General features: G+C 70.8%; 97 protein-coding genes and 1 riboswitch (2 of these 98 running past the window's edge). Of the genes, 67 read left to right on the forward strand and 30 right to left on the reverse strand.

Translation table 11 applies throughout. The features are described 5' to 3' along the window. Window positions 1–2,290: the 5' portion of a glycogen debranching protein GlgX gene (glgX, locus tag DVK44_RS25135; protein WP_114662114.1), read on the reverse strand. 44 nt of this gene lie to the left of the window's left edge; 2,290 of the gene's 2,334 nt are visible here — the first part of the coding sequence; it begins with the start codon at window positions 2,288–2,290; its stop codon lies beyond the left edge, outside the window. Window positions 2,291–2,439: 149 nt separating this feature from the next. Here glgX and DVK44_RS25140 point away from each other — a divergent pair, with 149 nt between their 5' ends. The 7 genes from DVK44_RS25140 (at window position 2,440) to DVK44_RS25170 (ending at window position 10,094) form a co-directional block, all read left to right on the forward strand. Further along, a complete protein-coding gene (locus DVK44_RS25140; RefSeq protein ID WP_114662116.1) occupies window positions 2,440–3,663 on the forward strand; it encodes a L,D-transpeptidase in 1,224 nt (407 codons plus the stop codon). A gap of 261 nt (window positions 3,664–3,924) precedes the next feature. Next, complete coding sequence (locus tag DVK44_RS25145; RefSeq protein WP_228447674.1) at window positions 3,925–5,208, forward strand: L,D-transpeptidase; 1,284 nt, start codon at window positions 3,925–3,927, stop codon at window positions 5,206–5,208. Window positions 5,209–5,306: 98 nt separating this feature from the next. Further along, entirely contained in the window at window positions 5,307–6,074 is a 768-nt protein-coding gene (locus tag DVK44_RS25150) for an enoyl-CoA hydratase/isomerase family protein (protein ID WP_114662120.1), read from the forward strand. A gap of 273 nt (window positions 6,075–6,347) precedes the next feature. Beyond that, the gene (locus tag DVK44_RS25155) at window positions 6,348–6,872 is read left to right on the forward strand and encodes an ATP-binding protein (RefSeq protein WP_114662122.1); all 525 of its coding nucleotides are present in this window, start codon (window positions 6,348–6,350) and stop codon (window positions 6,870–6,872) included. 96 nt (window positions 6,873–6,968) lie between these two features. Beyond that, window positions 6,969–7,766, forward strand: coding sequence for a polysaccharide deacetylase family protein (locus tag DVK44_RS25160; protein ID WP_114662124.1), 798 nt, complete (start codon window positions 6,969–6,971; stop codon window positions 7,764–7,766). After that, window positions 7,766–8,977, forward strand: coding sequence for a YVTN family beta-propeller repeat protein (locus DVK44_RS25165; protein WP_114662126.1), 1,212 nt, complete (start codon window positions 7,766–7,768; stop codon window positions 8,975–8,977). Before DVK44_RS25160 ends, DVK44_RS25165 begins: the two co-directional genes overlap by 1 nt. A 109-nt stretch (window positions 8,978–9,086) precedes the next feature. Then, on the forward strand, window positions 9,087–10,094 hold the full coding sequence (locus DVK44_RS25170; protein ID WP_114665429.1) for a CopD family protein: 1,008 nt from the start codon (window positions 9,087–9,089) through the stop codon (window positions 10,092–10,094). Here DVK44_RS25170 and DVK44_RS25175 read toward each other — a convergent pair. The 13 genes from DVK44_RS25175 to DVK44_RS25235 form a co-directional block, all read right to left on the reverse strand. Then, a complete protein-coding gene (locus DVK44_RS25175; protein ID WP_114662128.1) occupies window positions 10,081–10,866 on the reverse strand; it encodes an ABC transporter ATP-binding protein in 786 nt (261 codons plus the stop codon). The genes DVK44_RS25170 and DVK44_RS25175 overlap by 14 nt on opposite strands. Continuing rightward, window positions 10,863–11,831 (reverse strand): FecCD family ABC transporter permease, encoded by a 969-nt coding sequence (locus DVK44_RS25180; protein WP_114662129.1) that lies wholly within the window; start codon window positions 11,829–11,831, stop codon window positions 10,863–10,865. The genes DVK44_RS25175 and DVK44_RS25180 overlap by 4 nt, the downstream gene beginning before the upstream one ends. Before the next feature lie 56 nt (window positions 11,832–11,887). Beyond that, window positions 11,888–12,955, reverse strand: a complete 1,068-nt coding sequence (locus DVK44_RS25185; RefSeq protein WP_114662130.1) for an ABC transporter substrate-binding protein — start codon at window positions 12,953–12,955, stop codon at window positions 11,888–11,890. A gap of 92 nt (window positions 12,956–13,047) precedes the next feature. Continuing rightward, the gene (locus DVK44_RS25190) at window positions 13,048–13,641 is read right to left on the reverse strand and encodes a sigma-70 family RNA polymerase sigma factor (RefSeq protein ID WP_114662131.1); all 594 of its coding nucleotides are present in this window, start codon (window positions 13,639–13,641) and stop codon (window positions 13,048–13,050) included. Between the two features lie 152 nt (window positions 13,642–13,793). Continuing rightward, a complete protein-coding gene (locus DVK44_RS25195; RefSeq protein WP_114662132.1) occupies window positions 13,794–14,456 on the reverse strand; it encodes a hypothetical protein in 663 nt (220 codons plus the stop codon). 56 nt (window positions 14,457–14,512) lie between these two features. Continuing rightward, window positions 14,513–15,067 (reverse strand): copper chaperone PCu(A)C, encoded by a 555-nt coding sequence (locus DVK44_RS25200; RefSeq protein ID WP_114662133.1) that lies wholly within the window; start codon window positions 15,065–15,067, stop codon window positions 14,513–14,515. Next, entirely contained in the window at window positions 15,064–17,391 is a 2,328-nt protein-coding gene (locus DVK44_RS25205) for a heavy metal translocating P-type ATPase (protein WP_114662134.1), read from the reverse strand. The genes DVK44_RS25200 and DVK44_RS25205 overlap by 4 nt, the downstream gene beginning before the upstream one ends. Then, entirely contained in the window at window positions 17,388–17,639 is a 252-nt protein-coding gene (locus DVK44_RS25210; protein WP_114662135.1) for a hypothetical protein, read from the reverse strand. The genes DVK44_RS25205 and DVK44_RS25210 overlap by 4 nt, the downstream gene beginning before the upstream one ends. A 302-nt stretch (window positions 17,640–17,941) precedes the next feature. Then, the gene (locus DVK44_RS25215) at window positions 17,942–18,598 is read right to left on the reverse strand and encodes an ABC transporter ATP-binding protein (protein ID WP_114662136.1); all 657 of its coding nucleotides are present in this window, start codon (window positions 18,596–18,598) and stop codon (window positions 17,942–17,944) included. Continuing rightward, window positions 18,591–19,517 carry an ABC transporter ATP-binding protein gene (locus DVK44_RS25220; protein WP_114665430.1) on the reverse strand — a complete coding sequence of 309 codons (927 nt, stop codon included), beginning with the start codon at window positions 19,515–19,517 and terminating at the stop codon, window positions 18,591–18,593. Before DVK44_RS25220 ends, DVK44_RS25215 begins: the two co-directional genes overlap by 8 nt. A gap of 104 nt (window positions 19,518–19,621) precedes the next feature. Then, complete coding sequence (locus DVK44_RS25225) at window positions 19,622–20,542, reverse strand: ABC transporter permease (RefSeq protein ID WP_228447368.1); 921 nt, start codon at window positions 20,540–20,542, stop codon at window positions 19,622–19,624. An 8-nt stretch (window positions 20,543–20,550) separates the two neighbouring features. Beyond that, the gene (locus tag DVK44_RS25230) at window positions 20,551–21,519 is read right to left on the reverse strand and encodes an ABC transporter permease (RefSeq protein ID WP_114662138.1); all 969 of its coding nucleotides are present in this window, start codon (window positions 21,517–21,519) and stop codon (window positions 20,551–20,553) included. A gap of 20 nt (window positions 21,520–21,539) precedes the next feature. Next, entirely contained in the window at window positions 21,540–23,135 is a 1,596-nt protein-coding gene (locus DVK44_RS25235) for an ABC transporter substrate-binding protein (RefSeq protein ID WP_114662139.1), read from the reverse strand. A gap of 335 nt (window positions 23,136–23,470) precedes the next feature. Between DVK44_RS25235 and DVK44_RS25240 the strand changes: the two genes are divergently transcribed. After that, complete coding sequence (locus DVK44_RS25240; RefSeq protein WP_114662140.1) at window positions 23,471–24,322, forward strand: Cof-type HAD-IIB family hydrolase; 852 nt, start codon at window positions 23,471–23,473, stop codon at window positions 24,320–24,322. 53 nt (window positions 24,323–24,375) lie between these two features. Here the strand turns inward: DVK44_RS25240 and DVK44_RS25245 are convergent, their stop codons facing one another. Then, window positions 24,376–25,404 carry a LacI family DNA-binding transcriptional regulator gene (locus DVK44_RS25245; protein ID WP_114662141.1) on the reverse strand — a complete coding sequence of 343 codons (1,029 nt, stop codon included), beginning with the start codon at window positions 25,402–25,404 and terminating at the stop codon, window positions 24,376–24,378. 329 nt (window positions 25,405–25,733) lie between these two features. On the opposite strand from DVK44_RS25245, the gene DVK44_RS25250 reads away from it, so the two are divergent. The 6 genes from DVK44_RS25250 to DVK44_RS25275 are packed head-to-tail and all read left to right on the forward strand — an operon-like array spanning window position 25,734 to window position 32,122. After that, window positions 25,734–27,116, forward strand: a complete 1,383-nt coding sequence (locus DVK44_RS25250) for an ABC transporter substrate-binding protein (protein WP_114662142.1) — start codon at window positions 25,734–25,736, stop codon at window positions 27,114–27,116. Continuing rightward, window positions 27,113–28,141, forward strand: coding sequence for a carbohydrate ABC transporter permease (locus DVK44_RS25255; RefSeq protein WP_114662143.1), 1,029 nt, complete (start codon window positions 27,113–27,115; stop codon window positions 28,139–28,141). Before DVK44_RS25250 ends, DVK44_RS25255 begins: the two co-directional genes overlap by 4 nt. Then, window positions 28,141–28,965, forward strand: a complete 825-nt coding sequence (locus DVK44_RS25260) for a carbohydrate ABC transporter permease (RefSeq protein WP_114662144.1) — start codon at window positions 28,141–28,143, stop codon at window positions 28,963–28,965. Before DVK44_RS25255 ends, DVK44_RS25260 begins: the two co-directional genes overlap by 1 nt. Window positions 28,966–29,025: 60 nt before the next feature. Next, window positions 29,026–30,006, forward strand: coding sequence for a glycoside hydrolase family protein (locus DVK44_RS25265; RefSeq protein WP_114662145.1), 981 nt, complete (start codon window positions 29,026–29,028; stop codon window positions 30,004–30,006). Further along, window positions 30,003–31,190 carry a serine hydrolase domain-containing protein gene (locus DVK44_RS25270; RefSeq protein ID WP_181957523.1) on the forward strand — a complete coding sequence of 396 codons (1,188 nt, stop codon included), beginning with the start codon at window positions 30,003–30,005 and terminating at the stop codon, window positions 31,188–31,190. Before DVK44_RS25265 ends, DVK44_RS25270 begins: the two co-directional genes overlap by 4 nt. After that, window positions 31,187–32,122 carry a carbohydrate kinase family protein gene (locus DVK44_RS25275; RefSeq protein WP_114662146.1) on the forward strand — a complete coding sequence of 312 codons (936 nt, stop codon included), beginning with the start codon at window positions 31,187–31,189 and terminating at the stop codon, window positions 32,120–32,122. The genes DVK44_RS25270 and DVK44_RS25275 overlap by 4 nt, the downstream gene beginning before the upstream one ends. 60 nt (window positions 32,123–32,182) lie before the next feature. Here DVK44_RS25275 and DVK44_RS25280 read toward each other — a convergent pair whose 3' ends face one another. The 4 genes from DVK44_RS25280 to gcvT form a co-directional block, all read right to left on the reverse strand. After that, on the reverse strand, window positions 32,183–33,565 hold the full coding sequence (locus DVK44_RS25280) for an L-serine ammonia-lyase (protein ID WP_114662147.1): 1,383 nt from the start codon (window positions 33,563–33,565) through the stop codon (window positions 32,183–32,185). A 242-nt stretch (window positions 33,566–33,807) separates the two neighbouring features. After that, complete coding sequence (glyA, locus tag DVK44_RS25285) at window positions 33,808–35,076, reverse strand: serine hydroxymethyltransferase (RefSeq protein WP_114662148.1); 1,269 nt, start codon at window positions 35,074–35,076, stop codon at window positions 33,808–33,810. 16 nt (window positions 35,077–35,092) lie between these two features. Beyond that, window positions 35,093–35,470 (reverse strand): glycine cleavage system protein GcvH, encoded by a 378-nt coding sequence (gene gcvH / locus DVK44_RS25290; protein ID WP_114662149.1) that lies wholly within the window; start codon window positions 35,468–35,470, stop codon window positions 35,093–35,095. Window positions 35,471–35,584: 114 nt separating this feature from the next. Beyond that, a complete protein-coding gene (gene gcvT, locus DVK44_RS25295; RefSeq protein ID WP_114662150.1) occupies window positions 35,585–36,709 on the reverse strand; it encodes a glycine cleavage system aminomethyltransferase GcvT in 1,125 nt (374 codons plus the stop codon). 165 nt (window positions 36,710–36,874) lie between these two features. Continuing rightward, window positions 36,875–36,972: riboswitch (glycine riboswitch) on the reverse strand. 182 nt (window positions 36,973–37,154) lie between these two features. Between gcvT and DVK44_RS25300 the strand changes: the two genes are divergently transcribed. The 11 genes from DVK44_RS25300 to DVK44_RS25350 all read left to right on the forward strand — a co-directional run bounded on the left by DVK44_RS25300 (window position 37,155) and on the right by DVK44_RS25350 (window position 49,903). After that, entirely contained in the window at window positions 37,155–37,847 is a 693-nt protein-coding gene (locus DVK44_RS25300; protein WP_114662151.1) for an AAA family ATPase, read from the forward strand. Between the two features lie 55 nt (window positions 37,848–37,902). Further along, on the forward strand, window positions 37,903–38,661 hold the full coding sequence (locus DVK44_RS25305) for an enhanced serine sensitivity protein SseB (protein WP_228447369.1): 759 nt from the start codon (window positions 37,903–37,905) through the stop codon (window positions 38,659–38,661). 287 nt (window positions 38,662–38,948) lie between these two features. After that, window positions 38,949–39,743 (forward strand): enhanced serine sensitivity protein SseB C-terminal domain-containing protein, encoded by a 795-nt coding sequence (locus DVK44_RS25310; RefSeq protein WP_114662153.1) that lies wholly within the window; start codon window positions 38,949–38,951, stop codon window positions 39,741–39,743. Between the two features lie 493 nt (window positions 39,744–40,236). Then, entirely contained in the window at window positions 40,237–41,235 is a 999-nt protein-coding gene (locus DVK44_RS25315) for an ABC transporter permease (protein ID WP_114662154.1), read from the forward strand. Window positions 41,236–41,277: 42 nt separating this feature from the next. Then, complete coding sequence (locus DVK44_RS25320; RefSeq protein WP_114662155.1) at window positions 41,278–43,044, forward strand: ABC transporter substrate-binding protein; 1,767 nt, start codon at window positions 41,278–41,280, stop codon at window positions 43,042–43,044. Window positions 43,045–43,236: 192 nt separating this feature from the next. Continuing rightward, window positions 43,237–44,247, forward strand: a complete 1,011-nt coding sequence (locus DVK44_RS25325) for an ABC transporter permease (RefSeq protein ID WP_114662156.1) — start codon at window positions 43,237–43,239, stop codon at window positions 44,245–44,247. Continuing rightward, on the forward strand, window positions 44,244–45,278 hold the full coding sequence (locus DVK44_RS25330) for an ABC transporter ATP-binding protein (protein ID WP_114662157.1): 1,035 nt from the start codon (window positions 44,244–44,246) through the stop codon (window positions 45,276–45,278). Before DVK44_RS25325 ends, DVK44_RS25330 begins: the two co-directional genes overlap by 4 nt. After that, window positions 45,275–46,414 carry an ABC transporter ATP-binding protein gene (locus tag DVK44_RS25335; protein WP_162794046.1) on the forward strand — a complete coding sequence of 380 codons (1,140 nt, stop codon included), beginning with the start codon at window positions 45,275–45,277 and terminating at the stop codon, window positions 46,412–46,414. Before DVK44_RS25330 ends, DVK44_RS25335 begins: the two co-directional genes overlap by 4 nt. Before the next feature lie 123 nt (window positions 46,415–46,537). Continuing rightward, a complete protein-coding gene (locus DVK44_RS25340) occupies window positions 46,538–47,203 on the forward strand; it encodes a trimeric intracellular cation channel family protein (protein ID WP_114662159.1) in 666 nt (221 codons plus the stop codon). Between the two features lie 81 nt (window positions 47,204–47,284). Beyond that, window positions 47,285–48,118: a thioesterase family protein gene (locus tag DVK44_RS25345; RefSeq protein WP_114662160.1), complete on the forward strand. Its 834-nt coding sequence runs from the start codon at window positions 47,285–47,287 to the stop codon at window positions 48,116–48,118. 621 nt (window positions 48,119–48,739) lie between these two features. Continuing rightward, window positions 48,740–49,903: a cysteine desulfurase family protein gene (locus DVK44_RS25350; RefSeq protein ID WP_114662161.1), complete on the forward strand. Its 1,164-nt coding sequence runs from the start codon at window positions 48,740–48,742 to the stop codon at window positions 49,901–49,903. Between the two features lie 58 nt (window positions 49,904–49,961). On the opposite strand, the gene DVK44_RS25355 is transcribed toward DVK44_RS25350, so the two are convergent. Beyond that, entirely contained in the window at window positions 49,962–50,657 is a 696-nt protein-coding gene (locus tag DVK44_RS25355; RefSeq protein WP_114662162.1) for an N-acetylmuramoyl-L-alanine amidase, read from the reverse strand. A 75-nt stretch (window positions 50,658–50,732) separates the two neighbouring features. Between DVK44_RS25355 and mnmA the strand changes: the two genes are divergently transcribed. Beyond that, the gene (gene mnmA, locus DVK44_RS25360; protein WP_114662163.1) at window positions 50,733–51,866 is read left to right on the forward strand and encodes a tRNA 2-thiouridine(34) synthase MnmA; all 1,134 of its coding nucleotides are present in this window, start codon (window positions 50,733–50,735) and stop codon (window positions 51,864–51,866) included. Window positions 51,867–52,011: 145 nt separating this feature from the next. After that, window positions 52,012–53,151 (forward strand): hypothetical protein, encoded by a 1,140-nt coding sequence (locus tag DVK44_RS25365; protein WP_114662164.1) that lies wholly within the window; start codon window positions 52,012–52,014, stop codon window positions 53,149–53,151. A gap of 77 nt (window positions 53,152–53,228) precedes the next feature. Here DVK44_RS25365 and DVK44_RS25370 read toward each other — a convergent pair whose 3' ends face one another. Together DVK44_RS25370 and DVK44_RS25375 are read right to left on the reverse strand one after the other, a co-directional pair. Then, window positions 53,229–53,897: an NADPH-dependent F420 reductase gene (locus DVK44_RS25370; RefSeq protein WP_181957524.1), complete on the reverse strand. Its 669-nt coding sequence runs from the start codon at window positions 53,895–53,897 to the stop codon at window positions 53,229–53,231. Window positions 53,898–53,976: 79 nt separating this feature from the next. Next, on the reverse strand, window positions 53,977–54,912 hold the full coding sequence (locus tag DVK44_RS25375; RefSeq protein ID WP_114662165.1) for an SDR family oxidoreductase: 936 nt from the start codon (window positions 54,910–54,912) through the stop codon (window positions 53,977–53,979). A gap of 176 nt (window positions 54,913–55,088) precedes the next feature. Between DVK44_RS25375 and DVK44_RS25380 the strand changes: the two genes are divergently transcribed. The 6 genes from DVK44_RS25380 to DVK44_RS25405 all read left to right on the forward strand — a co-directional run bounded on the left by DVK44_RS25380 (window position 55,089) and on the right by DVK44_RS25405 (window position 62,457). Then, a complete protein-coding gene (locus DVK44_RS25380) occupies window positions 55,089–55,991 on the forward strand; it encodes a LysR family transcriptional regulator (protein WP_114662166.1) in 903 nt (300 codons plus the stop codon). Between the two features lie 903 nt (window positions 55,992–56,894). Continuing rightward, window positions 56,895–58,481, forward strand: a complete 1,587-nt coding sequence (locus DVK44_RS25385; RefSeq protein WP_162794048.1) for a recombinase family protein — start codon at window positions 56,895–56,897, stop codon at window positions 58,479–58,481. Window positions 58,482–59,533: 1,052 nt separating this feature from the next. Continuing rightward, window positions 59,534–59,953 (forward strand): hypothetical protein, encoded by a 420-nt coding sequence (locus DVK44_RS36500; protein WP_162794050.1) that lies wholly within the window; start codon window positions 59,534–59,536, stop codon window positions 59,951–59,953. 102 nt (window positions 59,954–60,055) lie between these two features. Next, window positions 60,056–60,508, forward strand: coding sequence for a hypothetical protein (locus DVK44_RS25390; RefSeq protein ID WP_114662168.1), 453 nt, complete (start codon window positions 60,056–60,058; stop codon window positions 60,506–60,508). 47 nt (window positions 60,509–60,555) lie between these two features. Further along, window positions 60,556–61,398 carry a phage major capsid protein gene (locus DVK44_RS25395; RefSeq protein WP_114662169.1) on the forward strand — a complete coding sequence of 281 codons (843 nt, stop codon included), beginning with the start codon at window positions 60,556–60,558 and terminating at the stop codon, window positions 61,396–61,398. Window positions 61,399–61,959: 561 nt separating this feature from the next. Continuing rightward, window positions 61,960–62,457, forward strand: coding sequence for a phage terminase small subunit P27 family (locus DVK44_RS25405; RefSeq protein ID WP_181957525.1), 498 nt, complete (start codon window positions 61,960–61,962; stop codon window positions 62,455–62,457). 68 nt (window positions 62,458–62,525) lie between these two features. On the opposite strand, the gene DVK44_RS25410 is transcribed toward DVK44_RS25405, so the two are convergent. Further along, window positions 62,526–63,866, reverse strand: coding sequence for a tetratricopeptide repeat protein (locus DVK44_RS25410; RefSeq protein WP_114662172.1), 1,341 nt, complete (start codon window positions 63,864–63,866; stop codon window positions 62,526–62,528). An 862-nt stretch (window positions 63,867–64,728) separates the two neighbouring features. On the opposite strand from DVK44_RS25410, the gene DVK44_RS25415 reads away from it, so the two are divergent. Beyond that, window positions 64,729–65,337 (forward strand): hypothetical protein, encoded by a 609-nt coding sequence (locus DVK44_RS25415; RefSeq protein WP_114662174.1) that lies wholly within the window; start codon window positions 64,729–64,731, stop codon window positions 65,335–65,337. Window positions 65,338–66,154: 817 nt separating this feature from the next. Here the strand turns inward: DVK44_RS25415 and DVK44_RS25425 are convergent. After that, window positions 66,155–66,967 carry an alpha/beta fold hydrolase gene (locus DVK44_RS25425; RefSeq protein WP_114665434.1) on the reverse strand — a complete coding sequence of 271 codons (813 nt, stop codon included), beginning with the start codon at window positions 66,965–66,967 and terminating at the stop codon, window positions 66,155–66,157. Window positions 66,968–67,066: 99 nt separating this feature from the next. Then, window positions 67,067–67,402 carry a DUF427 domain-containing protein gene (locus tag DVK44_RS25430; RefSeq protein WP_114662178.1) on the reverse strand — a complete coding sequence of 112 codons (336 nt, stop codon included), beginning with the start codon at window positions 67,400–67,402 and terminating at the stop codon, window positions 67,067–67,069. Between the two features lie 126 nt (window positions 67,403–67,528). Here DVK44_RS25430 and DVK44_RS25435 point away from each other — a divergent pair, with 126 nt between their 5' ends. From DVK44_RS25435 to DVK44_RS25520, 18 genes are all read left to right on the forward strand, one after another. Further along, entirely contained in the window at window positions 67,529–68,068 is a 540-nt protein-coding gene (locus tag DVK44_RS25435; protein ID WP_114662180.1) for an LOG family protein, read from the forward strand. 52 nt (window positions 68,069–68,120) lie between these two features. Next, on the forward strand, window positions 68,121–68,810 hold the full coding sequence (locus tag DVK44_RS25440) for an SDR family oxidoreductase (protein ID WP_114662182.1): 690 nt from the start codon (window positions 68,121–68,123) through the stop codon (window positions 68,808–68,810). Further along, window positions 68,807–69,847 carry a methionine synthase gene (locus tag DVK44_RS25445; RefSeq protein ID WP_114662184.1) on the forward strand — a complete coding sequence of 347 codons (1,041 nt, stop codon included), beginning with the start codon at window positions 68,807–68,809 and terminating at the stop codon, window positions 69,845–69,847. Before DVK44_RS25440 ends, DVK44_RS25445 begins: the two co-directional genes overlap by 4 nt. A 52-nt stretch (window positions 69,848–69,899) precedes the next feature. Next, window positions 69,900–72,191, forward strand: coding sequence for an NAD-dependent DNA ligase LigA (ligA, locus tag DVK44_RS25450; protein WP_228447370.1), 2,292 nt, complete (start codon window positions 69,900–69,902; stop codon window positions 72,189–72,191). A 263-nt stretch (window positions 72,192–72,454) separates the two neighbouring features. After that, window positions 72,455–74,656 carry a putative bifunctional diguanylate cyclase/phosphodiesterase gene (locus tag DVK44_RS25455; protein WP_114662188.1) on the forward strand — a complete coding sequence of 734 codons (2,202 nt, stop codon included), beginning with the start codon at window positions 72,455–72,457 and terminating at the stop codon, window positions 74,654–74,656. A gap of 233 nt (window positions 74,657–74,889) precedes the next feature. Continuing rightward, window positions 74,890–75,186, forward strand: a complete 297-nt coding sequence (gene gatC, locus DVK44_RS25460; protein ID WP_114662190.1) for an Asp-tRNA(Asn)/Glu-tRNA(Gln) amidotransferase subunit GatC — start codon at window positions 74,890–74,892, stop codon at window positions 75,184–75,186. A gap of 6 nt (window positions 75,187–75,192) precedes the next feature. Continuing rightward, window positions 75,193–76,731, forward strand: coding sequence for an Asp-tRNA(Asn)/Glu-tRNA(Gln) amidotransferase subunit GatA (gene gatA, locus DVK44_RS25465; RefSeq protein ID WP_114662192.1), 1,539 nt, complete (start codon window positions 75,193–75,195; stop codon window positions 76,729–76,731). Then, on the forward strand, window positions 76,728–76,970 hold the full coding sequence (locus DVK44_RS25470) for a hypothetical protein (protein ID WP_114662194.1): 243 nt from the start codon (window positions 76,728–76,730) through the stop codon (window positions 76,968–76,970). Before gatA ends, DVK44_RS25470 begins: the two co-directional genes overlap by 4 nt. A gap of 75 nt (window positions 76,971–77,045) precedes the next feature. After that, window positions 77,046–78,311 (forward strand): AAA family ATPase, encoded by a 1,266-nt coding sequence (locus tag DVK44_RS25475; RefSeq protein ID WP_114662196.1) that lies wholly within the window; start codon window positions 77,046–77,048, stop codon window positions 78,309–78,311. Further along, on the forward strand, window positions 78,308–78,949 hold the full coding sequence (locus DVK44_RS25480) for a hypothetical protein (protein WP_114662198.1): 642 nt from the start codon (window positions 78,308–78,310) through the stop codon (window positions 78,947–78,949). The genes DVK44_RS25475 and DVK44_RS25480 overlap by 4 nt, the downstream gene beginning before the upstream one ends. Beyond that, complete coding sequence (gatB, locus tag DVK44_RS25485; RefSeq protein ID WP_114662200.1) at window positions 78,946–80,454, forward strand: Asp-tRNA(Asn)/Glu-tRNA(Gln) amidotransferase subunit GatB; 1,509 nt, start codon at window positions 78,946–78,948, stop codon at window positions 80,452–80,454. The genes DVK44_RS25480 and gatB overlap by 4 nt, the downstream gene beginning before the upstream one ends. Before the next feature lie 138 nt (window positions 80,455–80,592). Beyond that, on the forward strand, window positions 80,593–81,840 hold the full coding sequence (locus tag DVK44_RS25490) for an SLC13 family permease (protein WP_408055414.1): 1,248 nt from the start codon (window positions 80,593–80,595) through the stop codon (window positions 81,838–81,840). Between the two features lie 8 nt (window positions 81,841–81,848). Beyond that, a complete protein-coding gene (locus DVK44_RS25495) occupies window positions 81,849–82,337 on the forward strand; it encodes a universal stress protein (RefSeq protein WP_114662204.1) in 489 nt (162 codons plus the stop codon). 133 nt (window positions 82,338–82,470) lie between these two features. Next, window positions 82,471–84,726, forward strand: a complete 2,256-nt coding sequence (locus DVK44_RS25500; RefSeq protein WP_114662206.1) for a phosphocholine-specific phospholipase C — start codon at window positions 82,471–82,473, stop codon at window positions 84,724–84,726. A gap of 102 nt (window positions 84,727–84,828) precedes the next feature. Beyond that, on the forward strand, window positions 84,829–85,407 hold the full coding sequence (locus DVK44_RS25505) for a GNAT family N-acetyltransferase (RefSeq protein WP_114662208.1): 579 nt from the start codon (window positions 84,829–84,831) through the stop codon (window positions 85,405–85,407). Window positions 85,408–85,417: 10 nt separating this feature from the next. After that, window positions 85,418–86,110: a hypothetical protein gene (locus tag DVK44_RS25510; RefSeq protein WP_114662210.1), complete on the forward strand. Its 693-nt coding sequence runs from the start codon at window positions 85,418–85,420 to the stop codon at window positions 86,108–86,110. Between the two features lie 196 nt (window positions 86,111–86,306). After that, entirely contained in the window at window positions 86,307–86,492 is a 186-nt protein-coding gene (locus DVK44_RS25515) for a hypothetical protein (protein WP_114662212.1), read from the forward strand. 119 nt (window positions 86,493–86,611) lie between these two features. Next, window positions 86,612–89,632 carry a helix-turn-helix transcriptional regulator gene (locus tag DVK44_RS25520; RefSeq protein ID WP_114662214.1) on the forward strand — a complete coding sequence of 1,007 codons (3,021 nt, stop codon included), beginning with the start codon at window positions 86,612–86,614 and terminating at the stop codon, window positions 89,630–89,632. Here the strand turns inward: DVK44_RS25520 and DVK44_RS25525 are convergent. The 3 genes from DVK44_RS25525 to DVK44_RS25535 all read right to left on the reverse strand — a co-directional run bounded on the left by DVK44_RS25525 (window position 89,623) and on the right by DVK44_RS25535 (window position 92,181). Beyond that, complete coding sequence (locus DVK44_RS25525) at window positions 89,623–89,844, reverse strand: DUF6191 domain-containing protein (RefSeq protein WP_114662216.1); 222 nt, start codon at window positions 89,842–89,844, stop codon at window positions 89,623–89,625. The genes DVK44_RS25520 and DVK44_RS25525 overlap by 10 nt on opposite strands. Window positions 89,845–89,865: 21 nt before the next feature. Continuing rightward, entirely contained in the window at window positions 89,866–91,023 is a 1,158-nt protein-coding gene (locus DVK44_RS25530) for a PQQ-dependent sugar dehydrogenase (RefSeq protein WP_228447371.1), read from the reverse strand. A 162-nt stretch (window positions 91,024–91,185) separates the two neighbouring features. Continuing rightward, window positions 91,186–92,181 carry an aldo/keto reductase gene (locus DVK44_RS25535; RefSeq protein ID WP_114662220.1) on the reverse strand — a complete coding sequence of 332 codons (996 nt, stop codon included), beginning with the start codon at window positions 92,179–92,181 and terminating at the stop codon, window positions 91,186–91,188. Window positions 92,182–92,265: 84 nt separating this feature from the next. Between DVK44_RS25535 and DVK44_RS25540 the strand changes: the two genes are divergently transcribed. The 8 genes from DVK44_RS25540 to DVK44_RS25575 all read left to right on the forward strand — a co-directional run bounded on the left by DVK44_RS25540 (window position 92,266) and on the right by DVK44_RS25575 (window position 103,295). Beyond that, complete coding sequence (locus DVK44_RS25540) at window positions 92,266–93,207, forward strand: 2-hydroxyacid dehydrogenase (protein WP_114662222.1); 942 nt, start codon at window positions 92,266–92,268, stop codon at window positions 93,205–93,207. Between the two features lie 409 nt (window positions 93,208–93,616). Beyond that, a complete protein-coding gene (locus DVK44_RS25545; RefSeq protein WP_114665435.1) occupies window positions 93,617–96,481 on the forward strand; it encodes a putative bifunctional diguanylate cyclase/phosphodiesterase in 2,865 nt (954 codons plus the stop codon). Between the two features lie 219 nt (window positions 96,482–96,700). Continuing rightward, window positions 96,701–98,557, forward strand: a complete 1,857-nt coding sequence (locus DVK44_RS25550; RefSeq protein ID WP_114662224.1) for an acetolactate synthase large subunit — start codon at window positions 96,701–96,703, stop codon at window positions 98,555–98,557. Between the two features lie 29 nt (window positions 98,558–98,586). Continuing rightward, window positions 98,587–99,111 carry an acetolactate synthase small subunit gene (ilvN, locus tag DVK44_RS25555; RefSeq protein WP_066945691.1) on the forward strand — a complete coding sequence of 175 codons (525 nt, stop codon included), beginning with the start codon at window positions 98,587–98,589 and terminating at the stop codon, window positions 99,109–99,111. A 139-nt stretch (window positions 99,112–99,250) separates the two neighbouring features. Then, on the forward strand, window positions 99,251–100,252 hold the full coding sequence (gene ilvC / locus DVK44_RS25560; protein WP_114662226.1) for a ketol-acid reductoisomerase: 1,002 nt from the start codon (window positions 99,251–99,253) through the stop codon (window positions 100,250–100,252). 266 nt (window positions 100,253–100,518) lie between these two features. After that, window positions 100,519–102,111: a phosphoglycerate dehydrogenase gene (gene serA / locus DVK44_RS25565; RefSeq protein ID WP_114662235.1), complete on the forward strand. Its 1,593-nt coding sequence runs from the start codon at window positions 100,519–100,521 to the stop codon at window positions 102,109–102,111. A gap of 79 nt (window positions 102,112–102,190) precedes the next feature. Beyond that, on the forward strand, window positions 102,191–102,733 hold the full coding sequence (locus DVK44_RS25570) for a DapH/DapD/GlmU-related protein (RefSeq protein ID WP_114662237.1): 543 nt from the start codon (window positions 102,191–102,193) through the stop codon (window positions 102,731–102,733). A gap of 202 nt (window positions 102,734–102,935) precedes the next feature. Then, window positions 102,936–103,295 carry a hypothetical protein gene (locus DVK44_RS25575; protein WP_228447372.1) on the forward strand — a complete coding sequence of 120 codons (360 nt, stop codon included), beginning with the start codon at window positions 102,936–102,938 and terminating at the stop codon, window positions 103,293–103,295. A gap of 25 nt (window positions 103,296–103,320) precedes the next feature. On the opposite strand, the gene DVK44_RS25580 is transcribed toward DVK44_RS25575, so the two are convergent. Then, complete coding sequence (locus DVK44_RS25580; protein ID WP_228447373.1) at window positions 103,321–104,508, reverse strand: PucR family transcriptional regulator; 1,188 nt, start codon at window positions 104,506–104,508, stop codon at window positions 103,321–103,323. Between the two features lie 184 nt (window positions 104,509–104,692). On the opposite strand from DVK44_RS25580, the gene DVK44_RS25585 reads away from it, so the two are divergent. The 3 genes from DVK44_RS25585 to DVK44_RS36810 all read left to right on the forward strand — a co-directional run bounded on the left by DVK44_RS25585 (window position 104,693) and on the right by DVK44_RS36810 (window position 107,738). Next, window positions 104,693–105,619, forward strand: a complete 927-nt coding sequence (locus tag DVK44_RS25585) for a proline dehydrogenase family protein (protein WP_114662241.1) — start codon at window positions 104,693–104,695, stop codon at window positions 105,617–105,619. Window positions 105,620–105,647: 28 nt separating this feature from the next. Continuing rightward, window positions 105,648–107,279 (forward strand): L-glutamate gamma-semialdehyde dehydrogenase, encoded by a 1,632-nt coding sequence (gene pruA, locus DVK44_RS25590; protein WP_114662243.1) that lies wholly within the window; start codon window positions 105,648–105,650, stop codon window positions 107,277–107,279. 315 nt (window positions 107,280–107,594) lie between these two features. Beyond that, complete coding sequence (locus DVK44_RS36810; protein ID WP_114662244.1) at window positions 107,595–107,738, forward strand: hypothetical protein; 144 nt, start codon at window positions 107,595–107,597, stop codon at window positions 107,736–107,738. Between the two features lie 15 nt (window positions 107,739–107,753). Here the strand turns inward: DVK44_RS36810 and DVK44_RS25600 are convergent, their stop codons facing one another. Continuing rightward, on the reverse strand, window positions 107,754–109,367 hold the full coding sequence (locus DVK44_RS25600; protein ID WP_181957526.1) for a purple acid phosphatase family protein: 1,614 nt from the start codon (window positions 109,365–109,367) through the stop codon (window positions 107,754–107,756). Between the two features lie 129 nt (window positions 109,368–109,496). Here DVK44_RS25600 and DVK44_RS25605 point away from each other — a divergent pair, with 129 nt between their 5' ends. The 4 genes from DVK44_RS25605 to DVK44_RS25620 form a co-directional block, all read left to right on the forward strand. Continuing rightward, window positions 109,497–110,546, forward strand: a complete 1,050-nt coding sequence (locus DVK44_RS25605) for a 3-isopropylmalate dehydrogenase (protein WP_114662248.1) — start codon at window positions 109,497–109,499, stop codon at window positions 110,544–110,546. A 264-nt stretch (window positions 110,547–110,810) separates the two neighbouring features. After that, window positions 110,811–111,902, forward strand: a complete 1,092-nt coding sequence (locus DVK44_RS25610; protein WP_114662250.1) for a branched-chain amino acid aminotransferase — start codon at window positions 110,811–110,813, stop codon at window positions 111,900–111,902. 405 nt (window positions 111,903–112,307) lie between these two features. Then, complete coding sequence (gene cimA / locus DVK44_RS25615) at window positions 112,308–113,915, forward strand: citramalate synthase (protein WP_114662252.1); 1,608 nt, start codon at window positions 112,308–112,310, stop codon at window positions 113,913–113,915. Window positions 113,916–114,009: 94 nt separating this feature from the next. Beyond that, a protein-coding gene (locus DVK44_RS25620) for a hypothetical protein (protein ID WP_114662254.1) crosses the window boundary here: on the forward strand, window positions 114,010–115,343 show its 5' portion. Its footprint extends 49 nt past the window's final position; only the first 1,334 of its 1,383 coding nucleotides appear in the window; the start codon lies at window positions 114,010–114,012; the stop codon falls past the right edge of the window.

Below are 115,343 nucleotides of genomic sequence, written 5' to 3' on the forward strand. Positions count from 1 at the left end.
GCCGTACCGCCGTGCCCGCCTCGTGGACCGTTCCCGGGGGTTTGTCCTGCTCCTCCCTCGCCGTGTCGACCACCAGCTCGTACCGCCGCGCCCACGGTGGGCCCGGGAGCAGGAAGTCGCGCTCCTCGTGGCCCGCGTGGAGGACCGTCAGGAAGCTGGCGTCCGTGATGCGTTCGCCGCGCTCGTCGCGGCCGGGGATGTCGCGGCCCGAGAGGAAGAGGCCGAGGGTCGACGCCGGGGCGTACCAGTCCTCCTCCGTCATCTCCGCGCCCCGCGGCGTGAACCAGGCCAGGTCGCGCAGCCCGTCCGGGTCGCGCGGGCGGCCGGAGAAGAAGGCGCGGCGGCGCAGGACGGGGTGGGCGGCGCGCAGGGCGAGCAGCCGGGTGGTCAGCCGGTGCAGACCGGCCGCCGCTCCCGACGGGTCGTCCAGCAGCGACCAGTCGAGCCAGCTCACCTCGCTGTCCTGGCAGTACGCGTTGTTGTTGCCGCCCTGCGTACGGCCCATCTCGTCGCCCGCGACCAGCATCGGGACGCCCGTCGACACCAGCAGGGTGGTCAGCAGATTGCGCAGCTGGCGGCGGCGCAGCGCGTTGACCTCCGCGTCGTCCGTCTCGCCCTCGGCGCCGCAGTTCCAGGCGCGGTTGTCGTTCGTGCCGTCCCGGTTGCCCTCGCCGTTGGCCTCGTTGTGCTTGTGCTCGTACGAGACGAGGTCGCGCAGGGTGAAGCCGTCGTGCGCGGTGATGAAGTTGACGGAGGCGTACGGCCGCCGGCCGCCCCACGCGTAGAGGTCGCTCGACCCCGACAGCCGGTAGCCGAGGTCCCGTACGTCGGGCAGGGCGCCGCGCCAGAAGTCCCGTACGGCGTCGCGGTAGCGGTCGTTCCACTCGGTCCACAGCGGCGGGAACGCGCCGACCTGATAGCCGCCGTTGCCCACGTCCCACGGCTCGGCGATCAGTTTGACCCGGCGCAGCACGGGGTCCTGGGCGATCACCGCGAGAAACGGGGAGAGCATGTCCACGTCGTGCATGGAGCGGGCGAGGGCCGCCGCGAGGTCGAAGCGGAAGCCGTCGACGCCCATCTCCGTGACCCAGTAGCGCAGCGAGTCGGTGATCAGCCGCAGTACGTTCGGCTGGACCACGTGGAGGGTGTTGCCGCAGCCGGTGTAGTCCGTGTAGCGGCGGGCGTCGGACGGCAGCCGGTAGTAGCCGCGGTTGTCGATCCCGCGCAGCGAGAGCGTCGGGCCCCGCTCGCCCGCCTCGGCCGTGTGGTTGTAGACGACGTCGAGGATGACCTCGATCCCGGCGGCGTGCAGCGCCCGCACCATCGCCTTGAACTCCGCGACCTGCTGACCGCGGGTGCCGGTCGCCGCGTAACCGGCGTGCGGGGCGAAGTAGCCGATGGAGTTGTAGCCCCAGTAGTTGCGCAGCCCGCGCCGGAGCAGATGGTCCTCATGGGCGAACTGGTGTACGGGCAGCAGCTCGACCGCCGTCACCCCGAGCCGCCGCAGATGGCCGATGGCCGCCGGGTGCGCCAGCCCCGCGTAGGTGCCGCGCAGCTCCTCCGGGATGCCCGGGTGGCGCTGGGTGAAGCCCTTCACATGCAGCTCGTAGATGACCGAGTCGGCCCAGGGCGTCTTGGGCCGCCGGTCGTCGGCCCACTCGTCGCCGGGCGCGTCGTCGTGGACGACGACACCCTTCGGGACGTACGGCGCGGAGTCGCGGTCGTCGCGCACGGTGTCCGCGATGTGCTGCTGCGGCCAGTCGCGGACATGCCCGTACACCTCGGGAGGCAGCGCGAAGTCACCGTCGACCGCGCGCGCGTACGGATCGAGCAGCAGCTTCGCGGGATTCCAGCGGGCGCCCGTCCACGGGTCCCAGCGGCCGTGGACGCGGAAGCCGTAGCGGGTGCCGGGCCGCACGCCGGGCACGAAGCCGTGCCAGATCTCGTGCGTCAGCTCGGTCAGCGGCAGCCGCGTCTCGGTCTCTCCCGCACCGGTCTCGCCCCCGTTTCTGCCGGCCTCTGTAAAGAGGCACAGCTCCACCGCCTCCGCGCCCCCCGCCCAGAGCGCGAAATTGGTCCCCGCGACCCCGTCGGGCCCCACCCGGTAGCGCGCCCCGAGCGGCGTCGGCGCCCCCGGCCACACCTCGGGAGGCGCCTCGGCGCGGACGGCACGCGGCCCCGGGTGCCCCTTCGGCGCGAGAGACGCCTCCCGCCTCTCCGGCCCCTCCCGCTTCTCCGGTACCTCCTCCCGCCGCTCCGGCACTGCCTTCTGATCGGCTGCGCTCGCCACTGACCGGCCTCCCGCGGCTCAACGGCCCCGCGGCGCGGAGCGCACGGCGTCCCGGCCGTGGCTCTCCTCGCGGGGTCCTCCTCCCTGTTCTGCCCGCTGAAAGGCCCACCCTCACGTTTCCCCCGGAGGGGGGTGGTCGTTGGGCGGGCGTGAGACACCTAACGAAGCGGGCGGGGAGCGGCAGAGCCGCCGCCCTGACATGCGCAGGACTGGTGGCCGTACTGGCCCTACTGTCGGGATGCACCGGCGCGGCAACGTTCACCGAGGGCAAGTCGCCGCGCGCCCCCGGGGACACCATCAGCGTCACCCCGGAGGACGGCGCCAAGGACATCGGCCGTACGGACCCGGTCGAGGTGAGCGTGCCGGACGGCCGGCTGGAACGGGTCACGGTGACCCGGATCGAGGACGCCCAGCCGGCGGAGCTGCCCGGACAGCTCTCCGACGACGGCCGCACCTGGACCCCGAAGAGCGGCGAGCGCGTCGCGCTCGCCGCCAAATACAGCGTGGACGCGGTCGCGGTGGACGGCGCCGGACGCCGCTCGGCGCGCCACACCACCTTCACGACGGCGGTCCCCACGGACCGGTTCATCGGCTACTTCTCGCCGGAGAACCGCTCCACCGTCGGCACCGGCATGATCATCTCCTTCGACTTCAACCGGAAGATCCGCGACCGCGCCGCCGTCCAGCGCGCCATCAGCGTGACCGCCGATCCGCCGGTGGACATCGCGGGCCACTGGTTCGGCGACCAGCGGCTCGACTTCCGGCCCCGGGAGTACTGGGAGCCCGGCACCTCGGTCACCATCGCGCTGGCCCTGCGGGACGTCCAGGCGGCGCCGGGGGTCTTCGGCATCCAGGACAAGACCATCGGCTTCACGGTCGGCCGCTCCCAGGTCTCCCTGGTCGACGCCGAGAAACACACCATGGAGGTACGGCGGGACGGCGATCTGCTCTCGACCCTGCCGATCACCGCGGGCGCGCCGAAGAGCACCACGTACAACGGGAAGATGGTGGTCACCGAGTTGTACGACGTCACGCGCATGGACGGCAGGACGGTCGGGTTCGGCGGCGAGTACGACATCAAGGACGTCCCGCACGCCATCCGGCTCACCACCTCGGGGACCTTCCTGCACGGCAACTACTGGGCGGAATCGGACACGTTCGGCTCGGAGAACGTCAGCCACGGCTGTGTCGGGCTGCGGGACGTCAAGGGCGGCGGGGCCGACACCCCGGCGGGCTGGTTCTTCGACCGGACCCTGATCGGGGACGTGGTGGAGGTGGTCAACTCCCGTGACCGTACGGTCGCCGCCGACAACGGGCTGGGCGGCTGGAATCTCGACTGGAACCGGTGGAAGGCCGGTTCGGCGCTGCACTGAGCCCAACGCCCGGGCTCTGAGCCAACGGCCGCGGTCCTGCCCCGGACCGGCCCTGCCGGTGTTCTCGTTCCGCCCCTGCCGCACCGTCCGTCACCCTCGCGACGGCCCGCGCGGCCCGATGCCACTGTTGGGACAGAACGGTCACATTCCAGTGATCACCGCCGTACCCACCATGTGATTATCTAACGCCATGCGCGCGCTTTCGACGCGCCGGAGTGCGGGCCGTGGCGGGGCCAGGCCGTGCGAGGGGAGACGACCATGGTGAACGGGTTGCCGATACCGGCGACATCGGGGGCATCGACGGCATCGGACGCACGGCGGCGGGGCCGGGGCAGGGCGGGCCGGGGCACGGCCCCGCTGGCCGTCCTGCTCGGCGCCCTGCTCCTGCTGGTCACCGCGTGCGGCGGCGGGGGCGGCGGGACCGCCGGCAAGGACGGTGGCAAGGATGACGCCAAGGGGTCGTCGAAGGTCGAGAACGCCGCGTCCGTCGCGGTGGTGACGGTCGCTCCGAAGGACAAGGCCGACGGGGTCGCCACCACCGGCGCCCTCAAGGTCACCGCCGGCAAGGGCAAGCTGACCTCCGTCAAGGTCGAGGACGACAAGGGCACCGCCGTCGAGGGCAGGATCTCCGCCGACGGCGCCGCCTGGGAGCCGCTCCAGCATCTGGCCGGTGCCACCAAGTACCGCGTGCACGCGGTCGCCGAGGACGCCGAGGGCCGCGAGTCCGCCCGGGACACCACCTTCACCACCCTCGTACCGAAGAACACCTTCATCGGGCAGTTCACCCCGGAGGACGGTTCCACGGTCGGCGTCGGCATGCCGGTCTCGATCAACTTCACCCGCGGTATCACCGAGCCGGACGCCGTCAAGGAGGCCATCACGGTGACGGCGACGCCGTCCGTACCGATCGAGGGCCACTGGTTCGGCAACGACCGGCTGGACTTCCGTCCCGAGAAGTACTGGGCGGCCGGTACGAAGGTGACCGTCAAGCTCAACCTCGACGGCATCGAGGGCCGCCCGGGCGTCTACGGCAAGCAGGCCAAGTCGTTCTCGTTCACGATCGGCCGCAGCCAGGTCTCGACCGTGGACGCGAGCGCCAAGACCATGAAGGTCGTCCGCGACGGCAAGCAGATCCGCAACATCCCGATCACCGCGGGCGCCCCGGCGACCACCACCTACAACGGCCAGATGGTGATCAGCGAGAAGTACGCGGTGACCCGGATGAACGGCGCGACGGTCGGCTTCGGCGGCGAGTACGACATCAAGGACGTCCCGCACGCCATGCGCCTGTCCACCTCGGGCACCTTCGTCCACGGCAACTACTGGGCCTCGTCCGGCACCTTCGGCTCGGCGAACGTCAGCCACGGCTGCGTGGGCCTGCGGGACATCCGCGGCGGCGGGGACAACGGCACGCCGTCGGCGTGGTTCTACAACTCGTCGATCATCGGTGACGTGGTCGTCGTGAAGAACTCGGACGACAAGCAGATCGCCCCGGACAACGGCCTGAACGGCTGGAACATGTCCTGGGCGGAGTGGACCAAGTAGTCCACGGCCTCTTACGGAGGCGGGCCCGGCGCACGGTGACGACACCGCGCGCCGGGCCCGTTGTCGTAAGCGAACGTTAACCTCGGAGCATGGCTGATGTGAATGTGACTCTCGAAGTGTCCGGCGGTGTCGGTACGATCCGGCTCGACCGCCCTCCGATGAACGCGCTCGACACCGCCCTCCAGGACCGGCTGCGCGAGCTGGCCGAGGAGGCCGGGCGCCGCGACGACGTACGCGCCGTGATCCTTTACGGCGGCGAGAAGGTCTTCGCGGCCGGCGCCGACATCAAGGAGATGCTGGAGCTGGACCACACGGCGATGGTGCTGCGCTCCCGGGCCCTCCAGGAGGCGTTCACCGCCGTCGCCCGTATCCCCAAGCCCGTCGTCGCCGCGGTCACCGGATACGCGCTGGGCGGCGGCTGCGAGCTGGCGCTCTGCGCCGACTTCCGGATCGCCGCGGACAACGCGAAGCTCGGCCAGCCCGAGATCCTGCTCGGGCTGATCCCCGGCGCGGGCGGCACCCAGCGGCTCGCCCGGCTGATCGGCCCGTCCCGCGCCAAGGACCTCATCTTCACGGGCCGTCAGGTCCGGGCGGACGAGGCGCTGACGCTCGGTCTGGTCGACCGGGTGGTCCCGGCGGCGGAGGTGTACGACGAGGCGCTCGCCTGGGCCGCGAAGCTGGCGCGCGGCCCGGCGCTCGCCCTGCGGGCCGCCAAGGAGTCGGTCGATCTGGGGCTGGAGACCGACCTGGAGAGCGGACTCGCGATCGAACGGAACTGGTTCGCGGGGCTGTTCGCCACCGAGGACCGTGAGCGCGGGATGCGGTCCTTCGTGGCGGAGGGTCCCGGAAAGGCCAAATTCCTCTGAGAGCGGAGCAGTTGGACACGGAGCGTGCCTGTATGGGATACGGGGCGTTGCCGCGTCAACTCGGCTACCGTCTTAGCTGCGCCTTAAGGGAACCTTAAGTTATCCGCCGTCATCACACCTGGTGATCATTTCGACGCGTCTCGTCACCGCAGGTCAGGGTGGGTGTACGCGTGTTCGCACTGCCACCGGCATATGCGGTGAAGACCCCCCGGAGTCACTCGTTCCGGGGGGTCGATTCCCCTGGAACGCCCCCGGAGTCGGCCCTCTGCGGCCATGATGGGAGGCATGGCGGGCCTGGAGGATGTGGAGCAGCCGCGGCAGCGCGGCAACGCGGCCGCCGGGCGGTTCATACCGTCCGTCGAGAGCGAACAGGCGCTCGGGGTGCTGGAGTTGTTCGGCGACCCGACGAAGGCGGAGGTACGGCTGCCGTCCCGTCCCGAATCCGCCTCCGCCGCCCGCCGGATCACCCACACGGTGGTGGTGAGCCGCTGGTCGCTCTCGCCCCAGACGGCGGAGCACGCGGTGCTGCTCGTCTCGGAGCTGGTCGGCAACGCGGTACGGCACACCGGCGCGCGGGTGTTCGGGCTGCGGATGGTGCACCGGCGCGGCTGGATCAGATTCGAGGTGCGCGACCCCTCGCGCGGGCTGCCCTGTCTGATCCCGGTGCGCGATATGGACACCAGCGGGCGCGGGCTCTTCCTGGTGGACAAGCTCTCCGACCGCTGGGGCGTGGATCTGCTGCCGCGCGGCAAGACCACCTGGTTCGAGATGCGGATCGCGGACCGCCAGGTGCCCTGAGCCGGCTGGTCCCTTGAGACATGGGACGCCGACCCGCGAACGCCGCCAAACGCGTCAATCGTCACGTTTCACCCTTCTTCCCCCTTAAATGGGGGCGTGATTCCGATCGACCGTCGCAGTGCACTGCGCGCAGCAGCCGGCGCGGCCGTCGCGGGCGCCCTCGCCACCGGCTGTACGGGCGGCACGGAAGGCACGGCCCGCCCGGCCGCCCCCGTACCGTCGTCGTCCGCCACTCCCGCGCGGGCCCCCGCTCCCGCAGCCGCGCCCGCGCCCGCTCCCCGGCGGTTCCCCGGGCAGCCCGCCGAGATCGGCCACGGTCCCCGCGACCGGGCCCGGGTCGCCCTCACCTTCCACGGCCAGGGCGATCCCGCCACCGCGACCGCGCTGCTCAAGGAGGCGGAACGGGCCGGTGCCCGGATCACCGTGCTCGCCGTCGGCACCTGGCTCGACGAACACCCCTCCCTGGCCCGCCGGATCCTCGACGGCGGCCACGACCTCGGCAACCACACACTGCACCACACCGATATCTCCGCCATGGCCGAGGCGGAGGCGTACGCCGAGATCACCGGCTGCGCCGAGCGGCTGCGCCGGCTCACCGGCTCCATCGGCACCTGGTTCCGGCCCTCCCGCACCCAGCACGCCACCCCGCTCGTCCGGCGGCTCGCCGCGCGGGCCGGCTATCCGCATGTCCTCTCCTACGACGTCGACTCGCTCGACTTCACCTCGCCCGGCGCCACCGCCGTCACCGACAACGTCACCGAGCGGGTCCGCGAGGGCTCGGTGGTGAGCCTGCACTTCGGCTACGCGGACACGGTCGCCGCGCTGCCCGCCCTCCTCGACGCACTGGATCGCCGCGGTCTGCGCGCGGTGACGACCACGGAGTTGCTGACCTGATGCACCACCGCACACCCTTCCCCACCACCCGCGCCACGGCCCTGCTGCTGGCCGCCGCCCTCGCCCTCCTCGCGGGCTGCGGCGGCTCCGACTCCGGCTCCGGCGACAGCGCGCGGGCGGAGGCGGCGGCAGCCGCCGCCTCCAAGGCCGCGGCCGCCGTGCCCAAGGTGGTCGTACCGCCCGGACTGCCCGGCATGCCGCCGGTGCAGGATCCCAAGGACATCTACGCGGCCGACCGGCCCGGAATGCTCTCACCGGTCGTCAGGAACTTCCCCTCCCGTGTCTATGTCCCCAACACCCACTCCGACACCGTCACCGTCATCGACCCGGCGACGTACAAGGTCATCGACACCATCGACGTCGGCCGCCAGCCGCAGCACGTCGTCCCCTCCTGGGACCTTAAGACCCTCTGGGTCAACAACAACCGCGGCCACACACTCACCCCGATCGACCCCGCCACCGGCAAGGCCGGCGAGCCCGTCGACGTCCACGACCCGTACAACCTGTACTTCACGCCCAACGGCAAGTACGCGATCGTCATGGCCTCGCTCGACCGGGAACTCGTCTTCCGCGACCCGCACACCATGAAGATCCTCAAGACCGAGCCGGTCACCTGTGCGGGCGTCAACCACGCGGACTTCTCCGCCGACGGCCGGTACTTCATCGTGTCGTGCGAGTTCTCCGGCGAACTCCTCAAGGTCGACACGGAGAAGATGGAGGTCATCGGCCAGCAGGAGCTGGACTTCGACGGCGCGATGCCGCAGGACGTCAAGATCTCGCCCGACGGCCGGACCTTCTACATCGCCGACATGATGGCCCACGGCATGTGGGTGCTCGACGGCGAGAAGTTCACCGCGCCGAAGCTGCTGCCCACAGGCAAGGGCTGCCACGGCCTCTACGTCAGCCGGAACTCCAAGGAGATGTACATCTCCAACCGGGGCGAGGGCACCGTCTCCATCTTCGACTTCACCAAGAACCGGCTCACGAAGAAGTGGTACCTGCCCGACGGCGGCAGCCCCGACATGGGCGGTGTCTCGGCGGACGGCAAGGTGCTCTGGCTCTCCGGACGGTACGACTCGGAGGTGTACGCGCTCGACACCACCACCGGCAAGGAGCTGGCCCGGATCCCGGTGGGCGGCGGTCCGCACGGGCTCGCGGTCTATCCCCAGCCCGGCCGCTACTCGCTCGGCCACACCGGCGTCTTCCGCTGACACACCCCCGGACGGGTGAGGGGCCACGGCCGGGACCGGGCGGCCGACTACCGCATTCGCCGTAGCCACGTTTGCCGAGCGGCCGGTCGGGTTGGAGGATCGTCCGGTGATACTCCCGGGCCCGTCCGCCAAGGACACCAGCACTCCAGCCGCCCGCCCCGCCGCCCCTGACCCCGGTCCCGGCCCCGGTTCCGCCCCGGGCCCCGGGCGCGGATCCGCCCGTACGGCCGGGCTCGTGGCCGGGGGCGCGCTCGTCGCGCTCCTCGTCGCGCTGTTCGGCGCGGGCGTCGCCGCCCGGGGCACCGGCGAGCTGCGCATCCCCGCCGCCGGTGCCACGACCGCGCTGCGCACCGTCGTCTTCGCCGCCCTCGCGCTGCACCTTGGCGAGCTGGCCGGGGTCCGGCTGGCCCGCACCGGTCCGGTGCCCCGGAGTCTCGCCTCCGCCGCCGCGCTGACCGGCGCGGCGGGCGCCGCCGGACAGATCGTGCTGCTGGCCGGCGTCAGCGGCCTCGACATCACCGATGTCTACGGCACGGTCGAGGGCCGGCTCCTCCTCGTCATGGCCAACGGCTTCCTGCTGGCCGCCGGATGCGTGGCGCTGCGCCGCCCCGGCCTCGCCGTGCTCCCGCTGGCGGTGGTGATCGGCGCCGAGGCCCTGCGCGCGCACCCCGAGCCGTACACCCCCATGCTGGGCGCCGCGCTCACCGTCGTCCATCTCAGCGCCGCCGCCCTGTGGTGCGGCGGGCTGCTCCATGTGCTGGGCACGATGTGGCTCCGGCGCGCCGACCCGGCCGGCGCCCGCGCGGTGCTCGCGCGCTACGCCCGGCTCGCCGGCTGGCTCCTCGCCGCGCTGGTCACCACCGGTACGGTCTCCACCCTGCGCAGGCTGCCCGTGGACGTCGTCCTCACGACGGCGTACGGCCGCGTGCTCATCGCCAAGCTCCTGCTGGTCGCGCTGGCCGCCGGTCTCGCCCTCGCGGCGCGCGGCCGGCTCCGGGCGGCCCGTGGTGATGCCACCGCACCCGCCCACGCAGAGCTGGCCGTACTGGCCCTTGTTCTGCTGCTCTCCGCGATCCTGACGGTGGTCCCCGACCCGCACTGGCTCAGCGTCCGGTGAGGTCGAGGGGCCGCGCCGCGTACGTGATGCGGATGACGCCGTCGGGATGGCGGTCCGTGGTGGCGCGTACGCCGAAGACCTCGCGCAGGACGTCGGGGGTGAGGACGTCGAGGACCGGTCCCGCCGCGATCACGGTGCCCTCGCTGAGGACCACGAGGTGGTCGCAGAGCCGCGCGGCCAGGTCGAGGTCGTGCAGCACCGCGAGCGTGGTGGTGCCGGTGGCGCGGATCAGGTCCAGCAGCTCGAAGCGGGCCCGGATGTCGAGATGGTTGGTGAGTTCGTCCAGGACCAGCAGCTGAGGGCGCTGCGCGAGCGCGCGGGCGAGCAGGACGCGCTGGCGCTCGCCGCCGGAGAGGGAGGCGTAGTCCCGGCCGGCCAGGGCACGCACCCCGCAGCGGTCGATCGCGTCGTCGACGGCCCGGCGGTCGTCGGCCCCGTCCCGGCCGAGGAGGCCGTGGTACGGGGTACGCCCCAGCGCGACGATCTCGGCGACGGACAGACCGGTGGGGTTGCCGCCGGAGTCCTGGAGGACGGCGGCCGTACGGCGGGCGGCGGTACGGGCGGAGAGCGTCCACACATCGTCGTCACCGACCCGGACCACCCCGGCGGCCGGGCGCAGCGAGCGGTACACGGCGCGCAGCAGGGTGGATTTGCCGCTGCCGTTGGGGCCGACGAGTCCGACGATGTCGCCCTTGTGGGCTTCGAGGCTCACGTCGCGCAGGATCGGTTGGCGGTCCAGGGTGATGTGCAGCCGGTCCACGGTCAGTTTCATGTGGCGTCCAGCCCCTTGTTGCGGCGCAGCAGCCAGATGAAGAACGGCGCGCCGAGGAGAGCGGTGAGAATGCCCAGCGGCAGTTCGTTGGGGCGGTCGAGGGTACGGGAGAGCAGATCGACGAGGACGAGGTAGACCGCGCCCAGCAGGGCGGTCAGCGGGAGGAGCCGGCGGTGGTCGGCGCCGATGGTGAGACGGACGAGATGAGGGATCATCAGTCCGACGAATCCGACCCCGCCCGCGACCGCGATCGTCGTACCGGTGAGGAGCGAGGAGAGCACCAGCAGGACGGCCCGCAGCCGCCCGACGTCCACACCGAGCGCGGTGGCCGACTCGTCGCCCGCCAGCAGGACGTTGAGCCGACGGCCGAAGAGGCTCAGGACGATGGTCGTGATGATGACCACCGCGCTGACGGTGGGCAGCTGGCTCCACTGGGCGCCGGCGACACTGCCCAGCATCCAGAACATGACCGTACGCAACTCGTTGGGTGTGGCCTGGAGTTGCAGGAAGCTCGTCGCGGACAGGAAGACATAGCCGATCGCGACCCCGGCCAGGACCAGCCGCGTGGGTGCCATCCGGCCGCCCCGCCGGCCGAGGACGAAGACCAGCGCACCGGCCGCCAGGGCGCCCAGGAACGCCGCCGCCGACACCCCGAGCCCGCCGAGCGTGGCGCCCGAGGCCAGCACGATGACGATGACGGCACCGAGCGAGGCACCGGAGGAGAAGCCCAGGACGGTGGGGTCGGCCAGCGGGTTGGACACCACGGCCTGGAGCACCGCGCCGGAGACCGCCAGACCCGCGCCGACCAGGGCGGCGAGCACCACCCGGGGCGCCCGGAAGCTCCACACGATCTGGTCCAGCGCCGGATCGGCGGTCGCCCCGCGACCGCTCGCATGGTGCAGGACGATCCGCCACACCTCGCCCACCGGGACGGTGACGGCGCCGATGCTGACCGACACCACCATGGTGACGATCAGCACGGCGAAGAGCCCGAGCAGGGCGAACGGGAGCCCCAGCCGCGTCAGAACGCGTCGGGGTGCAGCATCCTGGCCACCCGGTCGACCGCCAGATCGTTGCTCGGGCCCAGGTACATCGAGTCGGACAGCACCGTGTACGTGTTGTTCTTGGCGGCCGGCCACTGGGGGAACTCCTTGAGCAGTTTCTTGGCGTACCCGGTCGGGTCGTCCGCGTTGTAGCTGATGACGACGAGAGCGTCGACGTCGGTGGCGGCCACCTTCTCCTTGCTCAGGTCTGCGAAGGTGGTCCTGGCGGCCGACTCGAAGGCGTTGGCGCCACCGGCCTTGGCGAGGATGTCGTTGAAGATGCCGCGGGAGACCACCGAGCTGAAGTCGTTGCCGCCCATCGACATGTTGGCGAAGAGCACCATCACCCTGGGCTTCTGCTCGCCCTTCACCTTCGCGGACACCGCCGCGATCGACTTCTCGGAGTCGGCGATCAGCTTCTCGGCACGGTCGCGGACGTTGAAGACCTTGCCCATGTCCCGCAGCAGCTTGTAGCTGTCGGAGACGGTCATCTTGGACGGGTCGTCCGCGCAGCCCTGCGGGGAGACGTAGCTGTTCGCGCGCACGGCCTTGAGCTGGTCCCGGGTGGCGAAGCCGTTCTTCGCCTCGAAACCGTAGGTCGTGACGGACAGGACGAGGTCCGGACGCAGGCCGAGCATGGCCTCGCGGGGGATGTCGTACGCCTCGTTGAGCTTGACGCCACCGGTGGGCAGCGCCCCGATGGCCTTGGCGCGGCCGGCGACCTCGGACATCCCGTAGGTCTGCTGGTTGGAGACGATACGGTCACCGAGCCCCAGCGCGAGCAGTGTGGAGACCTCCGCGACGGAGGCGCCGTTCATGACGACCACTCTGCTGGGGGCCTCGGTGAAGGTCTCGGACCGTCCGCAGTTCTCGATGGTGACCGGGTAGCCGGACGCCGTGGCGGACGTTGAACTGGACGCGGGTGCCTTGCCGTTCGCCGCCGGATCGGCTTCCGTCTCCGTCCCCGCCGAGGCCCCGGCACATCCCGCCGTGGCCAGACACAGTGCCCCGGCCAGGGCGATGGCGACGGGCCGCTTCTTGGCCATACGGACTCCTTGGTGCGTGGTGGAAGAGGTTCGGTCCAGTAGTCGGGGCGCGGCGCGTCCGAGTTCCACGGAATCGGCCACGACTTCACCGCTCACGCGGCCGGCGCGTCCGCCTCGGAGAGCAGCCCGAGCAGGGCGCCCCGGGCCCGGGCCACGCGGGAGCGGACCGTACCGATGGGGCAGCCGCCGATCTCGGCCGCCTCCTCGTAGGTCAGCCCCAGCATCTGGGTGCGGACGAACGCCTCGCGCCGGTCGGCCGGCAGTGTCTCCAGCAGATCGAGCAGCGCGATGCCGTCGTCGAAGCCCGGCCCGCCGCACGGCTGCGCCCGCTCGACCGCCAACTGCCAGTCCGGGGTGTCGCTGGGCATCGGCCGGGTGGCGGCGTACCGGAAGCTGTCGATCACCGCGCGGCGCGCGATGGACATCAGCCAGGTCCGGGCCGAGGAGCGCCCCTCGAAGCGGTGCAGACTGCCGAGCGCCCGCAGAAACGTCTCCTGGGCCAGATCGTCGGCGGCCTGGGGATCGGCGGAGAGATGGGTGACGTAGCGGAGTACGTCGCGGTGGAGGGCGCGGACGAAGTGCTCGACGGCGTCCGGGTCACCACCGCCGGCGGCCAGCGCCCAGGCGGTCGCCGACTCGTCGGCCGACTTCAGGTCGTCACGCGAGAGAGGCAGGGTGGAAATCATCACAAAGCGTCCTTCTCCGGCTGTCCGGGAACCGGACCCGCGACACGCGCGGCAGCGCGGCGGGTCCGGTCGATGAGGTGCGGCCGTACGGGAGGGAGGTACGACCGGTACCCGAAGCGCGCGGCAGAGGCGCTTCGGGGGAACGGCTGCCGTCAGACGGCAGCGGCTCCCTCCGGAGGCCCCCGGGACGTGATCGCGTGTACGAGGACGAGCAGCCGCGGCGCCCGGTCGGAGAAGTCGCGGCGCGGGCCCACGCGCGGCCGGTGCGGGGGCGCGGCCAGGGCGAACAGCAGCCGCGACGGCGCGGCCAGCCGCCGGGCCAGGGCCCGCAGCACACGGAAGACGGCGCGCTCGCCGTACGCGAGCCACACCCCGCACAACAGCGCCGCCAGCAGGTGGGCGGCGAGCATGCCGGAGGACGACACACCGTCCATGTCGTGCCCGGAATGCGCCATGTGAGCCGCGCTCATGTGACCCGCGCTCATGTGGCCCGCGCCCATGTGCCCCATGGCCGCGGCGTCCATGTGCGGGGAGCCCGCGTCGTGCCCCGCCGGGCCCGCGGCCGACTGCCCCAGCGAGAACGCGGAGTGCAGCGCCCCCTGCGCGACGGCCACCACGGACACGATCAGCGGCAGCCGCCGCTCCCGGCCGGCGAGGCACCAGCCGGCCCCGCCCGTCGCCAGCGCCGCGGCGGCCATCGTCCACCACGGCACCGGGGAGCCGGACATCATCACATGGCCCAGGGCGGCGAGCAGCACACAGACGGCCGCGAACAGCGCGGCCCGTACGGTGCGCAGACACCGCCCAGCGGTCATCGCGGGCCTCATCCTCGTATCAGGAACGTGAGTTTCGTCCCGGCGGCGGGACGGTGTCAATCGGTGCTGGGAGTGACCACGACCGCGACGCTCTTTTGCGGCCCGCCGTGGCGGAAGTGCAGCGTGAACGGGACGGTGTCGCCGAGCTGCCAGTGGGGTTTCGTCCGGGTCTTCACCATCACGTTGAGGCCGTAGGGGGACATGGTCAGGCTGCCGCGTCCCGGGACAGTGGCCGTGTCCACCATGGACATGATGGCGCCGCCCTCGCCGTTGTCGCGGTCGGCGCTGAGCATGGCCTCCGCCATCTGAGGGGAGGTCACGGAGATCAGCTCGTCGTCGGCGTCGCCGGTGTTGGCGATCCGGAAGTAGGCCGAGGTGTACTGGCCGTCGCCGTACGGGAGGAAGATACGGGCGTTGCTGATCGCGAGCTGCGGACGGCTGCCCGCGGCACCGGAGTTGACCCAGGTCGTGAGGCCCCCGAGGGCCACCACGCAGGCGATCACCGGGGCGGCCGCGGCGAGCAGGGTGTCGCGCAGACGTCCGCGCGTGGGCCGCCACTCGGTTGCTTCTGCGGTGGCTTCTGCGTCGGTTTCTGTGGTGGGATTCGTCATCGCTCGCTCCCCTTGCGTGATGTACGGGGTGTACGTGACGTACGGGACGGCGCCGGCTGCCAGGCGCGCAGCCGGAGGCTGTTGCCGACGACCAGCAGGGAGCTGACCGACATCGCGGCGGCCGCGACCATCGGGTTGAGCAGGCCGACGGCGGCCAGCGGCACGGTGACCGCGTTGTAGCCGAAGGCCCAGACGAGGTTGGCGCGGATCGTGCCCAGGGTGCGCCGGGCGAGCCGGACCGCGTCCGCGACGGCCTCGATGTCGCCGCGTACCAGCGTCACATCGGCGGCCCCGATGGCCACGTCCGTACCGCTGCCCATCGCGATCCCCAGGTCGGCACCGGCCAGGGCCGCCGCGTCGTTCACCCCGTCCCCGATGACCGCGACCCGGCGGCCCTCGTCCCGCAGCCGCCGCACCAGCCGGTCCTTGCCCTCCGGGGTGCAGCGCGCGTGGACGTCGGTGATACCGAGTTCGGCGGCGACGGCCAGCGCGGTGGCGTCGCGGTCGCCGGTCGCCAGAACCGGTTCCACGCCCAGCCGCCGCAGCCGCTCCACGGCCCGGTAGCTGCCGGGCCGCAGGATGTCCCCGACGGCGACGATGCCCGCGTCGGCCCCGTCGATCCGTACCAGCACCGGAGTCCGGACGGCGGCCTCGGCATCGGCCAGCGCCCGCGCCAGCGGTGCGGGCAGATCGCTTCCCGGGGTGCCGATCTCGACCCGGTGGCCCTCGACGACACCGGTGACCCCGAAGCCCGCAGTGGCGTGGAACCTCGTGACCTCCGGCAGCGGCCGGCCGGGCCGCGCACGCTGCGCGTACGTGGCGATCGCGCGGCCCAGCGGGTGTTCGGAGCCCAGCTCCACCGCTCCGGCCAGCCGCACCACCGTGTCGTGGCCGAGGCCCCCGGGCACCGGAGTGACCTTGGTGACGGTCATATGCCCCGTGGTCAGCGTCCCGGTCTTGTCCAGGACGATCGTGTCGACATGACGGAGCGTCTCCAGCGCCCGCGGGCCGCTGACCAGGACACCGAGCTGGGCACCGCGGCCGGTGGCCGCCAGCAGCGCGGTCGGCGTGGCCAGCCCCAGGGCGCACGGGCAGGCGACCACCAGGATCGCGACGCAGGCCGTGACCGCCGCCTGCGGATCCGCGCCGGCGCCGAGCCAGAAGCCGAGGACGGTGACGGCCAGGGTCAGCACGACCGGTACGAAGAAGCCCGCCACCGTGTCGGCCAGCCGCTGCGCCCTGGCCTTGCCGGCCTGGGCCTCGGTGACCAGCCGGGTGATCCGCGCGAGCTGGGTGTCCGCGCCGATCGCGGTCGCCCGTACCCGCAGCAGACCGCCCACGTTCACGGCGGCGCCGATCACCGCCGTGCCCGGGCCGGCCTCGACGGGCTCGCTCTCCCCGGTCACCAGGGACAGGTCCAGCGCCGAACTGCCGCTCATCACCGCGCCGTCGGTGGCGACCCGTTCCCCCGGGCGGACGATGAACTCCTGGCCCACCCGCAACTGCGCGATGGGGATGCGCCGTTCCTTCTTGTTCTCCCGTACGGTCACCTCCTTCGCGGCCAGTTCGGCCAGCGACCGCAGCGCCTCACCGGTGCCGCGCTTGGCGCGGGCCTCCAGGAAGCGGCCCGTCAGGACGAACAGCGGTACGGCGACGGCCGCTTCCAGATAGACATGCGCGACCTCGCCGCCCGCGGACGGGAGCAGGGTGAACGGCATCCGCATCCCGGGATCGCCCGCGCCGCCGAGGAAAAGGGCGTACGTGGACCACGCGAAGGAGGCGGCGACACCGAGGGAGACCAGGGTGTCCATGGTCGCCGCCGAGTGCCGCAGCCCCCGCAGCGCGCGCCGGTGGAACGGCCAGGCACCCCAGACGGCCACCGGCGAGGCGAGCATGAAGCACAGCCACTGCCAGTTGCGGAACTGGAGGGCGGGCACCATCGACAGCGCGATCACCGGCACGGAGAGGAGCGCGGTGATCAGCAGCCGGTCGCGCTCCTCCTTCCTGGCCCGGCCGGCGGCCGTCGTATCCGGATCGGCCGGCCGCCGTACGTCCTCGGCCGGTCCCCGTACGTCCTCCACCGGCTCGGGCGGCGGCGGGAGTTCGGCCGTGTACCCGGCGCGCTCGACCGCCGCGACCAGATCCTTTGGGGATATGCAGTCGGGGTGGCTCACCCTGGCCCGGCCGGTGGCGAGATTGACCGTGGCGCTCACGCCCGCCAGCTTGGCCAGCCGCTTCTCCACCCGGCTGACACACGCCGCGCAGGTCATCCCGCCGACGATCAGATCGGTGGTCGCGAGAGTCCCCGCCGGGTCCGCCGTCATCGCCCGCCGCCCGAGTGCATGTCGTCCATCCCGCCGCCGCGGTCGTCCTGCCACCCCGTACCGGAGTCACCACCGGAGACCGACCCGGGGCGCATCCCGGGGGCGACCGGCCCGATGGCCGATCCGATCCCGTACGAGAGACCGAACACCGCGACGAGCAGCACCAGGAACCCGGTGAGCGCGGGCGGCGGCAGCCACCGGGCGGGCGCGTCGGAGCCCGGGGGACGCTGCTGTCGTTGATCTGCCATCACCACTCCAGAGACGGAGGCCCGCGGTCATACGGGGAGAGCGCGGGAAGAGCGCGGGGGAGGTACGAAGGCCCGGCGGCGTGTTCAGCAGGGCCCCCGGGCACCATGCTGACACGCCGGGCATCCGTCCCCGCCCGCCCGAACGGCCTCCCCACACGTGACGTTTCTCCCGGCAGGGCGCGGGAACTGGAAGGGCTCGCGATCCGACGAACCGGCCGCGCGGGGACCGTGAAGACCGGGCCGGGCAGGCGCGGAGGCGGGCAGGGGAGGAGCCGCTCGGAGGTCCCCGACACCTGCCCCCACTACGCGTCCGCGGCCTCCCAGTTGACCGTCCGGTCGCACCACCGGCCCAGAAGGGTCCGGTCATGCCCCACGGCGAGCAGACCGGCGCCGCTCGCCGCCCGGTAGTCCTCCACGACCGCGACCAGCGCGGCGCTGGTGGAGGCGTCCAGCATGGCGGTCATCTCGTCGCAGATCAGCCAGCGGGGACGGAGCCCGAGGGCGCGGGCCAGACAGGCGCGCTGGAGCTGGCCGTCGCTGACCTCGTGCGGGCGCCGGGTCAGCAGATCGGGGGTCAGCCCCACGGCTTCGGCCAGCTCGGCCACCCGGCCGGGCGCCTCCTCCCGGCGGCCGGTGGCGCGCAGCGGCTCGGCGATGAGGTCGGTGAGCCGCAGCCGGGGGTCCGCGGCGAGCCGGGGCTGCTGGAAGACGACGCCTACGGCGGTCCGCTGGGCGCGCGGGGCGCGGTGGCGCCAGCGGCTCACCGGCTCACCGTCCAGCAGCAGCGCCCCGGCGTCGGGACGGTGGAGCAGGGCCGCGACGCGCGCCACGGTGGACTTGCCGCAGCCGCTGGGACCGAGCAGACCGATGGCCTCGCCGGGCCCGACGGCCAGGGAGAAGTCCCGTACGACGGGGGCGCGCCGGTCGTAGCCGGCGGTGATGGAGCGCAGCTCAAGCACGGATCTCCTCCGGCGCGTGCGGATGGTGGCAGGCGACCGCGCCGGCCATCGGCGGCTGTTCGGCGCAGACGCCGGTGGCCAGGGCGCAGCGGGCGGCGAAGGCGCAGCCGCCGGGGAGGTCACCGAGTTCGGGCGGCATGCCGGGGATGGGGGTGAAGGCGCGCTCGGGCAGCGCTTCGAGGAGGCCCCGGCTGTACGGGTGGCGGGGGCCGGGCGCGCCGAAGAAGCGTGCCGCGTCGGTGAGTTCGACGATGCGGCCCGCGTACATGACCGCCACCCGGTCGGCGATGCGTGCGGCGGCCGTCAGATCGTGGGTGATCATCAGCAACGCCCGGCCCGCCTCGTCCACGTGCCGCCGCAGTTCGTCGACCGTGTGCTCCACGAGATCGCGGTCGAGTCCGGTGGTCGGTTCGTCGGCGAGCAGGACGGGCGCCTCCCCGGCGAGGGCCAGGGCGGTGGCGGCGCGCTGGGCGAGTCCGCCGGAGAGTTCGTGCGGATGGCGGTCGAGATGGCCGGCGGGGAACGCGGCGCGTGCGGCGGCCTCCTCCGCGGCGGTACGCAGGGCCGCCCGCCCGCGGATGCCCCTCAACGCGGCAACGGTCTCGGCCAGTTGGGAGCGGGTGGTCCGGACGGGGGTCAGATGCGCCGCCGGGCTCTGCGGGATGAGCCCGATCCGGCGGCCCCGGACCGTACGGGCCAGGGTGCGTTCGTCGGCGGCGAGCAGGTCGAGAGCACCGCCGTGGGGGCCGCCGAGGCGGGCCTCGCCCGCGGTCTGCGCGTTGGCGGGGAGCAGACCGAGCAGGGCGGAGGCGAGGACGGACTTGCCGCAGCCGCTCTCCCCGATCAGGGCCAGGCACTCGCCCGCCGCCACATCGAAGTGGGCGTCGGTGACGGCGGCGACGCGACGCCCGCCGGGCATCAGGAAACGCACCGAAAGGCCGCGTACGGACAGGGCGGCGGTGCCCACGGCGGTGCCCGCACCCGTGTCCACGGCGGTGCTCGCGGCGGTGTCCGAGGCGGTGTTCACAGCATCAGCTCCGATCGGCGCCGGGGATTGATCCGCTCCCGCCAGGCCCCGGAGAGTCCGGCGAGGGCGAGGGTCGGGACGATGAGGAACAGCCCGGGAAAGAGCGTCGGCCACCACTGCCCGGCGAGCAGTGTGCCGCGGGCGTTCTGGATGAGATTGCCGAGGCTCGCCAGATGGCTGGGCAGGCCGAGCCCGAGGAACGACAGGGCGGACTCGTGCCACATGGCGTGCGGCACCATCAGTACGGCGGCGAGCGCGGCCTGCGGCAGTACGGCGGGCAGGAGATGCCGTACGGTCACCCGCCATCGCGACGCGCCGCCGGAGACCGCCGCGTCGATGTACGGGCGCGAGCGCAGGGACAGCACCTCGGCGCGGACGATCCGGGCCGTCGACACCCAGTGGGTGAGCCCGACCGAGACCACCACCGGCCAGACCCCGGGGCGGAACATGGCCACGATGAAGATGCCCAGCAGCAGATGGGGGACCGACGAGAACGTGTCGACCAGCCGCATCACACCCCGGTCGGCCCAGCCGCCGAGCGCCCCGGCCGCGGCGCCGACGGCCGTCCCGATCACCGTCGCCGTCAGGGCCGCCACGAGCCCGACGAACAAGGACACCCGCAGCCCGTAGACACAGCGCAGCAGCAGGTCCCGGCCGACGTCGTCGGTGCCGAACGGGTGGGCCCAGGACGGCGGCAGCAGCTTCGCGGCCAGATCGACGGCCTGCTGGTCGAGCTGGACCAGCGGCGGCACGAGCAGCACCGCGAGGACGGTCACGGCGACCAGGGCGACGGAGACACGCACCCGGACGGTACGGGTGGAGCGCCGGCGCGTGCCGTAGGAGCGCCAGCCCGGCTCGGCCGGCGCCTCAACAGGCGCATCGGCCGTCGACGTCACGTCAACCGGCGCCTCAGCCATGGGAGTCATCACATATCACTGAGCTTCACCCTCGGGTCGAAGAGTCCGTACAGCAGGTCTGCGAGCAGGTTGCCGGCCAGGACGGCCACCGCCGACAGCGTCGCGAGGGCCGCCAGGAGCGGGAAGTCGACGGCGGTGGCCGCCTCCACCGTGGCCGCGGCGACGCCCGGCCAGCTGAAGACGGTCTCCACCAGCAGGGCGCCGGTGATGAGTTCGGGCACGCGGGTGCCGATCAGCGTCAGCACCGGGAGCAGTCCGGAGCGCAGCGCGTGGCCCAGCAGGACGGTGCGTTCGCTCAGACCGCGGGCCCGTGCCCCGCGCACCGGGTCCTCCGCCAGGGCGTCGCCGACGCCCTGGCGTACGTACAGCGTGAACCAGGGCAGCTGGGAGACGGCGAGCACACCGGCGGGCAGGACGAGGTGGCGCGCCACCTGGCCCGCGGTGACGACCTCGCTCGCGGTGTCGGTCAGGCCGCCCGCCGGCAGGAGGTCCAGGCGCAGGGCGAAGAGCCAGACCGCGAGCAGGGCGGTCCAGAACACCGGGGCTGCCGACAGGGTGTACGCGAGCGAGGTGATCGCGCGGTCGAGCGGGCCGCCCGGCCGGCGGGCGGCCAGCACCCCGAGCGCCGTGCCGGCCAGGACGGCCGCCGCGAAGGCGACCGCGCACAGCAGCGCGGACCAGACCAGGCGCTCCCCGATCACCTCGGCCACCGGCTGGCGCGCCACGCTCGACTGGCCGAGATCGCCGGTGAGCGCGGAGGTCAGCCAGTCCCACCAGCGCCCGGCGAAGGGCCGGTCCACACCGAGGTTGGCCCGCAGCCGGTCCAGGGTCTCCTGGTCGGCGCCGAGGGCGGCGGTTCCCGCGTACGCCCTGACGGGGTCGAACGGGGAGACCGCGGCGATCGCGAACATGCCGAAAGTGACGAGGAGCAGGACCGGGACGGCGAACAGGGCGCGCCGCCCGGTCAGCCGCGCCATGGCTCTCCAGGGCAGTGGGCTCACGGCTTGGGCCGCCAGTCCTCAAGGTTCCACCAGGGGCCGCTGGCGAAGCCGTGCTCATGCGGTTCGAGCTGGGTGGTGGGGCCCGTCCAGCGGTCGGCGAGGACGTAGACATGGTCGATGTGGGTGAGGAAGGTGGAGCCGGGGTTCTTCACCAGCTCGCGCTGGAGCGTGTCGTACGCCGTCTTCCGCGTCGTCTCGTCCTGGCCGCGGCGGCCGGTGTCGAGGGCCTTGTCCACGACGGGGGAGTCGTAGCGGCCCATGTTGTTGTAGCCGTTGCCGGCGAGGGAGGAGTGCAGCAGGGTGTAGAGGCCGAAGTCGGGGTCGCCGGTGCTGCCGCCGCCCGCGAGGACCGCGTCGTCCTTCATCCGGGGCTGGATGACCTCCCAAGGGGCGCTCTCGGCCGTCACGTCGATGCCGGCCTTCTTGGCGTCGGACGCGAAGGCGAGGGCGTGGTCCTGGCGGACCTTGTCGCCGGAGGGGAAGAGCAGGGTGAAGGCCGCTCGCAGCCCGTCCTTGGCGCGGATGCCGCCGGCACCGGTCTTCCAGCCCGCCCGCTCCAGGATCCGCTGGGCCTTCGCGAGGTCCCGGGGGCGCTCGATGCCCCGCGCGAACCACAGGTCGTCGACGGGCAGCGGCCCGTAGGCGGGGCGGCCGGCGCCGTCGAGGATCTTGTCGACCATGGCCTCGCGGTCCACGGCGGCGTCGAGGGCCTGCCGGATCGCGCGGTCGCCGGTGACCTTGCCGGCGGTGGGGAGGGTGACCGTACGGAAGTCGTAGGACTTGGCGTGGTATGTCTTCTTGTCGCCGTCCTTGGCGAACGGGGCGGCGAGGTTGGGCGGGAGGACCGCGCCGTCGAGGTCACCGGAGCGCAGCCGGGTGGCCCGTACGTCGTCGTCCCCGATGACCGCCATGGTGACCGTCCTCACCGCGGGCGCGCCGCCCCAGTAGCGCGGATTGGCCTTGAAGGTGAGCTTCTCGCCCTTGCTCCAGGCGGAGAGGACATAGGGGCCGGTGCCGATCGGCTCCGTGTTGAAGGAGCCGGTGTTGGGATCCTGGCCACCGGCCGCGTGCTCGGGGACGACCGGCAGGACCGTACGGCCGGCGAAGGGCGCGTAGGGGTACTTGAGCGTGAAGACGACCTTGCCGTCGCCGTCGGCCCGTACCTCCTCGATGGCGTCCAGCTCGCTGCGGGCGGTGTTGTTGGTCTTCCCGTCGAGGATCGTGCGGTAGGTGAAGACCACATCGGCGGAGGTCAGCGGCTTGCCGTCGCTGAACTCGACGCCCTCGCGCAGGGTGTAGGTGTACGTCAGCCCGCCGTCGCCGACCTCGGGCAGCGCCTTCGCCAGCGCGGGGGCGAGCTTCAGATCCTGGTCCCGGGCGAGCAGCCCGTCGAAGATCTTGGAGTTGCCGTCCTTGCCGTAGCCGAGCAGCGGACTGAGCGTGTCCGGCTCCGAGGCCACCCCGATCACCACCGACGCGCCATTGCCGGAACCGCCCGGACCACCGGAACCGCCTCCGGGCGCCGAACACGCGGCGGCCCCGCCGGCCATCGCCACGGCGACGGCGGCGCCTCGTATCCATCGGGTCGTCATGAGCCCCACACCCCTTGCTGCGTTCCACACGCTCTTGCGCATAACTTGCAAGTGTGGGGTTACCCAGGAAGATCGCACATCAGTCCACCGTCTTTCCGGGGGCTGAACGGGAACTCCCCGGGGGAAGCGGCCGACTTCTGGAGAAAGCAGGGCAAGCGATCAGAAGACACGACCGATGGCACTACGCGTTCAGATCCTCGGCCCTCCTGCCGAGGTCAGGAGCGTGCTGCGGGAGACTGTACGAGGGCCCGCCGGACCTCTCCGGAGCCACGGGACCCCCGCCGGTGCCGACCTCGGCCACCACCGCGCGGACCCATGAGCAGAGAACGGAACCCATGCACTCCTCCGCCGGACATCGGAACCTGCCCAGCGAGCCGGTCGACATCAGGCTGATCGTCACCGACATGGACGGCACCCTCCTGGACGACTCCGGGAACCCGCCCCGGCGGCTGCGCCCGGTCCTGGCCCTGCTGCGCGAGCGCGGTGTGCTGTTCAGCCCGGCGAGCGGCCGCCAGTACGCCACCCTCGCCCGCCTCTTCAGCGGCGCCGACGACGGCATGGTCTTCATCGCGGAGAACGGCACCCAGGTGGTCCGCGACGGCAAGGAACTCGACTCCGACCCGCTGGACCCGGCCGTGGCCGCCCGTATCGTCAAGAAAGTCCGCGGGCTCGTCGCCGACGGCGTCGACGTGGGGGCCGTGGTCTGCGGCAAGCACCGCGCCTATACGGAACGTACCGACGACGCCTTCCTGGCCCAGGTCGCCAAGTACTACGTCGCCCATGAGAGCGTCGAGGACGCCACCGCCGTGGACGACGAGATCAACAAGATAGCCCTCTTCGACTTCGGCCCCGCCGCCCTCGGCACCGCACCCGCCCTGACCGAGTTCGCCGCCACCCACCAGGTCGTCGTCTCCAGCGAGCACTGGATCGACGTGATGAACCGCACCGCCAACAAGGGCGCCGCCCTCCGGCGCGTCCAGCGGGATCTGGGCATCACCCCCGCCCAGACCCTGGTGTTCGGGGACTACCTCAACGACCTGGAGATGCTCGACGCCGCCGAGTGGTCCTTCGCCATGGCCAACGCACACCCGGACGTCCTGGCCCGCGCCCGGTACGTCGCCCCCTCCAACAACGACGACGGCGTCCTGAGCACCATCGAGCGCCTCCTGCGACTGCCCGCCTCCTAGGACCTCTTGTTTGGATCAGGCCGGCGAGTGTTCCGTACCGCGCCCGTGACGGCTCATCCCGCCGGGGCGCGGAGCGAGCTTCGCTCGATCACCGGCATGGGGATCAGCCGGCTGCCGGACGGCCCGCCGGTGTCGAGGAGCATCTCGACGGAGGCACGGCCCATGGCCTCGTGCGGCAGCGCGACGGTCGTGAGGCCGGGCCTGAGGTAGGAGGCGATTTCGTCGTTGTCGAAGGAGACCACGGAGACGTCGTGCGGGACGGACAGACCGCGGTCGCTCAGTGCCTGGTACGCGCCGAACGCGAGGCGGTCGTTCATGCAGAGCACGGCGCGGATGCCGCTCCGGCGTTCCAGCAGGGCGTGCACCGCGTCGTACCCGTGGTGCGGCTCCCAGTCCCAGCACGACTCCTCGGCGGTGAAGCGCAGTCCGCGCTCGGCCATCTCCGCGCGGATGCCGGCGATCCGCTGGGAGACGGTGGTGGAGCGGAAGAGCCCTCTCTCGGCCTCTTCGCTGTGCCCGATGAGGGCGATTCCCTCCCGGTGGCCGGCGTCGGCGAGGAGCCGCACCGCTGAGCGGCCCCCGGCGAGTTCGTCCGGAAGCACCGAGACGGGATGCTTCTTGTTCGTGGCGTTGAGCATGACCACGCGTGTGCTCGACGGGATGTCGGGCACGAACAGCTCCCGGGCGCGCATGACGGCGAAGATGATGCCGTCGACCTGACGGTCGAGCACGGCTCCGATCGCCTCGGACTCGCGCGCCGGGTCGCCGCCGGTCTCCAGCACGAGTATGACGTGGCCCGCGCGCTGGGCGGCGTCCAGTGCGCCCCGGATCAAGCCGCTCGCGAAACGGGTGGTGGCGACGATGTCGGAGATGAACCCGATGGTGTGCGTCTTGTCGGTGCGCAGGCCGCGGGCGGCGACGTTCGGCCGGTACCCGAGTTCGGCCGCCGCCTCGTTGACGCGGGCATGCGCGTCGGCGGAGAGCCGGGTGTCCGGCCTGCCGTTGAGGATCATCGACGCGGCGGTCGTGGACAGCCCCGCGCGCCGGGCGACATCGGCGAGTGTGACGCGCTTGGGCGGCATGGATTCCTCTCGTCCGGCGTGGTGAGCCGGCCCGCGTGTTGTTGGTCCCAAGGTTGGTCTCAAGACAATCACGGCGCCCGGTGTGCCGGGAACTCCCCTTGACAGTGGTCATCCCGCGACCGACTATGAGCACCGCTAAATGCTTTTAGCTAGCAGTTTAGCCCCGTTTGGGGCGTGGGTTCCCGGGGGTCCCTCCCGGGGTCTCTCGGGGCCCGCATCCCGAACGCCCACCCCTGGAGTCGACCGCCGCGGCAAGCGTCAGCGGCACCCGCCTGTGCTCGGCCGGAGGGACCTCCCGCGGAGCACGCTCGGACAACGGAGTCTTGTAGATGGCACTCAAGTCGATCCGTCCCCGCCCGGGACGCAGCACGGCATCCTCCCCGGTCCGCTGCCCGGCCGTCGTGGCCGCCGCCGCCGTGGGCGCGCTCGCGCTGGCGGGCTGCGCGCCGGGATCACCGGCCGCGAGCCCCACCGGCCAGGGCGAGGTGAGCCTGAAGCTCACCTCCGACAAGATCACGATCAGGATCCAGGACGAATCGGGCTTCCCGGTCTCCGACGACCTGGCCGCGGAGTTCACCAAGCAGCACCCGAACGTCACCTTCAAGGTCGTCCGCGACAGCTTCGCGAACCTCACCGCCAACGCGCCGCGCCTCCTGGCCGGGGCCAACGCACCGGATCTCATCCGCCTGCCCACCATGGGCGACACCGTCAGGGACGGGCTCCTGACCAACCTCGACCCGTACTTCAAGGGCTACGGATGGGACAAATTCCCCGCCGGCCAGCTGGCACCGTCCCGGATGAGCCAGGAAGGGGTGCGCGGCGAGGGATCGCTCTACCAGATGGGCCTGGGCTACAGCGTGACGGGCATTTACGTGAACCAGAAATACGCCGAGCAACTGGGGCTCACCGGTGCCCCGGCCACCATCGGCGAGCTGGAGCGGTGGATGGCGAAGGCCAAGGCCGCCAAGATCCTTCCCGTCCAGATCGGGATGCAGGACGGGGTCGGCACCTTCGCGCTCCAGGCGCTGATCAACCAGTACGGGGACAAGTCGGACCTGATCGACTGGATGTTCAACAAGCCGGGGGCCACCTTCGACACCGAGGCGAGCCTCAAGGGCGCCACGGTCTTCAAGAAGTGGGCCGACGCCGGATACTTCCCGTCCGACGTCAACGCGATCAACTACACGACGATGGTCTCCAACTTCCAGGCGGGCAAGGGCCTGCTGATGTTCAACGGCAACTGGGACGCCGCCGGAACCGACAAGGCGATGGGACAGGGGGCCGCCCGGTTCGTCCTCGCGCCTCCGGCGGCCGACGGCGGCCCGTATGTCGCGATGGGCGCCGCCAACTCGTTCTCCATCCCCGCCAAGGCGAAGAACGCCGACGCGGCGGCCTTCTTCCTGAACTGGATCCACACCGACCCCAAGGCCCGTCAGATCGTGGTCGACGTCACGGGCGCGTCCCCCGGCGGCGACCCCTCGCAGCCGCTGCCGAAGGTGAAGGACGGCTCGCTGATCGCACAGGCCCTCGCGGCATCGGCGAAGGTCGGATCCGACGACGGCTTCGTCGACTTCATGGCCAACACCACGGCGGGCATCTACGCGGGCGCCTTCCAGCCGGACGAGCAGAAGCTGCTGACCCGGCGGATGGAGCCCAAGGCGTTCGTCGCGGCCATCCAGGAGTTCTACGTCAAGGAGCTGGCCGGCTCATGACCCGCGATGTCCGTACGCATGAGGACCCGAAGCCGGCCGCGGCGGCCGTGCGGCGACCCGAGGAGGGCGCTCATGCCGCGGGCGTCGGAACAACCCGGGGCCGGGCCGGCCGCGCCGGTCGGCCCGGCCGGCCCGGCCGCGCCTCCGGGCGGGGGAGGGCGGGGCGGAGGAGTGTCACCGGCTGGCTCTTCGTCCTGCCGGCGCTGGCGTTCTTCTGCGCGTTCGTGATCTACCCGCTGCTGACGGCCGTGCAGTACTCGTTCTACCGCTGGAACGGAATCGGCGCCTCCACCTGGGTCGGTCTCGACAACTACATCCGGGTGTTCACCGACCCGGCGCTGCTGATCTCGATCGTCAACGCGCTGATCCTCATTGTCTTCTTCACGGTGATCCCGGTCGCCAGTGGCCTGGCGCTGGCGACCCTGATCCGTACGGTGCGGCCCGGTCCCTTCGCCACGGTCGCCCGTACGGTGCTGTTCCTGCCGCAGATCATCCCGCTGGTGGCCGCCGGTATCGCCTGGTCGTGGATGTACGCGCAGACCGGCACGGTCAACACCCTCCTCGAATCCGTCGGCCTGGGCTCGCTCTCCCGCTCCTGGCTGGCGGAGTTCGGGACCGCCCTTCCCGCGGTCGGCCTCATCGGCTCCTGGGTGCTCACGGGCCTGTGCACCATCCTGCTGCTCACCGGCATCGGAAAGATCGACGCGTCCCTCTACGAGGCGGCGCGGATCGACGGCGCGGGCTGGTGGCGGGAGTTCGTGACCGTCACGCTTCCCGGGCTGCGGCGCGAGATCGCCGTACTGGTCACCATCACCGTGATCGCCGCGCTGAGCAGCTTCGACATCATCTACACCACCACCAAGGGCGGTCCGGGGACCAGCACGCTCGTCCCCGGTATCTCGATCTTCCGGCTCGCCTTCACCCAGAGCGAGGTCGGTCTGGCGTCCGCCCTCGGCATCGTCCTTCTCGCACTCGTCCTGCTGACGGTGCTGCCCATTCAGCTGCTGACAAGGGACAGAGACTGATGGTCGTCAACAAGACGGAAGCGATCATCGGACGCGTCGTCCTCGTCCTGGTGCTGATCGTCACCGTGCTGCCGCTCCTCGGAATGCTCTCCGGAGCGCTCCAGCCCGCTGACCGTATCCCCGAAGGATTCTCCTGGCCCAGCGATCCCCAGTGGGGCAACTTCGCCGTCGCCTTCCGGACCGCCCACGTCTGGCAGCTGCTCGGCTCCAGCACGCTCATCATCCTCGGCGTCGTCCCGCTCAGCCTGCTCCTGGCGACCATGGCCGGCTATGCCCTGGGCAATCTGCGTATCCCCGGCGGACGATTCGTCTTCCTTCTGCTCCTGCTGGGCCTGACGATCCCCTTCGAGGCGATCATCATCCCGCTGTACTACGAGATCACCGCCCTGGGGCTGCTCAACACCCAGTGGGCGATCATCCTGCCGCTGATCGGGCTCTACATGCCGTTCAGCGTCGTCTGGATGCGCGCGCACTTCGCCGGGGTGCCCGCCGAACTCTCCGAGGCGGCCCGTATCGACGGAGCCAGTACCTTCCAGGAGATCCGCCGTATCCAGATCCCGCTGGCCATGCCCGCCCTCTCCGCCCTGGCGATCCTGCTGTTCCTCTGGACCTGGAACCAGTTCCTGCTCCCGCTGGTCCTGGTCGACGATCCCGACAAACGCACCATGGCCGGCGCCCTGGGGGCGTTCCAGGGGCAGTACCTCAACCAGCTCCCCCTGCTCTTCGCGGGCGCGCTGATCATCATGCTGCCGACGATCGTGGTCTACGTCATTTTCCAGCGCCAGTTCATCAAGGCGCTGCTCCAGGGCGCGGTCAAGGGCTGAGAAGCCCTTCCTTCCCGTCCACAGCCACAGCTGTCCACAACCACAGCACAAGGATTTCGGATGACGTTTCGCTTGGACCACGCCTGGGTGTGGGACTTCTGGTTCGCCGACGACGGCGACACCTTCCATCTCTTCTACCTCCACGCCCCCAAGAGCCTGGGGGACCCCGAGCTGAGGCACCGCAATGCCCGGATCGGGCACGCGACCTCCGCCGATCTGGTCGACTGGCGGGATCACGGCCCGGTCCTCGCCCCGGGCCGGCCCGGGGCCTTCGACGGGACCGCCACCTGGACGGGCAGTGTGGTCCGGGGCCCCGACGGCGTCTGGCGGATGTTCTACACAGGAGCACGCTTCCTCGACACCGGCGGCAACATCGAGACCGTCGGTGTGGCAGTCTCCACCGATCTGCACACCTGGACGAAGCGGCCCGGTCCGCTCGTCGAGGCGGACAGCCGCTGGTACGAGAAGCTGGGGGACTCCAGCTGGCCCGAAGAGGCATGGCGCGATCCCTGGGTGTTCCCGGACCCGGCCGGTGACGGCTGGCACATGCTTCTCACCGCCCGGGCCAACCACGGTCCCGTGGACGACCGGGGCGTGATCGGGCACGCCACGTCACCGGACCTCCAGGAGTGGACGGTACGGGCACCCCTCAGCGACCCGGGTGCGGGCTTCGCGCATCTGGAGGTCCCCCAGGTCGCGACCGTGGACGGCGAGACCGTACTGCTGCTGTCCTGCGACACCCCCCGGCTCTCCGCGGCCCGGCGGACGGCCGGCGGGACCGGCGGCGTCTGGAGCGTCCCCGCCGCCACGGCCCTGGGCCCGTACGCGGTGGAGGACGCCCGGCTGGTCGTCGGTGAATCCCTCTACAGCGGGCGTCTCATCGAGGACCGGAGCGGCCGGACCGTACTGCTGGCCTTCGACAACTCCCATGACGGCGAAGGATTCGCCGGCGCGCTGTCCGACCCCGTAAGGGTGAGCTGGTCACCGGACCGGCGCGGTCTCGTGCCGCGGGCCCTCCTGAGCGAAGGCAGTCCGGAATGAACACCATCCGCGTCGAGGGCACCACCGCCCCGGGATTCTCGTCCCTCGCGGAGGTCTTCTCCGCCGCCTTCACGGACCACGACGGCATGGGCGCGGCGCTCTGCGTCCGAGTGGCCGGAGAGACGGTGGCCGATCTGTGGGGCGGAACCGCCGACGCGCGCGACCGCTCGCCCTGGACGAAGGACACCACCAGCGTCATCTTCTCCTGCACCAAGGGCCTGGTCTCCCTCCTCGCGGCCCGCCTCGTGCAGGACGGCCTCCTCGACTGGCGGACCCCCGTCGCGGCCCACTGGCCCGAGTTCGCCGCCGCCGGCAAGGAGCGGATCACGGTCGCCGATCTCCTCGCCCACCGGTCCGGGCTCTCGGCGCCGCGTGCGCTCCTCACCGTCGAGGAGGCCATCGACTGGGACACCGTCACCGGCCTGCTCGCGGCCCAGGAACCGCTGTGGCCCCCGGGCGAGGGGCACGCGTACCACGCCCTCACCCACGGCTGGCTCGCCGGTGAGGTCATCCGCCGTGTGACCGGCAGAACGGTCGGCCAGTACTTCGACGACCTCATCGCCACGCCGCTCCACGCCGACGCGTGGATCGGCCTGCCTCATCCGGTACGGCGTCAGGTCGCCCACCTGCGGGCCGGCCCGAGCCTCACCGCGCTCGTCGCACAACAGGCCGCGGCACGGCCGGCCGGGGAAGTCGACTGGTCCGACCGGGCCATGACCCTCGGGAAGGCGTTCCCGGCGGAACTCGTCGCCGACGAGGGGGGCTTCAACGATCCCCGGATACAGGCCGCGGAGCTGCCGGGAGCGGGCGGTATCGCCTCGGCCCGGGCCCTGGCCGCGATCTGGTCGGCCACCGTGGTGGAGACCGACGGCGTACGGCTGCTGGAAGCGGGCACCGTGGACGACGCCATCCGGCCGCAGACCGAAGGCACTCCGGTCTTCGGCGGTCCACCGCCGTACCCCCGGTGGGGCATGGGGTTCCAACTGCCCTCTCTCGCACGCGAGTATCTCGGGCCCGCCTCCTTCGGGCACGACGGCGCCGGCGGGCAGGTCGCCTTCGCCGATGTGACGCACCAGGTCGGATTCGCCTTCCTGACCAACCTCATGGAAGCGGGCACCGACCACCGGGCCACCGCGCTCGTGGACGAACTGCGCCGCATCCTCCGCGACAGGCCACGCCCATGAAGGATTCACGTACACACGACAGGCCGTCCGCGCTGGTGGTCGGAGAGAGCGTTCTCGACATCGTCGACACCCCTCAGGGCCGGACCCGGCATCCGGGCGGCTCACCGATGAACGTCGCCGTCGGGCTGGCGAGACTGGGCGTTCCGACCCAGCTGTTCACCCAGCTCGGCGCCGACACCGCCGGCGCGCTCATCGCCGGCCACCTCCGCGAGGCCGGTGTGGAGATCGTCCCCGCGTCCTTCACGGCCTCTCCGACGAACACCGCCACGGCGACTCTTCACCCCGACGGCTCGGCGGAATACGCGTTCGTCATGGAGTGGGCCCCGCCCGGACCGGTGCCCCTGCCCGCCGTGGAGCTGATCCATGTCGGCTCGCTCGGCGCGTTTCTTCGGCCGGGAGCCGATACGGTCGAGGACTTCCTCGCCCGCGTACCGGACTCCGTGACGATCAGCTTCGACCCGAACATCCGCCCCTCACTGCTCCACGACAGAACGGACGCCGTACAGCGGTTCGAACGCCTCGCTCGCCGAGCCGACATCGTCAAGCTCAGCGACGAGGACGCCGCCTGGCTCTACCCGGCGCGCAGCGACGCACACGTACTCGCGGGCCTGCTCGACGCAGGCGCGGAACTGGCGATCATCACCCTCGGCGCCAAGGGAGCCAAACTCGCGACCCCGGCCGCGACCGCGACCGTCCCCGCCCCCACCGTGCAGGCCGTGGACACGATCGGCGCGGGTGACAGCTTCATGTCCGCGATCCTCGCCACCCTCCTCAACGAGCAACGACCCCCCGGCCCCCTCGGCCCCACCACCCTGGAACACCTCGGCACCCGCGCGGCCCTGGCAGCCGCCCTCACCGTCCAACGAGAGGCAGCACAACCCCCCACCCAGACCGAACTCCACACCGCCACAAGCCCCCCGCCCCACACCTGACACACGGACGCGGCACGACAACGCCGAAAGACGAGACCTACCCGATCGGAGCCGGCTCTCTCAGCACTCGATGATGTTCACCGCGAGCCCGCCCCGGGCCGTCTCCTTGTATTTGACGGACATGTCGGCGCCCGTCTCCTTCATGGTCTTGATGACCTTGTCGAGGGAGACCTTGTGGCTGCCGTCGCCGCGCAGGGCCATCTTCGCCGCCGTGACCGCCTTGACCGCGGCCATGCCGTTGCGTTCGATGCAGGGGATCTGGACGAGGCCGCCGACGGGGTCGCAGGTGAGGCCGAGGTTGTGTTCCATGCCGATCTCGGCGGCGTTCTCGACCTGTTCGGCCGAGCCGCCGAGGACCTCGGCCAGGGCGCCGGCGGCCATGGAGCAGGCGGAGCCCACCTCGCCCTGGCAGCCGACCTCGGCGCCGGAGATGGAGGCGTTCTCCTTGAAGAGCATGCCGATGGCGCCGGCGGCGAGGAGGAAGCGGACGACGTTGTCGTCCTTCTCGGTCTCGGTGGCGCCGCCCGCCGCGAAGTTCACGTAGTAGTGGAGGACGGCCGGGATGATGCCGGCGGCGCCGTTGGTGGGGGCGGTGACGACCCGGCCGCCGGCGGCGTTCTCCTCGTTGACGGCCATGGCGTAGAGGGTGATCCACTCCATCGCGTGCGCCTGCGCGTCGCCCTCCGCGCGCAGCTGCCGCGCCGAGTGGGCGGCGCGGCGGCGGACCTTGAGGCCGCCGGGGAGGATGCCCTCGCGGGCCATCCCGCGGGCCACGCACGCCTGCATGACGCGCCAGATCTCCAGCAGCCCGGCGCGGATCTCGTCCTCGGTACGCCATGCCTTCTCGTTCTCCAGCATCAGCGCGGAGATCGACAGACCGGTCTCGGAGGCGAGCCGGAGCAGTTCGTCGCCGGTGCGGAAGGGGTGGGTGAGCGGGGTGTCGTCGAGTTTGATGCGGTTCTCGCCGAGGGCCTCCTCGTCCACGACGAAGCCGCCGCCCACCGAGTAGTACGTCTTCTCCAGCAGCGAGCCGCCGTCGGCGTCGTACGCGGCGACCGTCATTCCGTTCGCGTGGTACGGCAGGGCCTTGCGGCGGTGCAGGACCAGGTCCGTACCGGTGTCGAAGGCGATCTCGTGCATACCGAGGAGGTTCAGCCGGCCGCTCGTGCGGATACGTTCCGCCTCGGCGTCGGCGCTCTCCACGTCCACCGTCCGGGGGGAGTTCCCCGCCAGCCCCAGCAGTACGGCCTTGGGGGTGCCGTGGCCGTGGCCGGTCGCGCCGAGGGAGCCGTACAGCTCGGCGCGGACCGAGACGGTGTGCGCGAGCAGGCCCTCGTTCTTCAGCCGGCGGGCGAACATCCGGGCCGCGCGCATCGGGCCGACCGTGTGGGAGCTGGACGGGCCGATGCCGATCGAGAACAGGTCGAAGACCGAGATGGCCACGGGGCTACTCCTTGATGCGGGAGGTGGTGCGGGGAGTGTGGGGTGCGGGGGTCGTGCCCCGGTGCGGTGCGCGGGGGTGGTGCGCCGAAGGGGTGCGGTGCGCCGAAGGGGTGCGTGCGGCAGCCCGTACGTGGCACCGGGGCACCGCGCCGCTCCGATCGGGAGCCGCACGGTGCCCCGGCGGACACCAGGCGTACGGGCTGTACGGGTCGTACGGGGTCGTACGGGGTCGTACGGGGTGGCTACAGGCCGGGGTACAGCGGGTGCTTCGCGGCCAGCTCGGAGACCCGGGCGGCCAGCGCGTCGCGGTCGAACTCGGGCTTCAGCGCCGCCGCGATGATCTCCGCGACCTCGGTGAAGTCCTCGGCCGTGAAGCCGCGCGTCGCCAGCGCCGGGGTGCCGATGCGCAGACCCGAGGTGACCATCGGGGGCCGCGGGTCGTTCGGGACGGCGTTCCGGTTGACCGTGATGCCCAGCTCGTGGAGCCGGTCCTCGGCCTGCTGGCCGTCCAGCTCGGAGTTGCGCAGATCGACCAGGACCAGATGGACGTCCGTACCGCCGGAGAGCACGGAGACGCCGACCTCGGTCACGTCCGGCAGGCCCAGCCGCTCGGCGAGGATCCGGGCGCCGTCCAGGGTGCGCTGCTGGCGCTCCTTGAACTCGTCCGTGGCCGCCACCTTGAAGGCGACCGCCTTGCCCGCGATGACATGCTCCAGCGGGCCGCCCTGCTGACCGGGGAAGACCGCGGAGTTGATCTTCTTCGCCAGTTCCTTGGTGGAGAGGATCACCCCGCCGCGCGGACCGCCGAGGGTCTTGTGCGTGGTCGTGGTCACGACATGGGCGTGCGGTACGGGGTTGGGGTGCAGACCCGCGGCGACCAGACCGGCGAAGTGCGCCATGTCGACCATCAGGTACGCGCCGACCTCGTCCGCGATCCGCCGGAACGCCGCGAAGTCCAGCTGGCGCGGGTACGCCGACCAGCCGGCCACGATCAGCTTCGGGCGGGACTCCTTGGCGAGCCGCTCGACCTCGGCCATGTCGACCTGGCCGGTCTCCTCGTTCACGTGGTACGCGACGACGTTGTAGAGCTTCCCGGAGAAGTTGATCTTCATGCCGTGGGTCAGGTGCCCGCCGTGGGCGAGGTTCAGACCCATGATCGTGTCGCCGGGGGAGAGCAGCGCGAACATCGCGGCCGCGTTCGCCTGGGCGCCCGAGTGCGGCTGTACGTTCGCGTGCTCGGCGCCGAAGAGGTCCTTCACCCGGTCGATGGCGATCTGCTCGATCACGTCGACGTGCTCACAGCCACCGTAGTAACGGCGGCCGGGGTAGCCCTCGGCGTACTTGTTGGTCAGTACGGAGCCCTGCGCCTCCATGACCGCGACCGGAGCGAAGTTCTCCGAGGCGATCATTTCGAGGGTGGACTGCTGACGGTGGAGTTCGGCGTCGACCGCGGCGGCGACGTCCGGGTCCAGCTCGTGGAGGGAGGCGTTGAGAAGCGAAGAGGAAGACATCACAGTCCCTGGGGTGTCAGTTGCCGGAGAACTCTTTGTACTCGTCGGCGGAGAGCAGATCCTTCGGCTCCTCCGCGACGCGCACCTTGAACAGCCAGCCGCCCTCGTACGGAGCGGAATTCACCAGCGACGGGTCGTTCACGACGTCCTGGTTCGCCTCGGTGACCTCACCGGTCACGGGGGAGTACAGATCGCTGACGGACTTGGTGGACTCCAGCTCTCCACAGGTCTCGCCCGCCGTCACCTGATCACCGACCTCGGGGAGCTGGGCGAACACGACATCGCCGAGGGCGTTCGCCGCGTACTCCGTGATACCGACCGTCGACACGCCGTCCTCGGCGGTCGTCAGCCACTCGTGCTCCTTGCTGTACCGCAGCTGCTGGGGGTTGCTCATGACCTGAATTCTCCTGTACGCGGGGGTGTGGTGCGGAACAGTCGTCTTACGGAACGAGACGGGCCGAAGACGAGCCGATACAGACAGAGGGCGGATGCCAGTGGTCCGACCTGATCACTTTCGACGCTTGTAGAACGGCAGCGCCACGACCTCGTACGGCTCGTGCGTGCCCCGGATGTCCACGCCGACGCCCTTGGTGCCCGGCTCGGCGTACGCGGCGTCGACATACGCCATGGCGAGGGGCCGCCCCAGGGTCGGCGACGGGGCGCCGGAGGTGACCTCGCCCACGGTCACCCCGTCCGCGACCACCGGATACCCGGCGCGCGGGACCCGGCGGCCCTCCGCGATCAGGCCGACCAGCTTGCGCGGCGGGGCGCTCGCGGCGCGCTCGGCCGCCGCCGCCAGGGCCGTACGCCCGACGAAGTCGCCGCCGTTGGACGTCTTGCCGAACTTCACGACCCGGCCCAGGCCCGCGTCGAACGGGGTCAGCGCGGTGGACAGCTCGTTCCCGTACAGCGGCATCCCGGCCTCCAGCCGCAGGGTGTCCCGGCAGGACAGCCCGCACGGCACCAGGCCGACGCCCGCGCCGGCCTCGGTCAGCGCCTGCCAGAGCCGCTCCGCGTAGCGGGGCTCCACGAACAGCTCGAAGCCGTCCTCGCCCGTGTAGCCGGTGCGCGCGATGAGGGCCGGCACCCCGGCGACGGTGCCGGGCAGGCCCGCGTAGTACTTGAGCCCGTCCAGATCGGCGTCGGTCACCGCCTTCAGGATGCCGGGCGACTCCGGACCCTGGACGGCCAGCAGCGCGTACGCGTCGCGGTCGTCCCGTACATCCGCGTCGAACCCCTCCGAGCGGGCGCTCAGGGTGTCCAGCACGGTCCGGGCGTTGGAGGCGTTGGCGACGACCAGGTACTCGTCCGCGCCGAGGCGGTAGACGATCAGGTCGTCCAGGATTCCGCCGTCCTCGCGGCAGATCATGGTGTAGCGGGCGCGGCCGACGGCGACGGCGCCGATGTCGCCGACCAGCGCGTAGTCGAGGAGGTCGGCGGCGGCCGGGCCCGTCACCGCGATCTCGCCCATGTGGGAGAGGTCGAAGAGTCCGGCGCGGTTACGGACGGCCTGGTGCTCGTCGCGCTCGCTGCCGTACCGCAGCGGCATGTCCCAGCCCGCGAAGTCGGTCATGGTCGCGCCCAGCGCGCGGTGTACGGCGTCGAGGGCGGTGAGTCGGGGGGCATGGCTCATCGGTGTGGCTCCCAGGGCATGACAGTGCTGACGGTCCTCCCCATCTGTCATCGGAACCTGAGAGGTTCACCACGGCCACCCGGCGGCGCGCTCGGCGCGGTCGGGAGAGGCCATGACTTGCACCTTGGGTGGAGCCGCGTGACGCGGCCCGCTTTTCAGATCTGCCTCATCCACGCGGTACGGGGCCTGAGAGATTCAAGGGAGGAACTTGCTCCTTCGGCGCCCGGCACACACAGTGACCGGGACTCTCCCGCGCGGATTCAAACGGCCGGTATGCAGTTGCGGGCACATCATCGCACGAGGGACGCCCGATCGGGGTGTCCGGGAGGTAACTCCTCCGACCGGGTGAACGGCTCGCCGGACGTTACCTTCTCTTTACGCTTCGTGGGCAAAAGTTCGTGCAGGGGACACCGGCCGCTGCGGCCGAGCTGACAGGGGGACGGCGATGACGGCGCTGAGTACGGGACCGTACGCGCCCGTATGGCTGGAGCAGATTCCGGCCGTACGGGACTTACGCGGCCCGGGCGGGCATCCGCCGGGATCCCTGGTCTTCGCCGCCGGGGACGTCGTGGTCGTCTCCGGGCTGCCCGGCAGCGGCAAATCCACCCTGATCCGGCGCGCCGCCGGCGGCCGGGGCATCGACTCCCAGGACGTCAGGGACCGCTGGGCCGCCCTCGTCCCGCCCGGACTGCCGTACGCCGTCTACCGCCCGCTCGTCCGGATCGCGCACTACGCGGGCCTCTGGCGCGTGCTGCGCTCCGGCGCGAGCGCCGTCGTCCACGACTGCGGGACACAGAGCTGGGTCCGGGGGTGGCTGGCCCGTGAGACCCGGCGGCGTGGCCGGCTGCTCCATCTCCTCGTCCTCGACGTCACACCGGAGGTCGCCCGGGCCGGCCAGCGCGAGCGCGGACGCGGCGTCTCGCGGTACGCGTTCGCCCGGCACCGCCGCGCGGTCCGCCGGCTGCTCGCCGCCGCCGGGACGGGCCTGCCGCCGGTCGGCTGCTCCTCCGCCGTCCTGCTGGACCGGGAGTCCGCCGGGGCGCTGCGGGCGATCCTCTTCCCCGGTGTCCCCGGCATCGCGCTCCCCGCGCAGCCGGGGGCGCCGGTGGATGCCCCGGCGGTGGTCCACGGGCCGTGACGGCCCGTCCCAGGTCGTAAGGTGCTGCCGCAGGGTCAAGGGCGGAGGAATCACAGTGAACACAGCATGGCCGGGCAACGAGTTGGAAGAGGCGCTCGCCGCCTCGCTCGGGGTCGACGGAGCGGGCGCACGACTCATAGAGGTGCTCGGGCGCAGCGAGGTGTGGGTCCCGCTGCCCAACGGCGGCGGCCCCGAGAGCACTTCGCTCGATCTGCCCACGATGGACATCGAGGGCGGCGCGTATGTCCCGGTGTTCAGCTCGGCGGCACAGTTCCGCCAGTGCGCCGGCGAGCACATGGCCTTCACCGTCGCCCCGGCCCGGGAATTCGCCCGCGGTCTGCCGCCGCAGCTCGGCGTGGTGGTCAACCCGGGCGGCCTGGTCGGCATGCCGCTGCCGCCGCTCGCCGTCGCCGAGCTGTGCCGGACGGGCCGCGGCCCGCTGGACGGCCCGCTGGACGGCCCGCTGGACGGCCCGCCGGTCGGTGGCCGGGTGCGGCTCTTCGAGCCGGACTGGCAGGAGGACCCGGTCGACTTCCTCGCCGCGGCGGCGGCCGAGTTCGAGACGACGGGCGTGGTCGTCTCCGCCCGGCGCACCCTCGCCAGCGTCGAGGGCGAGCCGCCGGTCCTCTTCATCGGCGTCCAGCTCTCGTCCTTCGAGGGCGACGGGCGCAATGTGCCGATGGACGCGCTCGGCCGCGCGCTCGGCCGGGTCCCGGTCGGCTGGCCGGTCAATCTCCTGCTGCTCGACATGGCCCAGGACCCCGTCGCCGACTGGCTGACCTCCCGGGTGCGCCCCTTCTACCAGCGCGGCTGACCCGCGCCCCGGCGCGTACGGCACCCCCGCGGGCGTCGGCCGGCACCTCCGCGGGCTCCGGCCGGCACCCGCGCGATCCGCGGGAGTCCGCGCGGGTACGGTCCGCCGACACGGGTACGAGGGGAGGGGGACGGCCCGGGGCAGGACCCGAGCTTGGACGTAAGCCGGACCTAAGCCGGACCTAAGCAGGACCTAAGCTTGGTTCCGGCCGGGCCGCCGCACCGTGTGTCCGGAAAGTGCCCGGGGGAGCTGGGCGAATGGTGGAACGACGAGGGGCGGGACCCAGAGTGAGCGCGTCAGGCACCGCGGCGGCCGGGCAGGTCGAGCACATGCTGCGCCAGGTGACGCCCGGACGGTACGACGCGTACGAGGCGCTGCTGCGGGCCCTCGCCGAGGACAGCGTCTGGATGCTGCTCTGGCACGGCGCGGCCGGTTCACCCGACGCGCAGTACGGCAACATGGAGGTCGACGGCCTCGGCTACGCCCCCTGTGTCACCTCCGCGCAGGAGCTGTCCGCCAGCGGCTGGACCCGCGCCCACGAGGTCGTCACGGGACATGACATCGCCCGCGCCCTCTACCCCGACCGCTGGGGAATCTGGCTGAATCCGCATGCTCCCGGTGGCGGTGTCGGCATCCCCTGGCTCGATCTGCGCCGGATCGCCACCGGCCTCGACCGGATGCCCGCGGGACCCCTCCGGCTCTCCGAACCCGCCGTACCGCTCCCGCAGTTCTACGCCCTGCTCACGCAGAACGCGCACCGGACCGCGGCCGTCCGCTCGCTGCGCCGCACCTGGGTGCAGCCCGCGCTCGGCGCGCCGTATCTCGCGATCGGGCTCGATCTGTACGACACGAGCCCGGCCTCCGTCGAGTCCGTGCAGGCGATGATGCGCCAGTCGGTCACCGCCGTGCCGGACGGGCTGCCGGTCTCCACCGTCGCGATGTCGGACGAGTACGACCCGGTAACGATGTGGCTGCGCGCCAACTCCCGTCCGTTCTACGACCGTGAGGCCCACGCGGCGCCCGCGGCACCCGCCGGGGGACCCGGATACGGCTATCCGCCGCCCGGTCCGCGCGGCTACTGACGCCCCGCCGGTCCGCGCGCCGAACCATTGAAGGACCCTGGGGGGACCGCCGGGCGGTCTACGCGAGTTGACCGCGAAATAGGTCTGGACCTGCGGGCTTGCCGCTCCCGAACGCCTCCGGAGCGGGCTCGGCGGGCCCGCCGGATGTGTTGGTTGTCCAGTATCTGGGCACACTTGGGCGGTATGGCTGATACGGGCCGATTGGCGCACGCCCGTGTCCGCTGAGTCGAACAACACGTCCGGATAACGGTAACCCTCTTATCGCATCACGGTTGAGCAACCATTCCCAGTGGGGGGTGGCGGGTGATCGCGTCGTAGCTGAAGACTCCGTGCAGCAGGTGGCCTCGACACGTACTAGTGTGCGATGCGCTCAACGAAGCAGTCCCCCGAATCACACGGATCGGGGGACCACCATGTGACATCTGAAGTGAACGAGCCGCTACAGCGGCGGTCATGGGCCGGCCACCGTCGGCCGAGAGGGGTCTCCAGCGCAATGACGGCACCTATCGAGACCACCGGGTCGGCGGCGCAGGCGCAGCCGGAAGCGGTGCTGGAGGGCGCCGGGGGCAAGCAGATCGAGGGCCGTTCGCTCGGCCGGATCGCGTGGACGCGTTTCAAACGCGACAAAGTCGCGCTCACCGGCGCGGTGATCGTGCTGCTCCTGATCCTTGTCGCCGTCCTGTCCAAGCCGATCCAGGCGGTCTTCGGGCTCGACCCCAATGCCTTCAACCAGGACCTCGTCGACCCCCAGCTGCTCGCTCCCAAGGGCAGCTTCGGCGGCATCAGCTGGGACCACCCGCTCGGTGTCGAGCCGCAGACCGGACGCGACATCCTGGCCCGCATCATCGAGGGCTCCTGGGTCTCCCTGGTCGTCGCGGCCGGTTCGACGATGCTCTCCGTCGTCATCGGCGTGGTGATGGGTGTGGTGGCCGGGTTCTACGGTGGCTGGGTCGACAGCGCGATCAGCCGCATGATGGACACCTTCCTCGCCTTCCCGCTGCTCCTCTTCGCGATCTCGATCTCGGCGTCGCTCCAGGGCAGCGCGTTCGGCCTCTCCGGGCTCTCGCTCCGGATCGCCGTACTGATCTTCGTCATCGGCTTCTTCAGCTGGCCGTACATCGGACGCATCGTCCGCGCGCAGACACTCAGCCTGCGGGAACGGGAGTTCGTGGAGGCCGCCCGGTCGCTGGGCGCCCGCGGCCCGTTCATCCTGTTCCGGGAGCTGCTGCCGAACCTGATCGCGCCGATCCTCGTCTACGCGACGCTGCTGATCCCGACCAACATCCTCTTCGAGGCGTCCCTGAGCTTCCTGGGCGTCGGTATCGCCCCGCCGCAGGCGTCGTGGGGCGGGATGCTGTCCACCGCGGTGGACCTCTACGAGGTCGACCCGATGTTCATGATCATTCCCGGCATGGCGATCTTCATCACCGTGCTGGCCTTCAATCTGCTGGGGGACGGGCTGCGCGACGCACTCGACCCCCGTGGCAAGTAATCGCGGCGCAGCCGCACCGTCAATCGAGGGGGCTTTCCTCAGGTGAACAGCAGGAAGACAGCATCGGCGATCGCCGTCACGCTGGCGGTGGCGCTGGGCGCGACCGCTTGTGGCAACAGCGACAACAAGAGCGACGGCGACAAGAACGGCACGACCAGCACCGCGAAGGCCGACGCCGGTCTCAGCAGCATCGTCAACGCGAGCACCAAGAAGGGGGGGACGGTCACGTACGAGCACTCCAGTGGCCCGGACTCCCTGGACCCGGGCAACACGTACTACGGCTGGGTGCAGAACTTCTCCCGCCTGTACGGCCGTTCGCTCGTCTCGTTCAACCCGGCCCCCGGCAAGAAGGGTCTTGAGGTCGTCCCCGACCTGGCCACCTCGCTCGGCAAGGCCAGCGCGGACGCCAAGACCTGGACGTACACGCTCCGCAAGGGCGTCAAGTTCGAGGACGGCACCGAGGTCACCTCCAAGGACGTCAAGTACGCCATCGAGCGCTCCAACTTCGCGCCGGAGGCCCTGTCCAACGGCCCGACGTACTTCAAGTCGTACCTGGACGGTGGCGACAAGTACAAGGGTCCGTACAAGGACAAGTCCAAGGGCGGTCTCAAGTCCATCGAGACCCCGGACGACTACACGATCACCTTCAAGCTGAACAAGCCGTTCGCGGACATGGACTACCTGGCCGCGTTCTCGCAGACCGCGCCGGTCCCGCAGAAGGCCGACAAGGGCGCCGAGTACGTCCAGAAGATCATCTCTTCCGGCCCGTACAAGTTCTCCGCGTACAGCGAGAGCCGCGGCGCGACCCTGGTCCGCAACCCCGAGTGGGACGCGGCCACGGACCCGATCCGCAAGGCGCTGCCGGACAAGATCGAGCTGAAGTTCAACATCAACGCGACGACCGTTGACGATCACCTGCTCAACGACACGATCACCGCGGACATCGCCGGTACCGGTCTCCAGTCGAAGACCCAGCCGAAGGTGCTCGTCAAGGCCGCCGAGAAGGCCAAGACGGACAACCCGTACGCGGGTGCCACCCAGTACCTGGCGATCAACGTCAACGTCGCGCCGTTCAACAAGCCCGACTGCCGCAAGGCCGTGCAGTACGCGGTGGACAAGGCCGGCATGGTCGACGCCATCGGCGGTGCGGTCAAGGGCGAGCCGGCCACCACGCTGATCCCGCCGTCGGTCGCCGGTTACAAGAAGTTCGACCTGTACCCGTCCGCCGGCAACAAGGGTGACGCGGCCAAGTCGAAGGAAGCCCTCAAGGCGTGTGGCAAGCCGGACGGCTTCTCCACCGTGCTGACCGCGCGCACCGACCGTCCCGACGAGGTCCTCGCCGCCACGCAGCTCCAGGAGAGCCTGAAGAAGGTCGGCATCAACGCCGAGATCAAGACCTTCCCGGCCAGCAAGTACTTCACGGACTTCGCCGGTTCGCCGGAGTGGGTCCACAAGAACAAGGCCGGCCTCATGATGATGGCCTGGGGTGCCGACTGGCCGACCGGCTACGGCTTCCTCGACCAGATCGTGAACGGTGCGGCGATCAAGCCGTCCGGTGGCACGAACCTGATGGAGCTGAACGACCCGAAGATCAACAAGGCGCTCACGGACGGCATCGGCACCATCGACGCCACCGAGCGCGGCAAGATCTGGGGTGACGTCGACGAGATGGTCGCCGAGAACGCCTCGGTCGTCCCGCTCTTCTACAAGAAGAACCTGCTCTACCGCCCGGACTCCGCGACCAACGTCACGGTGGCCGAGTCCTACCTCGGCATGTACGACTACGTGCTGATGAGTTCCTCGAAGTAACCGAGGTTCTCGGCGTAAGCGGTACGCGGTGCGCGGTCGTCCTCGCACGGCCGCGCACCGTCTCGTAACACCTCGTAGCACCTTCTGACATCTCGTCACACCTGTACATCAAGCAAGCACCCCCCGAAAGGCAGGTGAAGGCGCGGGGTCGTGCGGGCGTAATCCGCCCCTGGGACCCGGCGCCGCACGGCTGTGGCTGCGTACATCATCCGACGCGTCTTCGCCGCGGTGTTGCTGCTGCTGGTGGTCAGCGCAGTCACGTTCGCGATCTTCTTCCTGGTGCCCCGCCTCGGCGGGCAGACAACCGACTCCCTGGCCGCCCAGTACGTGGGCAAGGGCGCCGACCCCGACGCCATCGCCGCGATCAAGGCGAACCTCGGGCTCGACCAGCCCCTCTACCTCCAGTACTGGCACTTCATCAAGGCCATCGTGGTCGGCGCCGAGTACAACTTCGGCCCCAACCCCTCGGTCTGCAACGCGCCGTGCTTCGGCTACTCGTTCAAGACCCATGTCGAGGTCTGGCCCGAGATCGTCCAGCGCATCCCGGTGACCCTGTCGCTGGCCCTCGGCGCGGCGTTCCTCTGGGTCATCTCCGGTGTCGCGATCGGTGTGCTCTCCGCGCTCAAGCGGGGCTCGATCTTCGACCGCGTGGCCATGGCCGTCGCCCTGGCCGGTGTCTCCCTGCCGATGTTCTTCACTGGCCTGGCCGCCATGGCGCTGTTCGTCACGAACTGGCAGATCTGGCCGAGCATCAACTTCGTGCCGTTCTCCGAGAGTCCCGTTGAGTGGGCGTCGAACCTCATCCTTCCCTGGTGCACCCTCGCCTTCCTCTACTCGGCCCTCTACGCCCGGCTCACCCGAGCCGGAATGCTGGAGACCATGGGCGAGGACTACATCAGAACCGCGCGCGCCAAGGGCCTGCGGGAGCGCAAGGTGGTCGTACGGCACGGTCTGCGCGCCGCGCTGACCCCGCTCGTCACGATCTTCGGCATGGACTTCGGGCTGCTGCTCGGCGGCGCCGTCATCACTGAGAGCGTCTTCTCCTTCCAGGGCATGGGCAAGTACGCCATCACCGGCGTACAGAGCAGCGACCTGCCCATCGTGATGGGTGTGACGCTGGTGGCCGCCTTCTTCATCGTCTTCTGCAATCTGCTGGTGGACCTCGTGTACGCCGCGATCGACCCCCGGGTGAGGCTCTCATGAGCGACGCGAGCAAGAAGTTCCTCTCCGTACGGGACCTGCGCATCCACTTCGACACCGACGACGGCCTGGTCAAGTCCGTCGACGGGGTCAGCTTCGACCTCGAAGCGGGCAAGACCCTCGGTATCGTCGGCGAGTCCGGCTCGGGGAAGTCCGTGACCTCCCTGGGCATCATGGGGCTGCACAACTCCGAGCGGGCCCGGATCTCCGGCGAGATCTGGCTGGACGGCGAGGAGCTGATCGGCGCCGGCACGGAGCGGGTGCGCCAGCTGCGCGGCCACAAGATGGCGATGATCTTCCAGGACCCGCTGTCCGCCCTGCACCCGTACTACAGCATCGGCGCGCAGATCGTGGAGGCGTACCGCGTCCACAACGCCGTCGACAAGAAGACGGCCAAGAAGCGCGCCGTCGAGATGCTCGACCGGGTCGGCATCCCCGAGCCCGCGCGCCGCTACAACGACTACCCGCACCAGTTCTCCGGCGGGATGCGCCAGCGCGCGATGATCGCGATGTCGCTGGTCAACAACCCCGAGCTGCTGATCGCGGACGAGCCGACGACCGCCCTGGACGTCACCGTCCAGGCGCAGATCCTCGACCTCATCCGCGACCTCCAGAAGGAGTTCCACTCGGCGGTCGTCATCATCACCCACGACCTGGGCGTCGTCGCCGAGATCGCGGACGAACTGCTGGTGATGTACGCCGGGCGCTGCATCGAGCGCGGCACCTCCGAGAAGGTCTTCTACCAGCCGCAGCACCCGTACACCTGGGGCCTGCTCGGCTCGATGCCCCGGATCGACCGGGAGCAGACCGAGCGGCTCGTCCCGGTCAAGGGAACTCCGCCCAGCCTGATCAACGTCCCGTCCGGCTGCGCCTTCAACCCGCGCTGCCCGTACGCCGACGTACCCAAGGACAACCTCACCCGCACCGAGCGTCCCAATCTGCGGGAGATCACCGACGGGCACTTCTCCGCCTGCCACATGTCCAAGGCGGAGCGGGAAAAGATCTGGACCGAAGAGATTGCGCCGAAGCTGTGACTGAACCGATCCTGAAGGTCACCGACCTGAAAAAGCACTTCCCGATCACCAAAGGGGTGCTGAAACGCAAGGTCGGCGCGGTCCAGGCCGTCGACGGGCTGTCCTTCGACGTACGGCCCGGGGAGACCCTCGGTGTCGTCGGCGAGTCGGGCTGCGGCAAGTCGACCATGGGGCGGCTCATCACGCGACTGCTCGAACCGACCGGCGGCAAGGTCGAGTTCCAGGGCCAGGACATCACCCACATGTCCGCCGGCGCGCTGCGTCCGCTGCGCCGCGACATCCAGATGATCTTCCAGGACCCGTACGGTTCGCTGAACCCGCGCCACACCATCGGCGGGATCGTCTCCACCCCCTTCAAGCTCCAGGGCATCGAGCCCGAGGGCGGTGTGAAGAAGGAGGTGCAGCGGCTGCTGGAGCTGGTGGGCCTCAGCCCCGAGCACTTCAACCGCTATCCGCACGAGTTCTCCGGCGGTCAGCGCCAGCGCATCGGCATCGCGCGGGCGCTCGCCCTCAACCCGAAGCTGGTCGTGGCCGACGAGCCGGTCTCGGCGCTGGACGTGTCGATCCAGGCGCAGGTGGTGAACCTGCTGGACGACCTCCAGGACGAGCTGGGCCTGACGTACGTGATCATCGCGCATGACCTCTCGGTCATCCGCCATGTCTCGGACCGGATCGCCGTGATGTACCTCGGCAAGATCGTCGAACTGGCGGACCGCTCCTCGCTGTACGAGTCGCCGAAGCACCCGTACACCAAGGCGCTGCTGTCGGCGGTGCCGGTGCCGGACCCGAGCCGGCGCGGCGGCAAGAGCGACCGGATCCTGCTCAAGGGCGATGTGCCGTCGCCGATCTCGCCGCCGAGCGGCTGCCGGTTCCACACCCGGTGCTGGAAGGCGACGGAGATCTGCGCGAAGCAGGACCCGCCGCTGATCCAGCTCGGGCAGGGGCACCAGGTGGCGTGCCACCACCCGGAGAACGCGGAGGACCAGCAGCCGCAGGACACGGTGCTGCTGGTGGCTCCGGCGAAGGCGGCGGTTCCGGCTCCGGCGAAGGCGCCGGAGGTTGCTGCTGAGGTGGCTGTTGAGGTGGCTGAGCCGGCTGAGGCTGCCGGCGACTCCACCGGCGAGAAGAAGCCGTAGCGCGGAGTACGCGGAGTACGCGGAACACCCCCGGGCGCGCCCCGGCCGGCCTTCGGGCAGGCCGGGGCGCGTCTGCGTGCTCGTCCTCCCTCCCCACCCGCCCGCGCCCGGCACAATGTCCGGGTGCTCCATGACCTGTTCACCCCCTCCGTCCAGCACGCGCTCGATCTCGTCGGGATCTTCGTCTTCGCGATCTCCGGCGCGCTGCTCGCCGTACGCCGCAACTTCGACGTGTTCGGCATGGCGGTGCTGGCCGAGATCACCGCGCTGGGCGGCGGGCTGCTGCGCGACCTGGTCATCGGGGCCGTACCGCCGGCCGCCTTCACGGACCTCGGCTACTTCTCGATGCCGCTGGTGGCGACCGCGCTGGTCTTCTTCCTGCATCCGCAGGTCGAACGTATCCAGAACGCGGTCAACGTCTTCGACGCCGCCGGTCTCGGGCTCTTCTGCGTCACGGGGACGACCAAGGCGTACGCGTACGGTCTCGGTCTGACCTCGTCCGTCGTGCTCGGGCTGGCCACGGCGGTCGGGGGCGGGGTACTGCGGGACGTCCTCGCCAACGAGGTGCCCTCGCTGCTGCGCTGGGACCGCGATCTGTACGCCGTACCGGCCCTCGTGGGCGCGTCGATCGTGGCGCTCTGCATCCGCTTCGACGCGCTGAACGCGCTGACCAGCACGCTCGCCGTGGTGACCGCGTTTGTGCTGCGGCTGCTGGCGATGCGCTTCCACTGGCGGGCGCCGCGTGCCTGGAACCGGCGGTCGGCGGCGGAGGAGGGGCCGGAGGCGTGAGCGTATGCGTGAGCCTATGACCGTACGGCGGGAAAATATTAAGCTACCGCTTAGTATTTCGTTGTTGTAGTGTGCTGTGCCATGGCTCAGGCATCCATCGGCGACAGCGAGTTCGACCGCGGCACCGCCGTCACCCTTCGCGAACCAGGCGTCTACGACGTACAGCTCACCTCCGGCTGGACGGTGATGGACGTCCTCAACGGCGGCCATCTGCTGGCCGTCATCGGCCGCGCGCTCGGCGACGCGCTGCCGCACTCCGACCCGATCGCCGTCTCCGCGCACTACCTCACCCCGGCGAAGCCGGGGCCGGCCGTGGTGCGTACCGAGACCGTACGGACCGGCCGGACGCTCTCGACCGGACAGGCGTCCCTCTTCCAGACCGACGAGGACGGCCACGAGGTGGAGCGGATCCGGGTCCTCTCCTCGTACGGTGACCTCGCCGCGCTCCCCGACGACGTACGGACGTCCGCGAAGCCGCCGGCGTTCCCGCCCCCGGAGCGCTGTGTCACCACGGCGGACGGCCCGCCGCCGCCCGGCGACTTCGCGCTGATCGACCGGCTCGCGCTGCGCATGGATCCGGCCACGGTCGGGTGGGCGCTCGGCGCGCCCTCCGGAAAGGGCGAGATACGCGCCTGGTTCGAGTTCGCGGACGGCCGCGACGCCGACGCGCTCTCGCTGTTGCTGACGGTGGACGCGCTGCCGCCCACCTCGTTCGACCTCGGCCTGATGGGCTGGACCCCGACGGTCGAGCTGACCGCCCACATCCGCTGCCGGCCGGCGCCGGGCCCGCTCAGGGTCGCCATAACGACCCGTAACCTCGCGGGCGGCTTCCTGGAGGAGGACGCCGAGGTCTGGGACAGCGCGGACCGCCTGGTGGCCCAGTCCCGCCAACTGGCCCGCGTACCACGCGGCTGACGGCAGGAGGCCGGGCGCGGACTGCGTGCGGCTCTCCTGCCGCGGGCCCTTGCCCGGACGCCGGCGGGGCCTCCGTACGGCCGCTGGTCGGGCTCCTGCTGGGCCCTGCGTGGTCCCCGCTCGGGCTCCGTGCGGTGATCGCCGGGCCTCAGCTCGGGCTCCGCGCGGCCCCTGTTGGGTCACACCGGCCCTCGCTTCGGGCTTCGTACGGCCCTTGGTCGCGCCCCTGCGGACCCGGCTCGGGCTCCGTGGGGGTTCTCGCCGGGCCTCCGCCCGGGCTCTGTTGGGCCACGCCTGCCCCGGCCGGGTGTCCCGCTCGGGCTTTGAGTGGGTTCCGGCCAAGCTGCGTGCGGGCCCGCGGCCCCTGGTCGGTCCCCTGTTGGGCCCAGCGTGGCCCAGGCCGGTCCTCGCCGGGCCCCGCTCGGGCTCCGAGCGCCCCTTGGCCCGGCTCCGGGCGGTCTGCTCAGCGGCGGGCCGAGCCGGGGGCCGTGCCGGGGGCAACGCGGCGGCCTTGCTGGGCTCCGTGGGGGCCTCGCGCGGCGCTTCGGTCGGGGCCCTGCCCGGGGGCCGTGTGGGCCTGCTGCGTTCCGGCGCGGTGGCGCTCGTAGAATCGTGACCACCATGGCTTACCTCGACCACGCCGCGACCACTCCGATGCTGCCGGAGGCGATCGAGGCGATGACCGCCCAGTTCGGCTTCGCCGGCAACGCCTCCTCGCTCCATGCCGCCGGGCGCCGGGCGCGCCGTACCGTCGAGGAGGCCCGCGAGACGCTCGCGGAGGCTCTCGGCGCACGGCCCAGCGAGGTGGTCTTCACCTCGGGCGGCACGGAGGCCGACAACCTCGCGGTGAAGGGCCTGTACTGGGCCCGCCGCGCCGCCGACCCGGCCAGGACCAGGGTGCTGGCCAGCCCCGTCGAGCACCACGCCGTCCTCGACGCCGTCGACTGGCTCGCCGAGCACGAGGGCGCGACCGTCGAGTACCTGCCCGTCGACGCGTACGGCCGGGTGTCGCCGGAGACGCTGCGCGCGGCGGTCGAGCGCAACCCCGACGATGTCGCCCTGGCCACCGTCATGTGGGCCAACAACGAGATCGGCACGATTCTGCCGATCAGAGAACTCGCGGATGTGGCGGCGGAGTTCCGCATTCCGCTGCACTCCGACGCCGTCCAGGCGTTCGGCCAGACCGAGCTGGACTTCGGGACCTCCGGACTCGCCGCGATGACTGTCAGCGGCCACAAGATCGGCGGCCCGTACGGCATCGGGGCCCTGCTGCTGGGCCGCGAGTACACCCCCGTGCCCGTGCTGCACGGCGGCGGCCAGGAGCGCCATGTGCGCTCGGGGACGCTCGACGTCCCCGCCGTCGCGGCCTTCGCCGTCGCGGGCCGGCTCGCCGCCGAGCGGCGCGAGGAGTTCGCGCGGGAGGTCGGCGCGCTGCGGGACCGGCTGGTGGCGGCCGTACGGGAGGCGGTGCCCGACGCCGTCCTCGGCGGCGACCCCGACCACCGCCTCCCCGCCAACGCGCACTTCAGCTTCCCCGGCTGCGAGGGCGACTCACTGCTCCTGCTGCTCGACGCGCAGGGCATCGAGTGCTCGACCGGCTCGGCGTGCACGGCCGGGGTGGCCCAGCCCAGCCATGTGCTGCTGGCCACGGGCAGCGACCCCGACCTGGCCAGGGGCACCCTCCGGTTCTCCCTCGGCCATACGTCCACGGACGCGGATGTCGAGGCGGTCGCGCAAGCCATCGGCCCGGCGGTGGCCCGCGCCAGGAGCGCGGGCCTGAGCTGACGGCGGGCCGGGTCGGGAACCTGGAGCAGGGGGTTCCGCCACCGTTCGGACGACCGGGCTACTCCGCTCGCGCGGTCGCCTGGCGCGCGTACTCCTCCCGTACGAACCCCATGTACCGGTCCCAGTCCCAGTTCTTCCCCGGGTCCGTATGGTCCGTGCCCGGGACCTCGACATGGCCGACGATGTGCTCCCGGTCCGCCGGGAACCCGTACCGGTGGCATATATCGGCGGCGAGCCGCGCGGAGGAGCGGTACATCGTGTCCGTGAAGTCCTCCGGCTTCTCCACGAACCCCTCGTGCTCGATCCCGATCGACCGCTCGTTGTAGCCGCGATTGCCCGCGTGATATGCCACGTCCAGCTCACGGATCATCTGCGCGACATGGCCGTCCTTGCGCACCACATAGTGCGCGGCGGCGCCGTGACCGGGGTCCTTGAAGACCTTGAGCGCGACCGCGTAGCTGCCCTGGACGACATGGATCACGACGCGGTCGACCCGGTAGTCGTCCGGGCGGTCGGCCATCCGCCAGTTCGCGGACGAGGCGGCCACCCACTGGGCGGGGATGTAATCAAGCTCACCCTCCTTGCGCGGCTTGCGCCCCACAGAAACCTTCCGCCAGACCCACGACAGCTCCTCGCGCGCCATCACACCACCGCCGACCACCGCGGCGGCGCCGCCGATCAGGACCGCCCTGCGGGTGGCCTTCGGGCCGTCGGCGGAGCCGCGCCGGTGCGTGCCGCGACTCTCCGTGCCCATTGATTTCTCGCCCATATGACGGTCAACGCATTCTCGCGCGCATGTGGTTCCCCCGGGCCGTACCCTGGTTGGGCTATGACTCAGAATTCCCAGCGCACCCGCCCGCTCCGCGTCCTCGCCGCCATGTCCGGCGGCGTCGACTCCGCCGTCGCCGCCGCCCGCGCGGCCGAGGCGGGCCACGACGTCACCGGCGTGCATCTCGCGCTCTCCGCGAACCCCCAGTCCTTCCGCACCGGCGCCCGGGGCTGCTGCACCATCGAGGACTCCCGCGACGCGCGCCGGGCCGCCGATGTGATCGGTATCCCCTTCTACGTGTGGGATCTCGCCGAACGCTTCCGCGAGGACGTCGTCGAGGACTTCGTCGCGGAGTACGAGGCGGGCCGCACCCCGAACCCGTGTCTGCGCTGCAACGAGAAGATCAAGTTCGCCGCGCTTCTCGACAAGGCGCTCGCCCTCGGCTTCGACGCGGTGTGCACGGGCCACTACGCCACGGTCGTCACCGCCCCCGACGGCAGCCGCGAACTGCACCGGGCGAGCGACATGGCCAAGGACCAGTCGTACGTCCTGGGTGTCCTGGACGAGCGGCAGCTCGCGCACGCCATGTTCCCCCTCGGTGACACCCTGACGACCAAGGACGAGATCCGCGCCGAGGCCGAGCGCCGCGGTCTGGCCGTCGCCAAGAAGCCCGACAGCCACGACATCTGCTTCATCGCGGACGGCGACACCCAGGGCTTCCTCGCCGGCCGTCTCGGCCGGGCGGAGGGCGACATCGTGGACGAGGCCGGTACGAAGGTCGGCAGCCACGACGGCGCGTTCGGCTTCACCATCGGCCAGCGCAAGGGCCTGCGCATCGGCCACCCGGCCGCCGACGGCAAGCCGCGCTACGTACTGGACATCTCGCCCGTCGACAACACGGTCACGGTCGGCCCGGCCGCCTCCCTCGACGTCACCGCGCTCACCGCCCTCAAGCCCCGCTGGTGCGGCACCGCCCCGGCCGGCCCCGGCGGCTACACCGCCCAGCTCCGCGCGCACGGCGACGAGACGCCGGTCACCGCGGAACTCACCGACGGCACGCTCCATGTCCGCTTCGACGCCCCGGTCCGCGGTGTCGCCCCCGGCCAGGCGATCGTCCTGTACGACGGCACCCGCGTCGTCGGCTCGGCGACGATCGCGACGACCCAGCGGCGCACGGGCGCGCTGACGGGCTGAACGGGCCCGTTGGCCCTAGCCCGTTGGCCCTGGCGGTCAGCGGTCCGGTGCCACTCGGCGGACCCGCTGTCAGTGCCCTGTGTCATTATGCGGTTCGTGTCCCGGGGGAGTGGGCCACGGTCCGCTGATGACCAGGGGGTTGGCTATGGGCGCGGGTACGGAGCCGGAGGGCTCGTCCAGGTCCGACGAGGAGTGGGAGCGGTTTCTGCGCGAGTCGGTGGCGGGTACCGCCGACGCGCCCAAGGAGCCGTCGGCGCGGGCCCGCGACGTGGCGAAGCGGCTGCGCTCGGAGCCCGACCGGGGTCCGGAGCCCTGGCGCGCCTATACGCCCGCGCGCCCCAAGCGGCGTACGGGCTGGTACGTGGCCGGGCTGGCGGCCTCGCTGGTGCTGCTGGTCCTGGCCTTCGTGCCGGGGCTGGCGGGGGGACTGTTCGGCGGCGCCGACACGTCGCCGCCGACGGCCGAGACGGAGCGCCCCACCCAGGCACCCCCGGTGGAGGCGGCCCAACGCCCCACCGCGGACGAGCCGTTCCGCGGCTCCCCGGCGGTGAACTGGGCGAGCGGAGCGGCGGGGATAACGGTGCCGAAGGCCGGGAGGACCGGCTGGATGAGCGCCGCCGAGGTCGGGCGGGCGCTGACCCGCAGCCGGGACTTCCTCGTCGCGTCCGCCTTGGACCGCGGGGTGCTGCGGGGTGAGCGGCCCGAGAAGGCGATAGCGCTGATCAACCCGTATCAGAAGGACGTCCAGACCCTTCTGAAGACCGCCTTCCGGACCCCGAGCGAGAAGTACGACCCCCTCCTCCTTTTCAGCCGCTTCCAGCCCTCCCGGGCCCACTTGGTCGGCGACGTCGTGAAGACCCGGGGCCGGCTCACGTACGAGGAGGGCGAGCAGGGCGCGCTCCAGGTGACCGCCGATGTCACCTTCGTCTACCCGGTCACCCGCGCGGACGCGAGCGACGCTGACGGCGACGATGCTGACGGCGGCGACGACGCCGTCAGCGAGGACGACGAGATAGTGCGCACGATCGTCCGGCGCGAGCTGGTCATGAGCTGGGACGACCCCGACAAGGTGATCACCGAGCCGGGCACGTTCTCGATCGTCTCGTACAAGTACGACATGACCAACGGCGGCTGCGGCGCCCCCACCGGCTACTTCACCCCGCCCTTCGGCACGGCCCCTCAGACGGACGGGTCCGTTACCGAGGTCGACCCGTACGACCGCAGCGCGCCGCTCGGACGGCCCGAGTCCGCCGAGGACGAGTGCGGGAGGGCGACGCGGTCGTAGCCTCGCGGCCTCGTTGACTGGGCTCGCTGGCGGTTACCGCGTCGCGGGTTGGCGCGGTGCTGGTTCACGCAGTGCGGTCACCGCGTCGCGACGGCCAGTGCGGCGCGGATGGCGTCCTCGCCGGCCGGCTGGCCCTTCTCGTCCGAGTAGGGCCCGTACGGCGTCCCCCATACCGGCGTGCCCGTCTCCTGCCGCCAGCTGTCGGCCAGCGGTCCCGCGTCCACCACGCCGTACCCGAGGGACTCGATGAAGGCGGTCACCGCCGCCTTCGCGGGCCCGGAGTCCCCTGCGATCGGCAGGTAGGAGCGGTCAGCCGCCCCCGCCGGGCGGCCGAGTGACAGCAGGTGCTTGAAGAAGATGTTGTTGAACGCCTTTACGAGCAGGGCGTCCGGGATGTTCCACAGCAGCAGCTCGCTCGATGTGAGCGACGTGCTGTCCAGTTCGGGGATGTGCCCGTCCCGCTCGGGACCGTAGTTGCATGTGTCGATGACCGTCTTCCCGGCCAGCGGCGCGGCGGGCAGGTCGGGGAAGGCGGCGAGCGGCACGGTGACCACGCCGATGTCACCGGCCGCCGCCGCGTCCCCGCTGGTCGCGGCGGACGCGCGCGGCCCCAGGTCCGCGGCCAGGTCCGCGAGCGTTTCGGGACCGCGCGAGTTGCTGAGCACGACCCGGTGCCCGGCGTCCACGGCGAGCCGCGCGAGGGTGCTGCCGATGTTTCCGCTTCCGATGATGCCCACAGTCGTCATGATTCCCAGCGTCCTTCCAGAAGAGCCGAACTTGTGTTGATGTGCCGGGCCCGTCGCGATGCGGGTCCCTGCCGTGCCGTCAACTGGCGGTGAAGTAATGGCCGTTGTCCAGACCGGCGAGCAGGCCGGGCTGAGTGGGTTCCCAGCCGAGGGTGTGGCGGGTGATGAGGCTGGACGCCGGGTAGCTCTGCGTGACGATGTTCGCGAGGAAGCCGAAGTACCCCGGCACCATCAGCACATCCGCGGGAACGCTCACCACGGGCAGGCCCAGACGACTGCCGATGGCCTCGGCCAGCTCGCGGAGCGAAATGCCCCCGTCCGCCACCGCGTGCCAGTACGCGCCGGCCGGCCCTTTCTCCAGTGCCAGGCGGAACAAGGCGGCCGTATCGCGGATATGCACGGCGTTCCACAGGTTCGCGCCGTCTCCCGGGTAGCCGACGTACCCCTTCTCCTTCGCGAGCGCGATCAGCCGCACGAGGAAGCCGGCGCGATCGGTCGTGCTGTGCGCGATGTTGGCGATCCGTACGACCGAGGACCGCACGCCCCGCGCGGCGAGGTCGATCACGGCGGTCTCCACGACGTTGCGAACGCGCAGGGTGCCCCGGTGCTCGTCGCCGCCGGGAAGGGCCGGGTCCTCCTCGGTGACCGGCCGGCCCAGGTTCCCCGGCGAGCCGATGCTCCCCGCCGCGACCAGCGGCTTTCCGGTGCCCGTCAGCGCCTCGCCGTACGCGAGCATGATCGGCAGCTCCGCGGCGGCCACGGCGTCGAGCCCGCCGGAGGGAAGCAGATCCTGCCGGTGCGCGACGTGGACGACCCCGTCTGAGTCGGCGGCCCCCTCCTTGAGCCCGTCGAGATCGTCGAGGCCGCCACGACGCACCTTCGCACCGAGAGCGGACAGCGCCGCCGCGGCGGTGTCCGACCGGGCCAGGCCGGTGACCTCATGCCCGGCGGCGATGAGTTCGGGGACGATATAGGAACCGGAATGGCCGGTCCCGCCAGTAACGAATACGCGCATGTTAGCGGCTGCTCCTTGTGCGTGATGTGGGTGGAATTCCTTGCGCCGAATTCCTTGTATTCTGAATTCACTGTGTGAGGTGTCTATTTGAGGGTGCCATTGGCCTGAGCGGGCTGTCCAAGACCTCTTTCAGCTGTGGCGATACCCTGGAGGCATCGCCCGGACCGGGAGGCCCCATGGATCTGGATCTGCGCAAGTTGCGCTACTTCGTCGCCGTCGCCGAAAAGCTGCATTTCGGCCGCGCCGCCGATGAGCTGCACATCGCGCAGCCGGTGCTCAGCCGGCAGATCCGCGCGCTGGAACACGATCTCGGCACCCCGCTGCTGACGAGGGACAGCCACGGCGTGGCCCTGACCGACGCCGGCAGCCAACTGCTGACCGACGCCGGCCCACTGCTGGCCTCCGCGCACGCGGTCCGCCACCGGGTGACCGTGGCCGCGCGCGGCAGCCGGCGGATCATGGTCGGCTTCCGGGCGGGAATCCCGGTCGCCCCGGCGGTCCGGCTGTTCGCCGAGCGGCACTCTGAGGTGATCGTGGACGTACAGCGGATTGACGGGGACGATCAGGCCCCGATGCTGCTCGACGGCCGTATCGACATCGGCTATGTGCGGCTGCCCATCGACGAGGCCGGGCTCCGCGTCGCCCCGCTGTACACCGAGCCACGGGTCGCGGTGCTGCCCGCCGGCCACGAACTGGCCGGCCGGGAGCAGATCACCGAGGCCGACCTCGCCGGCGAACCACTGGTCTGGCACGCTGACCCGAACACCCAACCCACCCGCCGCCCGCATCCCAACGCCGGGTACCTGGTGCGCGGGGTCGACGAGACACTCGAACATGTCGCGGCCGGCCGAGGCGTCTCGTTCCTGGCCCGCTCTGCAACGGTGTTCTACTCACACCCGGACATCAGCTACGTACCCGTCCCGGACCTGGCCCCCGACCAGGTATGCCTGGCCATGGCGGCAACACGCACCTCGCCGGTGGTGGACGACTTCTTCACGGCGGCGCAGTCGGCGGCCGAGATCACGGCGGAGTGCGGAAACTACGAAATGTGGCAACAGGGAAACGGCGCCGTTTTCTAGGAATGCTTGTCGCTCAATTCCGGCGTGTGCGGGTCAGTACCAAAGAGGTAACTGGGGTGGGCCGGTGGTGAGGTGCTGGGCGCTTGGTGCGGGGTGGGCCGCCCCTCCTTTTGCCAGTGTCGCGCCTCCAGGGGAGGTGTAAAGGGCGCTCCTTCGTCGCGTCGGCTTCGCCGATTGCGCTTCGCTTCACCCTTGACACCTCCCCTTCCGGCGCGTGTACGGGAGAGGGGGCGGCCGGGGGGAGGGGGCCCGGGGGGTGGTGCCGTACTGCCACTCGGTTCAGGGTCCGGCGGGCGGGTGGGCCCTGCGGGGCTGCGCGGCAGAGGATTGGGGTGGTCCGACACCGGCTCGGCGGCTGACGGTCCGCTGTTTGCTGAGACTCAAGCCCCGCTGGTCACTGTTGTGTTGTGGTGCCCGGAAGGCGGGTGGGTTCTGCGGCCCGGCCGGGTCTGCGGGCCGGATGCCCTGCCTGCATGTCCTATATGGACTAGTTTGGTGACCCGTTGGGGCTCTCCTCAGGCGGTACATGTGTCCTCAGGTGCATTAGGAGCACTCCACGACGCATGGACGGCCTTCAGCGGCCCACTTGCCGCCACCCGCGTCTCAGTAACCCCACAACCCACACAACGGCGCCCAGCGGGGCTTGAGTCTCAGCACACAGCGGACCGTCAGCCGCCGAGCCGGTGTGGGACCGCCCCATTCCTCTGCCGCGCAGCCCCGCAGGGTCCACCGGGCCGCCGGACCCTGAGCCGAGTGGCAGAACAGCGGACCCCTTGGGCCCCCTCCCCCAGTGAACCCAACACCCTGGGAGCACTCGGGCGGCGGACCGTTTCCGCTGGTCACAAGGGGTTTTACATGGCTACAGCGACGCGCGGCAGGCACCTCTCGGTCCCTACAGACCGTATGAACAACGTAGCGAGCACGCCCGACGACCGGCCCGAAGTCGACCTGTTGCTGAGGAAGTCCAAGATCGTCCGCGAGGGGGAGCGCGCCCTCTCCATCCGTGCGCAGGAGGAGCGGGGCCGTGCGTGGGCCGCTGAGAACGGCTACCGGGTGCGGCGGGTGTGGAAGGAGAACCTGTCTGCCTGGTCGGACGTGAAGCGGCCCATGTATGACGCAGCCATGGACGCCGTCCTCGGCGGAGAGGTCCCCGCGCTCTGGTGCTACGCGCTCGACCGGTTCAGCCGCAAGGGTGCCGAAGCCGTGGTGCCGATCCTCGGCAAAGCGCGTGTGATCTTCGATTACGAGCGGCTCGACTCGATGGACGAGCGCGACCGCCGATGGATCATCGACCGCGCGGAGAACGCCCGCGAATACTCCCAGCGCCTGTCCCACAACGTGCGGGGTACGAAGAACAGGCAGCGCAACGAAGGACGCTGGCTCGCCAAAGCGCCGTTCGGCCTGGTCGCCCACCCGGACACGCGCCGGCTCTCCCCCAACCGTGCCCCGTACCTGTGCCTGATTGAGGGCCGCCGCGAGATCTCCCCGTGGGAAGTAGTCGTCCGCATCTTCAAGGAGATCGCCGAGGGCGTGTCCTCGCGTGCCCTGTCCCGCAAGCTCAACGCCGAGGGCATCTGCACATCCACGGGGAAGTCATGGACCGGCGCGGGCATCCGGGCGATCATCGTTCACCCCGCCTATGAGGGATGGCTCACCCTCACGCACTCCGGGAAGGTGCCCGCGCACTACGTCAACGAAGCCGGACAGCGTGTCCGCTGCGTCGATGACACGGTCCTGCCCGAGATGATTCCGGCCGAGACAGCGTCCCGCGCACGGCGGATCCTCAGCGGTCACCAAACCATCGTCAACACCACCGCGCCCACCCCCGGACGCAGCCTCCACGCGCTCACCGGACGGCTCCGCTGCACCGGATGCGGATACGCCATGTCCAAAGACGCAGACTCCTACGTGTGCCAGCAGCACGCGGGCGGTGGGCACTGCCCCGCACCTGCGTCCGCCACCCGCACCGCACTGGAAAAGTACGTCGTCGCCGAATGGGCCGCGAAACTCGGCGAGACAGGCGACGAAGACGAACTCATGATCGCCGTAGCCGAACGGTGGCAGGCACTCACCCGCCCCGAAGAAACACAGACAGTCCGGGACGCACGCGCCGAACTCAAAGCCGCACAAGCCAAACTCGACAAGTTCATGGCCGACGACGCAGCAGACTTCTACACCGGACGCAGCGCCCGCTACCGCATCCCCCACAAGAACGCCGCCGAACGCCGACTCGACAAGGCCGAAGCACGCATCCGGGAACTCACCGGAGACACGCGAGTCGATGTCTCGGTCCTCATGGACGGCGACGCGCTCACCAAGTGGGAAGGCTCCGATCCCGCCACGCGACGCGACCTGTTGGGCCTCGCCATCGACACCATCCACGTCACCAAAGCAGCCAAACGCGGAATCAAGTTCAACGGCAAGCAGCGCGTCACCATCGAATGGGCCACCCCCGAACCCACCACCGACGACTACACCGAAGCCGCGTAACAGCCCCTGCAAGCCAGAGAGAGCCCCGGACGGCCCCCAATGCCACCGGGGCTTTCCCCTACCGAACAATTTCCGCCGGGGGCGTTCCTCGCCGAAATGCAGGCACTCCTCCGTCCCTACTATCACCGAGGGGCCGTTCAGGAGGCCGGGCAAGGTCTGCTCTCCACTAGAACCCAGGGAAGAGGCGGCGGATCGCCGGGGGCATGCGACCAGGCCAACCGGAGATGAGACGTGAATCACAGGCCTTGAATGTCGGGTTTCGATGGCTCTACTGGAACCTACCGCCCTCTATTACAAGTGAGGGAACCTATCGACACGGAGGGGCGGACGGCAACGCCCCAAGTCGCGCAACGGCCCCTGTAGAGCCGCGATCTGCCCCCCAGACGGCGCGGGAGACTACGGGGCTTCCTCATGCCCTCCCAGGTAGGCGCGCGGGGCCGCGATGAATGGCTATGCAGGAAACCCTCCGGCCCTACCAAGGGTGCACCCATGCGTCGCGCGCAGACGGCCCGAGGAATTCGCCCCGCCCTGCAAGGACCGCAACCTCTCGCGCTCGCTGTGACGTAATGCGGGACACCACTGGTCCCTACAGCAGGGAGAGACGAACCCCACCGTCCGCAGACGGACACCCCAGGAGGACGACATGACGACACAGCACGACTCACTCATCAGTGTGCTGAAGCGAGCACGGTCACGGGCGCGCGCCCTGGCAGAGAGGGACCACCGAGCAGCCGAGGCACACGCGTTCGTGAGCGAGGCTCTGAGAGCCGCTGAGAGCCCGTACAGAGCCCCCGTGTGCGAACGGGACGGCTGCCCTCACACCGTGCTCTACGCGGGTCGTGGGCGGCTTCCCCTGTACTGCTCCGGCGCTTGCCGGGAGTGGGCCGCCCGCCGCCGGGCGAAACAGCAGCGGAAGGAGGGGTGAGGAGTGCTGTTGTTACTAATCTTTTTGACGAGTAACACAAAATAGAAAGAAGTAAGAAAACTTAAGAAGAAACAGGAACCGTCGCCACACCATCGGATTCTGTAACAGACCCTCGGAGGGAGCCCTCTTGGGCTACTACGCGCCCGACAACCAACTGACCAACTGCGGACGCTGCGGCGAGTACCTGACCGGCAGACAGGAACGCTACTGCTCTCCGGCATGCCGACAGGCCGCATACCGCGCCGAACAGCGCACCACGACCCGCCCGCCCATGAAGCCGTGCCCGCTGTGCGGGGAACTCTTCGAAGTGTGGCACCCGCGCAAGCGGTACTGCGACTACAACGACGAAGCAGGGTTCGTCTGCATCAACGCGCAGGAAGACATCCTCGAAGCCGCTGAGTTCGCGCGAGAGGACCGTATGACGGCAGAGTGCGCCCATTGTGGCGAGCCCGCCGGTTGGACCGGCAGAGGGCGACCCAAGCGTTTCTGTACGCGCCGCTGTAGACAGGCCGCTTACCGGAAGCGCGTAGCCGAACAAGCCGCGTAGCGAGACCAGTTCCCCCCTGACATGTCACGGGGGCTTTTTCATGCCCGAACAACAGTAAGGAGGGCTGTCCTCGTTCAGCACGGACGGAGACAGCGAAAACACATGAGCGATATCGAGAACGTCAGCAGCAAGGAAGTCCAGCCGGGAGCCGGCCAGGAATCCCCGGAGACTGCCACCGAGCGTGTCACCGCAGAAAGCAATGGGAATGAGATAGCACCCGTTCCGGAGCTTGACGAGATGCGCGCTCAGCTTGAGGTAGCACAGAGCCGAATCGAAACCATGCTGATGCGAGAGGTTGAACACTTCGCAAAAGAGCGGCTTGCTGTTGCCTCGGATATTTTCGATCTCGGGAAGCATCAGATTTCCGACCTGCTCGACGATGCCGGGTACGTGAGCGAAGAGAAGACCACCGAAGCAATTGACGCGCTGTTGAAGTCCCGTCCGATGCTTGCCGTAAATCCGCCGTTCTGGGGTGACGTCGGCGGCGGACAGCGTGCTTCCTATGACCACGACACGCCCGATTGGAAGTCAGCCCTGCGGGGCTCCAGCTACTGACACGCCGAAGCACTGATTCCGACACGCCCGAAAGAACAGAGGTAAACATGTCTATCAACACGTACACGCCCGGAGTTCAGGGCATTCTGCCTGACGAGTACGGGGCGCTGGTTGAGAAGCCGGTAAAAGAACTTTCCCTGGCTATGAAGCTGGGAACTGTCATCAACACGTCCAGCAACGTCTACCGCATTCCGATGCTGGTAGACGATGTGACCGTTGGTGCGGTAGCTGAAGGTGCGGAGATCACTCCGTCGGATGCGAAGTTTGATGAGAACCAGGTGAAGCCCGCCAAGTTCGCGGGGCTCACTATCATCAGCCGCGAAATGGCCGAGGACAGTTCTCCATCCGCAGGGGAGCAGGTAGGCCGCTCGATTGCACGCCAGATATCCAAGAGCGTGGACAACGCACTCTTGAATGCTCTTTCCGATCCGAACCCGGCCGGTCTCGGTTCGTTGAAGGGGATTTCGAAGGTGGCGGCCCCGGTCGTTTACGCGAATCTGGACCCGTTCGAGGAAGCTATTTCCCTCTCGGAGTCTGCGGGAGGAAACATCACCGCTTGGGTGATGAGTGCAACCACAGCGCTGGAAATCGCCAAGCTCAAAGATGAGACCAACTCGAACCGGAGTCTACTCAACACGGATATGACAATGGAGGGACGGCGGCAGATCCTCGGACGGCCGGTGTATGTGTCGCCATTCGCACAGCCGGACATTGTTTACGGAATCAGTCGGGAAGAAATTCTCACCATCGTCCGTACTGATACCCGGCTCGACGTGGACAAGTCTGTTTTCTTCACCAGCGACCGCGTAGCGGTAAAGGGAACCATGCGAGTCGCTTTCGGCTTCCCAGTGGAGGGCGCACACGTCCGTATTCAGAACGCATCCGAGTAACAACGACTGGCCGGGGGTTCACCAATGAGCCCCCGGCCCGGAAGGACCCCATGCCCCGAAAACCCCGTACCCCCTGCACCATCCCCGGGTGCCCCGAACTGACCACGGGTGGCCGTTGTGCGGCCCATGAGCGGGAAGCGACCGCACAACGCGTGACACCAGGGACGAGTGCGTACGGGCGACTGTGGCCCCGTATCCGCCGTGCATACCTGTACGCGAACCCGTGGTGCGTGTTGTGTGGCCGGTTGGCGAACGTGGCGGACCATTTCCCGTTGTCACGCCGCGAGTTGCTCGCGCAGGGTGTTTTGAATCCGGATACTCCGAAGCATCTTCGGCCGTTGTGTGTCGCGTGCCATAACCGCGAAACGGCCCGGAAGCAGCCTGGTGGGTTCGCTGCTGAAGCGAAATCCCGTCGTGAGGCCGGCGAGCGTCCGCCGTTCTGACCAGGCGGGTACCCCCTGCCCCTCGCGATCCTGCACGAGAGGGAGGAGAAAAACTCTCTCCGGAGCTGAAGGCGTTTTTGGGGCCCTAATCGAACGCATCAAAAGGAAGCGAGAATTTATGGCCGACCGATACCGGCCCATGTCTGCTGTTCAGCGGGCGCGCGAAGGTAACCCGTCAAAGACATCGATCAAAGAGGGAGTGGTAATCCCTCGCGCAATCCTCACCGAACCGGACTGGAGCGAGGTTTTCAAGACCTCACCCGATCCTGCCGTTGAATCAGCGAACGAGCGTTGCCGCGATATGGCTTCTGTCGAATGGCGGCGCGTAGTACCGGTGTTGGAAGTTGCCGCCGGTATTGGCGAAGTAGACCATGCGACCGTCAAAGACTTGTGCGTGTGCGTCGCACGGATCGACCAGGCGGAACGGGATCTCTCAGAGCGCGGGCTGATGGTGACCGCCGAGCGCGGAACGGTGAAGAACGGCGCCGCGACGATCGCAGCGCAGTACCGGACGCAACTCGCCCGGTACATCAGAGAGTTGGGCCTCTCGCCGAGCGCGCGGACCGCTATTACTGCCCCGGAATTCGATGATGACGACTCGGATATCTGGGACTGACGCACAGCGACACGGAGCCCCCGCACTTGCTGCCCTGTCTAGGGGAAACGAGTGCGGGGGCTTGCTGTTTAGACTGCTAGCGCGGCGGGGGTTACTAGTCGCGCACGGTCGTATAGATCTCGGGCAGCGTGGTTTTTGATGTGTGGACGGATTCGCTTATACATGCCCGCGATTCTTTGATCCGCTCGCCCGGATTGGATCAATGGATAGTCGTCCAGGGCGAGATTCCAAGTTTCACACGCTGCCTCTAGGTGGCCAATTTCGAGTTGCCGTTCTGCGAGAATCGAGAGATGCCGGACGCGTGCTCGCCGATACACGGCATATCGCAACTGATTAGAGTTTTCCATGGCGGAGATTGACCCTGCGACATCGCCTAGTTCATAGCGAACTTGACTGACATGATAATTCAGGGATGACGGATCGTAGGATCCAAAAGGCTTGGATCGGGACTCGGCCTTTTCCATAGCAATTTCGGCCTCGTTGAGATATCCCAGCGCTTTAGAGCGCTCTCCGATTTGTGCCGCCGCGTGAGCTTGTTGCCCAGCCAAGAAAGCGCGCATTCGAGGGCCAGCCTGTGGGGAGGCTGCTGCGGCAGCATCGGCGAGCCGCATTGCCTCTTTTCCGTGCCCTAGGTCAACGGCCTGTACGCTCATTCCACGCAGCGTGGTGCAGTAGGTGAGATGATCCTCCGAAGCTCCGGCCAGTTCCAGGGCTTTCAAATAGTATTGCTGAGCCAATCCGTGGATGCCCTCATCGACAGCCATGTATCCGGTGAGATAGCACAGGTCGGAGGCTGCCGACATCATCGCTTTACGGACTTCCTCGGAAGCATCGGCCTTCAGGTATGGGGCGACCGTGTTTACGAGGAATGCCGCCGCCATCGGTCGGGCGTGTCGACCGCCGAATTGGTCATCGAGTTCTGATACTCGCTCCGTCATGGCGATGACCATTTCAACTTCATGCATCCCTATGCGCTGCGTTTTGCCCATCTGCACTGCTTCCATTCGCCCCACGACATCCGGCCAGTTGGGAACCGTAAGGGCGACAGAAAATAGGGTTGCTCCGACAACGCTGCGGCGGGACGGGTCCACGTCATGCCTCCCCAGGTCGATCAGCCCTTCCACCGTACTCGGATGGGCGTTCGACTCTTTCGGGGGTGCGGGGAACCCTGCCTCGGCGTGGGTGATGGGGCGGAGCAGTCTCCGGGCGAACGCTTCCAGGATGAGTGGCCGTACGCCCTCCTTGGGCATGTGCCCCTTCAGCCACTGATGGACTGAAGGTTCCTGGTATTTGAGCGGTGTTCCGCGTTCGGTTCCGATGCGGTTGATCGCTTGGGCGAGTTGGCGCATCGACCATCCGCTCTCGCGGTACAGCAGCTCAAGTTCTGTGTTCGGCTCCGGTGTCTTCACTGGTACCAACTCCCCGTGCAGATGGCTCTTAAGGGTCTTAAGTTCTGCCGCTGTGACAAGCGTAGCGCTGTGAGTAGTCGTCAAGTTGCCTTGAGTGAGTCGAGATCACTTCAGGAGGCGGGGCGACCATGGATGACCAGGCGAAACCAGCGAAACCCGCAGGTGGCGACGCTGACCTGTTATGTGAACTCATCCGGGCCGGTGGCTACTACGGGCTCGCCCCGGACTGGGTGCCCCGTGGTGGCTACACCGCGCCAACTCGTCCTGTACTGGCGCGTGTTGCTCTCCGGCTGTTGGCGCTCTCCGTGCCGGGTCCGGGTGAGACGTGGTGAGCCCGGTGAGAGGGCAGCCAACGCGGTCCGGGCTCCGGTGGCCACCGTGCCAGTGCGGACACCCTGAGTGCCCGGACAAGCCGCCCCCGCCGTACGCGGGTGACGACGACCGGTCGCGCAGTCCAGCCATGGAACGCATCCGCCCCGATCTGGAAAAGGCGAGAGACCGGACCAGGCGGAGACCCGGGTGACCGCACGCAATCGCCGCGCCGATACCGGAACTCCGCGCAAGGCTCCGCACTGCGGGGAATGTATCGGATTTCGTGAAGTCTGGTGCCCGGTGTGCTGCGGATTCGCGGGATGCGACGTCTGCCACTACACCTTCAAAATTCCCTGCCGGACATGTGCCGGCGGGGACGTGACGCTAGGAAAAATCCAGTGGTGAAGCGTGCCACGCAGGAGACCGGTTGGGCGCTCGCCGCCGCCGTTGTATGGGTCGGAATCTCCGTACTCATCATCGTGATTGTGACCCACGACAAGTAGCCCTCGCACCAGCACGGGAACACGTACCGCCAAGGAGCCAAAGACCCATGCCGCTGTTAACCCCCTACGTCGCCTTACTCAGTACCGAAGTAGCCACGCTCCAATCAGAGCTGGAAATCGAGGACAGCCCGAACGGGTACCGGCTCGCCTACAAGAAAACGCGCCCCGGGGACCGTGACAAGCACGGGAACTTGTGGGCCCGCATGGAAGAGACTCCGGGCCCGAGCAAGGTTCTCTATCACTCGATGCACCCGCGCCGTCAACGCGAATGCATGGAACACATGTTGTGTCAGGTGTGCGGGGAGCCCGCCGACCGGAACCGCCAGGGATGGCTGTTCATCGACTGGCAGCGCGTCGAATCTCCGCCGACATGGCCTGAGCGTTCCCTCACGTCGATGCCGCCCGTGTGCGCCGAACACGCCCGGGTGTCGGCGCGGCAGTGTCCGCATCTGCGCCACGGACCGTACGTCGTGCTGCGTGCTCGGAAAGCTCCCTTGTACGGGGTGGCGGGGATCGTCTACCGCTTGACGCTGAACGGTTGGGTCACCACTGAGGATGACGTGCTCTCCGCGTACAGCAAGAAGAGACTTCCGGGCATGCTCGCATCCCGGCTCTTCCGCGAACTGCGCGGCGTGACGGTCGTCGATCTCCCGTAGCGCGCCAACCCGCCGTGTTTGGTGGGTACTTCCCGGTGTCGGTGCCGGGGTGTTACGGTCCCTGACACAACATCAAAAAGAAACCCCGGCGAGTGCGTCAACACTCCCGGGGCGTGGCCGACAACCTCAGGAGTTGCCGACGTGCGTCACTCTATCGCGCGTGCCCTTGTGGCATGCCTGCGCCTCATCCTCGCCGCCATGCTGCCCGCTACCGGGAAGCGCCGCGCGGAACCCTCAGCAGTCCCCGCAGAGCCGTGCGCTCCGACGGTTGCCCCCTGGTCGAAGCCGTGGACCGGGCCCAGCTCTGCGGACGCCCGAGCCATCTTCCGGGCCGAAGAGACCATGCCACTCACCCCAGTGCAGCGGGAACGGCGCTTCGCCGTCGAGTTCGCGGCGCGGGGAGTGGAGTACCCGTACCGGTACCCGGATGATCAGTTCTCCGCCCTGGGGAGGAGCGCGTGACCAGGGCGCGACGGGCGGGGTAGCCCGGTCCTGAAGCAGCGCAACAGCCCCGTTCGACCACGTGTCGAGCGGGGCTTTCGCATGCCCGGATCCCGGTGTTTTCCCAGCTCCCAGGGTGTAGGGTCTCCCCCCGGCCGCCCCCCCTCTCCCGTACACGCGCCGGAAGGGGAGGTGTCAAGGGTGAAGCGAAGCGCAATCGGCGCAGCCGACGCGACGAAGGAGCGCCCTTTACACCTCCCCTGGAGGCGCGACACTGGCAGGAGGAGGGGCGGCCCGGCAGGCACCTGGCGTTCAGCTTCTCGCCCCCGTACACCCCGGTCTACCTCTTGGTACTGACCCGCACGGTTCGTATGTCTCATGCCGCGAAGAACTCCTCCAGCACCGGTGCCAGTACATGCGGCGCCACCTCGTGGGTCTGGCCCGTCAGGGTGCGGTGGCGGCCTCGGGGGAGGGCTGCCGCTGTGGCGCGGGCGGCGTCGCGGAGGAAGCGGGGGGAGGCGCCGCCGTCGACGACCATGGCGCGGACCCGGACCGCCGACAGCCGCTCGGCGGGGAGGGGCCCCCGGCGCAGTACGGCGTCGTCGTACGCCAGGGTGTGGGCCAGCGCCGTCAGGTCGGGCCACATCGGTGAGCGGCGCAGTCCGCCCACCGTCGCGCCCGCCGTTCCCACGGCCCGCAGGAACAGCTCGACCGCGTCGTCGCGCAGCCCCCGCGCCAGCAGCCCGGCCAGCCGCTCGCTGTAGGCCGGGCCGCTCGCGGCGCCGGCGCCTCCGCTGATGCCGCCGCTGCCTCCGTCAACGCCGCCACCGAGGACGTACGGCGGCTCGTACAGCGCGAATTGCGCCATCGGCAGCCCCGCCGCCGCGGCCTCCAGGACCAGGGCCGCGCCGGACGACATCCCGAGGACGGAGACGTCCGGACCCGCCATGCCGAGGAGGGCGGCGAGATCCTCGATCTCCCGTTCCACCGCGTACGGCGCGGTGTCGCCGCTGGCGCCGCGCCCGCGCCGGTCGTAGGTGATGACGTCGAACGCGGGCGCGAGCAGCTTCGCCAGCGGGGCCTCCGACTCCGCCGTACTGAACGCGCCCCCCACCAGAACGACCGGCGGTCCCTCGCCCGTCCGCCGGAACGCGATCGGGGTGGCGTCCCCCGAATTCACCATGCACACGTTGTTCATGCGGGTTCAGACCCCGGCGCCCGGCTCAACTCATCGGTCCGCGGAAAAGTTTTCCGCACCTTCTTTAAGAGGCGCGTCCAGAGGGGGTCCTCAGGCCGTCACCAACTCCGTGTCGTAGAAGCAGAAGTGGTCCTTGACCTGCGCGACCTCCTCCTTGGGCGTCGGGTACGCCCAGACCAGATCCGGGGCGCCGGGCAGCGACCAGTAGGACGCGTCGCCCTTGAACGGGCAGTGGGTGGTGGTCGCTGACGGCGTCAGCAGCTCGGTCCGTACATCTTGCGGCGGCAGGTAGTAGCGGACGGGACAGCCGGTCTCGCGCAGCACCAGCGGTCGGCTGCTCTCGGCCAGGAGCTGTCCGTCGCGTACGACCCGTACGTGCTCGGTGCCCTGCTCGACGGTGATGGTGTGTCCAGCGGTCGCGGTCATGGTGATCCGTCCTCTTTGAGGGATGCGAGGGATACGAGGGGTAGGAGGGACAAGGAGGGGTACGTCGGCCCCTCCCTGTTCAGCAAATAGATGCGGTCCACTCTTCCCGCGTCCTACCGTGCACCCATGAATATCTGTGTCTTCCTCTCCGCCGCCGACCTCGACGAGCGCTACACCCGCCCCGCCCGCGAATTCGCCGAACTGATCGGCAAGAGCGGGCACACCCTCGTCTGGGGAGGCTCCGACACGGGGCTGATGAAGGTCGTTGCCGACGGTGTGGCGGAGACCGGCGGCAGGCTGGTCGGGATCTCCGTGGGCTTTCTCGGCGCCATGGCCCGGCCCGACGCGGACGAGATGGTGGTCGCCAAGGACCTCGCGGAGCGCAAGGCGCTGCTGCTCGGCCGGTCCGACGCCGTTGTGATCATGGCCGGCGGTCTGGGCACGCTGGACGAGGCCACCGAGGTCCTGGAGCTGAAGAAGCACGCCGTGCACACCAAGCCGGTGGTGCTGCTCAACACGGCGGGCTTTTACGACGGGCTGAAGCAGCAGTTCCACCGCATGGAGGACGAGGGCTTCCTGCCGCTGCCCCTCAGCGACCTGGTGTTCTTCGCCGAGGACGGGGTGAGCGCCCTCGCGCACCTGGAGGAGGCCGCCGGCGTGCGGTGACGGCGTGCGGTGACGGTGCGAGGGGTGGCCGGGGTGATGCGACGATGACCGCATGGCTACCCATCTGATCACCGGTGCGGGCTCGGGCATCGGCGCCGCTGTCGCGCGCCGGCTCCACGAGCGCGGCGACGACCTGCTGCTGCTCGCCCGGGACGCGGGCCGCGCGAAGGAACTCGCCGCGGGTCTGCCCGGCGCCCGTACCCTCGTCGGTGACCTCGACAACCCCGGCCGGCTCTCCTGGGCGCTCGCCCAGCAGTCACTGCCCGACCGCCTCGACTCGCTCCTGCACATCGCGGGCGTCGTGGACCTGGGACAGGTCGGGGAGCTGACCCCCAAGTCCTGGCACCACCAGCTGAACGTCAACCTCGTGTCGCCCGCCGAGCTGACCCGGCTCCTGCTGCCCCAGCTCCGGGTCTCCCGCGGCCAGGTGATCTTCGTCAACTCGGGCGCGGGGCTCGCCACCCACGCCGGATGGAGCGCGTACGCCGCCTCCAAGCACGGCCTCAAGGCGCTGGCCGACGGGCTGCGCCAGGAGGAACGCCCCCACGGGGTACGGGTGACCTCCGTCTACCCCGGCCGTACGGCGAGCCCCATGCAGGTCAAGGTCCACCAGCAGGAGGGCAAGGAGTACGACCCCACCCGCTGGATCGACCCCGAGTCGGTCGCCACCGCGCTGCTCACCGCCCTCGACCTGCCGCGCGACGCGCAGATCGACGACATCACCGTAAGGCCGGGCCGATGAGCGACGAAAACGTCCACGAAAACGCCCACGACACCGCGCGGGACAAGCCCATCGGCTGGGGCCCCGCCACCGGCGTCGGCTCGCTGCCCGGCGGTGACGCCCGGGAGGCCGCCAAGACGGCCACCGGCGCCTTCGAGTCCTTCCCGTATCTGCCGGAACTGCCCGCGCGCGGCCCCGGCGCCGACATGATCGGCCGTACGGCCGGACTGCTGGCCGAGGTCTACGCGCGCGTGGAGCCCAGCGGCTGGCGGATCGGCGACCGGCCCGGCCGGGACACCAAGCGCGCCCGGTCCTGGCTGGGGGAGGATCTCGACGCGCTGGAGGAGTTCACCCAGGGGTACGAGGGACCGCTCAAGATCCAGGCCGTCGGCCCGTGGACCCTGGCCGCCGCGCTGGAGCTGCGCGGCGGCGAGTCGGCGCTGAGCGACCCGGGAGCCTGCCGGGACCTGGCCGCCTCGCTGACCGAGGGGCTCACCGGCCATCTCGCGGAGGTACGGCGCCGGGTGCCCGGGGCCGTACCCGTGCTCCAGCTCGACGAGCCGTCCCTCACCGCCGTTCTGCGCGGACACGTCAGGTCCGCGAGCGGCTACCGCACCCACCGCGCGGTCGACCGGCAGGTGGTCGAGAGCGCGCTGCGCGAGCTGACCGCGCTCTGCCCGGGGGCGACGGTCGTGCACTCGTGCGCGCCGGACGTGCCGTTCGCGCTGCTGCGGCGGGCGGGCGCGGCGGCGGTTTCGTTCGATTTCGGTCTGCTCACCGAGCGTGATGAGGAGACGATCGGGGAGGCGGTGGAGGGCGGTACGAAACTCTTCGCCGGAATCGTGCCGGGTACCGACGGCCCATTGTCAGACCCTGCCGGTAGCGTCATGGGTGTCAGAACGCTGTGGCGCAGGCTGGGGCTGAATCCGGGGACTCTCGCGGAGTCCGTGGTGCTCACTCCGGCCTGTGGGCTGGCGGGGGCCTCTCCCGCGTACGCCCGTGCCGCGCAGGCGTTCTGTGTCAGGGCCGCGAGATCCCTCGTGGACAACCCTGAGTGACGGCTCCGGCGACGGGCGGGGCTGGATCATGGTGAATCGGGAGGACGAAACGGTGGCTGGCGAACAGCGGAGCGAGAACTCCGAACACGCCTTGCAGGTGCCCGCGGCGGCGCGTGAGCGGCATGCCCTGCTCGCGGAGCAGATCGAGGAGCACCGCTTCCGGTACTACGTGAACAGCCAGCCGATCGTCAGCGACGGCGAGTTCGACCGGCTGTTCCGCGAGCTGGGGCAGCTGGAGGAGGACCACCCGGAGCTGCGCACGCCCGACTCGCCGACCCAGCAGGTCGAGCGGGCGTACGAGACGGAGTTCACCGCCGTCCAGCACCGCGAGCGGATGCTCTCCCTGGACAACGCCTTCGACGACGAGGAGCTGGCGGCCTGGGCGGAGCGCGTCGCCAAGGACGTCGGCACCCCGGACTACCACTTCCTGTGCGAGCTGAAGGTCGACGGACTCGCCGTCAATCTCACCTACGAGCACGGCCGGCTGACCCGCGCGGCCACCCGTGGCAACGGCCGTGTGGGCGACGACATCACGTCCAACGTCCGGACGATCGCCGAGATCCCGCACCGCCTCACCGGGGAGAACGTGCCGGAGCTGGTCGAGATCCGCGGCGAGGTCTACTTCCCCATGGAGGCGTTCCAGGAGCTGAACGCGCGTCTGGTGGAGGCCGGTGAGAAGCCCTTCGCCAACCCGAGGAACGCGGCGGCGGGTTCACTGCGCCAGAAGGACCCCAAGATCACCGCGACCCGCCCGCTGCACATGGTGGTGCACGGCATCGGCGCGCGCGAGGGCTTCGGCATCGACTGCCTCTCGCACGCGTACGAGCTGCTGCGCGGCTGGGGTCTGCCCACCGCCCAGCACAACAAGGTGGTCCAGGACGTCGCGGGCGTACGGGAGTTCATCGCGTACTTCGGCGAGCACCGGCACTCCGTCGAGCACGAGATCGACGGAGTGGTCGTCAAGCTGGACGAGATCCCCCTCCAGGGCCGGCTGGGCTCCACCTCGCGCGCGCCGCGCTGGGCGATCGCCTGGAAGTACGCGCCGGAGGAGGTCAACACCAAGCTCGTGAACATCCGGGTGGGCGTCGGCCGCACCGGCCGCGTCACTCCGTACGCGCAGGTGGAGCCGGTGACGGTGGCCGGCTCCGAGGTCGAGTTCGCCACCCTGCACAACCAGGACGTGGTGAAGTCCAAGGGCGTCTGGATCGGCGACACGGTCGTGCTGCGCAAGGCCGGGGACGTCATCCCGGAGATCCTCGGCCCGGTCATCGACCTGCGGCCGGAGGACGCGTACGAGTTCGTGATGCCCGCCGAGTGCCCCGAGTGCGGCACGGAGCTGAAGGCCATGAAGGAGGGCGACATCGACCTCCGCTGCCCCAACGCGCGTACGTGCCCGGCCCAGTTGCGGGAGCGGCTGTTCTATCTCGCGGGCCGCAAGTGCCTCGACATCGAGAACTTCGGTTACGTGGCCGCCGCGGCGCTCACCAAGCCGCTGGAGCCGGCGACGCCGCCGCTGGTGGACGAGGGCGATCTCTTCGACCTGACCATCGACCAACTGCTGCCGATCCGGGCGTATGTCCTCGACCCGGACAGCGGACTGCCCAAGCGGGACCCGAAGACCGGTGAGGAGAAGATCGCCCAGGTCTTCGCCAACAAGGAGGGCGAGCCGAAGCGGAACGCCCTGGCGATGCTCAAGCACATCGACGAGGCCAAGTCCCGCCCGCTGGCCCGGATCATCACCGGTCTGTCCATCCGTCATGTCGGGCCGGTCGCGGCCGAGGCGCTGGCCCGGGAGTTCCGTTCGATCGACGCGATCGACGCGGCCACCGAGGAGGAGCTGGCGGCCGTCGAAGGCGTCGGGCCCATCATCGCGGGCTCGCTCAAGGAGTGGTTCGCGGTCGACTGGCACCGCGAGATCCTGCGCAAATGGCGGGCCGCGGGCGTCCGTACGGAGGAGGAGGCCACCGGCGAGGACGAGGGCCCCCGGCCCCTGGAGGGGCTCACGGTGGTCGTGACGGGCACCCTGGAGCGGTACACAAGAGATGGCGCGAAAGAGGCGCTTCAGACGCGCGGAGCCAAGGTGACGGGGTCCGTTTCGAAGAAAACGGCCTTCGTGGTGGTCGGCGAGAACCCCGGTTCGAAGCACGACAAGGCCGTCCAGCTGAAGGTGCCCGTGCTCGACGAGGACGGCTTCACCGTCCTTCTCGAACAGGGCCCGGACGCGGCGAGGGAGACGGCCACCACCCCCGAGGAGCCGCCGGTGGCGGGGGAGGAGACGGCCGCCGCGGCCGAGGTGGCGGCCGGGGTCACGGGTGAGGAGACGGAAATCACTCCCGAGGAGTAATGCGGTCAACTCCCCGAGGATCAGGGCGCACACCATCGAATTCGGGCCGCCAAGGTCACCCGTTCGGCGCATACCAGACGGATCTGGATGGGCGGGTCGCATTCGGGCAACAGCGGTAGAGCGCTGCCCGTTGGGGCCCTTGGCGGCCTACTGTTGTGAGGTGCGCCTGTCGCGCGCGGCCGCGCAGTGCGAATCCGGCCGCGCTGACATGACGACGCGCCCATCGCGTGGCATCGGCTCCGCCGGCTGTGAGAGGGACGGGAATGAAACCGACCGAGAGCGCCGCCCCGGTCTCACCCCCGCGCGGATTCGCGGGATTTGTGGCGGGACGCGCGGGTATCGCGGCCAGGACGCCGGTTCTTGTGGTGGGTATCGCCGTGGCCGTCCTGGTGACCGGACTGGTCCTCACCCTGCACGACGGGCGGGCGCTCTTCCCCGGCTCCACGGCCGGCTGGGCGCTGGCCGTGCTCACCGGCATCATCGTGGGCCACCTGGTCGCGCTCGGCCGCGACCGCTGGTGGGGCGGTACGGGCTCCGGCGCCGCCCTCACCCTGGCGGTCCTGCTGCTGTACGGCTGGGTGGCGGCCGGGCTCGTCAGCCTGGCCGTCGTCGTCCTGGTCGGGGTGGCCCGCCGGCACCGCTGGCGGCTGGGCGTCCTGCACGGCGCCGCGGACATCCTGGGCGTGGGGGCCGCCGCGCTCGTGCTCGCGCTGTTCGGAGTGGTCCCCACCGTCGAGCAGCCCTGGCAGCCGCTGGACTGGTCCATCGGCAGCGCCCCGCAGATCGTGCTGGCCGCCGCCACACATCTCGTCGTCACCCGGCTGCTGCTGTGGTACGCGCTGACGCCGCAGCACAGCGGAGAGCCGGCCGGCGCCCGTACCGCCCTCTACCGGCAGGGCCTCGTCGCGGTCGCGCTGCTCGGGATCGCCCCGCTGATCTGTGTCGTCGCGGTCTCCCTGCCGGTCCTCCTGCCGCTGTTCGCCATCCCGCTGATCGCCCTGGACTCCACGCTCTGGATCGCCCGGGCGCGGGCCGAGGAGCAGTTGCGCGACCCCCTGACCAAACTGCCCAACCGGCAGTGGCTGCTGGAGCGCACCTGGTCGGCGCTGGAGGAGGCGGAGGGCCTCGGCGCCCGGTCCGCGCTCGTCCTGATCGACCTCGACCGGTTCCGTTCGGTCAACGACACACTCGGTCATCTGGCCGGGGACCGGCTGCTGTTGCAGATCGCCGACCGGCTCCGGCTGGCCCTGCCGCACGGCGCCGAGGCCGCGCGCCTCGGCGGCGACGAGTTCGCCGTACTGCTCCCCACCTGCGACTCCACGACGAGCGCGCAGCGCGTGGCGCGCCATCTGGCGGCCGAGCTGTCCTCGCCGCTGGATCTCGACGGCCTCACACTCGTCCTGGAGGCGAGCGCCGGTGTCGCCGTCTACCCCGAACACGCGGTGGACGCCGAGGGGCTGCTGCGCCGCGCGGACGTCGCGATGTACCAGGCGAAGCGGGACCGTACGGGCGTCGAGGTGTACGAGTCGAAGCGCGACTCCAACACCCCCGACCGGCTCGGGCTGCTGGGCGATCTGCGGCGCGCGCTGGACGCCGGCGAGGTCGAGCTGCATTACCAGCCGAAGGTCCGCTTCGACGGTCAGGTGGCCGGGCTGGAGGCGCTGGTGCGCTGGGTGCACCCGGAGCGCGGCCGGGTCCCTCCCGACGACTTCATCGCCATTGCCGAGTCCTCCGGTCTGATGCCTCACCTCACGGAATACGTACTGGAGAAGGCTCTCGCTCAGGTCGCGCGCTGGCGATCCCAGGGGCTGATGGTCCCGGTGGCCGTCAATGTCTCGCCGCGCGATGTGCACACCCCTGGTTTCGCGGGCGCGGTGGCGGCGCGGCTGGCCCGGCACGGCGTTCCGGCGGGCTCCCTCCAGCTGGAGATAACCGAGCATGTGCTGCTGGAGGACCCCCAGCGGGCCGCCGACACCCTCGCCGGGCTGACCGGGCACGGCGTGAAGATGTCCCTCGACGACTTCGGCACGGGGTACTCCTCGCTGGTCCATCTGCGCCGGCTGCCGGTGAGCGAGCTGAAGATCGACCGCTCGTTCGTGGCCCGGCTGGCGGTCGACACGGAGGACGCGGAGATCGTCCGCTGCACCGTCGATCTGGCGCACTCGCTGGGCCTGCTGGTCGTCGCGGAGGGCGTCGAGGACGACGAGACCTGGGAGCGGCTGCGGGATCTGGGCTGCGACGCCGTCCAGGGCTGGCTGGTGGCCGCCGCGATGCCGCCGCACGAGGCGACGGCCTGGCTGCTGGCCAGGGGCGAGCGCGGCTGGCAGCGCCCGGCGGAGCTGGCGGCGCGGGCGCTTGAGCAGCCGGGGGCGTCGGGGGCGGCTGCTTCGGCCTCGGCGGCGGCGTCGGCTGCTTCGGCTGCTTCGGCACAGGTGGTGCGGCAGTCGGGGCACGCCGTGCAGTAGTACGGCGTGCCCCGGTAGTGCGGCGCGTCAGTACAGCGCGTCCCGGTGGTACGCCGTGCGGCAGGTCGTGCCGTAAGGGCCGCTCCGGAGCCGTACGGGAGCCGTCCGGAGCCGTACGGGAGGGTGCGGCCGAGGTCGACGAACGGGGCCCGGGGGGTGAGCGTTTCGTGGCCGGGCGTCGCGGCCCATAGGATTGGGGCACATTCCCAAACACTCACCCTGAGGATCGCTGCATGCCTGGCATCACGCGCGAGGAGGTCGCCCACCTCGCCCGGCTGGCGCGTCTGGAGCTGTCCGGCTCCGAACTGGACCATTTCGCCGGACAGCTCGACGACATCATCGGCGCGGTCGCCCGCGTATCCGAGGTAGCCGACCAAGACGTACCGCCGACCTCCCACCCGCTGCCGCTGACCAACGTCATGCGCGCGGACGAGGTCCGTCCGTCGCTCACCCCCGAGCAGGCGCTCTCCGGCGCCCCTGCCCAGGAGCAGCAGCGTTTCAAGGTGCCGCAGATCCTGGGGGAGGACTAAACAGCCATGACGGACAACAGCAAGTCGGACAGCACCCGGTCGGACAGCACTCAGTCGGACATCACCAAGCTCACGGCCGCCGTGATCGCCGAGCGCATCGCCGCCGGTGAACTCACGGCCGTCGAGGTCGCCGAGGCGCACCTGGCCCGTATCGAGGCCGTCGACGAGAAGGTCCACGCCTTCCTGCACGTCGACCGCGAGGGCGCGCTCGCGCAGGCCCGCGCCGTCGACGCGAAGCGCGCGGCGGGCGAGAAGCTCGGGCCGCTGGCCGGTGTGCCGGTCGCGCTCAAGGACATCTTCACCACCGAGGGTGTGCCGACCACGGTCGGTTCCAAGATCCTCGAAGGCTGGATCCCGCCGTACGACGCGACGCTCACGAAGAAGCTCAAGGCCGCCGGCGTCGTCATCCTCGGCAAGACCAACATGGACGAGTTCGCCATGGGGTCCTCCACCGAGAACAGCGCCTACGGCCCGACCGGCAACCCGTGGGACGTCACCCGGGTCCCCGGCGGCTCCGGCGGCGGCTCGGCGGCGGCGCTCGCCGCGTACCAGGCCCCCCTGGCCATCGGTACGGACACCGGCGGCTCCATCCGCCAGCCCGCCGCCCTCACCGGCACGGTCGGCGTCAAGCCCACCTACGGCGGGGTCTCCCGCTACGGCATGGTCGCCTTCTCGTCCTCCCTCGACCAGGGCGGCCCCTGCGCCCGTACGGTCCTGGACGCCGCGCTGCTGCACGAGGCGATCGCGGGCCACGACCCGCTCGACTCGACGTCCATCGACGCCCCGGTGCCGCCGGTGGTGGAGGCGGCGCGCAACGGCTCGGTCGCCGGGATGCGCGTCGGGGTCGTCAAGCAGTTCCGCGGCGAGGGCTATCAGGCGGGTGTCGTCCAGCGCTTCGACGAGTCCGTCGAGCTGCTCCAGAAGCTCGGCGCCGAGATCGTCGAGCTGGACTGCCCGTCCTTCGACCTCGGCCTCGCCGCGTACTACCTGATCGCGCCCTCCGAGTGCTCGTCGAACCTCGCGCGCTTCGACGCCATGCGCTACGGACTGCGCGTCGGCGACGACGGCACGCGCTCCGCAGAGGACGTCACCGCGCTGACCCGCGAGGCGGGCTTCGGCGACGAGGTCAAGCGCCGCGTCATCCTCGGCACGTACGCGCTCAGCTCCGGCTACTACGACGCGTACTACGGCTCCGCGCAGAAGGTCCGTACCCTCATCACCCGGGACTTCGAGAAGGCGTTCGAGCAGGTCGACGTGATCGTCTCCCCGACGACCCCGACCACCGCCTTCCCAATCGGCGAGCGCGCCGACGACCCGATGGCGATGTACCTCGCGGACCTGTGCACCATCCCGACCAACCTCGCGGGCAACGCGGCGATGTCGCTCCCCTGCGGCCTCGCGCCGGAGGACGGCCTCCCGGTCGGCCTCCAGATCATCGCCCCCGCCATGAAGGACGACCGGCTGTACAAGGTCGGTGCCGCGGTCGAGGCGGCCTTCGTGGAAAAGTGGGGCCACCCGTTGCTGGAGGAGGCACCATCGCTATGAGCAGTGCATTGACCAAGGCCAAGGGTTTCAAGAGGTCCAGGGCCGGAACGTATCTGTCGATCGGGACCACCGCGTTCGGCGCCATCAGCGTCGTCAAGCAGGCCAGAACGGCCCGCGGCGAACACGACACGCTCCGCCTCGTCGACGCCGTCGTCTCGGGCGTCGCGATCGTCACGGGCGTGGCGCTGCTGCTGCGCGAGCTGAAGCGGCTGGGCGACGACGACGTCCTGCTGGGCTGAGCGGATGCCGGGGGCCCGCTCCGCGCGGGCTCCCCGGTACCCCTGCGCACCGCTGCCACGGAAGGAGGCGACACAGTGATCACCCGCATCGAGATCGACGGCTTCAAGTCGTTCGTGGGCTTCGGCCTCGACGTGCGCCCCTGCACGGTGCTCATGGGTGTCAACGGCGCGGGGAAGTCGAACCTTCTGGACGCGTTGGACTTTGTCCGGCGGGTGGTGGGAGCGGGCCTGTCGAAGGCTCTGGACGGGAGTAATCCACGGCTTACCGCGCGGGATCTGCTGCACCACACGGACCATCCGCGTGGGGAATACACCGCGCCCGGGCTGACCATCAGGGTGCGTATGATCGTCCCGAGCCGCTTCGGCCCGCTTTCCGTGGCCGTACGAGTGGAAGTTGAGCGCAGAGGGGCATCCGCCGGTCCCGCGAAGCTCGCTCTGCGCCGCGGCCGCAGTGGTGCATGGGTGAGCAGGCTGGACCGTACGGAATGGATGGACCGGCTGGCGCTGCCGACCCGGCTGCGCACAGCACTCGTCGCCTCGCGGGACCTGTTTGACGCTCATTACGAGTCGGACTGGGGGGCGTTGACCGAAGCCGGGTTGTCAGGCCCGGAGGAGCTGCTGGCGAGCATTCTGCGGGAGACCGCGACCTGGGAGCGGATCGCTCTCGATCCCCCCGGTATGCGCAGCCCGTTCGGCGGCGATGACGGGATGTCGTTGCTCCCCGACGGGCGCAACCTCGCCGCCGTACTCCATCGCCTGGACGGCGACGTACTGCGTGACATGGAAGCCGACCTGGCCGCGCTCATCCCCGAAGCCTCCGGGATCCGGCCGCTCTACGACGAGCGGCGCGGTGAGTACGACTTCGACGTACGGTTCCGGCACACCGGCTGGACCTCGCCACCCATGCTGTCGGACGGCACGCTGCGCGTCCTCGCGCTGCTCGCCGCCTCGTACGACGACCGGCGGGCCGGGCTGCTCGCCGTTGAGGAGATCGAGAACGGGCTCCATCCCACCCGGATCGCGGAGCTGGTACGGCGGCTGCGCCGGGACGGGGACGACTTCCCCGATCTGGTGGACCGGGCCGAGGAGGCCAAGGGGTTCCGCCAGCTCATCGCGACCACCCACTCGCCCGTCCTGCTCTCCGCCCTCCGCGACGACGCCTCCGGCAGCCTCGTCTTCCTGGAGCAGGCGTCCCACATCGACCCGGCGCGCCCCGGGATCTCGACCGTGACCCGGGCCCGCCCCGTGCGTAAGCCCCTCGCGGACGAGGAGCCCGGCGACACGGTCACGGTCGAGCAGGTGAAGCGGCTGCTGGAGTCCATGGGACAGGTGATCTCATGAACCGGGCACGGCCTCTCACGGCGGGACTGCTGGTCGAAGGGCCGAGTGATCTGCCCTTCCTGGAGCGGCTGATCATCCGGCAGTTGGAGGAGACGCTGCACGCGCGGGCCCTCAAGGCCACCGAGGTGCTCGCCCCCTGCTCGACCGGCTCCGTGTACAGCACCGCGGCGCCGAAGCTCCTGCTGGCGGCGGCCCAGGAGCTGGCCGGCCGGTGCGACGTACTCTTCGTGCACCGGGACCACAAGGAGATCCCCGACGCGGGTGTCCTGCTGGAGGCGCTGTCCCAGTTGCCGAAGAGCGCGGCGGTGCCCGTCGTACTCGGGCCGAAGGTGATGACCGAGTCATGGGTCCTGGCGGACCGGGACGCGCTGGTCCGGGTGCAGCCCGCCGCCGATCTGTCGGCGCATCCGCACCTTCAGCCGGAGGATGTGGAACAGGGTAATCCGGCGCCAGGGCATCCGGCCCACCCGAAACGCGTGCTGGCGAACGTACTCAAGAAGGCCCGGCGATCCGACCCCGGCGATTACTTCGCCCGCCTCGCCGACGAAGTGGATCTCTCCGTACTCGGAAAGCTGTCGTCCTACCAGCGCTGGCTGGCCGACACCGATGAAGCATTGAAGAGGAAGAAGTACCTGTGACCGTCATTGACCTGGTGTCGTACGAGGACGCGCTGGCGACCTACGACCCCGTCATGGGCCTCGAAGTCCATGTCGAGCTGGGCACCAAGACCAAGATGTTCTGCGGCTGCTCGACCGAGCTGGGGGCCGAGCCCAACTCGCAGACGTGTCCGACCTGTCTGGGGATGCCCGGATCGCTGCCGGTCGTGAACGCGATCGGTGTCGAGTCCGCCATCAAGATCGGGCTCGCGCTGAACTGCGAGATCGCCGAGTGGTGCCGTTTCGCCCGGAAGAACTACTTCTATCCGGACATGCCGAAGAACTTCCAGACCTCCCAGTACGACGAGCCGATCGCCTTCAACGGCCATCTGGACGTCCAGCTGGAGGACGGGGAGATCTTCCGCGTGGAGATCGAGCGCGCCCACATGGAGGAGGACACCGGCAAGTCGCTGCACGTCGGTGGTGCCACCGGGCGGATCCACGGGGCCTCGCACTCGCTGCTGGACTACAACCGCGCCGGGATCCCGCTCATCGAGATCGTCACCAAGCCCATCGAGGGCGCCGGCGCGCGGGCGCCCGAGGTGGCCAAGGCGTACGTCGCCGAGCTGCGGGAGCTGATCAAGGCGCTCGGCGTGTCGGAGGCCCGGATGGAGATGGGCCAGATGCGGTGCGACGTGAACCTGTCGCTGCGCCCGCACGGCCGCGCGGAGTTCGGTACGCGGTCCGAGACGAAGAACGTCAACTCGCTGCGCAGTGTCGAGCGCGCCGCCCGGTTCGAGATCCAACGCCACGCCGCGGTGCTGGACGGCGGCGGCACGATCCTCCAGGAGACCCGGCACTTCCACGAGGAGGACGGGTCCACCACCTCCGGCCGGATCAAGGATAACGCCGAGGACTACCGGTACTTCCCGGAGCCCGACCTCGTGCCGGTCGCCCCGGCCCGCGCGTGGGTCGAGGAGCTGCGGGCCGCGCTTCCCGAGCTGCCGCGGGTACGCCGTAACCGGCTCCGCGAGGAGTGGGGCGTCTCCGAGCACGACATGCAGTCGATCCTCAACGCCGGCGCCATCGACCTCATCGTCGCCACGATCGACGCCGGCGCCCCGGCCGATCAGGCCCGTAAGTGGTGGATGGGCGAGCTGGCCCGGCACGCCAACGAGTCGGGCCGCGCGCTGGACGAGCAGCCGATCACCCCGGCGCAGGTCGCCCGGATCGCCGCGCTCGTCGCCGCCGGCGACCTGAACGACAAGTTGGCCCGTCAGGTCATCGAAGGCGTCCTCGCAGGTGAGGGCGGACCCGACACCGTCGTGGAGAAGCGCGGGCTGAAGGTCGTCTCCGACGAGGGCGCGCTCGGCGCGGCCGTGGACGAGGCGATCGCGGCCAACGCGGCCGTCGCCGACAAGATCCGCGCGGGCAAGGTCGCCGCCGCGGGCGCGCTCGTGGGCGCGGTCATGAAGGCCACGCGGGGACAGGCCGACGCGGCGCGCGTGCGCGAGCTGATCCTGGAGAAGCTCGGGGCCGAGGGCTGACATAACGTTGAGGGCTGACATCACCTACGTACGAAGTACGTAGTACGTAGTGACGCCGTGGGGGCGGGGCGCCGGGGAGCCGGTGCGCCGCCCCTTTTCCTGCTTTCGCTCCGGTAAAGGCCCCTCCCCGTGAACACCATCGTCGCCGAGACCGTCTCCGTCGGGCTGCTGCTCGGCGTGCTGGCGTTCGCCGTCGTGCGCCCGCGCGGGCTGCCCGAGGCCGTTGTCGCGGTGCCGGCCGCGCTGCTGGTCGTGGCGCTCGGCGCGGTGTCGCCGGCGGACGCATGGGAACAGACCCGTACGCTCCTGCCGGTCGTCGTCTTTCTCGCGGCCGTGCTGGTGCTCGCCCAGCTCTGCGCCGACGAGGGGCTGTTCGCCGCCGCCGGGGACCTGGTGGCGCGGGTCTGCGGGGGCAGACCGCGCACCCTGCTCGGCGGGGTGTTCGCCGTCGCCGCCGTGGTCACCGCCGTACTCAGCCTGGACGCCACGGTCGTGCTGCTCACCCCGGTGGTCTTCGCCACCGCTGCCCGGGTCGGCGCCCGGCCCCGGCCGCATGTCTACGCCACGACGCATCTCGCGAACTCGGCGTCGCTGCTGCTGCCCGTGTCCAATCTGACCAATCTGCTGGCCTTCACGGCGAGCGGGCTCACCTTCACCCGGTTCGCCGCGCTGATGGCGCTGCCCTGGCTGGCGGCGATCGCCGTCGAGTACGCCGTTTTCCGCCGCTTCTTCGCCGCCGATCTGGCCGCCGGTGCGCACCCCGCGAAGGGCGGCGAGCGGCCCGAGGTGCCGGTGTTCACGCTGGTGGTGCTGGGGCTGACCCTGGCGGGGTTCGCGGTCACCTCGTTCGCCGGGATCGAGCCGCTGTGGGCGGCGATCGCCGGAGCGGCCGTGCTGGCCGCGCGGGCGCTGCGGCAGCGCCGTACGACCCTGCCGGGACTGGTCCGCGCCACGTCCCCGCTCTTCTGTCTCTTCGTCCTGGCGCTCGGGGTCGTGGTGAAGGCCGTGGTGGACAACGGCCTCGACACCGGGATCGGCCGGATCCTGCCGGCCGGCTCGTCGCTGCTCTCGCTGCTCGCCATCGCCGGGGTCGCCGCCGTACTGGCCAATGTGATCAACAACCTGCCGGCGATCCTCGCGCTGCTGCCGGTGATCGGGCCCGCGGGCCCCGGGCCGGTGCTGGCCGCGCTGATCGGCGTCAACCTCGGCCCGAATCTGACGTACGTCGGCTCGCTGGCCACCCTGCTCTGGCGGCGCATCCTCCATGAGCACGACAGCGAGGCCGAACTCGGCCGCTTCACCCGGCTCGGCCTGCTGACCGTGCCGGCCACGCTGGCCGTGTCTACGGTGGCACTGTGGGGGACGCTGCGGCTGATCGGAGGCTGAGCGCCGCTGTGACCGTACTCGTCTGGATCACCGAGGCCACCTGGCCGGCCTGTGTCGACGCGGCCCGGCGCTGCCCGGCCGGTGCCGGTGCCGCGCCCGACGAGCTGGCGCTGCTGCATGTCAGCGACGACGAGGTGGCCGCCGCCGCGCACCGCGCCTACGCGGGCCTCCTCGGCCGCGGCCACCGGCCGGACCGGGACCCCGGCGCCCGGCTCGAAGCCCTCTCCCGGCCGGCCGCCGCGGATCTCCTGGAGGCCGCCGCGCACCGGCTCGGCCGGCCCTGCGTGTTCCTCGAACACCACGGCCGGGTGGAGCACGAGGTCGTACGGGCGGCGGCCGGGGCGGAGCTGCTGATCTGCGCCCGCGACGGCGAGCCCGGGCGGCCGGGGCCGCACAGCCTCGGGCGGGCGACCCGGTTCGTGGTGGACCACGCCGAGTGCCCGGTGCTGCTGGTGTGGCCGTACGGCGCGGAGGTGCCGGTGCCGCCGCCGGTGTAGCCGCCCGTACCGCTGCCGGTATAGCTGCCCGCACCTCCGTCCGTACCGCCGTCGGCCCAGTCTTCGGGGGCGTTCACCTCGGCGCCTTTCCGGGGTCTTTCTCCTGCCATCAGCCGTCACTACCGTCCCTGGCATGTCACGGGAGATCTCGCGCAGAAGAATGCTCGCCCTCGGCTCCGGCGCCCTGGGTACGGCCGCGGTCGGATCGGTGCTGCCGCCGTCCCTCCAGGCGGCGCTTGCCGCCGAGCCGCCCGCCGGCGGGCTGGAGGCGGTCCGGCACGTGGTGATCCTGATGCAGGAGAACCGTTCGTTCGACCACTACTTCGGCACCCTGCGTGGGGTGCGCGGCTTCGGTGACCGCAACGCGGTGGAACTGCCCTCCGGGGAGCCCGTCTTCGCCCAGCCGGGCGCGGGCGCCTCCGCTGCCGCTGCCGCGCCGGGTGGCGGCCCGGCCGCCGTGCTGCCGTTCCCGATCCGGGACGCCGCCGCGGCGCAGCGCGAGGACCTCCAGTACATCGGGGATCTCGACCACTCGTGGGACGGCGGGGCCTCGGCCTGGAACAACGGCTGGATGGACCGCTGGGTCTCCGCCAAGACCGCCGCGACCATGGCGTACTACGACCGGCGGGACATCCCGCTCCACTACGAACTCGCCGACACCTTTACGGTCTGCGACGCGTACCACTCCTCCATCCACTCCTCGACGAGCCCCAACCGCAACCACCTGTGGAGCGGCTGGACCGGCTTCGAGGCCGACGGGCGGCGGGCCGTGGGCAATGACGCGTACGAGGAGGACACCCACCCGGGCTACCCGTGGCCGACCTACGCGGAGCGGCTGGAGAAGGCGGGCCGGAGCTGGCAGACATACACCGAGTGGGAGAACTTCACCGACAACAACATCGAGTTCTTCACCGTCTTCAAGGACATCGCGCGCAAGGCGCTCGCCCCGGCACGCGCGCTGTCCGGGCAGCCCGGCGCGGCCGGCTTCACGTACATGGAGGCGTTCTACGCCGCGGTGCGCGACACGGCGGACCCGGCCGGGCGCGAGCGGCTGCTCGCCGCGCTGGAGGAGGGCGTCGCCACCCTGGACCGGCGCGAGCGCTCGCTCTTCGAGCGGGGGCTGCGGCGGGTGGAGAGCGGCACACTGGCCGAGCGGTTCCGGGCGGATGTGGCCGCCGGGACGCTGCCCGAGGTGTCGTACCTGGTGCCGCCCGCGGTCGACTCCGAGCACCCCGGCTCCTCGTCGCCGGTCGCCAGCGCGGGCCTCGTCTACAAGGTCCTCGACGCGCTCGGGGCGCATCCGGAGGTCTGGCGCCACACCGTCGTACTGATCAACTACGACGAGAACGACGGCTTCTTCGACCATGTGCCGCCGCCCGTGCCGCCCCTGGACGACCCCGACGAGCGCTGGCGGGGCCGGCCGACCGGGCTCGGTATGCGGGTGCCGCTGCTGGTCGTGTCGCCGTGGACGGTCGGCGGGCATGTCTGCTCGCAGGTCTTCGACCACACCTCCGTCATCCGTTTCCTGGAGCGGTGGACAGGGGTGGCCGAGCCGAACATCACCGCCTGGCGGCGTACCGTCACCGGCGATCTGACCTCGGCGTTCGACTTCACGGACAGCCGGAGCCTGCCCGCGGTGGAACGGCCCGCCGCCGTACCGCCGTTCACCGGCCGCTGGCGGCCCGTACCCCCGGCCGAGCAGCGGATGCCCGTGCAGGAGCCCGGCGTCCGCCCGGCGCGCCCGCTGCCGTACCAGACCGACGCGTACGGGCGGGTCGGCGCCGACGGCCGCGCCTTCGAGGTCGTGCTGAGCAATACAGGGCGCGCGAGCGCGCACTTCGCGCTCTATCCGTACGCGGGTGAGTTCGCGGTGCCGCAGCACCGCGATGTAAGGGGCACGGCGCAATGGACGGTGCCCCTTACCGGGGCGGCCGGGACCGGGACGACCGGGACCGGGGCGGCTGGGACCGGGCGGGACGCGTACCGGTTCACGATCACCGGGCCGAACGGCTTCCGGCGCGAGTTCTCCGGTCCGGCGACCGGCCGGGGCGCCGAACTCTCCTCCTCCGTCGACCATCACGACCGCGATCTCCATCTCACCCTGCGCAACAGCGGCGACCGGTCGGTCACCTTCACCGTGCGCCCGCTCGGATACGTCGACGAGGCCGACCTGAGCGGCTGGACCCGGCGGATCACGGTGAAGCCGGGCAAGGAGCGGGCCGTGGTGCACTCGGCGGCCGACGCCCACGGCTGGTACGACATCGAGGTCACCGCGGACGAGGTCACCGCGGACGGTGTAACTGAGGACAGTGACGGGCACGCGCGCGTGCCGTTCCGCCGCCGCCTCATGGGGCATATCGAGAACGGCCGGGTGAGCGTATCCGGGTAGCGTCCGCACCCGCCTCGGCGCTGCCCGAGCCTTGGCCGCCGCATGAACGACATGCGAATATGCGCACGTCAGAAGCTGTATGCGGCAGTGCAGAGGAGCAGGATGTTCGCCGTACCGCTCGGGGACGACGCCGAGTTGTGTCCCCTTGAACCGTGGCAGGCGGGGGAGTTCCTCGCGCACATGGACCGCGCCCGCGATCTGGTGGACGAGCACATCGGGCTCGCCGAGGCCGTCACCGATCCCGAGTCCGCCCTGGCGCTGCTCACCGCGTACGCCCGGAAGCAGGCGGCCGACTCCGGGCGCATCTACGGGATCCGGGTCGGCGGCACGCTGGTCGGCGGGGTGCTCTTCCGCGTCTTCGACGCGCGGGCCGGCAACTGTGAGGTCGGCTGCTGGCTGGAGCCCTCGGCGACCGGCCGCGGTCTGGTCACCCGGGCCGCGCGGGTGCTGATCGACTGGGCTGTCGAGGAGCGCGGGATCCACCGTGTGGAGTGGCGGGTCTCCACCGAGAACGCGGCGAGCATCCGGGTCGCGGAGCGGCTCGGCATGGTCCGGGAGGGCGTGCTGCGGGCCGAGTATCTGCACCGGGGGCGGCGGGTGGACGCCGAGGTCTGGTCCGTTCTGGCACCGGAATGGCGCGCGGCCCGGCATTCTCAGGAAGCTCTCAGACACGCCCCCTAGCGTGCGCCGTATGAACCCCACCCCCGAGACCCAGACCCCCGAGACCGACGCCGCCGATCTGACCAAGGCGGTGGCCGGGAGCGACGCGAAGGCCGAGGTCACGGACGCCGAGGTGAAGGACACCAAGGCCAAGGACGCCGAGGTCAAGGACCAGGTCAAGGCCGACACCAAGGCCGACACCAAGGCCGACACCAAGGCCGGCACCACGACCGCGGCCACCGAAGTCGCGGTCGCGGACGAAGCCGAGCAGGAGGACCAGGACGAGGAGGCCGATGACGCGGAGAACGCCTACGACGACGAAGAGACCGCCGCGGCCGGCGGCTCGTCCGGTCTTGGCTCCGCGGCGTCTGCCGTCCTCGCCGTCTGCCTCGGCATCGTCGCCCTCACCGGCACCTGGACCAGCCGTGTCCTCGCGGAGCGCCAGGGGCTTGTCGGCCAGCTCAAGACCGGTCAGTCCGCCACCGCCGAGCAGCAGATAGCCGCGATCTACGGTGACGCCTGGCATGTCACCGCGGCCGTCAACGGCGGTGTCGCGCTGCTGGCGCTGATCCTCGGCGCGATCGTGCTTGTCCTGCCGGTGGGACGTACCGCCTGGGTACGCCCCTTCGCGCTGGCCGGCGCGGTGCTCGGCTTCCTCGGCCTGCTGACGGCCGTCGCCATGTACTTCGATCTCTTCGCGGCCATGCCGACCACCTCCTCCTGAGGTACGGCCCGAGGCACGGCGCCCCGGCCCGGGTACGGCCTTAGGCCGTACGTCGGTCCTTACCCGGGCCACACCCTCTTTCTAAGGCACCGGGGCCCGGCAACATGCGGCACACTCCCGATGCGGCTCCACCCCCTGGGAGACGAAGGTTGAGGCATCAGCAGGACGCCACAGCACTTCCCCGGGGGGACACACGATGTACGCGTACGAACTTCACCAGATCCGAAGCGCCGAACTGCTCCGTGAGGCCGCCGACCGGCGTCTCGTACGGGAGGTCCGCCGGGCCGGCAAGCAGGCCCGGCGCGCGGCCCGGCGACCGGCCGCGAACGCCCCGGAGGGGCAGGCGAGTCCGCCCCGCGACCGGTTCGGCCACGCCGCGTGACCTGGCCCGATCCGGCCGGGGCGGGTGCGGGTCCGGGCGCGGGCCAGGGACCGCGGCAGGGACCCGGCCAGGGACCCGGCCGGGGAAAATCCAGTGCCCCGTTGTCAGACCCCTGTGCGATGCTCGGCACCGTGGAGACCAGGTCTGTCAGCCCGGTGTTCGTCGGCAGGACCGACGAGCTGACCGTGCTCACCCAAGCGCTCGCCCGCGCCACCGCGGGCGAGCCTCAGGCGTTGCTCATCGGCGGCGAGGCCGGGGTCGGCAAGACCCGGCTCGTCGAGGAGCTGCACGAGGTCGCGTGCGCGCGCGACGCCGTTGTCGTGACCGGCGGATGCCTGGAGATCGGCGCGGAAGGACTGCCGTTCGCGCCGTTCTCCACCGCGCTGCGCTCCCTGCGCCGCCAGCTGCCCGACGAGCTGGCCACGGCGGCCGAGGGCCAGGAGGACGAGCTGGCCAGGATCCTGCCCGAGCTGGGCCGGTCCCACCGGGGCGCGCTCGACGAGGACGGCACCGCCCGGCTCTTCGAGCTGACGGCCCGGCTGCTGGAGCGGCTCGCGGCGGACCGTACGATCCTGCTCGTCCTGGAGGACCTGCACTGGGCGGACGCCTCCACCCGCCATCTCCTCACCTACCTCGTCCGCGCGCTGCGCCGCGGCCGGCTCGTCGTGCTCGGTACGTACCGGGCCGACGATCTGCACCGCCGCCATCCGCTGCGTCCGCTCCTCGCCGAGCTGGACCGGCTGCGCTCCGTCCGCCGGATCGAGCTGTCCCGGTTCAACCGGGCCGAGGTACGCCGCCAGCTCACCGGAATCCTGGCCGAGGAGCCCGATCCCGCCCTGGTGGACCAGATCTTCGAACGCTCCGACGGGAACGCGTTCTTCGTGGAGGAGCTGGCCTGTTCCATCGGCACCGGCTCCCGCGCGGGACTGAGCGACTCGCTGCGCGATCTGCTGCTCGTCCGGGTCGAGGCGCTCCCCGAGGACGCCCAGCGGGTCGCCCGGATCGTCGCCGAGGGCGGCACCACCGTCGAGTACCCGCTGCTGCTGGCCGTCGCCCGGCTCGCGGAGGACGATCTCATCGAGGCGCTGCGGGCCGCCGTAGGCGCCAACATCCTGCTGCCGAGCCCGGACGGCGACGGCTACCGCTTCCGGCACTCCCTGGTGCGCGAGGCGGTCAGCGACGATCTGCTGCCCGGCGAGCGGTCCCGGCTCAACCGCCGTATCGCGGAGGTCCTGGAGGCCGACCCCGGGCTCGTACGGGCCGATGAGCGCACCACCCGCCTCGCCAGCCACTGGTACCACGCGCACGACCCGGCGAAGGCCCTGCCCGTCGTCCTGCGCGCCTCCGTCGAGGCCCGGGAGCGGTACGCGCACGCGGAGCAGCTCCGCCTGCTCGAACGGGCCATGGAGCTGTGGGACAACGCCCCCGCCGACGTACGGGGCACCCTGCGCCCGCCGGACGACCTGGACGCGTATCCCGCCTGCGGCGGCGGCAGCTCGCACGCGTCGCCGCTGCGCTTTCTGGATCTGATGGCGGAGGCCACGAGCGCCGCCCGCGTCGGCGGCGATCACGAACGCGCCCTGGCCATCTCGAAGAAGGCCCTGCGGATCCTCGACGGGCAGGAGGAGGGGAAGGACCCGCTGCGCGCCGCGTGGTTCTGGATCCAGCGCTCCCTGCTCGTGCAGAGCCTGACCCGCGGCGACGGCTGGCGGGAACTGGCCACGGCCCAGGAGCTGGTACGCGGCCTCCAGCCGTCCGCTGTGCACGCGGAGGTCCTCACCATGGTCGCCACCTGGGGCGCGCTGCACCGGCCCGGCCCCGATGTACTGGCCGGCGCCGAGCGCGCCGTGGAGTACGCGCGGCTCGTCGGCGCCGAGCACACCGAGCTGAACGCGCGTCTCACCCACGGCTGGCTCACCGCCGACGCGGGCGACGCCGAGGCGGGCATCGCAGAGATGTACGCGGCCCGTGCCCGGGCCGTCGAGCTGGACGCCGTCGGCATCCTGGGGCGCGCCAGCGTCAATCTGCCCTCCACGCTGGAGAGCAGCGGACGCTCGGAGGAGTCGGTGAAGGTCGCGGAGGAGGGCATCGCCTTCACCCATCAGCGCGGGCTCGCCGACTCGGAGGCATGGGTCCGCTCCAACCAGGCCCAGTCCCTCTTCTCGCTCGGGCGCTGGTCCGAGGCGGACCGTGTCCTCGCGGCCGCGGCGGATGTCGCCCAGTCCCAGAAGGCGCGCGGGCTGATCGCCATCCATCGCGCGGAAATATCCCTGGCCCGGGGTGACTTGGACGAGACCCGGCGTCAGGTGGAGCTGAACCGGGGCTTCTTCGGCACCCACGACTTCCAGCCGCAGCATGTGATCCCCCCGGCGAGGCTGATGATGACCCTCGCCTCGCGCCAGGGGCAACTGGCCGCCGCCCGAGCCGAGTTCGAGCAGATCACCACCAACGGCTTCCCCCTGGGCACCCATCGGTACGCGCTCCCGCTGCTCTGTACGGCGGCGGCGATCGAGGCCGACGCCCGAGGGCTGCCGGACGCCGACGCGGGCCGGGCGGAGGTGCTCGCGACCGTACGGGCCCTCGGGAAGCGGCAGCCGGCCCTGGTGCCCGTCTGGCAGGCGTACGCGCTGCTGCTGGAGGCCGAGCTGGCCCGGGCCGAGGGCCTTCCCGCGCCGGAGCGCTGGACCCGTACGGTGACCGCCTTCGAGGGCGTCTCGCGCCCCTACGAGCTGGCGCACGCCCGGCTGCGGCTCGCGGCGGCCCTGCTGGACTCCGGCACCGATCGTACCGAGGCCGCCGAGCCGCTGCGCGCGGCCCACCTCACCGCCACCGCGCTCGGCGCGCGCCCCCTGGCCGACGAGATCGAGCTGCTGGCCGGGCGGGCCCGGATCGGTCTCACGGGCGAGCCCGACACGGCGCCGCCCGCCGACCCGGTCCGCGCCCTGGGCCTGACCCCGCGCGAGCGGGACGTACTGCGGCTGGTCGCCGCCGGGCACAGCAACCGGGGGATAGCCGAGGAGCTGTACATCTCGCCGAAGACCGCGAGCGTCCACGTCTCCAACATCCTGGCGAAGCTGAGCGTCTCGGGACGTACGGAAGCGGCGGCGTTCGCACACCGCCTCCGCCTCTTTCAGCCCTGACGATCCTCGTGGTCCTCGTGGTCCTGGGGATCCTCCGGACCGGAATCGTCCTCGTCCCGCACCCGTATCGTCACCTTGCCGGACGAGAGGTCTATCGGGCCGCGCCCCGGGTCGCCGGACTCGGTGTCGACGCGGCTCAGCTCCAGCCTCTTCCGCTCCTCATGGGTGTGCTTGCGGCCCGGCGCGAAGATCTCCTCGAACATGTTGAACACGGTCCGCTCACACCCTCACCCTCACTTGACCGTCAGCCGAAGGATCCTGTCGTCCCCCGCTCGCGGGGTGCCCCGGCCGTCCGTGTTACTGCTGACCAGCCACATCCCGTCGCCGCCGGCCGCGAGCACCGTCCGCAGACGGCCGTACTTCCCCTCCAGGAACGCCTCGGGGGCCGCCGCGGATTCCCGGCCCGCCAGCGGAATCCGCCAGAGCCGTGCCCCGCGCAGCCCCGCCATCCACAGGGAGCCCTCCGCGTACGCCAGACCGCTCGGCGACGCCTCGTCCGTCCGCCACTGCGCCACGGGGTCCACATAGCCGGACCGGCCGGCCTTCCCCTCGACCACCGGCCAGCCGTAGTTCTTGCCGGGCTCGATCAGGTTCAGCTCGTCCCAGGTGTTCTGGCCGAATTCCGCGGCCCACAGCCGGCCCGCCGCGTCCCAGGCCAGGCCCTGCACATTGCGGTGGCCCAGCGAGTAGACCACCGAATCCGCCGACGGGTTCCCGTGCACCGGCTGCCCGTCCGGCGTCATCCGCAGGATCTTCCCGCCCAGCGACTTCGGGTCCTGCGAGAGCCCGGTGTCGCCCGCCTCGCCCGTGCCCGCGTACAGCATGCCGTCCGGCCCGAAGGCGATCCGGCCGCCGTTGTGGATGGTCCCCTTGGGGATGCCGCGCAGTACGGTGTCGGGCGCGCCCAACTGCTGCCCGGCGGGCTTCTTCGGGTCGTACAGCATCCGGGCGACGCGGTTGTCCGACTCAGTGGTGAAGTACGCGTACACGAGACGGTCCGAGGCGTACGAGCGTGAGACCGCGATCCCCAGCAGACCGCCCTCGCCCGCCGGGGAGACCCCCGGCACCGAGCCGATCGTGGTCTGCTTGCCGCTCTCCGTGTCGACGCGGGTGATCGTCCCGTCGTCGCGCGAGGAGACGAGCAGCCCGCCGTCCGGCAGGGCCGCCAGCCCCCAGGGCGACTTGAGCCCCTCGGTCAGCGTGGCCGCGACCTCGACCGACCCCTTCGCGGGCGGTGGCGGCGACGGGCTGGCCGATCCGTCCTCGGACGGCGCCGCCGCCGGGCTCGACGCGGGGCTTCTGCCGAGGTCGGGCGCGCGGTCGGACGAGCATCCGGTGGCCACGAGGAGAGCGGCAGTGGCACACACGGCCGTCACTGCTGAACGCTGCACGGGTCCGTTCCCTTCGACGAGACGAGACGAGACGAGATGAGCTGAGACGAGCTGAGACGAGTTCGGGCGGGATCCTGCGGAGGAAAGACCGCCGTCTCCTGTTCATACACCGCCGCCCCGCCAGGAGTTCCCGACGCGGCGCCCGAACGCCACGCATGACACTCAGACCCACGACTCCCGTACCGGCGGCAGCGCCGCGATCTCGGCAAGATCGCGCTCCGACAGCGTCAGCGCCGCCGCCCCCGCGTTCTCCACCGCCCACTCCACCCGCTTCGTCCCCGGCAGCGGCACCACATGGCGCCCCCGGCTCAGCACCCACGCCAGTGCCACCTGCGCCGGAGTCGCCCCGTACCGCTCCGCTATCCGCCGCAGCCCGACCACCAGCGGCTGGTTCGAGGCCATGATCTCGGCCGTGAACCGGGGGTGGCGGGCCCGTAGATCGTCCGGCTCGAAGCCCTGTCCCGGAGTGAGCGTGCCGGTCAGAAAGCCGTTGCCCAGGGGCATCGCCGCCAGGAACCCGATCCCGCGCGCCTCGCACCACGGCAGCAGCCGGTCCAGTGCCTCCGGCGACCAGACCGACAGCTCCGCCTCCACCGCGCTCACCGGAAACACCTGCTGCACCCGCTCCAGCTGCCGGATCGTCGACTCGTGCAGATGCGCGCCCGACCGCCGGCGCGAGGCGCGCGCGCCCACCGCGCACAGCCCCAGCGCCCGTACCTTCCCCGCCCGCACCAGCTCCGACATCGCCCCCCAGGTCTCCTCGACCGGTATCTCGGGGTCCGCGCGGTGCAGCTGGTAGAGATCGATCACATCGGTCTGGAGCCGGCGCAGCGAGGCGTCACAGGCGCGCCGTACATAGTTCGGCCGGCCGTTGGCCACGATGTGCTGATCGCCGACGAGCAGCCCGCACTTGGTCGAGACGAAGACCTCGCCGCGCCGCTGCCCGACCACCCGCCCCAGCAGCAGTTCATTGGTGAAGGGGCCGTACATGTCGGCCGTGTCGAGCAGGCTCGTCCCGGCGTCGAGCGCCGCGTGCACGGTACGGAGCGACCGGTCGCCGCGCTGCTGCGAACCGGTGTAGGCCCAGTGCATGGGCATGCAGCCGAGTCCGACCGCCCCCACGTCGAGCGCCGCCGCGCCGAGAGTCCTGCGCTCCAACTGCCCGTACCCCTCCCAAGACCGACCGGCGCCGCCCTCAAGCTAACCTCATCACCCCGGCGGGCTTCGCATAGCCTCCTGACCATGACTTCAGACGTATGGCTGCCGCTTCCGGCGGACGAGATCGAGGGCCTTCCCGAGGGCCTGGACTACCGCTTCTGGGACGGCGGGGAGGACTATCCCGCCGACCCGGCCGACTGCTCCTTCTATGTCGTCCCGTACATGTCGCGGCCGGGGGTCGCGATACGGCCACTCGCCGCCATGACCTCCGTACGCGTCGTGCAGACCCTGTCCGCCGGTGTCGACAACGTGGCCCCCGCGCTCGGCGCGCTGCCCCAGGGCGTACGGCTGTGCAACGCCAAGGGCGTCCATGAGGCCAGCACGGCCGAACTGGCCCTCGCCCTGACGCTCGCCTCGCTGCGTGGGCTCCCTGACTTCGTCAGGGACCAGGACCGGGGGGAGTGGCGGTCCGGCTTCCACCAGTCGCTCGCCGACAAGTCCGTGCTGATCGTCGGGTACGGGTCGATCGGCGCCGCCATCGAGGACCGGCTCGCGCCCTTCGAGTGCGCGCGGGTGGCGCGCGTCGCGCGCTCCGCCCGCACCACCGGGCGCGGTCCGGTCCACGCGTTCACCGAACTGCCCGCGCTGCTGCCCGAGGCGGATGTGGTCATCCTCTCGACACCGCTCACCGACACCACGAAGGGCCTGGCCGGAGCCGGTTTCCTGGCCCGGATGAAGGACGGCGCGCTGCTCGTGAACGTCGCGCGCGGCGCGGTCGTCGACACCAAGGCGCTCCTCGCCGAGCTGGAGAGCGGCCGGATCCGGGCGGCCCTCGATGTCACCGACCCCGAACCCCTGCCGCGGGACCATCCGCTCTGGCATGCTCCGGGTGTCCTGATCAGTCCCCACGTCGGCGGACCCACCTCCGCCTTCCTGCCCCGGGCGCACCGGCTGCTGGCCCGGCAGCTGACCCGATTCGCCGCCGGGGAGGAGCTGTTGAACGTCGTCCTCACCACCGAGGGCTGAAAGAGCGGGCGGGCGGCGCCCGTTCACCACGCTCCGCACCCGTACGGACACCCTCGCCGGACCCCCGATGGCCACAACACCCCAGGTCGTCACGGAGAGTAGAAGAACTATGTCCCTGAGTGACGAGTCTGGTGTATCGTCCCGATCTGGGGGCTGTGCCGTGCCCGGGGCGGCGCGGCGGAGCGATCAGGAACAGAGGGGGGCGACGGGCGATGTACGGCCAATGGACGAACGATCCGACGCGGCAGGGACGCCGGCGGCGGCCTCCGGACACCTCGGAGCGCACGCCGGCACGGACACCGGCACCCGCACAGCCACCGGCACCCATGCCGACAGCGGCACCGACAGCGGCACCGACAGCGGCACCGGCTCCGGAATCGCGCGGAGCGGTCCGGTGAGCGCCGAGGGCATGGCCGTCGCCGGGCGCGCGGTCCCCGGCGGCGGCTCGGGGCTGCTCCCGCAGCTCGCGCTCGCCCTGATCTGCGGCGGATACGCCACCGGCGCGGCGCTGGGCTGGGGCTCGGAGCGGCTCGCCCTGTTCATGGGCGACTTCGGGCTCAGTATCGCCGCGCTGATCGCCGCCGTCTCCTGCTTCTGCTACGCGCGTGGCCACGTCAGCCGGTTCCGGCCGGCCTGGCTGCTCTTCTCGTTCTCCTCCGCGATGGCCTCCGCCGGGAACGCCGTCTGGGGCTGGTACGAGGTCGTCCTCGGCCGGACGGTCCCGAGCCCGTCCCTCGCGGACCTGCTCTTCCTCTGCTTCGCGCCGCCCGCCATCGTCGGCCTGCTCGTCCTGGCCAAACGCCCGGTCAGCCGGGCCGGCTGGGTCTGTCTCGCGCTGGACTCCTGGCTCATCGGCGGCTCGCTGCTCACCCTCTCCTGGAGCCTCGCCCTCGCCCGTACGACGGCGATCCCGGGCGAGAGCGTCCTCCAGTCCGCGCTGTCCCTCGCCTATCCGCTGCTCGACATCGTGCTGGTGAGCATGGTCCTCGCGCTGCACTTCCGGCGGGCCACCGGCAACCGCTCCGCGGTCAACACCGCGATCGCCGCCCTCGCCCTGACCGTGCTCTGCGACGCGCTGTTCACCTCCCCGCTGCTGCGCGACACCTACCGCTCCGGCCAGCTGCTGGACGCCGGCTGGTTCGCCGGGTCGCTGCTCCTCGCGTACGCGCCCTGGGGCGCGCGCCGGATGGCCGAGACCGCCCCCGCGCCGCCCCGGCCCGGGCGCCACACGACCCCGATCGCCAGCTCGCTGGCCGCCCTCACGCCGTATCTCGCCGCGGCCGTCTGCACCCTCGGCATCCTCTACAACGTCATCGAGGGCCGCCGGGTCGACCGCGTCGTGGTCCTCACCGGCTGTACGGTCGTGCTCGCGCTGGTTGTACGGCAGGGCATCATGCTCGTCGACAACATCGCCCTCACCCACGAGCTGGCCCACAAGGAGAACCACTTCCGCTCCCTGGTGCAGGGCTCCAGCGACGTCATCATGATCGCCGCGCCCTCCGGCATACTCCGCTACGTCAGCCCCGCCGCGGCGGGTGTGTACGGGCGCGACGCCGAGGACCTGGTCGGCGCCGAGCTGGCCTCGATCATCCACCCGGACGACCTGGGCCGGGTCATCCGCGAGGTCCGGCGCTTTCTGGCCGCCCCGCCCGCGGAGGAGCCCACGACCCGGATCGAGTGCCGGTTCCGGTCGGGCAGCGGCGGCTGGCTCAACGTGGAGTCCACCGTCAACCGCCACCAGGGCGGGCTGATCTTCAACAGCCGGGACGTCACCGAGCGCGTCCGGCTCCAGGCCCAGCTCCAGCACAACGCCGAGCACGACCCGCTCACCGACCTCCCCAACCGCGCCCTCTTCACCGAACGCGTCCGCCAGGCCCTCTCCGGCCGCCGCGCGACCGACCCCGGCACCGCCGTCCTCTTCATCGACCTCGACGGCTTCAAGGGCGTCAACGACCGGCTGGGCCACCAGGCGGGCGACGAGCTGCTCATCATGGCCGCCCACCGGCTCCAGGAGTCCGTACGGGCCGGGGACACCGCCGCCAGGCTCGGCGGCGACGAGTTCGCCGCCCTTGTCCTCGGTGACGGCTCGCGCGACCAGTCCGCCCGGGAGTACCAGGTCCACGAGATCGCCGACCGGCTCCGGCTCCGGCTCTCCCAGCCGTACCGGATCGACGGCAACGACGTCCGGGTCGCCGCCTCCATCGGTGTCGCCTTCGCCGAGCCCGGCATAACCCCCAGCAGCCTCATGCGCAACGCCGACCTCGCGATGTACCGCGCCAAGGCCGCCGGCAAGGACCGTGTCGAGATGTACGCGCCCCAGATGCAGGCCGACGTGGTCCGCAGGACCGAGCTGGCGGCCCGGCTGCGCACCGCCCTGCACGACGGCGAGTTCACCCTGCTCCACCAGCCCGTGGTGCATCTCACCTCCGGCCGGATCACGGCGGTCGCCGCCCAGGCCCGCTGGCGCTCCTCCCAGGGCATCCTGTTCACCCCCGCCGAGTTCCTGCGCGTCGCCGACGACGGCGACCGCACCGCCGAACTCGGCCGCTGGCTCCTCGAACACGCGGTGGAGGAGGCCGCCGAACGGATGCGTCTCGGCCATACCGTCGTGCCGGTCACGGTCCGGCTCCCGGCCCGCAGACTCCTCGACAAGTCGATGCCGCCCGGCGCCGTCGAAAGCCTGCTCGCCCGCCACCAGCTCCCCTCGGGCGCCCTGCTGATCGAGCTGTCAGACAGCGACCCGCGCGCCTCCCTGGACGAGCTGGAGCACCGTCTCGTGGCCCTGCGCCGGCTCGGCGTCCGGATCGCCCTCGACGGCTTCGGCAGCGGCTACGCGGCCATCAGCGCCCTGCGCAGACTCCCCGTCGACGTCCTCAAGCTCGACCGCGGTCTGGTCGAGGGCGTCGTCGAGTCCGCCCGGCTGCACAAGATCACGGCGGGGCTGCTCCGGATCGCCCGCGACCTCGGTATGCAGTCCGTCGCCGACGGCGTGGACGTTCCCGAGCAGGTGATCGCCCTGCGCGCCATGGGCTGCACCCACGGCCAGGGCATGGCCTTCTCCGGGCCGCTCGACGAGTACCGGCTGCGCCGGGCCCTGGCCGTCGGCGCCTTCCCGCTGCCGGGCGGCGCGCCCCTGCCCGTCCTCACGCGCGGCGCGCTCCCCGGGCGCCGCCCCCGGCCGCCGGTCCCGCAGCAGGTCCCCCAGCAGGTCTCCGACCGGATTTCACGCCCCACCATCCGCTCGAATAGTGAGACGCCTGTCCCACCCACTTGACAGCCGGGGTGGGCCGGGAGGAGGGTCGCTTCCATGCGCACCCGAATTCTCGTACTTGGAAAGCGCGTCGGCTGAAGCAGAGCGTCTCACCCGCTCCGCAGACCGCACCGACGCGCTCCCCTCGCCTGCCTCACGGCACGGGGGGTTTTTTGTTGCACCGGAACGTCGCAAACCCTCGCAAAAACCTCGCACACCCTCAGCTTCGAGAAGAGAATGCCGATGACCGACCAGGCCACCGGGGCCCACCATCCGCAGCCGCGGGCCCGTAACGGCGGACAGTCCTCCGCCTCCCTCCCTGTCGAGCACGTCACGGGCGCCCAGTCGCTCATCCGCTCTCTTGAGGAAGTGGGCGCCGACACGGTATTCGGTATCCCCGGCGGCGCCATCCTCCCGGCGTACGACCCGATGATGGACTCCACCCGGGTCCGGCACATCCTCGTCCGCCACGAGCAGGGCGCCGGCCACGCGGCCGAGGGGTACGCGCAGGCCACCGGCAAGGTCGGGGTCTGTATGGCGACCTCGGGCCCCGGCGCGACCAACCTGGTCACCCCGATCGCCGACGCGCACATGGACTCCGTGCCGATCGTCGCGATCACCGGCCAGGTGGCCAGCGCGGCCATCGGGACGGACGCCTTCCAGGAGGCGGACATCTGCGGCATCACGATGCCGATCACCAAGCACAACTTCCTGGTCACCAAGGCCGAGGACATCCCGCGGACCATCGCGGAGGCGTTCCACATCGCCTCCACCGGCCGCCCGGGGCCCGTCCTGGTCGACATCGCGAAGGACGCCCTCCAGGCGCGTACCACCTTCAGCTGGCCGCCCACCCACGATCTGCCCGGCTACCGCCCGGTCACCAAGCCGCACGCCAAGCAGATCCGCGAGGCCGCCAAGCTGATCACCCAGGCGAGCCGCCCGGTGCTGTACGTCGGCGGCGGCGTCCTGAAGGCCGGCGCCACCGCCGAGCTGAAGGTCCTCGCCGAGCTGACCGGCGCGCCCGTCACCACCACCCTGATGGCCCTGGGCGCCTTCCCCGACAGCCACCCGCTGCATGTGGGCATGCCGGGCATGCACGGCTCGGTCACCGCCGTCACCGCGCTCCAGAAGGCCGACCTGATCGTCGCCCTCGGCGCCCGCTTCGACGACCGTGTCACCGGCAAGCTGGAGAGCTTCGCGCCGCACGCCAAGATCGTCCACGCCGATATCGACCCGGCCGAGATCGGCAAGAACCGCGTCGCGGACGTGCCGATCGTCGGGGACGCCCGCGAGGTCCTGGCCGATCTCGTCCAGGCCGTCCAGGCCGAGCACACCGACGGCCATGTCGGCGACTACACCGCGTGGTGGAACGACCTCAACCGCTGGCGCGAGACCTACCCCCTGGGCTACGACCAGCCCGGCGACGGCACCCTCTCGCCGCAGCAGGTCATCCAGCGCATCGGACAGCTCGCCCCCGAGGACACGATCTTCGCCGCGGGCGTCGGCCAGCACCAGATGTGGGCCGCCCACTTCATCGAGTACGAGAAGCCCGCCACCTGGCTGAACTCCGGCGGCGCCGGAACGATGGGGTACGCCATCCCCGCGGCCATGGGCGCCAAGGCAGGGCAGCCGGACCGTACCGTCTGGGCCATCGACGGCGACGGCTGCTTCCAGATGACCAACCAGGAACTCACCACCTGCGCCCTGAACAACATCCCGGTCAAGGTCGCGATCATCAACAACGGCGCGCTCGGGATGGTCCGCCAGTGGCAGACCCTCTTCTACAACCAGCGCTACTCCAACACCGTCCTGCACGGCGGTGACGGCAGCGGCAGCGCGCCGACCGGCGGCACCCGCGTCCCGGACTTCGTGAAGCTGGCCGAGGCCATGGGCTGTGTCGCCATGCGCTGCGAGTCCCCGGACGAGCTGGACGCGGTGATCGCCAAGGCCAACGCCATCAACGACCGTCCCGTCGTGATCGACTTCATCGTCCACGAGGACGCCCAGGTCTGGCCGATGGTCGCCGCCGGCACCTCGAACGACGAGGTCATGGCCGCCAGGGACGTCCGTCCCGACTTCGGCGACAGCGCCGACGACTGAGCCGCGAGAACGAGAGAAGAGACGGACACATGACCAGGCACACCCTCTCCGTTCTGGTGGAGAACACCCCCGGCATCCTCGCCCGGATCGCCGCGCTGTTCTCCCGCCGCGGTTTCAACATCGACTCGCTCGCGGTCGGTGTCACCGAACATCCCGACATCTCCCGCATCACCATCGTGGTCAATGTCGAGGAACTGCCCCTCGAACAGGTGACGAAGCAGCTCAACAAGCTGGTGAACGTCCTGAAGATCGTCGAACTCGAGCCCGGCGCTGCGATCCAGCGCGAGCTCGTCCTGGTGAAGGTCCGCGCCGACAACGAGACCCGCTCCCAGATCGTCGAGATCGTCCAGCTGTTCCGCGCCAAGACCGTCGACGTGTCACCCGAGGCCGTCACGATCGAGGCCACCGGATCGAGTGACAAGCTCGACGCCATGCTCAAGATGCTGGAGCAGTTCGGCATCAAGGAGCTGGTGCAGTCCGGGACGATCGCCATAGGGCGCGGCGCGCGGTCCATCACGGACCGCAGCCTCCGGGCGCTCGACCGCAGCGCGTAACGCGACGCGTCACGCGGGCGGACACGGGCGCCCACCCCGCCCGGCTCGAATGCCGAGACCGGGAAACCACCATCAGCCGCCCCGCCGTACGGTGGGGAGCGAGCTGTTCCACCGAAGTGCACACCAAGGAGAAGACCCAGTGGCCGAGCTGTTCTACGACGACGATGCCGACCTGTCCATCATCCAGAACCGCAAGGTCGCGGTCATCGGATACGGCAGCCAGGGCCACGCCCACGCGCTGTCGCTCCGGGACTCGGGTGTCGACGTCCGGGTCGGCCTGCACGAGGGTTCGAAGTCCAAGGCCAAGGCCGAGGAGCAGGGCCTGCGCGTGGTGACGCCGGCGGAGGCCGCCGCCGAGGCCGACGTCATCATGATCCTGGTGCCGGACCCGATCCAGGGCCAGGTCTACGAGGAGTCCATCAAGGACAACCTGAAGGACGGCGACGCGCTGTTCTTCGGCCACGGCCTGAACATCCGGTACGGCTTCATCAAGCCGCCGGCCAACGTCGATGTCGCCATGGTCGCCCCGAAGGGCCCGGGCCACCTGGTCCGCCGCCAGTACGAGGAGGGCCGCGGCGTTCCGTGTATCGCGGCCGTCGAGCAGGACTTCTCCGGCAAGGCGTTCGCGCTGGCCCTCTCCTACGCGAAGGGGATCGGCGGCACCCGCGCCGGCGTCATCAAGACGACCTTCAAGGAGGAGACCGAGACCGACCTCTTCGGCGAGCAGGCCGTCCTCTGCGGCGGTACGGCCGCGCTGGTCAAGGCGGGCTTCGAGACGCTGACCGAGGCCGGCTACCAGCCGGAGATCGCGTACTTCGAGTGCCTCCACGAGCTGAAGCTGATCGTGGACCTGATGTACGAGGGCGGCCTGGAGAAGATGCGCTGGTCGGTCTCCGAGACCGCCGAATGGGGCGACTACGTCAGCGGCCCGCGGGTCATCACCGACCAGACCAAGGTCGAGATGAAGAAGATCCTGGCCGAGATCCAGGACGGTACGTTCGCCAAGAACTGGATGGACGAGTACCACGGCGGTCTGAAGAAGTACAACGAGTACAAGAAGGCGGACAGCGACAGCCTGCTGGCCACCACCGGCGCCGAGCTGCGCAAGCTCATGAGCTGGGTCGACAACGACGACGCGTAGTACCTGGACGGGCGGCCCCGGTCCCGCGGAATCCGCGCGGACCGGGGCCGCCGTACCGGCGCCGGCGCCGGGCCGCACGTACGAGTGATACCTGCCGCACGGGCGGAAGAAGTGCCCGGTGGCAGCACTACACTGCTCAACACATACGCGTCAGGCCCACAGCGTCGTGCGTCTTTCACGCGGTTAGGGCGCGTCACGCCCTAGGACCCCTCCACCGCATGCGGCCGTCGGGACGGCCGTCCGCAATGGGACTTGTGAGGACTCACGTGAGCTCGAAACCTGTCGTACTCATCGCTGAAGAGCTTTCGCCCGCCACCGTCGACGCGCTCGGTCCGGATTTCGAGATCCGGCACTGCAACGGCGCCGACCGCGCGGAGCTGCTGCCGGCCATCGCCGACGTGGACGCGATTCTCGTCCGCTCCGCGACCAAGGTGGACGCCGAGGCCGTCGCCGCGGCGACGAAGCTGCGGGTCGTGGCCCGCGCCGGGGTGGGCCTCGACAATGTCGACGTCTCCGCCGCCACCAAGGCCGGCGTGATGGTCGTCAACGCGCCGACCTCCAACATCGTCACCGCCGCGGAGCTGGCCTGCGGTCTGCTGGTCGCCACGGCGCGCAACATCCCGCAGGCGAACACCGCGCTCAAGAACGGCGAGTGGAAGCGCTCCAAGTACACGGGCGTCGAGCTGAGCGAGAAGACCCTCGGCGTCGTCGGTCTCGGCCGTATCGGTGTGCTGGTCGCGCAGCGCATGTCCGCCTTCGGCATGAAGATCGTCGCGTACGACCCCTATGTGCAGCCGGCCCGCGCCGCTCAGATGGGCGTCAAGCTGCTGACCCTGGACGAGCTGCTCGAAGTCTCCGACTTCATCACCGTGCACCTCCCCAAGACGCCCGAGACCCTCGGTCTGATCGGTGACGAGGCGCTGCACAAGGTCAAGCCGTCCGTCCGGATCGTCAACGCCGCGCGCGGCGGGATCGTGGACGAGGAGGCGCTCGCCTCCGCGCTCAAGGAGGGCCGGGTCGCCGGCGCCGGGCTCGACGTGTACACGAAGGAGCCCTGCACGGACTCCCCGCTCTTCCAGTTCGACCAGGTCGTCTGCACCCCGCACCTCGGCGCGTCCACCGACGAGGCGCAGGAGAAGGCGGGTATCGCGGTCGCCCGCTCGGTGCGGCTGGCGCTCGCCGGCGAGCTGGTCCCCGACGCGGTCAACGTCCAGGGCGGGGTCATCGCCGAGGACGTACGGCCCGGTCTGCCGCTCGCCGAGAAGCTCGGCCGGATCTTCACCGCCCTCGCGGGCGAGGTCGCGGCCCGCCTCGATGTCGAGGTGTACGGCGAGATCACCCAGCACGATGTGAAGGTGCTCGAACTCTCCGCGCTCAAGGGCGTGTTCGAGGACGTCGTCGCCGAGACCGTGTCGTACGTCAACGCGCCGCTGTTCGCGCAGGAGCGCGGTGTCGAGGTCCGGCTGACCACCTCCAGCGAGTCCCCGAACCACCGCAACGTGGTCACCGTGCGCGGCACGCTCTCCAGCGGCGAGGAGGTCTCGGTCTCCGGCACCCTGGCCGGCCCCAAGCACCTGCTGAAGATCGTCGCGATCGGTGAGTACGACGTGGAGCTGGCGCTCGCCGACCACATGGTCGTCCTGCGCTACGAGGACCGTCCGGGCGTGGTCGGCACCGTCGGCCGGATCCTCGGCGAGGCCGGTCTCAACATCGCCGGGATGCAGGTCGCGCGCGCGGAGGAGGGCGGCGAGGCGCTGGTCGTCCTCACCGTCGACGACACCGTGCCGCCGGCGGTGCTCACCGAGATCGCCGACGAGATCGGCGCGGCCTCGGCCCGCTCGGTGAACCTGACCGACTGATCCACCCACGAGGTACGCGAGGGGCCCGGCGGCGACGCCGGGCCCCTTCCGCGTGCCGTACCCCGGAGAGGAACGCGACATGTCCGACGACCGTTTCCTGCGCATCCACAGCCCCGAGTTCCAGGCCATGGCGGACCGGGTCCTGCGCGTCACCGCGCTCACCTCGCGCCTCAACGTCCTGCCCTTCGACGACGAGGCCGGAAAGGCGGAGCTGTTCGAGCAGATCCTCGGCAGGCCGCTCCCGGCGCGCACCACGATCTATCCGCCCTTCTACACGGACCACGGCCTCCATCTCGACCTCGCCGAGCGCGTGTTCATCAACCAGAACTGCACGTTCCTGGATTACGCCGGGATCCGGCTCGGCGAACGCGTGATGGTCGGCCCCAAGGTCACCTTCATCACCAGCGGCCACCCGGTCGACCCCGAGGAACGACGGGTATGGCTGACCGGCGCGCCCATCGACGTGGCGGAGAACGTATGGATCGGCGCCGGCGCCACAATCCTGCCCGGCGTCACCATCGGCCACGACGCAGTGATCGCCGCCGGCGCGGTCGTCGCCGAGGACGTCCCCCCGGCGAGCCTGGTAACGGGCACCAAGGCAGCCGTACGCAGGCAGTGGTGACGACACCTCGGCGACGTCTCGGGCGGGCCGCAGCCGCCGCGCGTTGTCCTGCCCACGCCACGATGCAAAGATCTTCCTTATGCATGGGTCCCCTTCACCGCAGTCCGATCAGCCGCGAACGCCGCCCGCTGAACCCCCTTCCCCAGCGCGGTCGGAGCCGCCGGAGGCCCTGACTGACCGGGCCGCGCGGCCTGTTGGGCCGTTGGCGATCGCCTTGGCGGTCGGGCTGCTGCTCGGGGGCGGGGGTGTGGGCGCGGCATGGGCGCTCTCGGGGGACGGTGATGAGCCGGGGGCGCGGGCCGACGCCGTGGCCGCCTGCGCGGCTCTCGACGGGTTCGACGAGTCGATGTACATGACCAAGGGCTCCGCCGGGGAAGTGGCGGGCCACCGCTGGGGCGCCGCGTACAGCCTCTCGCGCGCGGCCGCGGCGGGCGACGCCGCGTACAAGCCGCTCGCGAACGCGATCCAGGGGGCGTCCGACCGGATCATGTCGACGTTCGAGGTCGATGCCGAGGCGAAGGCGGGCATACGCAAGGCGCGCGTCCTCTGCGCGGACCTCTGACCCACCGTCGCGGGTACCCAAAGGATCAGAGCCGGGCCGCCTTCAGGGCCATGTGGAGGAGGAGCCGGTCCTCGCCGTTGGCCAGGTCCAGGCCGGTGAGCTGTTCGATCCGGGAGAGCCGGTAGTAGAGCGTCTGGCGGTGGATGCCGAGTGCGGCGGCGGTGCGGCCTGCCTGGCCCGCGTGGTCGAGGAAGACCTCGGCGGTGTGGGCCAGTTCGGTGTGGGTGGGGGTCAGCAGGGTGCGGACGGTGGGGTCGGGGGTGCGGGGGAGGGCGGTCAGCAGGCGGTACGGGCCGATGGCCGTCCACTGGGCCACCGGGCCGAAGCGGGGCCGGCCCACGGACGCGCGGGCCGCGGCGACCGCCTCGCGCCAGGCGTCGGGCAGGTCGGCGGGGCCCCGGCGCGGGGCGCCCGCGCCCGCTCCGGTCGTCGGGCCCGCGCCCTCGCGCAGCCGGGCGGCGGCCGTCAGGGCGGGGGTGAGCGCGTCGGCCGACCGGAGCCGTACGAGCAGGGCCAGTGCCTGGGGTGGGGGCGGTGCGTCCGGGGCGCTGGTGTGGGTGTCGGTGGGGGCCGGTTCGTCGGGTCCGTACGGCAGGGTGCACAGGGCCGCCGTGCCCGGGACCGCCCGTACCCCCGGTTCCTCCCCGGGCCACGGCGCCACGCACAGCAGCACATGCGGCCCCTCCGCCCCCGGGCCGAGCGCCGTGCGCAGCGCGGCCACCGCCATGTCCCGCTGCCAGCCGGGACCGGCGGTGAGCACGGCCCGCAGCTCCCGGGCCAGATCGACGCCCGACCGCAGCTCGTCGGCGAGCAGATCCCCGATCCGGCCGGTCACCTCCATGGCCGCCGCCAGCCGGGACGCGGCCGGGCCCGGGTCCGCGTCGTCCAGCAGCAGCCAGACATAGCCGAGGACCTGGCCCCGGTGACGGACCGGCAGACAGATCCGGCCCCGGAAGACCCCCGCGTCCGGCGCCGCCGGGATCCGGACCGGCGCGGTCGCCCGGGTGATGCCGAAGCCCTCGAACCAGGCGCGGACCGCCGGGGTGGACTTCCGGGTCAGGATCGACCGCGTCCTGACCGGATCCATCACCGTGTCGTCCACGCTGTCGTGCGCGCCGAAGGCGATCAGCCCGAAGTCGCGGTTCTCCAGCGTCGCCGGGACGCCGAGCAGCGCCGAGATCTCGTCGACCAGTTCCTGGTAATCGTCCTTCACCGGGGCATTCTCCCACCGCCCGACGCCGTCTTCAGACATCTGTCTGAGATCCCGGCCACGGATGCGTGACAGCTGTCGATGGCAGAGGATCGGAGCGCTCTCTAGGTTTCAGAGTGTTCCCCCGCCGCGCACGCCCCCGGCGCACCGCGGCCGTTCCGTACTCACCGTCACCGTGGAGGTGCCCGTGCTGGGTCCCGTGATCCTTGCCGCGTCGCGGAGCGACGCCATGCGGCGTGCCGTCTCGGCCGCCCCGGTGACCCGGCCCGTGGTGGACCGGTTCATCGCCGGTGAGTCCATCGAGCAGATGACCCCCGTCCTCGCGGAGCTGGCCGGCCGCGGGTTGCAGGTCACCCTCGACGTCCTCGGCGAGGACATCACCGATCCGGCCGAGGCACGCGCCGCCCGGGACGCGTATCTGCGGCTCATCGAGGCGCTCGCCCCGCTGGAGCTGGGCCCCCGCGCCGAGATGTCGGTGAAGCTCTCCTCCTTCGGCCAGGCGCTGCCCGGCGGCCACGACCTCGCGCTGGCCAATGTCACCGCCGTCGTCGAGGCCGCCGCCGCGATCGGCACCACGGTCACCCTCGACGCCGAGGACCACACCACCCTCGACTCGATGCTCGCCATCCACGCCGAACTGCGCGTCCGCTTCCCGGAGACCGGCGCGGTCGTCCAGTCGTACCTCTTCCGTACGGAAGAGGACTGCCGCGCCCTCGCCGACGCCGGATCGCGCGTCCGTCTCGTCAAGGGCGCCTACAAGGAGCCCGGCTCGGTCGCGTACCTCGACAAGGCCGAGGTCGACCGCGCGTACGTCCGCTGCCTGCGGATCCTGATGGACGGCGCCGGCTACCCGATGGTCGGCACCCACGACCCGCGCCTCGTCGCGATCGCCCAGGACCTCGCGCACCGCGCCGGGCGCAAGCTCGACGAGTACGAGTTCCAGATGCTGTACGGCATCCGCGAGGCCGAGCAGGTCCGGCTCGCCGCCGAGGGACACCGGATGCGGGTCTATGTCGCGTACGGCACCGACTGGTACGGATATTTCATGCGCCGCCTCGCCGAGCGCCCCGCCAACCTCGCGTTCTTCCTGCGCTCGCTCGTCAGCCGCGGCTGACCCCTCTCACCCAAGGAGCTTCGCCACCATGGACGCAGTGACCCAGGTTCCCGCGCCGGTCAACGAGCCGGTGCACGGCTACGCCCCCGGCTCCGCCGAGCGCGCCCGCCTGGAGGTCAAGCTCAAGGAGCTGGCCGAGAACCCCGTCGACCTGCCGATGACCATCGGCGGCGAGAAGCGGATGGGCGGCGGCGCGCGCGTCGATGTCGTCCAGCCGCACAACCACGGCGCCGTGCTGGGCACCTTCGCGGGCGCCACCGAGCAGGACGCGCGGGACGCCGTCGACGCCGCGCTGGCCGCCGCCCCCGCCTGGCGCGCGATGGCCTTCGACGACCGCGCCGCGATCATCCTGCGCGCCGCCGAACTGCTCTCCGGGCCCTGGCGCGAGACGCTGGCCGCCGCGACCATGCTCGGCCAGTCCAAGACCGTCCAGCAGGCCGAGATCGACACCCCGTGCGAACTCGTCGACTTCTGGCGCTTCAACGTCAAGTACGCCCGCGACCTGCTGGCCGAGCAGCCGCCGGCCAACTCGCCCGGCGTGTGGAACCGGCTCGACCACCGGCCGCTCGAAGGCTTCGTCTACGCGATCACCCCGTTCAACTTCACGGCGATCGCGGGCAATCTGCCCACCGCGCCCGCGCTCATGGGCAATGTGGTCGTGTGGAAGCCGTCCCCGACGCAGACCCTCTCCGCCGTCCTGCTGATGCGGGTGCTGGAGGAGGCCGGACTGCCCAAGGGCGTCATCAACCTGGTGACGGGCGACGGCATCGCCGTCTCCGAGGTGGCCCTGAACCACCCCGAGCTGGCGGGCATCCACTTCACCGGCTCGACCCGGACCTTCCAGCACCTGTGGAAGACCGTCGGCGCCAACATCGAGAAGTACCGCTCCTACCCGCGCATCGTCGGCGAGACGGGCGGCAAGGACTTTGTCGTCGCCCACCCGAGCGCCGACCGCGCCATCCTCAAGACCGCGCTGACCAGGGGCTCCTTCGAGTACCAGGGCCAGAAGTGCTCGGCCTCCTCGCGCGCGTACATCCCCGCGTCGATCTGGCACGACGGCTTCGCGGAGGAGTTCGCGGCCGAGGTCGACGGGATCGCCATGGGTGATGTCACCGATCTGTCGAACTTCATCGGGGCGGTCATCGACGAGCGCGCCTTCGCCAAGAACAAGGCCGCGATCGACCGCGCCGCCGCCGACCCGGCCTGCACCGTCGTCGCGGGCGGCACGTACGACGACTCCGTCGGCTACTTCGTCCGCCCGACCGTGATCCTCTGCACGGACCCGGAGAGCGAGGTCTTCACGGACGAGTACTTCGGCCCGATCCTCGCCGTGCATGTGTACGAGGACGACGCGTACGACGCGATGCTGGCCCAGATGGAGTCCGTCTCGGCGTACGCCCTGACCGGCGCCGTCATCGCGAACGACCGCGCCGCCGCCGCCGCGACGATGGAGAAGCTCCGCTACGCGGCCGGCAACTTCTACATCAACGACAAGTCGACCGGCGCGGTCGTCGGCCAGCAGCCCTTCGGCGGCGGGCGCGCCTCCGGCACCAACGACAAGGCGGGCGCCCCGCAGAATCTGACGCGCTGGACGCTGACCCGCGCCATCAAGGAGACGCTGGTCCCGCCGACGGACTACCGCTACCCCCACATGGGCTGACCTGCCCCGGCCCTCACCGGCCCCCCGATCCCGCCCCCGCACCGGTTGCCCCCCCTTCCGGTGCGGGGGCGGTCCGCTGCGCGGGGTCAGGGGCCCGCCGTCTCAGATAGTAGGAAGTCCGAGTAATTGTGCAGACAGCGCGCCCTCGCTCGCTTAGCTTGGAATGAGCCGAACGTATCGCCGCATCCGGCGAACGGCGGTCGAGGGCCCGCGCCCCGTACAGGCCACCCCTGTCGCGCCCGCCCCCCGCCCCTTCCGGTATCACGCTGCCGCTGGCGCACGCGTGTCCCCACTGCCCCGAGGAGCTGATCCACCATGGCCGAGACGACCGTCCGCCGCCGGGTCCGGCACACCACCCCCCGCACCGGCGAGTCCGACCGCAAGAACGCCGCCGCCGCGCTCCAGCGCGCGCTCGACCGCCGGGACAACGGCGGCTCGACGGGCCACGTCAGCGCGTGATCCCGGTGGGGCGGATCAGCGGGTGACGGTGAAGCGGTCGATCCGCCGGCCCGTCTCCGCGAGCGCCGACACCCGCAGCTCCGGGCGGTGCCCCGTCGTCACCTCGACCGCGAGGAACGAGAACCCGGTGTAGCGCACGCGCGACCACTCCACGCTCTCCGCCGCCTTCGCGCCGCCCGCCTCCCAGTGGTACGACGGCACACTCTCCAGGTCGGCGACCCGGCCCTCGTAGCTGTCCGGCACGGGGAAGTCGTACAGCGCCTTGCCCGCGCCGCCCGCCGTCACGTACACGACGCCGTCCCGTACGGAGCTGACGGCCGCGCCGACCGGCACCGGCCGCCCGACGCGGCCGGCGCGCAGCGCGTCCGTCCGCTCGTACACATGGTTGTGGCCGTTGACGACCAGATCCACCCGGTGCTTGTCGAAGAGCGGCACCCACGCGTCGCGCACCCCGCCGTCCGACGCGTGGGCGTTCGTCGTCGAGAAGGCGCAGTGGTGGAAGAAGACCACGATGAAGTCGATGTCCCGGTCGGCGCGGAGCGCGGCCAGCCGCCGGTCCAGCCAGCGCGTCTGGGCGCCGTCCGTGTAGCCAGTGTTGGCGCGGATCTCGTACGAGACATCGTTGGCGTCCAGCGCCACCACCCCCACATTGCCGTACGTGAACGAGTACACGCCCGGCGACCCCACCGGGTCGAGCCCGCCGTCCGGCAGCGTCCAGCGCGCGTTCTGCCCGCCGTAGCCGTGGGGGGAGTACCACGCCTCCATGTCGTGGTTCCCGGTGGTCACCATCCACGGCACCCGCGCGGCCACCGACTCGGTCTGCGCCAGGAACTGGTCCCACACGCGCGCGTCGTAGACATCGGACGGCAGCCCCTGGCCGTTGGCGTCCGCGTAGCAGATATCGCCCGCGTGCAGATGGAAGGCCGGGTTCTGGCCCAGGATCACCTGGTCGTTGGCGAGGGCGTCGTACGACACCCCCTGGTCCCCGAAGGCGGTGAAGACGAACGTCTCGGGGCGGGCCGGCGCCGTCCGGAAGCTGCCGACGGTCCCGATCCTGGCGGCGTCCGCCGGGTCGAAGCCGTCGTGGCCCACGCCGTAGTAGTACGTGGTGCCGGGGCGCAGCCGCTCCAGGGAGGCGTGCAGGTAGTACTGGTCCACGGCGGGCAGCTTCGCCGACAGCGCGGGCGTGCGCAGCGGGCGCACCTCCGCCCGGATCTTCCGGCTCAGCTCCCACGGCTCCGTGCCGATGCGGACGTACGGGTTCCGCACGGGCAGCGGTACCTGCCACGAGACCGTCATCCGGGTCTTCGGGTCGGCGCCGAACGCCAGATGCCGGCCGAAGGGCGCGACCAGCGCGCCGTCCACCCGCGAGGCGGCCGACGACGGCAGGAAGCCGGGGGCGCCGGGCGTCCGGGCACTTGTCGCACGGCCGGCGGGGGCGGCTGTCGCGGCTGTCGCGGCGCTGGAGCCGAGCAGGCCGGCGCCCGCCACCGTCCCGGCGGCCAGCGTCCCGGCGCGCAGCACATCGCGCCGTCCGATCCGGGCCCGCAGGTACGCGTGCTGCTCGGGCATGGTCATACGGGCGGCGAGGGAGTCGGGGATCCCGACTCGGGGAGTGGGAGATTCCATGGCTCCGACCGTGGCACCACCGGGTGGCCCGGGCATGGAGCCCCGGCGTCCAGCGGGCGGCCGAATCGCAATGTGTCCACAGAATGGACGCACTGTGTCATGGGCTGGGACGAGCGGTAAGGTGCCGACATGTCTCGCAGCATTGATCTCGCAGTGATCCCCGGTGACGGTATCGGCCGGGAAGTCGTGGCCCAGGGCCTCAAAGTCCTGAGCGCCGTGCTTCCGCAGGACGTGAAGCTGGAGACCAAGGAGTACGACCTCGGCGCGAGCCGCTGGCACCGTACCGGAGAGACCCTCCCGGACACGGAGCTGGAGTCCCTCAAGGGCCATGACGCGATCCTGCTCGGCGCGATCGGTGACCCGTCCGTGCCGTCCGGCGTGCTGGAGCGCGGGCTGCTCCTCAAGCTGCGCTTCGCCTTCGACCACTACGTGAACCTGCGTCCGTCGAAGCTCCTCCCCAACACGGAGACCCCGCTGGCCGGCCGCCCCGACATCGACTTCGTCGTCGTCCGCGAGGGCACCGAGGGCCCGTACACCGGCAACGGCGGCTCCCTGCGCACGGGTACGCCCGCCGAGGTGGCCACCGAGGTCAGCATCAATACGGCGTACGGTGTGGAGCGCCTCGTCCGCGACGCGTACGAGCGGGCCAACGCCCGTCCGCGCAAGAAGCTGACGCTGGTCCACAAGAACAACGTCCTCGTCTACGCGGGCCACCTGTGGAAGAACATCTTCGACCGGGTCGGCCAGGAGTACCCCGAGGTCACCACCGACTATCTGCATGTCGACGCCGCGACGATCTTCTTCGTCACCCAGCCCGAGCGCTTCGACGTGATCGTCACCGACAACCTCTTCGGTGACATCCTCACCGACCTGGCCGCCGCCGTGACCGGCGGTATCGGCCTGGCCGCGTCCGCGAACATCAATCCGGACCGTACCTTCCCGTCGATGTTCGAGCCCGTCCACGGCTCGGCCCCGGACATCGCGGGCCAGGGCAAGGCCGACCCCACGGCCACCGTCCTCTCCGTCGCCCTGCTGCTGCGGCACCTCGGTCTCGACGCCGAGGCCGCCCGGATCGAGGAGGCCGTCGCGGCCGACCTCGCCGAGCGGGACAGCGCGGCGGCCGCCGCCCGTACCACGGACCAGATCGGCGACGCGCTCGCGGTACGCGTAGCGAGCTGACCCGACGACTTCTCCTCGCAGCCGCCGGGTCACCAGAACCCGGCGGCTGCGCTGTGCTGTGCGGCCACCGGGCGTACATCCAGCCCCGGACCGCACCTCCGCACCCCTCACTCACCCGTCCGCGTATTCCCAGCCATTTCCGTCCTCGCCCACCCGAGCGATAATCGGGGTGGGCCCGCGGCACACGGGAATGCTCGGACGTCCTACTAGACGTAGCGGTGTGCGCGCGGTCCGTCACACACAACCGGTGAAGGACGAGTATTCATGACCACGCCAACCACGATCGAACTCAAGCCCTCCGCCAGCCCGCTGTCCGACGCGGAGCGCGAGGCGCTCCTCGCCGCCCCCGGGTTCGGCCGGTACTTCACCGACCACATGGTGACGATCAGGTGGACGGAGGGGCGCGGCTGGCACGACGCCCAGCTCGTCCCGTACGGCCCGCTCTCGCTGGACCCGGCCAATATGACCCTGCACTACGCGCAGGAGATCTTCGAGGGGCTCAAGGCGTACCGCCGCCCCGACGGTACGGTCGCCACCTTCCGCCCGGAGGCCAACGCGGCCCGCTTCCAGCGCTCCGCCCGCCGGATGGCGATGCCGGAGCTGCCCGCCGAGACCTTCATCGCCGCGTGCGACGCGCTCGTCCAGCAGGACAAGGCGTGGGTCCCGGCGCACGGCGGGGAGGACTCCCTCTACCTGCGCCCCTTCATGATCGCGGCCGAGGTCGGCCTCGGCGTCCGGCCCGCCAACGAGTACCTGTTCCTCGTCATCGCCTCGCCCGCCGGCGCGTACTTCCCCGGCGGCGTCGAGCCGGTCTCCGTCTGGCTCTCGGAGAACTACGTCCGCGCGGTCCCGGGCGGCATCGGTGACGCCAAGACCGGCGGCAACTACGCGGCCTCCCTGCTCGCCCAGGCCGAGGCGGCGGCGGAGGGCTGCGCCCAGGTCGCGTACCTGGACGCGGTGGAGCACCGCTGGGTCGAGGAACTCGGCGGGATGAACCTGTACTTCGTGTACGGCGACCGCATCGTCACCCCCGAGCTGACCGGCTCCCTGCTGGCCGGCATCACCCGTGACTCGCTGCTCACCCTCGCCGGTGACCTCGGCTACACCTCCGTGGAGGGCCGGATCTCCAAGGAGCAGTGGCGCCGCGACGCGGAGAACGGCACGCTCACCGAGGTCTTCGCCTGCGGTACGGCCGCGGTGATCACCCCCGTCGGCGTCGTCAAAACCGCGAACGGGCAGTGGACCCAGTCGGGCGGCGAGCCCGGCGAGGTCACGCTGCGGCTGCGCGCGGCGCTGCTCGACATCCAGACCGGCAAGGGCGCGGACGCGCACGGCTGGATGCACGAGCTGGGCTGACGGCCGGCGCCGTTGCTGACGGGGCACCGTTACGGAGCCGGGGCGGGTCCCCGGCTCCGGGCCCGGCCGTCTTCAGAGCCCCAGGCGTCCTAGGGGCCCCGCGCGTCCCAGGGGGCCCGTCCGTATCGCCCGAATCGTGAGACGGTTCCCGCGGGGCGCGCCGGACGTGCGAAAATCGCCCCGTGCTCTCGTTCGCCATGATTATTGGCAGCAAGCGCGCCGGTCCGCAGTGATCGCCCCGTACCACCCGTACGGCGCGGCCACCGTGCCTCAGACCCGCGCGCAGACCTCTCGCACCCGCGAGGGGTTTTTTCGTTTTCCGGCCCCACCCCGGACGGAAACGGACGGCACGCGATGATGGGGGCAAGTGGAGCCAGACATTCCACTCGACAGGAGCAAACCACCATGACCACAGAGTCCCCGGAGACCGACAGCGGTTTTCATGTCTTCGACACGACGCTGCGCGACGGCGCGCAGCGCGAAGGCATCAACCTCACGGTCGCCGACAAGCTGGCCATCGCCCGGTACCTGGACGACTTCGGCGTGGGCTTCATCGAGGGCGGCTGGCCGGGCGCCAACCCGCGGGACACGGAGTTCTTCGCGCGGGCCCAGCAGGAGATCGACTTCCGGCACGCCCAGCTCGTGGCCTTCGGCTCCACCCGTCGGGCGGGCGGGAGCGCCGCCGAGGACCCGCAGGTCGCGGCGCTGGTCGCGTCGGGCGCCCCGGTGGTCACCCTGGTCGCCAAGTCCCATGACCGCCATGTCGAGCTGGCCCTGCGCACCACCCTCGAAGAGAACCTGGAGATGGTCCGCGACACCGTCTCCCACCTGCGCGAACAGGGCCGCCGCGTATTCGTCGACTGTGAGCACTTCTTCGACGGCTACCGCGCCAACCCGGAGTACGCCAAGGCCGTCGTCCGGACCGCCACCGACGCCGGCGCCGAGGTCGTCATCCTCTGCGACACCAACGGCGGCATGCTCCCCGCGCAGATCCAGGCCGTCGTCTCCACCGTCCTCGCGGACACCGGCGCCCGGCTCGGGATCCACGCGCAGGACGACACCGGCTGCGCCGTCGCCAACACGCTCGCGGCCGTCGACGCCGGCGCCACCCATGTCCAGTGCACGGCCAACGGATACGGCGAGCGCGTCGGCAACGCCAATCTCTTCCCCGTCGTCGCCGCCCTGGAGCTGAAGTACGACAAACGCGTCCTGCCGGCCGGCGCGCTCGCGGAGATGACCCGGATCTCGCACGCCATCGCCGAGATCGTCAACCTCGCGCCCTCCACCCACCAGCCGTACGTGGGGGTCTCCGCCTTCGCCCACAAGGGCGGGCTGCACGCCTCCGCGATCAAGGTCGACCCCGATCTCTACCAGCACATCGACCCCGCCCGGGTCGGCAACAGCATGCGGATGCTCGTCTCCGACATGGCGGGCCGCGCCTCCATCGAGCTGAAGGGCAAGGAGCTGGGCATCGACCTCGGTGACGACCGCGATCTGGTCGGCCGGGTCGTCGCCCGGGTCAAGGAGCGTGAGCTGCGGGGATACACGTACGAGGCGGCCGACGCCTCCTTCGAGCTGATGCTCCGCGAGGAGGTCGAGGGCCGGGCGCGCGGCTACTTCCGTACGGAGTCCTGGCGCGCGATCGTCGAGGACCGGCCGGACGGCTCGCACGCCAACGAGGCCACGGTGAAGCTGTGGGCCAAGGGCGAGCGCATCGTCGCCACCGCCGAGGGGAACGGCCCGGTCAACGCCCTGGACAAGGCCATGCGGGTCGGTCTGGAGCGGATCTACCCGCAGCTCGCCAAACTGGAGCTGGTGGACTACAAGGTCCGCATCCTCGAAGGCAGGCACGGTACGGAGTCCACCACCCGGGTGCTGGTCACCACGAGCGACGGCACCGGGGAGTGGTCCACGGTCGGGGTCGCCGAGAACGTGATCGCGGCGTCCTGGCAGGCGCTGGAGGACGCGTACACGTACGGGCTGCTGCGGGCCGGGGTCGAACCGGCCGTGTAGGCGCGGCTCCCGGCGTCCGCTCTGCCGTCCCGTTCAGGGCTTTGGGGCCGCCGCTTCTGTTGGCGGCCCCGGAGCGGGCCGGTAGCTTCGGGGTATGAGGTCGAGGCTGGTTTCCACACTGTCCGGGCTGTTTCTCGCCTTTTCCTGCTGCTCGCTCACCGCCGTGGCGCTGGCACCCGCCGCGCGCGCGGCGGACACCGGGCCGGTGGCCGTGGGCGAGGCGCTGAAGAAGGGGCCCGTCTATGTGGACCCGCGCGCCGCGTCCCAGCTCCCGGCGGCCGACGCCCGCGCGCTCGCCAAGAAGATCGAGGACGCCGACAAGCCGCTCTTCGTGGCGGTCCTGCCCGACACCGCGGAGTTCCCGGCGGACAGCGTCATCCGGACCGTACGGACCCAGACCGGGGTGACGGGTGTGTACGCCGTCCGTCTCGGTGACCGCTTCGACGCCAAGGCCGACAGCTCCGTCCTGTCCGCGCGGGCCGTCACCAATCTGACCGACGCGGTCCGGGCGGGCGGCGCGGTCGACGCCGTGACCGAGCTGAACAACTTCGTGGACCAGGCGCTCCCGCAGACCCGGGGTCACGCGCCGGCCTCGTGGAGCGGCGGGGCGGGCGGGAGCGACGGCGCCGGAACCGGCGCGCTCATCGGGTTCGGCGCGCTCGCCGTGCTGGGCGGCGCCACCGCGTACGCGGTCACCCGCCGGAACGTGCGACGGCGGACCGAGCGGGACCGGGCGGCCCTCGACACGCTGCGGGTCGTGGTCGACGAGGACATCACCGCGTTCGGCGAGGAGCTGGACCGGCTCGACTTCCACCCGGCCGAGGCCGGCGCCGACGACGCGATGCGCGCGGACTACGCGCGGTCCCTCGACGCGTACGAGAAGGCGAAGTCCCTGATGGCCTCGGCCCGGCGGCCCGCCGATGTGCGCCCGGTGACCGAGGAGCTGGAGAGCGGCCGGTTCGCGCTGGCCACGCTGGACGCGCGCAGAAAGGGCGCCCCGCTGCCGGAGCGCCGTTCGCCGTGCTTCTTCGACCCGCGCCACGGCCCCTCGGTGAAGGACGCGGAGTGGGCCCCGCCCGCCGGTGTCCGGCGGACCGTGCCGGTCTGCGCGGCCGACGCGGCCCGGCTGGCGGACGGCGAGGATCCGGCGGTCCGTACCGTACGGACGGACGGCGGGCCGCGCCCCTACTACGACGCGGGTCCCGCGTACGGACCCTGGGCCGGGGGCTACTTCGGCGGCGGGCTGCTGCCGGGGCTGCTGGTGGGCACGATGCTCGGCTCGATGATGGCGACGCCCGCGTACGCGGCGGACTTCGGCGGCGGTGACGCCTCGGGCTTCGGCGGCGACTCCACGGGAGGCGACTACTCGGGCGGGGACTTCGACCCGGGCGACTTCGGTGGTGGCGGCGGCTTCGGCGGGGGAGGCGG

Source organism: Streptomyces paludis (assembly GCF_003344965.1).
In the GTDB taxonomy this organism is placed as follows: Bacteria; Actinomycetota; Actinomycetes; order Streptomycetales; family Streptomycetaceae; genus Streptomyces; species Streptomyces paludis.

Coding starts and splice junctions, on each gene's coding strand:
- DVK44_RS25155 (WP_114662122.1), top strand. CDS start 6,348: ATGATGGGAGGCATGGCGGGCCTGGAGGATGTGGAGCAGCCGCGGCAG.
- DVK44_RS25165 (WP_114662126.1), top strand. CDS start 7,766: ATGCACCACCGCACACCCTTCCCCACCACCCGCGCCACGGCCCTGCTG.
- DVK44_RS25175 (WP_114662128.1), bottom strand. CDS start 10,866: ATGAAACTGACCGTGGACCGGCTGCACATCACCCTGGACCGCCAACCG.
- DVK44_RS25180 (WP_114662129.1), bottom strand. CDS start 11,831: ATGGTGGTGTCGGTCAGCATCGGCGCCGTCACCGTCCCGGTGGGCGAG.
- DVK44_RS25185 (WP_114662130.1), bottom strand. CDS start 12,955: ATGGCCAAGAAGCGGCCCGTCGCCATCGCCCTGGCCGGGGCACTGTGT.
- DVK44_RS25190 (WP_114662131.1), bottom strand. CDS start 13,641: ATGATTTCCACCCTGCCTCTCTCGCGTGACGACCTGAAGTCGGCCGAC.
- DVK44_RS25195 (WP_114662132.1), bottom strand. CDS start 14,456: ATGACCGCTGGGCGGTGTCTGCGCACCGTACGGGCCGCGCTGTTCGCG.
- DVK44_RS25200 (WP_114662133.1), bottom strand. CDS start 15,067: ATGACGAATCCCACCACAGAAACCGACGCAGAAGCCACCGCAGAAGCA.
- DVK44_RS25205 (WP_114662134.1), bottom strand. CDS start 17,391: ATGACGGCGGACCCGGCGGGGACTCTCGCGACCACCGATCTGATCGTC.
- DVK44_RS25210 (WP_114662135.1), bottom strand. CDS start 17,639: ATGGCAGATCAACGACAGCAGCGTCCCCCGGGCTCCGACGCGCCCGCC.
- DVK44_RS25220 (WP_114665430.1), bottom strand. CDS start 19,517: ATGCCCGGCGGGCGTCGCGTCGCCGCCGTCACCGACGCCCACTTCGAT.
- DVK44_RS25225 (WP_228447368.1), bottom strand. CDS start 20,542: ATGGCTGAGGCGCCGGTTGACGTGACGTCGACGGCCGATGCGCCTGTT.
- DVK44_RS25230 (WP_114662138.1), bottom strand. CDS start 21,519: ATGGCGCGGCTGACCGGGCGGCGCGCCCTGTTCGCCGTCCCGGTCCTG.
- DVK44_RS25235 (WP_114662139.1), bottom strand. CDS start 23,135: ATGACGACCCGATGGATACGAGGCGCCGCCGTCGCCGTGGCGATGGCC.
- DVK44_RS25240 (WP_114662140.1), top strand. CDS start 23,471: ATGCACTCCTCCGCCGGACATCGGAACCTGCCCAGCGAGCCGGTCGAC.
- DVK44_RS25245 (WP_114662141.1), bottom strand. CDS start 25,404: ATGCCGCCCAAGCGCGTCACACTCGCCGATGTCGCCCGGCGCGCGGGG.
- DVK44_RS25250 (WP_114662142.1), top strand. CDS start 25,734: ATGGCACTCAAGTCGATCCGTCCCCGCCCGGGACGCAGCACGGCATCC.
- DVK44_RS25255 (WP_114662143.1), top strand. CDS start 27,113: ATGACCCGCGATGTCCGTACGCATGAGGACCCGAAGCCGGCCGCGGCG.
- DVK44_RS25260 (WP_114662144.1), top strand. CDS start 28,141: ATGGTCGTCAACAAGACGGAAGCGATCATCGGACGCGTCGTCCTCGTC.
- DVK44_RS25265 (WP_114662145.1), top strand. CDS start 29,026: ATGACGTTTCGCTTGGACCACGCCTGGGTGTGGGACTTCTGGTTCGCC.
- DVK44_RS25270 (WP_181957523.1), top strand. CDS start 30,003: ATGAACACCATCCGCGTCGAGGGCACCACCGCCCCGGGATTCTCGTCC.
- DVK44_RS25275 (WP_114662146.1), top strand. CDS start 31,187: ATGAAGGATTCACGTACACACGACAGGCCGTCCGCGCTGGTGGTCGGA.
- glyA (WP_114662148.1), bottom strand. CDS start 35,076: ATGTCTTCCTCTTCGCTTCTCAACGCCTCCCTCCACGAGCTGGACCCG.
- gcvH (WP_114662149.1), bottom strand. CDS start 35,470: ATGAGCAACCCCCAGCAGCTGCGGTACAGCAAGGAGCACGAGTGGCTG.
- gcvT (WP_114662150.1), bottom strand. CDS start 36,709: ATGAGCCATGCCCCCCGACTCACCGCCCTCGACGCCGTACACCGCGCG.
- DVK44_RS25300 (WP_114662151.1), top strand. CDS start 37,155: ATGACGGCGCTGAGTACGGGACCGTACGCGCCCGTATGGCTGGAGCAG.
- DVK44_RS25315 (WP_114662154.1), top strand. CDS start 40,237: ATGACGGCACCTATCGAGACCACCGGGTCGGCGGCGCAGGCGCAGCCG.
- DVK44_RS25330 (WP_114662157.1), top strand. CDS start 44,244: ATGAGCGACGCGAGCAAGAAGTTCCTCTCCGTACGGGACCTGCGCATC.
- DVK44_RS25345 (WP_114662160.1), top strand. CDS start 47,285: ATGGCTCAGGCATCCATCGGCGACAGCGAGTTCGACCGCGGCACCGCC.
- DVK44_RS25350 (WP_114662161.1), top strand. CDS start 48,740: ATGGCTTACCTCGACCACGCCGCGACCACTCCGATGCTGCCGGAGGCG.
- DVK44_RS25355 (WP_114662162.1), bottom strand. CDS start 50,657: ATGGGCACGGAGAGTCGCGGCACGCACCGGCGCGGCTCCGCCGACGGC.
- mnmA (WP_114662163.1), top strand. CDS start 50,733: ATGACTCAGAATTCCCAGCGCACCCGCCCGCTCCGCGTCCTCGCCGCC.
- DVK44_RS25365 (WP_114662164.1), top strand. CDS start 52,012: ATGGGCGCGGGTACGGAGCCGGAGGGCTCGTCCAGGTCCGACGAGGAG.
- DVK44_RS25370 (WP_181957524.1), bottom strand. CDS start 53,897: ATGACGACTGTGGGCATCATCGGAAGCGGAAACATCGGCAGCACCCTC.
- DVK44_RS25375 (WP_114662165.1), bottom strand. CDS start 54,912: ATGCGCGTATTCGTTACTGGCGGGACCGGCCATTCCGGTTCCTATATC.
- DVK44_RS25380 (WP_114662166.1), top strand. CDS start 55,089: ATGGATCTGGATCTGCGCAAGTTGCGCTACTTCGTCGCCGTCGCCGAA.
- DVK44_RS25385 (WP_162794048.1), top strand. CDS start 56,895: ATGAACAACGTAGCGAGCACGCCCGACGACCGGCCCGAAGTCGACCTG.
- DVK44_RS25390 (WP_114662168.1), top strand. CDS start 60,056: ATGAGCGATATCGAGAACGTCAGCAGCAAGGAAGTCCAGCCGGGAGCC.
- DVK44_RS25395 (WP_114662169.1), top strand. CDS start 60,556: ATGTCTATCAACACGTACACGCCCGGAGTTCAGGGCATTCTGCCTGAC.
- DVK44_RS25405 (WP_181957525.1), top strand. CDS start 61,960: ATGGCCGACCGATACCGGCCCATGTCTGCTGTTCAGCGGGCGCGCGAA.
- DVK44_RS25415 (WP_114662174.1), top strand. CDS start 64,729: ATGCCGCTGTTAACCCCCTACGTCGCCTTACTCAGTACCGAAGTAGCC.
- DVK44_RS25430 (WP_114662178.1), bottom strand. CDS start 67,402: ATGACCGCGACCGCTGGACACACCATCACCGTCGAGCAGGGCACCGAG.
- DVK44_RS25435 (WP_114662180.1), top strand. CDS start 67,529: ATGAATATCTGTGTCTTCCTCTCCGCCGCCGACCTCGACGAGCGCTAC.
- DVK44_RS25440 (WP_114662182.1), top strand. CDS start 68,121: ATGGCTACCCATCTGATCACCGGTGCGGGCTCGGGCATCGGCGCCGCT.
- DVK44_RS25445 (WP_114662184.1), top strand. CDS start 68,807: ATGAGCGACGAAAACGTCCACGAAAACGCCCACGACACCGCGCGGGAC.
- DVK44_RS25455 (WP_114662188.1), top strand. CDS start 72,455: ATGAAACCGACCGAGAGCGCCGCCCCGGTCTCACCCCCGCGCGGATTC.
- gatC (WP_114662190.1), top strand. CDS start 74,890: ATGCCTGGCATCACGCGCGAGGAGGTCGCCCACCTCGCCCGGCTGGCG.
- gatA (WP_114662192.1), top strand. CDS start 75,193: ATGACGGACAACAGCAAGTCGGACAGCACCCGGTCGGACAGCACTCAG.
- DVK44_RS25470 (WP_114662194.1), top strand. CDS start 76,728: ATGAGCAGTGCATTGACCAAGGCCAAGGGTTTCAAGAGGTCCAGGGCC.
- DVK44_RS25480 (WP_114662198.1), top strand. CDS start 78,308: ATGAACCGGGCACGGCCTCTCACGGCGGGACTGCTGGTCGAAGGGCCG.
- DVK44_RS25500 (WP_114662206.1), top strand. CDS start 82,471: ATGTCACGGGAGATCTCGCGCAGAAGAATGCTCGCCCTCGGCTCCGGC.
- DVK44_RS25505 (WP_114662208.1), top strand. CDS start 84,829: ATGTTCGCCGTACCGCTCGGGGACGACGCCGAGTTGTGTCCCCTTGAA.
- DVK44_RS25510 (WP_114662210.1), top strand. CDS start 85,418: ATGAACCCCACCCCCGAGACCCAGACCCCCGAGACCGACGCCGCCGAT.
- DVK44_RS25515 (WP_114662212.1), top strand. CDS start 86,307: ATGTACGCGTACGAACTTCACCAGATCCGAAGCGCCGAACTGCTCCGT.
- DVK44_RS25520 (WP_114662214.1), top strand. CDS start 86,612: ATGCTCGGCACCGTGGAGACCAGGTCTGTCAGCCCGGTGTTCGTCGGC.
- DVK44_RS25540 (WP_114662222.1), top strand. CDS start 92,266: ATGACTTCAGACGTATGGCTGCCGCTTCCGGCGGACGAGATCGAGGGC.
- DVK44_RS25545 (WP_114665435.1), top strand. CDS start 93,617: ATGGCCGTCGCCGGGCGCGCGGTCCCCGGCGGCGGCTCGGGGCTGCTC.
- DVK44_RS25550 (WP_114662224.1), top strand. CDS start 96,701: ATGACCGACCAGGCCACCGGGGCCCACCATCCGCAGCCGCGGGCCCGT.
- ilvN (WP_066945691.1), top strand. CDS start 98,587: ATGACCAGGCACACCCTCTCCGTTCTGGTGGAGAACACCCCCGGCATC.
- DVK44_RS25570 (WP_114662237.1), top strand. CDS start 102,191: ATGTCCGACGACCGTTTCCTGCGCATCCACAGCCCCGAGTTCCAGGCC.
- pruA (WP_114662243.1), top strand. CDS start 105,648: ATGGACGCAGTGACCCAGGTTCCCGCGCCGGTCAACGAGCCGGTGCAC.
- DVK44_RS36810 (WP_114662244.1), top strand. CDS start 107,595: ATGGCCGAGACGACCGTCCGCCGCCGGGTCCGGCACACCACCCCCCGC.
- DVK44_RS25600 (WP_181957526.1), bottom strand. CDS start 109,367: ATGGAATCTCCCACTCCCCGAGTCGGGATCCCCGACTCCCTCGCCGCC.
- DVK44_RS25605 (WP_114662248.1), top strand. CDS start 109,497: ATGTCTCGCAGCATTGATCTCGCAGTGATCCCCGGTGACGGTATCGGC.
- DVK44_RS25610 (WP_114662250.1), top strand. CDS start 110,811: ATGACCACGCCAACCACGATCGAACTCAAGCCCTCCGCCAGCCCGCTG.
- cimA (WP_114662252.1), top strand. CDS start 112,308: ATGACCACAGAGTCCCCGGAGACCGACAGCGGTTTTCATGTCTTCGAC.